The following is a 96,889-nucleotide window of genomic DNA, read 5'->3' as shown; positions in this document are numbered from 1 at the left end:
TCGCTCGTATTTTTTCTTTTGAAGAAAATTTAGCCATAAAAAAGTGCACCTCCAATTGTTAGACTGTGTCTAACAATCGGGGTGCACTTCAAAGAAGCCGACTTTTATAAAAAGAGTCGGTTATTTTTCTGTCTTGCAAATTATGAAAAAAAGGAGCAAAATAAAAAAGGTCCTGGTCTATACAGGTACAAATGAAAAATTTTATACAGGGGCATTTTAAGTTAGCGAACTTAAAGTGTGTAAAATATACTGATAAACATAAAATAAGATGATGAATGAGAAAACGGGTGATTAAGTTGAATAGAGCGATCGGTGTCATTGATTCAGGAGTAGGTGGATTAACAGTAGCGAAGGAATTAATTCGTCAGTTACCTAAAGAACGTATTATATATTTAGGGGATACAGCGCGTTGCCCTTATGGTCCGCGTTCTCGTGAAGAAGTGCGTAAATTCACGTGGGAAATGACAGAACATTTGTTAGAACTAAACATCAAAATGTTAGTTATTGCATGTAATACAGCAACTGCGGTTGTGTTAGAAGAAATGCAAAAACAATTACCAATTCCAGTAGTTGGAGTTATTCATCCTGGATCACGTACAGCTTTAAAAATGACAAATACGTATCATGTTGGGATTATTGGAACGATTGGCACTGTGAAAAGTGGTGCATATGAAGAGGCGCTAAAGTCTATTAATAACCGTGTTATGGTAGAAAGTTTAGCGTGCCCGCCTTTCGTAGAACTTGTAGAGAGCGGGAATTTCGAAAGTGAAATGGCATATGAAGTTGTAAGAGAAACATTGCAACCGTTGAAAAGTACTGATATTGATACCCTAATTTTAGGGTGTACACATTATCCTATTTTAGGTCCTGTTATTAAAAAGGTAATGGGAGATCAAGTACAATTAATTAGTTCGGGTGATGAAACAGCACGTGAAGTAAGTACGATCCTATACCATAGTAAGATGCTAAATGAGGGAGAAGAACAAAGTGACCACCTCTTCTTAACAACTGGTAAAATAGGTTTGTTTAAAGAAATCGCTTCAAAATGGTTCGGTCAGCCGATTGAAAATGTGAAGCATATTAATTTAGAAACAGAATAATAGTAGATTCATATAAGAGAACCCCTGAGAAATCAGGGGTTTTTTCTGTATAAGTAGCCATAGCTTGTTCTAAAACATGAAACAGCTCGTATACATAATAGTACAAACTTAGATTTTAGGGGGGAATGGCATGCCTAAATCCACTTTTAAATGGGTTGTTGGTGCTACTATGAGTGCAATTTTATTAACAGGGTGTGGCTTATTAAATCAGGAGAAAGCGAAAGAGCAAATTGATCCGCCGAAAAAAGTTACGTATACAGAAGGTGAAAAGAAAGAAACAGCTAAAAAAGATAAACAAGGGCAAACAGTAAATAGAGAGTTATACCTCGTTGATAAAAATGGGTATGTTGTACCGCAAACTATTGCAATGCCTACTCCGAAAGCGAATGAAGTTGTACAGCAAACGTTAGAATATCTTGTGAAAGATGGACCAGTCACAGATTTATTGCCGAATGGATTTCGAGCGGTTCTCCCAGCAAATACAACGATGACCCTAGATTTGAAGAAAGATGGGACAGCGGTAATTGATTTCTCTAAAGAAATGAAAAACTATGCAAAAGAAGAAGAGCGTCAAATTGTTGAATCAGTAGCGTGGACTTTGACGCAATTTAAAGAGATAAAACAAGTGCAGTTCCAAATAAATGGTGAGAAGTTAGCGAAGATGCCTGTAGCGGGTACGCCGCTTGGTGAAGGTGTGAGCCGTGCAAATGGAATTAACTTTGATGATGAACAAGTAGCAGATGTAACGAATACAAAACCGGTTACACTTTATTTTATGGCGCAAAGTAATAAGAAACAATACTATGTACCAGTAACACGCCGCGTTGCAGATGGGAAAGAGAATGATTATTCGACAATTGTGAATGAGCTTGTAAAAGGTCCGATTCAAGGTTCGCTATTAAATGATTTTAATCCAGGGGTTAAGCTTATTACGAATCCAAAAGTAGAGAACGGAAATATTACATTAAACTTTAATGAAAATATATTTGCGAATCAAGACAAAAATATGATTTCAAATTACGTACTGAAATCGTTAGTATTATCTTTAACGGAAAAACAAGGTGTAAAAAATGTTTCTATTGAAGTGAATGGTAAAGCGAATCTTATGGATGAGAAAGGTGAAAAATTAATAAAACCTGTTGATCGTCCACAAAACGTGAATACAGGTAGTTTTTAATCGTGAATAATTTGATATAATTATGTAAGAAAGGGGAATTGCTTTTTGAGTTCCCCTTCTTTTATTGTTATACATATCATACATTTAAATTTGGCTATACTAATGAGTAGTAGTTAAGAGGGGGTTATTTTTATGCGAGTAGATGGTAGAGGGCAAGCGGAACTACGCCATATACATATTCATACAAATTATTTAAAACATCCAGAAGGATCGGTACTAATTGAAGTTGGGGATACAAAGGTAATTTGTTCAGCGACAATTGAAGAGCGTGTACCGCCATTTATGCGTGGAGAAGGAAAAGGATGGGTAACAGCAGAATATGCAATGATTCCACGTGCGACAGAGCAACGTACAATTCGAGAGTCAAGTAAAGGGAAAGTAACGGGTCGTACAATGGAAATCCAGCGTTTAATTGGACGAGCATTACGTGCGGTTGTTGATTTAGAAGCGCTTGGTGAAAGAACAGTGTGGATTGACTGTGATGTAATTCAAGCGGATGGCGGAACGAGAACAGCTTCTATTACAGGTGCTTATGTAGCAATGGTATTAGCTTTTGAAAAATTATTGCAAGCAGAAAAAGTATCTAAAATCCCTGTGAAAGATTATTTAGCAGCAACGTCAGTAGGGATTGTTGAAGAGCAAGGTGTCGTTTTAGATTTAAACTATATAGAAGATTCTAAAGCAGACGTTGATATGAACGTAATTATGACTGGAAAAGGTCAGTTTGTTGAAGTACAAGGAACTGGAGAAGAAGCGACGTTTAGTAGAGCGGAATTAAATGAATTACTTGATGCTGCTGAACAAGGGATTTTCCAACTTGTTGAAAAGCAAAAAGAAGCGTTAGGTGACATCGTATCTCATATAGAGTAGAGGTGGGAAATATGAAGCAAGTTGTTGTAGCGACAAAAAACGTGGGGAAAGTGCGTGAGTTTGCTGAGTTATTTGAGAGATTTGACTTAGAAGTGAAATCTTTACACGATTTTCCTCATATTGAAGAAGTCGAAGAAACTGGTGAAACATTTGAAGAAAACGCAATTTTAAAAGCGGATAGTCTTAGTAAACAATTGAATTCCATCGTAATTGCGGATGACTCTGGTCTTATTGTAGATGCTTTAAACGGGAAACCAGGTGTATATTCAGCTCGTTTTGCTGGAGAACCGAAAGATGATCAAGCGAATATCGATAAAGTTTTGCAAGAGTTAACTGACATCGTTTTAGAAAAACGTACTGCTCGTTTTTACTGTGCGTTAGCAGTTGCCTTCCCTGAAACGGATAAAGAGCCGGTTATTGTAAACGGAACGTGCGAAGGGAAGATTTTAGAACAGCGCCGCGGGGAAAATGGTTTCGGATACGATCCGATTTTTTATGTAGAAGAATATAAAAAAGCGATGGCTGAGCTAAGTTCAGATGAGAAAAACGCAATTAGTCACCGTGGGCGTGCTCTTCGTAAATTAGAAGAAAAAATCCCAGAATGGTTTTTAGAAGAGTAAGGGAGAGAGATTGATGAAAGCTTTAATCGTAAGCGATAGTCATAGCTCTGTGAAGGAATTACAGCAGTTAAAAGAGAAATACGAAGGGAAAGTAGATGTCATGATTCATTGCGGTGATTCAGAGTTAACGCCTGCTCATGAAGAGCTGCAAGGTTTCGATGTTGTAAAAGGTAATTGTGATTATGCTAACTTTCAAGATGAAATTGTAACTGACGTAGAGGGCATTCGTTTCTTAGTTGTACATGGACATCGTCATAATGTGAAAATGACATTACAAACATTAGCGTACCATGCAGAAGAAGTGAGAGCACAAGTTGCATGCTTCGGACATTCTCACGTATTAGGTGCGGAATTCATTGATGGCGTTTTATTTATCAATCCAGGAAGTGTTTTATTACCACGTCAGCGTGTAGAAAAAACATTTGCCTTATTAGAAATGGATGAAAATCAAATGGAAGTTCGTTTTGAAACATTAGATGGACAACTAGTTGAACAAGCAGTTTTTAAAAGAGGATAAGAAAAATTATCCTCTTTTAAAAAAGGTGTTGACTTTATGTGTGGATATACATATAATAAATATTGTCGATAGGACATCGACGCTAAAAACAAACAATAAAATAACATATGCGGGTGTAGTTTAGTGGTAAAACAAGAGCCTTCCAAGCTCTGGTCGAGAGTTCGATTCTCTTCACCCGCTCCATGTCCCAGTAGCTCAGCAGGATAGAGCAACGGCCTTCTAAGCCGTCGGTCGGGAGTTCGAATCTCTCCTGGGACGCTAAGAAAACCTTGTTATCTTTTGATAACAAGGTTTTTTGTTTGTCTTTTTTGAAATCTTACAATTCTGTAAGGTAAGTGTAAGGAAGTTCGATGGTAACACATTACGAATCCTCTATAATGAAGATAACAACGATAAATGAGGAGGAAGAGATGATGAAAGGATTAATCGTAACAGGTTTAACAGTAGCGTTTGGATTTGTAGCATATGAGAAATTAACGTATGTAATTGACGTTGTAAAACATTTAGTAGCTTAGAAAAACTGCCATGAGAGGGAAAGGGAATGAGTGAATGAATGGAATGGTTATTCGGAATTATAGGTACTTGTAGTGTAGTTTTATTGTTCTTTGTCCCGAGTGGTATACTTAGTTCGACAACAAGTTTGTTCTTCTTAAGTTTGTTTGCTTGTACAATGCTTATTATTATGTTTTTAATGAAGCGAAGTAAACCAATCTTCTTTTTTAGCATGATTGTTATGGCAATTATTGTTCTCCAAATTATTACCCTTGTTATATATCCCACAATTATAAAAGCTTTCCATTAATGATGAATCCTCTGCGTCTGTTGCTGAGGGTTTTTGTTTATGAAAAAATGAATTTTATGTAACAGTTTGTTGATTTTTTGTTGTAAAAATTAAATATTCCTATATTTCAAATAAACAGTTTTGGAATGTTGTGTTCTCATTACGCATTTGATATATTTACTGTGAAGATAATTAAAATCTAGAAAAAGAGGCGGACGTATGGATAAAAAAGAAAATACGGTCGTATTGTTTCCGCAACTATCAGAACGCTATATTGACGAAGGTTTTTTAGCGCTGAAAGAGCGAAAATTCGAAGATGCATTGCGCTGCTTTGAAATATTACGTCAGTATAATGCAGAAACGGAACAAACAGAATTAGCTTCAGTTATTTGTTTGCTAGAATTAAAACGTATGGAAGAAGCGAAAGAAAAATGTGAGCAGTTGCTTGAAACAGGAGCTGTATTATTTGGTGATATTCTTGAAACGTATGTAACTATTTTAGTTCAAACAAATGATTATGAAGGTGTTATCGAAACTGTTGAGGAAGTTTTGCAAACGAAAGATATAATTCCAGAGCAAAAGGAAAAACTAGCGCAGCTTGCTTTGTTTGCGCAAGGGATGCTGGATGAGGGAGATATACCGCTAGTGGATTCGAATTTTGAATTGGGAGGATTTACCGATGAACTTTTTGGAGAAAACTTTGGTCAAAAATTAAGGGTAATTCAGAAGCTTTCGTTAAAAGATCTTGATCTCGCACTTCCTGCTTTAAAGAAATTTTTAATAGACGAAGATCAGCACCCGTATTTAAAAACTTCTATTTTGTATAAAATGGTAGAAAATCAAATAGAAGAAGAGATAGAAGTAGAGAAGTTTGGAAATACGATAAAGGTGATACCAGCATTTACAGGTCATAATGAGGAGCAATCCGATAAAATTATACATAAATTATCAAGCCGATTAGAGCAAAGTTATCCAGATATATTTGATACAATGGTTACATACTGGAAAGAATTACAAATTAGCATTTTCCCATTCCCTCTATTAATGGATAAAGTAGAAATTTGGGCTGCCGTCATAGAGAGAATTGGAAGAAAGCGTTTCGGATTGGCTATTGATGAAGAAGAACTTATGACAGCATACAATATCGAGTTTGAGGAATTTCATATTGCTTATCAATGGTTACTACGCGTTGAAAGAGAAGGGTATTTGCCCGTATAATTATGAAAAAGAATCGTTCAGTTATTGAAACGAGCATATTCTATGTTATAATGTAAGGGTTGCAAAAGGCAGAAAACTGCCTGTTTGTAAGAGAAGAGGAGTATAATTCTCTTACTTAATATGTTTCATATTAGTCTCGAACAAAATATACCGTAGTTGTCTTTTAGACAATTAGTAGATTGGAACTTTATATCTGAAAGCTTTTGCTAGAGGATTATTTGTACATTTGTTATTTCAAAAAAGAGATAATAAAAATCTTAATCTATAGAGGTATGTGCATACATTATTATAGTTGGAGGGAAAGAATAAATGTCTACAAAATGGGAAAAATTAGAAGGTAACGTTGGCGTTTTAACAATCGAAGTTGATGCTAAAGAAGTAAACAACTCTATCGACGCTGCATTCAAAAAAGTAGTAAAAACAATTAATGTACCAGGTTTCCGTAAAGGAAAAATGCCTCGTCCATTATTCGAACAACGCTTTGGTATTGAATCTTTATACCAAGATGCTTTAGATATCATCTTGCCAAAAGCATACGGTGAAGCAATCGATGAAGCTGGTATCTTCCCAGTTGCTCATCCTGAGATTGACATCGAGAAATTCGAAAAAGGCCAAAACTTAATTTTCACTGCAAAAGTTACAGTAAAACCTGAAGTTAAATTAGGTGATTACAAAGGTTTAGCAGTAGAAAAAGTTGAAACAACTGTAACTGACGAAGATGTAGAGAACGAAGTAAAAGCTTTACAAGAGCGTCAAGCTGAACTAGTTGTTAAAGAAGAGGGAACTGTTGAAAACGGTGATACAGCTGTAATCGACTTCGAAGGTTTCGTTGATGGCGAAGCATTTGAAGGCGGAAAAGGCGAAAACTATTCTCTTGCAATCGGTTCTGGTACTTTCATCCCAGGTTTCGAAGAGCAAGTAATTGGTCTTAAATCTGGTGATTCTAAAGAAGTTGAAGTATCATTCCCAGAAGAGTACCATGCTGCTGAATTAGCTGGTAAACCAGCAACATTCAAAGTAACAATTCACGAAATCAAAACAAAAGAACTTCCTGAGTTAAACGACGAGTTCGCTAAAGAAGCTGACGAAGCGGTTGCAACTCTTGATGAATTAAAAGCAAAACTTCGCACAAACTTAGAAGAAGGCAAAAAGCACGAAGCTGAGCACAAAGTACGTGACGAAGTAGTAGAATTAGCTGCTGCTAACGCTGAAATCGACATTCCAGAAGCTATGATCGACACAGAGTTAGATCGTATGGTTCGTGAATTCGAGCAACGTTTAAGCCAACAAGGTATGAACCTTGAGCTTTACTACCAATTCACAGGTACTGACGCTGACAAATTAAAAGAGCAAATGAAAGAGGATGCACAAAAACGTGTAAGAATCAACCTTGTTCTTGAAGCTATCATTGAAGCTGAAAACATCGAAGTTACTGAAGAAGAAGTAACTGCAGAAGTTGAAAAAATGGCTGAAATGTACGGTATGCCAGTAGACGCTATCAAGCAAGCTCTTGGAAGTGTAGACGCTTTATCTGAAGATCTTAAAGTGCGTAAAGCTGTAGACTTCTTAGTAGACAACAGCAAAGCTGCATAATAAAATAACAAGGCGCGATTTTAATCGTGCCTTGTTTTATAAATATAGAAATATATTTATAAAACTTTTCGATGAAGAAGGAAAAGTTCCTTTATAAGTCGAATATACATATTTCAAAAGTTTCAAAAAATTTTATCTGTACATAACTAGTCATATTATTTGTATTTCTCGCCGCGTAGTGACATAATATGTATTTACATACGATACATTTATCGTGTACATACGAAGGCAAGAGGTTAGCACTTTGTAAGGGGTGTGAAAATATGTTTAAATTTAATGATGAAAAAGGGCAATTAAAATGTTCTTTCTGTGGTAAAACACAGACGCAAGTTCGTAAGTTAGTTGCAGGTCCAGGTGTTTACATTTGTGACGAGTGTATCGAGCTTTGTACTGAAATTGTACAAGAGGAGCTTGCGAAGGATGAAGAAGTAGAATTCAAAGATGTACCGAAACCGGTAGAAATTCGTGAAATCTTAGATGAGTATGTCATCGGACAAGATAACGCGAAAAAAGCACTAGCGGTAGCGGTATATAACCATTACAAACGCATTAATTCTAACAGCAAAATTGATGATGTAGAATTAGCGAAGAGTAATATTTCACTTATTGGGCCAACTGGTAGTGGTAAAACATTATTGGCACAAACATTAGCGCGTATTTTAAATGTTCCATTTGCGATCGCGGACGCAACATCTTTAACAGAAGCTGGATATGTTGGGGAAGATGTAGAAAACATCTTACTAAAATTAATCCAAGCGGCTGATTATGATGTAGAGAAAGCGGAAAAAGGAATCATTTATATTGATGAGATTGATAAAGTGGCACGTAAGTCCGAAAATCCATCAATTACACGTGATGTATCTGGTGAAGGTGTACAGCAGGCACTTCTGAAAATTTTAGAAGGTACTGTAGCAAGCGTTCCGCCTCAAGGTGGCCGTAAGCACCCGCATCAAGAGTTTATTCAAATTGATACAACGAATATCTTATTCATTTGTGGTGGAGCGTTTGATGGCATCGAGCCAATTATTAAACGCCGCCTTGGTGAAAAAGTAATTGGATTTGGTTCTGAGAAGAAAAATGCTGATGTAAACGAGAAGCATGTTTTATCTCACGTTTTACCAGAGGACCTTTTAAGATTCGGTTTAATTCCGGAGTTTATCGGTCGTCTTCCAGTTATTGCGAACCTAGAGCCGCTTGATGAAGATGCTCTTGTAGATATTTTAACTAAACCCAAAAACGCACTTGTTAAGCAATTCCAAAAACTATTGGAGCTTGACGATGTTGAGTTAGAGTTTGAAGAAGGTGCACTGATTGAGATTGCGAAAAAAGCAATTGAACGTAAAACAGGTGCTCGTGGACTTCGTTCAATTATTGAAGGCTTAATGCTTGATGTAATGTTCGAACTTCCATCTCGCAAAGATATCGAGAAGTGTATTCTTACAAAAGAAACAGTAGCTGATAATGAGCCACCGAAATTGGTGTTACAAGATGGTACTGTACTTGATACAAAAACATCTGCATAATGTGAAGGAGAAACAGCAATTTTTATAATTGCTGTTTTTCTTTATGTTTAGCACTATTCCTCCCAGGAAATACTAAAAGATAAAACATAGCGGGAGGAAATGAATTATGAGCTGGACAAATATATTTTTACTTGTTCAACTTGTTTTTGGCGTAATTGTCGGATTGTATTTTTGGCATTTACTTCGAAATCAGCGAACACAAAAAGTTTCAATTGATCGAGAATCGAAAAAAGAATTAGAGCAACTTCGTAAAATGCGTGAGATTTCTTTAACAGAGCCACTTGCGGAAAAGGTACGTCCTACATCCTTTTTAGACATTGTAGGGCAAGAAGACGGAATTAAGTCGTTAAAAGCGGCTCTTTGTGGTCCTAATCCGCAACATGTGATCATATATGGTCCGCCAGGTGTCGGAAAGACAGCGGCAGCACGCCTTGTATTAGAAGAAGCAAAACGAAATCCGAAATCTCCATTTCGTACGAATGCAACATTTATCGAACTTGATGCGACGACAGCTAGGTTTGATGAACGTGGTATTGCAGATCCTTTAATTGGTTCAGTGCATGATCCGATCTATCAAGGAGCGGGTGCAATGGGGCAAGCGGGTATCCCACAACCGAAAAAAGGGGCTGTAACAGATGCGCATGGTGGTATTTTGTTCATTGATGAGATTGGTGAATTACATCCGATTCAAATGAACAAAATGCTAAAGGTGTTAGAAGATCGGAAAGTATTTTTGGAAAGTGCGTACTATAGTGAAGAAAATTCGATGATCCCAACGTATATACATGATATTTTTCAAAAAGGTTTACCAGCAGATTTTCGCCTAGTTGGTGCAACGACACGTTCACCAGAGGAGATTCCACCTGCAATTCGGTCGCGTTGTTTAGAAGTGTTCTTCCGTGAATTAGATACAGAAGAAATCCAAAAGGTAGCTAAAAATGCAGCTGATAAGGTGGAAATGCAAATAGGTGAAAACGGTATTGAAATGATTGGAATGTATGCAAGAAATGGACGGGAAGCAATTAATCTCGTGCAAATTTCTACTGGTATGGCGATAAATGAAGAACGTTCTTTCATTAAAGATGAAGATATTGAGTGGGTTGTTCACTCGAGTCAACTTACACCAAAGTACGAAAAACGTATTTATCCAATTCCAAGGATTGGTCTTGTAAACGGGCTTGCTGTATATGGACCGAATACAGGCGCGTTATTAGAAATTGAGGTAACAGCTATTCCTGCGAAAGATAAAGGGTCAGTAAATGTAACTGGAATTGTAGAAGAGGAAAGTATTGGTAGCCAAACGAAATCGATTCGTCGAAAAAGTATGGCGAAAGGTTCTGTTGATAATGTGTTAACAGTACTTCGTTCTCTAGATGTGTTGCCAGAAGGGTATGATATACATATTAATTTTCCAGGTGGTATCCCGATTGATGGTCCTTCGGCAGGAATTGCTATGGCAACAGGTGTCTATTCAGCGGTGCATCGTACGTATGTGAACAATGAAGTAGCGATGACAGGTGAGATAAGTATCCACGGAGAGGTGAAGCCTATTGGTGGTGTGTACGCAAAAATAAAAGCTGCGAAAAAAGCAGGAGCTAAGAAAGTCATCATTCCTGCGGAAAACATGCAACCATTTTTGTATACTATTAAGGGAATTGAAATCATTCCCGTTCGCAAACTAAAAGAAGTATTTGAGCTAACATTTATGCAGGAAAACAAGCATCGTGAGCTTGATGTACATAATACTTTGGACGAAACAGATGCACAATCAATGTGAGAATAAATAATAATAAAATTTGCCAGACTTCGTTTAAGTTTGTATGCTTAAGCGGAGTTCTTTTTCTTTTCATGAGGCAGAAAAAAACAGGGGATTTACAATTACGAAGAATCTCTGCAATTGCATCTAGATGTATTGTAATATAAAATAGTTGAACAGGAGTTTAATTTATTATGGAGGTGCTATGTCTAGTATGAATGCGAACGAAAGAATCGTGCCCCTCCTACCATTAAGAGGCGTTCTCGTATATCCAACGATGGTTCTGCATCTTGATGTAGGACGTGATAAATCGATACAAGCACTAGAGCAGGCGGCAATGGATGAAAATATCATCTTTTTAGCAATGCAAAAAGAAATGAATATCGACGATCCGAAAGATGATGACATATATAGTGTAGGTACAGTGGCGAAAGTGAAGCAAATGTTAAAATTGCCGAACGGTACGCTTCGTGTCCTTGTAGAAGGTTTACATAGAGCAGAAGTAATAGAGTTTATTGAAGAAGAAAATGTAGTAAAAGTTTCTATTAGAACGGTAACTGAAGAAGTAGAAGATGATTTAGAAGAGAAGGCTCTTATGCGTACGTTACTGGAGCATTTCGAACAATATATTAAAGTTTCGAAAAAAGTTTCAAATGAAACATTTGCAACGGTAGCTGATGTAGAAGAACCAGGAAGACTAGCTGATTTAATTGCTTCTCACTTGCCGATTAAAACGAAGCAGAAACAAGAGATTTTAGAGATTGTATCTGTGAAAGAACGATTACATACACTTATTTCAATTATTCAAGATGAACAAGAATTACTTAGCCTAGAAAAGAAAATTGGACAAAAAGTGAAACGTTCAATGGAGCGCACGCAAAAAGAATATTTCCTACGTGAGCAAATGAAGGCGATTCAAACTGAACTTGGTGATAAAGAAGGCAAGGGCGGGGAAGTTGAAGAACTTCGTGAGAAAATTGAACAGTCAGGAATGCCTGAAGAAACAACGAAGGCTGCACTGAAAGAATTAGATCGCTATGAAAAGTTGCCAGCAAGTTCTGCGGAGAGCGGTGTTATTCGCAATTATATTGATTGGTTATTAGCACTTCCGTGGACTGAAGCGACAGAAGATTTAATTGATCTTGCTCATTCTGAAGAGATTTTGAACAAAGATCATTACGGTCTTGAAAAAGTGAAAGAGCGCGTACTTGAATATTTAGCTGTACAGAAGTTAACGAATTCATTAAAAGGACCTATCCTTTGCTTAGTAGGACCTCCTGGGGTCGGGAAAACTTCGTTAGCGCGTTCGATTGCAACATCATTGAATCGTAATTTTGTTCGTGTATCTCTTGGTGGTGTACGTGATGAATCTGAAATTCGTGGTCACCGTCGTACATATGTAGGAGCGATGCCAGGACGTATTATTCAAGGTATGAAAAAGGCGAAAACAGTTAATCCAGTCTTCTTATTAGATGAGATTGATAAAATGTCTAACGATTTCAGGGGAGATCCATCAGCGGCATTACTTGAAGTGTTAGATCCAGAACAAAATCATAACTTCAGTGATCATTACATTGAAGAGCCATATGATTTATCAAAAGTTATGTTCGTTGCAACTGCGAATACACTTGCAAGTGTTCCAGGCCCTCTTCTGGATCGAATGGAAATCATTTCGATTGCTGGTTATACAGAACTTGAAAAGGTGCACATTGCTCGTGAGCATTTACTGCCGAAACAATTAAAAGAGCACGGCTTACGAAAAGGTAATTTACAAGTGCGTGATGAAGCGCTTCTTGAAATTATTCGTTATTATACGCGCGAGGCTGGTGTTCGTACGTTAGAGCGTCAAATTGCAAAAGTTTGTCGTAAAGCAGCAAAAATTATTGTTACAGCAGAACGCAAGCGCATTGTTGTAACGGAGAAAAATGTTGTTGATTTACTTGGTAAGCACATATTCCGTTATGGGCAAGCTGAAAAAACAGACCAAGTTGGTATGGCGACAGGTTTAGCATACACAGCAGCTGGTGGAGATACACTTGCAATTGAAGTGTCTGTAGCACCAGGAAAAGGGAAATTAATTTTAACAGGAAAACTTGGGGATGTTATGAAAGAATCCGCACAAGCAGCGTTTAGCTATATTCGTTCTCGTGCAGAAGAGCTTCATATCGATCCAGATTTCCATGAGAAAAACGATATTCATATTCATGTTCCAGAAGGAGCAGTTCCAAAAGATGGACCGTCAGCAGGTATTACGATGGCAACGGCACTTATTTCGGCACTAACAGGTATTCCTGTAAGTAAAGAAGTTGGTATGACAGGTGAAATTACACTTCGTGGTCGTGTATTACCAATTGGTGGTTTGAAAGAAAAAACATTAAGTGCTCACCGCGCAGGCTTAACAAAAATTATTTTGCCAGCAGAGAACGAGAAAGATTTAGATGATATTCCAGAGAGCGTAAAAGAAAACCTTACGTTTGTGCTTGCATCTCATTTAGACGAAGTATTGGAGCACGCATTAGTAGGAGTGAAACAATGAAAGTAACAAAAGCAGATATTGTAATTAGTGCCGTGAAACCGGAACAATATCCAGACAGTGATTTACCAGAAATTGCCTTGGCAGGTCGTTCTAATGTCGGGAAGTCTTCCTTTATTAATAAAATTTTAAATCGTAAAAAGTTAGTACGTATTTCTTCTAAACCAGGAAAAACGCAAACGCTGAACTTTTTCTTAATCAATGAAATGATGCATTTTGTTGACGTTCCAGGTTATGGATATGCGAAAGTATCTAAATCGGAGCGTGCGGCATGGGGTAAGATGATTGAAACGTACTTTACAACACGTGAGCAATTAGACGCTGCTGTATTAGTAGTTGATTTACGTCACCAACCAACAAAAGATGACGTGATGATGTATGATTTCTTAAAGCATTATGAAATCCCAACAATCATTATTGCAACGAAGGCCGATAAAATTCCGAAAGGGAAATGGCAAAAGCATTTAAAAGTTGTAAAAGAAACGCTTGCTGTTGAAATTGGCGATGAAATCGTTCTATTCTCTTCTGAAACAGGACTTGGAAAAGAAGAGGCATGGAAAGCAATTCATAAAATGACAAAAACAAAAAACGCGTGACGAATGTCGCGCGTTTTTTTATTTACGTAACTTTTTAGCGTACGTTTAATGTAACTTCAATATTTCCTCTTGTTGCTTTAGAGTAAGGACATACACCGTGAGCAGCTTCTACAAGTTCTTGTGCTTCGGCATGAGAAACGCCAGCGACATGTACATCAAGTACAGCAGATAGTCCGAAACCACCATCTGTATCTTTCCCGATAGAAACGTGTGCAGTAACTTCTGTACTTTCCACTTTCACACGTTTTGTACGAATGACAAGTTGTAATGCACTATCAAAGCAAGCTGCATAACCAGCTGCAAATAGTTGTTCTGGATTTGTTGCCTCTCCGCCTGCGCCACCTAGTGCCTTTGGCATTTTCACATCAAGATTTAATATGCCATCATCTGAAACTACTTTCCCATTTCGTCCACCTGTTGCTGTTACTGAAGCTGTATATAATTTATCCATGTTTATTCCCCTTTTCTATCATTAATTATTTTCATGGTTTCAATTAATTTATTTAATTGGATTAATAAAGAACGATATTCTTGTTCTGTAATTCCTAAATTTGTAGCCATCGTTGTCGGTAATGAACAAGCCTTTTCTTTTAAATCTTTACCTTGTTCCGTTAATTCGATACAAACTTTTCGCTCGTCTTCCTTTGAACGAACACGTTTTACAAGTTTTAATGATTCCATCCGTTTTAACATAGGTGTTAAAGTACCAGAATCTAAAAATAGACGTTCTCCAATTTCTTTTACTGTTAGTCCGTCTTGTTCCCATAGTACGAGTAAAGTAATGTACTGGGGGTACGTAATGCCCATTTCTTCTAAATATGGTCGGTAAAAACGGGTAACTTCTCTTGAACAAGCGTAAATAGAAAAACAAAGTTGTTTATCTAGATGCAAAGAATCTTTTTTCATGAGTAACTCCTTTCTTTTTAGGTTGTGCACAATTTAATTTTGTAAAATTAATATAACGAAAAAGAAATACAATGTCAAATACATTGTATTGAGAAAGTGAGTGCTATATTTTGGAACAATCATACATATTTTCCTTCGTTATGAAAGAAGATAGAAAAGATGATGGTATAATTAATATGGAATAGTTTCCATCACTTGATTATGAGGACTTTTTTTGGTAACGTACAAATAGAGTTATTATTTTATAATTATTATAAAGTAGAAAGTTATTTCATAAGATTTACTGAATCTCCTGTACTACATACGGAGAATATATAAAAACAATCGATTGTTCACACGATTGTCAGATTCATAAGAGGAAAGTTGTATTATGATAGTAGATAAAGTGATAAAACGGGTGAAGGGGGACATGCTGCGTGCATATTCTTGTTGTTAGTGTAAATTATCGAACAGCCCCTGTAGAATTTCGTGAGAAACTCACATTTCAGGCAGCAGAGCTAGAGCAAGCAATGACTACATTACAAAATCAAAAGAGCGTGCTAGAAAATGTCATTGTATCAACTTGTAATCGCACTGAGATTTACGCTGTTGTGGATCAATTACACACGGGACGATATTACATTAAGAAGTTTTTAGCTGATTGGTTTCAGCTTGAAATAGAAGAAGTCGCACCATACTTGTCTATTTTTGAACAAGATGGCGCAATAGATCATTTATTCCGCGTAACATGCGGTTTAGATTCCATGGTTGTTGGAGAGACACAGATTTTAGGTCAGATAAAAGATAGCTTTTTAGAAGCACAACAAGTAAAAGCGACAGGTACAATTTTTAATGAACTGTTTAAGCAAGTGGTTACATTAGCAAAACGTGCGCACTCAGAAACGACAATTGGTGGAAGTGCGATGTCTGTTAGTTATGCTGCTGTTGAGCTTGGAAAGAAAATATTTGGCGAGTTAACAGATTGTCATGTACTTATTCTTGGTGCTGGTAAGATGGGTGAACTTGCATTGCAAAACTTATACGGAAGTGGAGCTCGTAAAGTAACAGTTATGAATAGGACGCTTACGAAAGCGGAAGTGATGGCTGAGAAATATATGGGACATGCAAAGCCTTTAAGTGAATTGCAATGTGCATTATTAGAAGCAGATATTTTAATTAGTTCAACTGGTGCATCAGAATATGTCATTACGAAAGAGATGATGACGAAAGTAGAGAAAATGCGCTCTGGTCGTCCGTTATTTATGGTTGACATTGCAGTACCACGTGATATTGATCCTGCAATTGATGAACTAGAAGGTTCTTTCTTATATGATATCGATGATCTGCAAGGTGTAGTGGAAGCAAACCGTGCTGAACGTTTGAAAGAAGCAGAGAAAATCCAATTTATGATTGAAGAGGAAATTGTGTTATTTAAAACGTGGTTAAGTACGCTTGGTGTTGTGCCGTTAATATCGGCTCTTCGTGATAAAGCGCTAGCAATTCAAAGTGACACGATGGAAAGTCTTGAGCGAAAAATACCAACTCTTAGTGATCGTGAGAAAAAAGTAATTAGTAAACATACGAAAAGTATTATTAATCAATTGTTAAAAGACCCAATTTTAGTAGCTAAAGAACTAGCTGCTGAAGAGGGAGCTGACGAAAAATTAGCTCTATTTGCGAAGATTTTTGATTTAGAAGCGGAAGAAACCGCAGAAGATACGGAAGAAGTAGAACATAAAAGAGCGTGGACACCATCCGTTCCATCTTTATAATTTGGAAGGATGATCGGATGAGTTTTTTAAATAACAGTATTATTTATCATATTGCAATTATTTTATATGCTTGTAGCATTAGTTTATATTTTATAGATTATTTCCAAAGTAACCGAAAGGCGAATCGATTTGCTTTTTGGTTACTTTCGATTGTATGGGTTCTGCAGTCTATTTTTATGTTGCTTAGGGCTACTGATTCAGAAACGAATCCCATTTTGACTTTATTATCAGGGATTTATTTTTATGTTTGGTTATTGATTACGATGTCATTAATCATTAATCGATTTATGCGAATTGACTTTTTAGTCTTTTTTACAAACGTTGTCGCATTTGGCGTAAGCGCTTTTTCTATTTTTACACCGCTTGGAAAGATGTCGCCAGTACTTGCAGAACAATTAGTGTCAGAACTTGTATACGTGCATGTCGGTATGGCGATTATTTCCTATGCAACGTTTACTGTATCGTTTATTTTTTCTATTATGTATTTATTGCAATATCGGCTATTAAAAAAGAAAAAATGGAATGCGAGATTAAGAAGATTAGGAAATTTGCCGAAGCTTGAATCTATGTCTTATGGATTAAATTTATTTTCTGTTCCGTTTTTCTTATTAGCAATTATATTAGGGTGCATATGGGGATATACAAAGTTGGATAATTTCCATTGGTATGATACGAAAGTAATCGGGTCTTTTGTCGTCCTATTTACATATTGTGCAGGCTTATATTTACGAGCGGCAGATGTGTTGCAAGGTAAGAAAATTGTGCAGTGGAATATCGGGGCATTTCTCGTAATGCTAGTTAACATTTTTCTATTAAGCAGTTTATCTAATTTCCACTTTTGGTATTTATAATGAGGAGAGAGAATTATGCGCAAAATTATTGTAGGTTCACGAAAGAGTAAACTAGCATTAACACAAACAAATTGGTTTATCGATCAGTTAAAAGCGTTCGGCTTACCATATGAATTTGAAGTGAAAGAAATCGTTACAAAAGGTGATGTTATTTTAGACGTTACTCTTTCAAAAGTAGGCGGAAAAGGTTTATTTGTAAAGGAAATTGAACACGCGTTACTGACGAAAGAAATTGATATGGCTGTACATAGTATGAAAGATATGCCGGCTGTACTGCCAGAAGGATTAATGATTGGTTGTACACCAAAGCGTGTTGACCCTCGTGATGCTTTTATTTCTAAAAACGGAGAATCGTTTAAAGACTTAGCGGAAGGGGCGATATTAGGGACGAGTAGCTTGAGACGTAGTGCACAACTACTAGCTGCGAGACCAGATTTACAAGTGAAGTGGATTCGTGGAAACATCGATACACGCTTACGTAAGTTGAAAGATGAAGATTACGATGCAATTATTTTAGCGACAGCTGGATTACAGAGAATGGGCTGGGATGATGAAGTTATTACAGAACATTTAGATGAAACGTTATGTGTACCAGCCGTAGGACAAGGTGCATTAGCGATTGAGTGTCGTGAAGACGATAAGGATTTACTGGAGTTGTTATCACATATTAATGATGCAGTAACAGAAAAAACAGTGGCAGCAGAGCGAGTATTCCTTCATAAACTTGAAGGTGGATGCCAAGTTCCAATCGCTGGATATGCAACCCTTAAAGAAAATGATGCAATTGAATTAACTGCGCTTGTCGGTTCTATGGACGGTTCTGTTTTATTGAAAGAGACAGTATTAGGAACTGATCCAGAGCAAGTAGGATTAGAAGCTGCAGACCGTTTAATTAAACAAGGAGCAAAAGAGCTCATCCTTGCTGCAAATAAGGAGCAACAATAAATATGGATGCTCTCGCTGGCAAAACAGTATTGATTACACGTGCCCAGCATCAAGCGAAACAAATGAGTGTAGCGGTGAAAGAAAGGAGCGGAATTCCATTGGAAATTCCGCTTTTGCGTATGGAAGGCACATCTCAGCAACAAATTCAACGTGCAGCAAGGCAACTACATTCGTATGACTGGGTTATTTTTACGAGTAAAAATGGTGTGACTTTTTTTCTGGATGGTTTGAGAAAGAAAATACCTTTAGCTATTAAAATTGCTGCAGTAGGTGTGAAAACAAAATTAGAGTTGGAAAAAAGAGGATATGAAGTTCATTTTGTTCCATCGTCATTTGTCGCTGAGGCATTTGCAGAGGAGTTTGTAAAAGAGTTAAGTGGAAACGAACGCATTTTATTTCCGAAAGGGAACTTAGCAAGAGATGTAATCCCAGTAAAGTTAAGGGAGTTTGGTGTTTTTCTAGATGAGCTAATCGTATACGGTACGAAAGCGAATGTAGGGAAAAAGCAAGAGCTTATAACTGCATTGAAATTAGGGAAAGTAAATATTATTACATTTACGAGCCCTTCAACTGTTGATAGTTTTGTTCATTTACTCGAGGGTACAAACTGGAGAGAATGGACAAAAAAATGTACAATTGCTTGTATAGGACCGATAACAGCAAAAGAGGCAAGGAGCTATTTCTCAGATGTTATCGTACCGGAAGAATACACAATAGAATCGTTAATACACTGCATTTGTGAATCTACTTTACATGCATAATCAAAATAAAAGAATGGGGATAGAAATCTATGAATTCTTTACAATTTAATCGTCATCGTCGTTTAAGACAAAGCGGGGGCATGCGTGCGCTTGTGCGTGAAACTTTTTTACATACAGAAGATTTTATTTACCCTATTTTTGTATTAGAAGGAGAAAATACTCGTAATGAAGTTCCTTCTATGCCAGGCGTATATCAAATCTCTTTAGATTTATTGCAAGCTGAAATGCAAGAAGTTGTTGATTTAGGTATTCGTTCTGTTATTGTATTTGGTTTACCTGCTGAAAAGGATGAAGTTGGGTCATCAGCATATTGTGAGCATGGAATTGTACAACTTGCAATTAAACAAATTAAAGATGAGTTCCCTGAGCTAGTAGTAGTTGCAGATACATGTTTATGCCAATTCACAAGCCATGGTCATTGCGGTGTTATTGAAGATGGCGTTATTTTAAATGATGAGTCTCTTGCAGTTCTTGCAAAAACAGCTGTAAGCCAAGCGAAAGCAGGAGCAGACATTATTGCTCCATCTAATATGATGGATGGATTTGTAACGGCAATTCGTCACGCGTTAGATGAAAATGGTTTTTCACACGTACCAGTTATGTCGTACGCTGTGAAATATTCATCAGCATTTTACGGACCATTCCGTGATGCAGCACATGGTGCACCGCAGTTCGGTGATCGTAAAACATATCAAATGGACCCAGCAAATCGTATGGAAGCATTCCGTGAAGCAGAATCAGATGTAATGGAAGGGGCCGACTTCTTAATTGTAAAACCAGCTCTTTCTTACTTAGATATTGTTCGTGATGTGAAAAATAACTTTAACTTACCAGTCGTAGCTTACAATGTAAGTGGTGAATATTCTATGATTAAAGCAGCAGCACAAAATGGCTGGATTAACGAAAAAGAAGTTGTATTAGAGAAATTAATAAGCATGAAGCGCGCAGGAGCAGACTTAATTATTACGTATCATGCGAAAGACGCAGCAAGATGGTTACAAGAAGGGGGCGCTAAATAATGAAAAAGTTTGATAAATCGATTGCAGCATTTGAAGAGGCTCAAGATTTAATGCCTGGAGGCGTAAATAGCCCTGTTCGTGCTTTTAAGTCTGTTGGTATGAATCCGTTGTTTATGGAGCGTGGAAAAGGCTCTAAAGTATATGATATCGATGGTAATGAATACATCGATTACGTATTATCGTGGGGACCTTTAATTCATGGTCATGCGAACGATCGTGTTGTTGAGGCTTTAAAAGCTGTTGCTGAAAAAGGAACAAGCTTTGGTGCACCAACAGAAATTGAAAATAAACTAGCAAAACTTGTTATTGAGCGCGTGCCATCGATTGAGATTGTACGTATGGTTAACTCTGGAACAGAGGCGACAATGAGTGCGCTACGTTTAGCACGTGGTTATACAGGGCGTAACAAAATTTTGAAATTCATTGGTTGTTATCACGGTCACGGTGATTCTTTATTAATTAAAGCAGGTTCGGGTGTAGCGACGTTAGGTTTACCAGATAGCCCTGGTGTACCAGAAGGTGTAGCGAAAAATACGATTACAGTAGCGTATAACGATTTAGAAAGTGTAAAATATGCTTTCGAACAATTCGGTGATGACATCGCTTGTGTAATTGTAGAACCAGTGGCAGGGAATATGGGTGTTGTTCCTCCGCAACCAGGATTTTTAGAAGGACTTCGTGAAGTGACAGAGCAAAACGGTTCACTGCTTATTTTTGATGAAGTAATGACAGGATTCCGCGTTGCTTACAACTGTGGACAAGGTTACTACGGCGTAACACCTGATTTAACTTGTTTAGGTAAAGTAATCGGTGGGGGTTTACCGGTAGGAGCATACGGTGGTAAAGCAGAAATTATGCGTCAGGTTGCGCCAAGCGGACCGATTTACCAAGCGGGTACATTATCAGGTAATCCACTTGCAATGGCAGCAGGTTATGAAACGTTAGTACAGTTAACACCAGAATCGTACGTGGAATTTGAGCGTAAAGCAGAAATGTTAGAGGCTGGATTACGTAAAGCGGCTGAAAAACATGGCATTCCTCATCATGTTAACCGCGCAGGCTCTATGATTGGTATTTTCTTTACAGGTGAGCCTGTAATCAATTACGATGCAGCAAAATCTTCGAATTTAGAATTCTTTGCAGCTTACTATCGTGAAATGGTAGAACAAGGTGTATTTTTACCACCTTCTCAATTTGAAGGTTTATTCTTATCGACAGCACATAGTGATGCAGATATTGAAGCGACAATTGTAGCGGCTGAAATTGCAATGTCAAAATTAAAAGCATAATTTCTTAGAGAAAATCGCTCTCCATAAGGGGAGCGATTTTTTTTATTCATAAAGTGGCCTTCAGAAACATAAATCTGTAATGACATATAGTTTGGGAGGGGGAAAAGAAGTGGCAACAGATCATTCATTACGATTTTCGTTAAAAGAATCTGTTTGGTTCCAAAAAGGACAGGAAGTCGAAGAACTTTTGTCAATTTCGTTAGATCCAGACGTTGAGATAGAGGAGCTTGATCATGAAGTCATCGTGAGAGGGCAATTAGATTTAACGGGAGAGTACGTTGCAAGGCAAGATGATTCAGCTTATTCATTAAGGGAACTATCACCAGCAAAGGCAATTGATTATGTAGAAACAAGGGAAGATGGGGTTAATGAGCTTGTCCATTCCTTTCCACTCGAAATATCAATTCCAAGAAATCGAGTGAAAGTAATTGAAGAGTTATATGTATCAATCGAGGAATTTGATTATGAGTTAAAGGAACATGGTTGCTTACAACTATTAGCGGATATATCTATTACAGGTTTATGTGATGAGGAAAGAATTGAGGAAGAAGAGGAAGAAGAGGAAGAAGAGGGATATGCTGAGTTAGAAGAGGATACTCAAGCTGAAGAAGAGGAAAGTAGACCAGCGCAGCTTGAAGAGGTATCGGCTTATAAAGAATCAGATGGATGGGAAGATTACGCATTTGAACCGTTCCAGCTAGAAGAAAGAAAAGAGCAGGAAATAGAAGAAGAGGAAGTCGAAGTCGAAGAGTTTGAGAATGTGGCGCGTGAAGGGGAGCAAGAAAAAGCGCCACAGTTTGAATTGTTCGGAAGAAAAGATTTTAAGAAAGAGAAAGCGAAAAAGCAGGAAGCGCAAGAGGAAGAAGCTTACTCGCAGCGAGATGAAAACGCACTTTATTTAACGAAAATATTTACGAAAGAACCAGAAGAAGAATTTACGAAGTTAAGAATGTATTTCGTACAAGAAGGAGATACAATTGAATCAGTTGCAGAACGTTATGAAACGTCTGTACAAAACCTATACCGTGTAAATCAAACAGAAGATATATATTTAACTACAGGGCAAATTATATATATTCCTGTTTCAAAAGCAAAGGTGAAATAAGTGAGTGAGTTTTTTTCACTCACCTCTTTTCTTTTCCTAGAAGCTATGTTTTGAATAAGAAAGGGTTATTCGTATGGATATTGAATTACGAAATCGCTATGAACCCATTGTGAAGCAATATAGATTGGACACTCAGCATATGGAAGAGCACGGAAGTGTAATGAAAATTTATACGAATCAAGGTCCGTATGCGTTAAAGAGAATACAAGATAGGAAATTAGAGCGGAATAACTTTTTGCATCACATTCAATACTTGAAGGAGAAAGGTTTTTCGAATTATGTACCTATATATCATGCGACGGACGGGAACTATATTTTAAGTGATGGGACGTATAGTTATTATTTAATGCCTTGGTTAGAACGTGTAGAAGGCAACGGCGAGGATAATGATCAATATCATAAAATGTTCCAGACACTTGGAATGTTGCATCAAAAAACGGTGAAAGAGGAGACTTATACAGAAGAAGATTTAGAAAAGCATTATACGAATATATCGGAACGCTGGGAAAATGATGGTGAGATGTTAGAAGAGTTTCTTGTAGAATCTGAAGCGAAGTGGTATATGTCTCCATTTGAATTACAATATTGTACGTATTATCACCATGTTATGAGAGCACGTGAGTTCGCAACGAAACAATTAAATGAATGGCATGATGCAATGAAAGAAAAGGAAAAAACACGTATTACCTTCGTTCACGGAAATGTATCGCTTAACCATTTTTTATTTGATTATGAACGAAACGGTTATTTTATTAGTTTAGAAAAATCACAGTTTGCCACACCCGTACAAGATATCGTTAGCTTTTATTCAAGATCTTTGAACACATATCCAATTGCACGGAGTGACCGCTTTGAATGGTATCAAATGTATCAAAAAAATTTCCCGTTTACGAAAGAGGAGCAACTTCTTATGTTTGCGTATATGACGTACCCATCGCATTTTATTCGGCAAATTGAGTCTTATACGAAAAGAAGACAGAGTCGTAATGAAGAAAATGAGCTCCGCGGAGTGAAAAGCCTGCAACAATCGCATTGGCTCGTTAGCAATACAGAATATTTCCTTTCACAATTACAAGCTGCCCAGCAAGGGAACGGATAAAGAAGATAAGTAGGGCGTGCTCTGCTTGTCTTTTTTTGTGAGATAAAAGTCGTAGTCTCAAATTTATCTTGACGAATAAGGTTTCGTTTTTTACACTATTGTATATAATAATTAACAATCATATAAATGCATTGAAGGGGAAGAGTATAACATGAAACGTCTTCAGAGAGGGGAATCATTAGCTGGGAGATTCTCTAGATAGTTATGTTAGAAGGTAGCCCTGGAGCATCTTTTCTGAACGGAATGATTCTCATTAGGAAAAGACGGATTTGTCCGTTATCAAATTAAGAGTATAAGCAAATTCTGAATTTGTTTGTAAATAAAGGTGGTACCGCGATGTCCCTCGTCCTTTTTTGGATGAGGGACATTTTTTATTTTAAGGAGGGAAAATAATGTCAAACACGGAAAAGAATTTACCAACTAAATATGATCATATGTCCGTTGAAGAAGGCCTTTATCAATGGTGGCTTGAAGGCAAATATTTCGAAGCAACAGGAGATGAAAAGAAACAACCTTATACAATCGTAATCCCACCGCCAAACGTAACTGGTAAGTTGCACTTAGGTCATGCTTGGGATACGACGCTTCAAGATATTTTAACTCGTACAAAGCGTATGCAAGGTTACGATGTATTATGGCTTCCAGGAATGGACCATGCTGGTATCGCAACACAAGCGAAAGTAGAAGGAAAACTTCGTGAAGAAGGTATTTCACGTTACGATCTTGGCCGTGAGAAGTTCCTTGAAAAAGCTTGGGAATGGAAAGAAGAGTACGCTTCTCACATTCGTCAACAATGGGGGAAAGTTGGTTTAGGACTAGACTATTCTCGCGAACGTTTCACATTAGATGAAGGTTTATCTGATGCGGTTAATAAAGTATTCGTTCAATTATACGAAAAAGGCTTAATTTACCGCGGTGAATATATTATCAATTGGGACCCAGCAACACGCACGGCTCTTTCTGATATTGAAGTAATTCATAAAGAAGTTCAAGGTGCGTTCTACCATATGAACTATCCGTTAACAGATGGTTCTGGTCACATTCGTCTTGCAACAACTCGTCCAGAAACGATGCTTGGTGATACAGCAGTAGCAGTACACCCAGAAGATGATCGTTACAAACATTTAATCGGAAAAACAGTTACACTTCCAATCGTAGGCCGTGAGATTCCGATTATTGCTGATGAATACGTAGAAAAAGACTTCGGAACAGGCGTTGTAAAAATTACACCAGCTCATGACCCGAATGACTTTGAAGTAGGTAACCGTCATGACTTACCACGTATTTTAGTAATGAACGAAGATGGAACGATGAACGAAAAAGCTGGTAAGTACAACGGTATGGATCGTTTCGAATGCCGTAAAGCGTTAGTGAAAGACTTACAAGAAGCTGGCGTATTAGTAGAAATCGAGCCTCATATGCACTCAGTAGGTCATAGTGAGCGTAGCGGTGCAGTTGTTGAGCCTTACTTATCAACACAATGGTTCGTAAAAATGGCTCCACTTGCAGAAAAAGCGGTAGAACTTCAACAAAAAGAAGAAGAAAAAGTAACGTTCGTACCAGAGCGTTTTGAAAACACATACTTACGCTGGATGGAAAACATTCATGACTGGTGTATTTCTCGTCAATTATGGTGGGGACACCGCATTCCAGCTTGGTATCATAAAGAAACTGGTGAAGTATACGTAGGTACAGAAGCGCCAGCAGATATTGAAAACTGGAATCAAGATAATGACGTACTTGATACATGGTTCAGTTCAGCTTTATGGCCATTCTCAACACTTGGTTGGCCAAACGAAGATGCAGCAGACTTTAAACGTTACTATTCAACAGATGCACTAGTAACTGGTTATGACATTATCTTCTTCTGGGTATCTCGTATGATTTTCCAAGGTTTAGAGTTTACGGGAGAGCGTCCATTTAAAGATGTATTAATTCACGGTTTAGTTCGTGATGAGCAAGGACGTAAAATGAGTAAATCTCTTGGTAACGGCATCGACCCGATGGATGTTATCGAGAAGTACGGTGCAGATGCAATGCGTTACTTCTTATCAACAGGAAGTGCACCAGGCCAAGATTTACGTTTCAGCATGGAGAAAGTAGAATCTACTTGGAACTTCATTAATAAAATTTGGAACGCATCACGTTTCGTATTAATGAACATGGATGATATGAAGTATGAAGAAATTGATTTAACTGGTGAAAAATCAGTTGCAGATAAGTGGATTTTAACTCGCTTAAACGAAACAATCGAAAGTGTAACACGTAACATGGATAAATATGAGTTCGGTGAAGCTGGTCGTTCATTATACAACTTCATCTGGGATGATTTCTGTGACTGGTACATTGAGATGGCGAAACTTCCACTATATGGTGAAGATGAAGCAGCTAAGAAAACAACTCGTTCTATTTTAGCTTACGTATTAGACCAAACAATGCGTCTATTACACCCATTCATGCCATTTGTAACAGAGAAAATTTGGCAACACTTACCACATGAAGGTGAGTCTATTACAGTAGCTGCATGGCCAACAGTTCGCGAAGATTTACAAGATAAAGAGGCGGCAGCAGAAATGCACCTTCTAGTTGATATCATTCGCTCTGTTCGTAACATCCGTGCAGAAGTAAATACGCCAATGAGTAAAAAAGTTCAAATGCAAATTAAAGCAAAAGACGAGGCGGTACTAGCTCAACTTACGAAAAACAGCTCTTACATTGAGCGTTTCTGTAATCCAAGTGAATTAACAATTAAAACTGATTTACAAGCGCCAGAAAAAGCGATGACTGCAATCGTATCAGGTGCAGAGTTATTCTTACCGTTAGCTGATCTTATCAATCTTGATGAAGAGAAAGCTCGTCTTGAAAAAGAACTTGAGAAATTCGATAAAGAAGTAGAACGTGTACAGAAGAAACTTTCAAACCAAGGATTCGTAGCGAAAGCTCCTGCAGCAGTTATTGATGGAGAGCGTGCGAAAGAGCAAGATTATCTAGAAAAACGTGAAGCGGTTCGTCAACGTCTAGCTGACCTAGAGAAATAAAAATGTTTTTCAGAGACTCACTATATTGGTGAGTCTCTTTTCTTTGCGTATAATAGAATTATGAAGGTTGTCTTTTGAAAGGGGAATAACATACGTGATACATACATACGAAGAAGCGATAGGATGGATTCATAGCCGATTGAAGTTTGGTATTAAACCAGGATTAGAAAGAATGAGATGGATGTTAGAAGAGCTCGGAAATCCAGAGCGTCACATAAAATGTGTTCATCTTGCTGGCACAAATGGAAAAGGTTCAACTTTAACATATATGCGCTACATGTTAGAAGGTGCAAAATATAAGGTAGGAACGTTTACATCTCCTTATATAGAAACATTTAATGAACGTATAAGTGTAAACGGAACACCAATTGCAGATGAAGAGATTGCAGAACTTGTAAATATGGTAAAGCCAGTCGTTGAAAAATTAGATGAGACGGACTTAGGGGAAGCGACAGAGTTTGAAATTATTACAGTAATGGCAATTTGTTATTTCGGTAAAGTTAATTTCTGTGATGTTGTTTTATTTGAAACGGGACTTGGGGGAAGATTTGATTCTACAAATGTTATTCATCCTGTTCTCACGATTATTACGAATATCGGTCACGATCATATGCATATTTTAGGAAATACACTAGGAGAAATTGCATATGAAAAAGCAGGGATTATTAAGTCTGGTGTGCCGGTTATTACTGGTGTGCAAGATGAAGAAGCATTGCAAGTAATGCAAAGAGTTGCGAAGGAAAATCATGCAAACGTATATGAACTTGGCAAACAGTTTACATCACTACATAAACATTCTAATGAAGATGGGGAACATTTTGATTTTTCTTGTCCATTTGCCTCGTTTGAAGATGTTCGGATTTCAATGAAAGGGAGTCATCAAGTAGGAAATGCTTCACTAGCGCTTATGGCGATTATGTATTTGAAAACATATTTATCATTTTTAATTAATGAAGAGGAAATGAAGGTTGGATTACAAGAAGCGTACTGGATTGGTCGATTTGAAAAGTTACAAAGTAATCCAGATATTATAATAGACGGTGCTCATAATCCAGAAGGTATTGAAAGTCTTGTGAAAACGGTAGAGGCACATTACAAAGATAAAAATGTAATAATTTTATTTACTGCTCTTGGAGACAAACAGTTGCATAACATGGTAGGACAATTAGAAGAAATTGCTGATGAAATAATATTTACGACATTTGCTTTTGATCGTGCCATTTCTGCTGACAAACTTGCATCGTATTCACAAAAAGAATCAAAATTAATTTTTGAAGATTGGAAAGAGGCAATTGATACGAAGATTGAAATGATAGGAGAAAATGATGTCTTCATCATAACAGGTTCTCTATATTTCATTTCTGAAGTTCGAAAATATATTCGCAAGAAAAACTAGATAGTATTTGCTATCTAGTTTTTTGTTCTACAAATGAAGTCAAATGCATACATATAAGATAATTATATAGGGTAATTTGGCGAATTCCTCTGACAAATATCTCGTTTTTTTGTGAAATGAATATGATATGATGCGGACAACGATAAGAGGTGAGGTGTGAGTGTATGGACAAGCAATCACGAACAATCTCGGTGAAAGTAAATGGAACAGAAGCGAAGTATGAGGAAAAGAAGAAAGATGAGTTTGAATGGATGGTAGTAGAAAGTGAAAGACCGCAAAATGTCGTGCCGTTTCAAAAAGCGAAGTCAGCGCATATGGGAAAATACCGAAAGAAATGGAGTAATACACTAATCGTAATAGTTGCAACTGCAATTATTATTGGTACGGCATTTGGAATGGGGATGCTTCATTTGCTAACGGGACAAGGGGCAACAGGAGAAAGTACGGCAACAACTTCGAAGCAGATGGGGAATGAGGAAAAAAAGGTGGGCGGAACGACAGAACCAAAAGAGGAAAAACCAAAAGCGCAAGGGGCTTCATTAGAACCAATGAAATTATTTTTTGTTCAGGGAGGGCTTTATTCTTCTGAAGAAAAGGGACAGGCCGCTCTTGAAGAGTGGAAAAGTAATGGAGGTATTGCTGCTTTGAAACCAAGTGGTGATAAGTATGCGCTAGTTGTTGGAGTTGCGAGTGATGAACAGGTAGTTAATCAATTAATAGATCAGTATAAGCAAGATGGCGTTTCAGTTTTGAAAAAGAATTGGGATATTACAGATAAAGCATTACTCAAAAATGATAAAGAAGTAGGTGGGTTTTTAGCGAAAGTGCAGCCATTCTATACTCATTTAACAAAATATGTGTCCACCGTACAAACTAGTGGAAAGAGTGATTCAAAAGATGTAGAGGCGATTGAAAAAGAATGGCAAGCCATTGAAAAGGAAGGGAAGAGTATGAAGCGTGAAGATGCGAAGAAGCTTTATACGTATACATCTGTGGCTATGCAAACGATTAAGGAAAGAAAGAGCGATAAGGAATCTGTAGCTAAATTAAATCAAGTTATTATGGATGGATTACTTTCGTACGAAAAAATGGTTTCACAAAAAGGAAAATAATAAGATAATGAGATGAAGGAGAAAGAAGTATGTATACTTCTTTCTTTTCTTTTGAATTTAGAGCAAAGTGCTTTCTTTATGGCAGAATATAATCGCATTTAAAAAGAATCATTATTTTATTTAGAGAAAATGATATTTCTATAATTTGTGGGGAAACTATTCCTTTGATACGATTGATTTGAATTGTTCTGCTGCATATGAGAAAGGAAGGAGAAAATATGAGAAAAATTATTTTAGCTTCAGGATCACCCCGGAGGAAGGAATTACTTGAATTAGCTGATGTGCCATTTGAAATTGTTGTTAGTGAAGTAGAAGAGACGATTGGTGCATATTCATCACCTTCTGATATTGTTATGTCGCTTGCTTTGCAAAAAGCATCTGCTGTGGCGGAAAATCATAGTGATCACGTTGTAATAGGTGCAGATACAATTGTTACATATGATTCGCATATTCTTGGAAAGCCGTCTAATGAGGCTGAGGCGAAAGAAATGTTACGATTATTATCGGGGAAAACACATGAAGTATACACAGGTGTTGCCATTATATCAAAAGAGAAAACGGCAACTTTTTATGAGCGTACAGAAGTAACATTTTGGGAATTAACAGAAGAGGAAATTGACGTATACGTTGCATCGAAGGAACCACTTGATAAAGCAGGAAGTTATGGGATTCAAGGTAAAGGGTCTATTTTTGTTCAGCATATTCAAGGGGACTACTACAGTGTAGTTGGATTGCCAATTGCGCGTCTTGTCCGTGAATTAAAGCAGTTTGATAGCGATGTAACCCATGCGTAAAATTGCATGGGGTTTTCTTTGGGAGAAATCGTAAAAAAGGGGTGGAGAGATGAACGGTATTCGTGATGTTGTGAGAGAAGAACAGCCACGGGAGCGTTTATTGTTAGAAGGAGCTGGAAGTTTATCGAATCGAGAACTACTTGCAGTTTTACTCAGAACGGGTTCTAAAGAAGAGACGGTTTTAATGTTATCAGACAAAATTTTACATCATTTTGATGGCTTACGAATGTTGAAAGATGCAACGTTAGAAGAGATGATGAGCATTCATGGTGTTGGGATCGTAAAGGCGTCTCAGCTTGTGGCTGCTTTCGAATTAGGTAGAAGAATGGTACGTTTAGAATATCAAAATAGATATAGTATTCGAAGTCCAGAAGATTGTGCGAGCTATATGATGGAAGAAATGCGTTTTTTGCAGCAGGAGCATTTTGTTTGTTTATATTTGAATACGAAAAATCAAGTTATACATAGGCAAACGATTTTTATTGGAAGTTTAAATACGTCGATTGTGCACCCGAGGGAAGTTTTTAAAGAAGCGTTCCGTCGTGCAGCAGCCTCTATTATATGTCTTCATAACCATCCCTCAGGAGATCCGGCGCCGAGCCGTGAAGATATTGAAGTTACAAAACGATTAGTAGAATGTGGTCGAATTATCGGAATTGAAGTGCTTGATCATATCATAATAGGTGACCATAAATTCGTGAGTTTAAAGGAAAAAGGTCATATTTAAGACTATTCTTTTTACTTATTTTGTTTTATAATGTGATTTATGAGTTTTTTGTAGAAAATTATCTACAAAAAGGATACAAATATAAAAAACGTACTGTTTTTATAAATATAAAGTAAGAAAAATGAGTCCGTGAAAATAAGAAGGGAAGATAGATGATATGTTTGGATTTGGTGGATTTACTCGCGATCTTGGAATAGATTTAGGAACAGCGAACACGCTTGTATATGTGAAAGGAAAAGGTGTAGTTTTACGTGAACCTTCAGTAGTAGCATTACAAACTGATACGAAACAAATCGTTGCGGTAGGTAGCGATGCAAAACAAATGATTGGTCGTACACCAGGAAACGTAGTGGCACTTCGTCCTATGAAAGACGGTGTAATTGCTGATTACGAAACAACAGCAACAATGATGAAATATTATATTCAACAAGCTCAAAAATCAAATGGATTTTTCTCACGTAAACCATACGTAATGGTATGTGTACCATCTGGTATTACAGCTGTAGAAAGACGTGCAGTAATCGATGCGACTCGTCAAGCGGGCGCTCGTGATGCATACCCAATTGAAGAGCCATTTGCAGCAGCAATTGGTGCGAACTTACCTGTTTGGGAGCCGACTGGTAGTATGGTTGTTGATATCGGTGGTGGTACAACAGAAGTTGCAATTATTTCTTTAGGTGGTATTGTAACAAGTCAATCAGTTCGTGTTGCTGGTGATGATATGGATGATTCAATCATTCAGTACATTAAGAAAAGCTATAACTTAATGATCGGTGAAAGAACTGCAGAAGCATTAAAATTAGAAATCGGTTCTGCAGGCGAGCCAGAAGGTATTGAGCCGATGGAAATTCGCGGTCGTGATTTAGTAAGTGGTTTACCAAAAACAGTACTAATTCAACCAGAAGAAATTGCAGATGCATTAAAAGATACAGTAGATGCGATTGTAGAGTCAGTTAAAAATACGTTAGAGAAAACTCCACCTGAATTAGCGGCAGATATTATGGACCGTGGTATTGTATTAACAGGTGGTGGAGCATTGCTTCGTAACTTAGATAAAGTTATTAGTGAAGAAACAAATATGCCAGTTCTTGTTGCAGAGGACCCATTAGATTGCGTAGCAATTGGAACGGGTAAAGCATTAGACAATATCGATCTTTTCAAAACTGCTGCTCGATAATATTGCAAAATAAAAATCACTGAAATTAAGAGGGTGTGAACGTGCCACAGTTTTTCTTAAACAAAAGATTAATTGTTTTGTTAGTTAGTATTATTCTTCTCGTGGCATTGATTGGAATCTCATTGAAAGAACGGAACAGTTTAACATGGCCAGAGCAGTTTATTAAAGATACTGTCGGTGTTGTAGAACGTGTATTCCAAAAGCCAGCGAATTATGTTGCCGGATTCTTCGAAAACGTAGAAGATGTAAAGCGCACGTATGAAGAGAATAAAGAATTAAAAGCAAAATTAGATAATTATGCAGATCTATCAGGAAAAGTAAAGCAATTAGAAGATGATAAAAAGAAATTACAAGAGTTAACTGGTAAAAAAGAGTTGAATAGCGATTATACTGAAATTCCAGCTACTGTTGTTTCTCGTAATCCAGATAAATGGTACGATTTAATTGGAATTGATAAAGGGGCACAGCAAGGAATTAAAAAAGATATGGCTGTAATTACTTCACAAGGTTTAGTTGGACGAGTGAAAAGTGTATCGCAGTTTACATCGTCAGTAGAGTTGTTAAGTTCTATGAGCCGAACAAACCGTGTTTCTGCTATTGTACAAGGACAAGAAAAAATCTTTGGATTGATTGAAGGTTATGATAAAGAAAAACAATTACTTCTTTTCACAAAGATTGGCTCTGATGCACCAGTAGCAAAAGATCAACTAGTTGTAACATCTGGACTTGGTGATATTTTCCCGAAAGGTCTTGTAATTGGGAAGATCGTTGATGTTCAGCCAGATCCATACGGTTTAACAAAAACAGCTTATGTGAAACCTGCTGCTGATTTAAATGACGTAGAGCATATTACGGTTGCCAAACGCGCTACGCCTACAGCGCCGTTAGAATAGGAGGGGAAGAAGAGATGATGAAGATTTTAAAAAGAGCAGCTCTTCCTCTTTTGCTCCTTTTTGTTTTTTTATTTGAAAATATGTTCTCTACTGTTGTTCCAACGGAAGTTTTTTGGAAAGGCAGTATAGCAGCACCGCATTTCTTTATAATTGTGCTCTGTTTTATTACAGTGTACTATAGTCCGATTCAAGGGATTTACTACGGACTATTGTTTGGTTTTTTATTTGATACCGTATACACAGAGCTTGTCGGTATATATATATTTGCTTATCCAATTTTAGCTTACTTAGTTTATAGTGCGATGAAGGTATTACAATTGAATTTATTTATTGTTGTTTCTATCGTATTAGCTGGTATTGCAGCATTAGAGTACTATGTGTATGGATTTTTAACTTTGTTAGGACGTACTCATATGTCGGCGCATGTCTTTTTCACCGATCGTCTCCTTGCTACTTTATTGCTAAATGGAATTTTCTTATTAATAGTTTGTTTCCCACTGAGACGATATTTAGTGCGTCTTTCAAAAGCGATGGAAGAAAAAGAAAAAAGGATTTTCTAATTTTATGTCGAATTGAATCGGTGGGGTGAACTTTAGTGGAAGAAAAAAAGCAACAAAATGTAACGATAAAAGGGACGAAAGATGGAATAACGCTTCATTTAGATGATTGCTGTTCATTCTCAGAATTACTGAAAGAATTGGACGAGAAGCTTTCTACACATTACTATGACGGTGACGGACGCTCTTTAATTGAAGTGCATGTTAAAGTAGGAAATCGTTATTTAACAGAAGTTCAACAAGAAGAGATTCGTACGTTAATTCGCAATAAGAAGAACCTTGTTGTGGATTCTATTGAAAGTGATGTTATAACAAAGGCGGAAGCAATAGCTTGGATAGAAGAAACAGAAATTGTCCCTATTTCTAAAATTGTTCGCTCTGGACAAGTGTTACATGTAAAAGGAAATTTATTATTAATTGGGGATGTTAATCCAGGCGGAACGGTTATCGCTGGGGGGAATATTTTTGTTGTGGGATCATTAAGAGGGATTGCACATGCTGGGTATAATGGAGATTCAGAAGCTGTCATTGCTGCATCTATTATGAACCCTATGCAACTCCGAATTAGTGATGTGGCAATGCGGGCTCCGGAAGAGAAAGAAGACGGAGCTGAGGCGGCGGAATGTGCGTATATTAATGAGAACAATCACATTGTTGTCGATCGCCTGCAACTTCTCACTCATCTTAGACCTAATTTAACAAAGTTAGAAAGGGGAATTGTATAGCTGTGGGAGAGGCAATAGTAATTACATCTGGAAAAGGCGGAGTAGGTAAAACTACAACGTCTGCGAACATTGGTACAGCCTTAGCGTTATCTGGAAAGAAAGTATGCTTAATTGACACAGATATCGGTTTACGTAATTTAGACGTAGTAATGGGGCTGGAAAATCGTATTGTATTTGATCTTGTTGATGTCGTTGAAGGGCGTTGTCGTTTACCTCAGGCTCTTATTAAAGATAAGCGTTTTGATGATCTATATTTATTACCTGCAGCACAAACGAGTGATAAATCGGCGGTAACACCTGAACAAATGGATGAATTAATACAAGTATTACGTCAAGATTATGATTACATATTAATTGATTGTCCTGCCGGGATTGAGCAGGGATTTAAAAATGCAGTAGCGGGTGCGGATAAAGCAATCGTTGTAACAACACCAGAAGTATCCTCAATGCGTGATGCGGATCGTATTATCGGGCTTTTAGAGAAAGAGGATATTGAACCACCGAAACTTGTTATTAACCGTGTGCGTAGTCATATGCTTCATGAACAAGATATGTTAGATGTAGATGAAATCGTACGTACACTGTCAATCGAGCTTCTTGGAGTTGTTGAGGATGATGATGAAGTTATTCGTGCTACGAATACAGGTGAACCTGTAGCACTGCAACCTAGTGGGAAAGCAGCGCTAGCTTATCGTAATATTGCAAGACGTTTATTAGGTGAGAATGTACCATTACAAGCATTTGAACAAGAAAAAGTATCGGTATTTACAAAGATGAAAAACTTCTTTGGAATCCGTTAAAAGCACTTCGCATATATGCGGAGTGCTTTCTTTTTTCTTCGCATGAATATCTTTCTTCCGTAGCTCATACATATGTACAAACTGTATATAACTGTTTCTATTTGAATAAGGCTAACTAAAGAAAGGAGACAGTATGAAGAATAGACGTGTAGAAGAAATTAAAAAGCGGATTGCGAAAAGAAAAGCAGAGCAAGAAAGGATGGAGGAAGAGCAGTATTTTGCTGGAAGTGATTTTGACAGCGAAACGGTATTTATTGAAGAAGGGGAAAAGGAAATTCATCCCCTATTTCGAAAAGAAGTCTTTTTCTTCAAAGTTTTGCTATCAGCAATATTAGTTCTTTCAATCGCTATTTTATTTAAAAATGCTCCTCCTTCCTTTGATGGTACTAGAGCTGTTACAGAAAAAGTTATGCAAGAAGAGTTTCAATTTGCTACTATATCGAAATGGTATGAAAAGCAGTTTGGAAAACCTCTTGTGTTCTATTCTCCAAATGAGAAAAAAGAAGGGGCTATTCAGCAAAAAGATTATGCAATTCCTGCTTCTGGAAAGGTGATGCAAGGATTTCAAAAAAACGGCCAAGGTGTATTTGTTCAAACAGCTACAAATGCAACGGTGGAGTCAGTAAATGAAGGTGTAGTTATTTTTGCAGGTAAGAAAGAGGATCTTGGAAATACAGTTCAAATTCAACATGCCGACGGTACAGAATCGTGGTATGGAAATTTAAGTGATATGTCAGTGAAGTTATATGATTACGTTTCAAAAAAACAGAAAATCGGAACGGTGAATAGTGACGAAAATAATAAAAACGGTAAATTTTACTTTGCGATAAAAAAGAATGAAAAATTTATTGATCCCATTCAGGTGATTTCATTTGATTAAATATAGAGATGTTTTAACGAAAATTACAGTACATCCATTGTTTTGGGTTATTATCGTTATTGGCATTTTCACGGCACGTTTTAAAGAGTTAATATTATTATTTTGTATCGTTCTAGTTCATGAACTTGGGCATGCTTTTGCAGCGGCATATTATAATTGGCGTATTAAACAAATTCAGCTTTTGCCATTTGGTGGCGTAGCTGAGCTTGAAGAACATGGGAACAAATCATTAAAAGAAGAATTAATTGTCGTTATAGCTGGGCCAATTCAGCATGTATGGATGATTGCGGTTGCTTATATTTTGTATCAAGCGGGCTGGGTAACTAATGATTTGTATCATTTCTTTGTGTGGAATAATGTCGTCATTTTAGGTTTTAATTTATTGCCTATTTGGCCACTTGATGGTGGGAAAGTATTATTTAATGTATTATCATATCGTTTTCCTTATTTACAAGCACATGAAAAGATGATGAAATTGTCATGTGTTTTTTTTAGTGTAATATTAGGATGGCAGTTACTTTGGAATAGTAATAACATTATGATGTGGGTATTACTCGTTTTTCTAGCGATTTCTTTATATCAAGAATGGAAACAAAGAAGGTACGCATTTATGCGCTTTTTATTAGAACGTTATTATGGAAATAAAAGAGATATTGAAAAAATTGCACCCATTGAGGTGAAAACAGAAGATCGTTTATATACGATTTTCACAAAATTTCGCAGAGGATATAAACACTCTATTATCGTCCATGGAAAATATAAAGAGCACTACACATTGGATGAAAATGAGTTGTTGTATGCGTATTTTGCTGAAAAAAGAACAACCTCATCTGTTGAAGAATTAATTGGTTAGTGTTGACGACAACACTAACCTTTTATATTGTAAGGAAAAGAAGTGAAAAGTGAGGAAAGAATTTTGAAGACGTTATATATTAACTACACTGGTTCGGAAAAGCGTGTTGCGATAGAAGAGAAGCGAAAAATTGTCGAGCTATTATGGAAACGTAATGAAGAGCAGGAAATTGTCGGACATATTTATGTTGGACGTATCGTAAGAACAATTGCTGGAATGAATGCAGCCTTTGTAAATATCGGATTAGAAAAACATGCATATCTTTCATACGATGATGTACCACCTTCATATCGCATACATGAAGGGCAGGCGATACTTGTACAAGTTGTGAAAGAGGCAATTGATACGAAAGGGCCAAAATTAACGGCGAAGATAGAATTTACTGGGAAATATGTCGTGTATATGCCGTATGATGAAATGCGTGCTGTTTCTCGGAAAATAAAAAATAACAAGAGAAGACAAGAGTTACTTCATATTGAGGTGGAAGGGACAGGAGGATATATATTCCGTTCTGCTTCTGAAAAAGGGACAATCGATGAAATACAAGCTGAAATGCAGCGACTGCAACAACTATATGAAGAATTAACAAGAAAAGAAACCCAAGGGAAGGCACCGTTACTACTTCATCGACCAGCGACGTTTTTAGATCGTGTATTTCAGGAGAATCCAATTGAAACGATTGAAAAAGTAGTTGTAGATACGAGAAGTGTAGTAAAAGAATTAGAAGAAAAAGTCGGAAAAGAAAGAGTCTCCCTGTATAATGAAAAATCTTCGATGTTTAACCATTTTGGAATAGAACGTGAAATTGAGAAAGCACTTCAAAAAATTGTTTGGCTGCCAAATGGTGCCTATCTAATTATGGAACAAATGGAGACGATGACTGTAATTGATGTGAATACGGGTAAGTTTACTGGAAAACAAAATTTACAAGATACAGTACTTCGTACAAATGAAATGGCTGCTGAAGAGATCGCGCGTCAATTGAGACTCCGTGATATTGGCGGCATGATATTAATCGATTTTATTAATATGAAAAGACGGGAAGATAAAGAGAAGGTAAGAGAGAGTTTAATGTTAGCTTTACAAGATGATCGTACATATACGAGAGTGCTTGGGTTTACTGAGTTAGGAATTTTAGAAATGACGCGTAAGCGCAAGAAACATTCGTTACGTGACGTATTATTAGAAGAGTGTGCACCTTGTAAAGCGACAGGCTACGTTATGTCTAATGAAACAATCACGTACGAGCTAGAGAGAGAACTTATTACTTATGGTAATATAGAGGATGAAGCTGTATTGATTGGTGCCTCGAAAAAGGTGCAAAAAATATTTTTACAAAAAGAGTTACAAAAAAATATTCCGTTTGAAATTTATTTCAAAGACGAAGATGTAGAGAAGTATGCGGTAATTCGTTTCGGAAGTAAAAAAGAAATAATGGAACGGAAAAAATAGTTAGCAGAACATTTGTTGACAATAGTTAATGATTCATGATAACATCTTTATGTTATAGTTTATAGCACCTAAATGGCTATATGCTACAACCGCACAAGACAGGTTCCCTAAAGGCATTTATGTCTACCTCGTTTTTGGCGAGTCTTAGTAATTAAGAGGAGGTGCAAGTATGTACGCAATTATCGAAACAGGTGGAAAACAAATTAAAGTTGAAGCTGGTCAAGCAATCTACATTGAAAAATTAGATGTTGAAGCTGGTGAAACTGTTACTTTTGACAAAGTTCTTTTCGTTGGTGGCGAAAACGTTAAAGTTGGTAGCCCAGTTGTAGAAGGTGCAACAGTTACTGCGAAAGTTGAAAAACAAGGTCGCGCTAAGAAAATCATCGTTTTCAAATACAAAGCGAAAAAGAACAATCGTAAGAAACAAGGTCATCGTCAACCTTACACTAAGCTAGTTGTTGAAGCTATCAACGCTTAATTCTGGTTAACATGATTAAAATTACGATAAGTCGCACGAAATTAGGAAGTATCCAATCATTTAAAATGACTGGACATGCCAATTATGCGCCACATGGACAAGACCTTGTCTGTGCTGGAACTACAGCGGTTGTGTTTGGTTCTATAAATGCAGTGGAAGAACTTTGTAATGTGCAGGCAACTATTGAACTCGGAAGTGATGGCGGATTCTTAACGTATGAATTGCCTAATGATTTAGACGTTCATACAGCAGAAAAAGCACAGATACTTTTAGAAGGATTGGTTGTTTCGCTTAAGACGATCGAACTTGATTACGGAAAGTATATCCGTTTAATAGAAAAAGTGCAGGAGGTGTAACGTATGTTAAGATTAGATCTTCAGTTTTTCGCATCTAAGAAAGGTGTAGGTAGTACAAAGAACGGTCGTGACTCTCAGTCAAAACGTCTTGGTGCTAAACGCGCAGATGGTCAAACGGTTTCAGGTGGTTCAATTCTTTACCGTCAACGCGGTACAAAAATTTATCCAGGTGTTAACGTTGGTCGTGGTGGCGATGACACTTTATACGCGAAAGTTGACGGCGTAGTACGCTTCGAGCGTCTTGGCCGTGACCGCAAACAAGTGAGCGTATATCCTGTTGCTCAAGAAGCATAAGAACTCACGGAAAACTCTAACCTGAGTGCAGGTTAGAGTTTTTCTATATTAAGGGGTATCTAAATGAATGAAAAATGGACAATTATAGATGCATTACGTCATTCGAGACATGATTGGCTCAATCGTATGCAGATGGTTAAAGGAAACCTTTCCCTTGGAAAAGTGGAAGAGATTCATAGGCTCATCGATCGTTTTGTCCAAGAAGCGAGACAAGAATCCAATCTGATGGGGCTATCAATGCCTTTATTTTCAGAGTGGATTTTAACATATAATTGGAAACAGCAGCCGTGCTTATTGGAGTACGAAGTATTAGGAGAACTACATAACTTATCTCATCTAGATGAGACTGTATGTACATGGACGAATCAATTTTTCTCAATACTTCAGCATAGTTTAGACGTATATGTTGAAAATTATGTTTGTATCACAATTGAATGTGACGCGGAGAATGCTCGTTTCTTTTTTGATTTTCGTGGAAAGCTAACGGATGTAGAAGAACTACAGAACTGGCTAACGAACCAAAACAATAAATGGTATTCCATTTCTTATACAGTACGAGACGAAGAAGTCTCAGTTATATTACAACCAATCGAAAAAAGTGTGGTGAAATAATGTTTGTAGATCAGGTCAAGATATATGTAAAAGGCGGCGACGGTGGTAACGGAATGGTTGCGTATCGTCGTGAGAAGTATGTTCCTAAAGGTGGCCCAGCAGGTGGCGACGGTGGTAAAGGTGCAGATGTTGTTTTCGTTGTTGAGGAAGGCTTACGTACATTAATGGACTTCCGCTACCAACGTCATTTCAAAGCTGATCGTGGTCAGCACGGAATGAGTAAAGGTCAGCACGGTCGTAAATCAGAAGATTTAATCGTAAAGGTTCCACCAGGAACAATAGTAAAAGATGAAAAAACAGGTCAAATTCTTGCCGATTTAGTAACGCATGAACAAACAGCTGTAATCGCAAGAGGTGGCCGTGGTGGCCGTGGTAACTCACGTTTCGCAACAGCAACGAATCCAGCGCCTGAAATCGCTGAGAACGGGGAACCAGGTCAAGAACGTGATGTCATTCTAGAACTTAAAGTGCTAGCAGATGTTGGACTTGTTGGATTCCCAAGTGTAGGTAAATCTACATTATTATCTGTTGTATCATCAGCGCGTCCGAAAATTGCAGAGTATCACTTTACAACAATCGTTCCAAATCTTGGTGTTGTTGAAACTGGTGATAACCGCAGCTTCGTTATGGCTGACCTTCCTGGACTAATTGAAGGCGCGCACGCTGGCGTCGGACTTGGACACCAATTCTTACGTCATATCGAACGTACACGTGTAATTGTGCATGTTATCGATATGTCTGGTTTAGAAGGCCGTGAGCCATATGAAGATTATGTCACAATCAATAATGAATTAAAAGAATACAATATGCGTTTAACAGAGCGTCCACAAGTTGTTGTTGCAAACAAAATGGATATGCCAGATGCGGAAGAAAACTTACAAGCATTTAAAGAGAAAGTGGGAGACGAAGTAAAAATCTTCCCAATCTCAGCTGTAACGAAACAAGGTGTTCGTGATTTACTATTTGAAGTAGCGAACTTATTAGAAACAACACCAGAATTCCCAATGTACGATGTTGTCGAGGAGTCTGAAGCAAGTGTAATGTACAAATTTGATGCTGAAAGTCTTAAATTTGAAATTACACGTGAAAGTGACGGCACGTTTGTTATTTCTGGTTACGATATCGAGAAGACATTCAAAATGACGGACTTCTCACGTGATGAATCTATACGTCGTTTCGCTCGTCAAATGCGCGGAATGGGTATTGATGAAGCGCTTCGTGCACGCGGTGCAAAAGACGGAGATATTGTAAAAATTCTTGAATATGAATTTGAATTTATCGATTAAGACTGCCAAAATACGGCGGTCTTTTTTTATTCCACTATTTGAGGAAAGTAAAACTCCATTTCAAAACTAGGGGATGTAAAGAAGTTAGGTGGGAATCGGGCTACTAGTTAAAAATTAGTAGGGATAGGAAAAACTTCCCACTAAATAAAGTTTCAATTTATAATAGAAAAAGGAGTGATTTTAGAAGAATATTTTATGGGGAGAAAAGAAGCATGTATAAAATATTAATTGTAGAAGACGATGAGAAAATTGCAGAAATATTAGAGGAACATTTAGAAAGATATGGATATCAATCATTTAGAGCAAGCGATTTACGTCATATAAAAGATGAGTTTGTAAAAATAAATCCACATCTCGTATTACTCGATATTAATTTACCGTATTTTGATGGCTTTTATTGGTGTCGCCAAATTCGCACAGTATCGAATGCACCAATTATTTTTGTCTCTGCAAGAACAGGGGAGATGGATCAAGTCATGGCGATTGAGAATGGCGGAGATGATTATATTACAAAGCCGTTCCATTTAGATATTGTAATGGCAAAGGTGAAGAGTGCACTCCGCCGCGGATACGGTGAGTATGCTTTGGCCGCGGAAAGTGACTGTTTAGGTGTTAATGGATTGTTATTATTCCCATCACAGCACACAGTAGAGTGGAAAGGTCAACAAACGGAACTTACAAAAAATGAGTTTTATTTATTAGAATGTTTAATGAAACAAGCAAATCAATATGTAACACGTGAAGAGTTATTAGAGGCTTTATGGGATGAAGTAGCTTTTGTTGATGATAATACATTAACCGTAAATGTAAAGCGTGTAAGAAAGAAGTTAGAGGAGCTAGGTATTAAAAATGCTATTGTAACAAAACGCGGTTACGGCTATGCGCTTCTTACAGAGTGGGGCGAAGGGTATGAAGGTTAAAAGCTACCTCATAGACCGTTTTTCCTTAATCCTTTCTTACATTATAAGCCTTTGTTTATTTGGGCTTGTACTGCAGTTACAAAGCCTTTTAGAAAAGAGGTCATTGGACTGGAGTACGTGGCTATATGGACTTTTATTAGGGACAGTTGTGTTTGCTGTATACCTCATTTACGATTATCGAAAACGGAGTGTGTTTTTAAAGAGAATAGAAAAATATGTTGCTGGCGGAAATACATTACATGACTCTTTGCTTATTGATACTTCTTATACGGCAGAGCAAGAAATGGCCGTCGAAGCGTTTACGTTGCTAAGACAGCAATATATGAATGAAGTTCATAAACAGCAGGCGAAAGAGCAACAGCAAATGATATTTATGAACCAATGGATTCATCAAATGAAAACACCGGTATCAGTTATTGAGTTATTATTGCAGAAGTTTGGTAAAGAGCATCGAGAAGCAAGGGGGACGATTGAAAGTATTCGTGAAGAAAATAATCGTATTTTAAATGGCTTAGATTTAGCGTTACATATGGCAAGATTAGATCAGTTTGCGAAGGATTATAAAGTAGAAGTAGTAAATGTTATAGATGTCATTCGAGATATTATTAATGAAAATCGAAAGTCGTTCATTCAATCTTCTGTATTTCCGAAACTTATGCTTGAAGAAGAGACTTGTATGATTGCGTCTGATAGAAAGTGGCTTAGTATCGCCATGAGTCAAATTGTTGTAAATGCAATTAAGTATACAAAAATTTCAGAAGCAGAGAAAAAAGAAATTCAATTTCAAATTGAAGAGAAGGATCAAAAGGTGTTACTACATATTAGGGACAATGGAATCGGTATTCCAGAACAAGATGTGAAGCGTATATTTGATCCGTTCTTTACGGGAGTAAACGGCCGTAAAACGAGGGAAGCAACTGGAATGGGTTTATATATTACGAAGGAAATTTGCGATAATTTACATCATGGAATTTATGTACAATCAACAGAAGGTGAAGGGACAACGTTTACGTTCCAATTTGCAAAAGATGAGGAATATCATACATTAATGAGAAAAATGACAAAACTGTAAGATAACAAAACGTTTTGTAAGGGAAATCACTCGTTTCTTTTTCTTATTTTTCTTATAGTAAATGTAAGAAGAAAACACATAGGGGGATTAGAAATGAGTGTTCTTGAAGTAAAAGGGTTAACAAAGGTATACCAATCGAAAGGTTCAGTAGCGACGACTGCTTTAAATGATATAAATTTTAAAATTGAGGAAGGCGAATTTGTAGGAATTATGGGTCCTTCAGGGAGCGGAAAAACAACGCTTTTAAATTTATTAGCGACAATTGATAAGCAAACTTCAGGTCATGTGCTTGTAAATGGTGAAGAAATTAATCAAATGCGTGCTGCAAAATTAGCGGAATTTCGCCGTACACATTTAGGGTTCATCTTCCAAGATTTTAATTTACTTGATACGTTATCCATTAAAGAAAATATTATTTTACCACTTGTTATGGCGAAGAAATCTGTAAATGAAATTGATACGAAAGTACTTGAGATTGCGAAGTTTTTGAATATCGAAGGTATTTTAAATAAGAAAGTGTATGAAGTGTCTGGGGGACAACAACAGCGTGCAGCAGCAGCGAGAGCAATTATTCATGATCCAACATTAATTTTAGCAGATGAGCCAACAGGAAACTTAGACTCTAAGTCTGCGAAATCATTAATGGGTGCACTGCAAGATTTACATGAGCAAAAGAAAGTGACAATTGCAATGGTAACGCACGATCCAGTTGCGGCTAGCTATTGCGAACGCATCCTCTTCATTCGTGATGGAGAAATTTTCTCAGAAATACATAAAGGAAGAACGAAGCAAGCCTTTTTCCAAGAAATTTTAGACGTACTTGCGATGCTAGGGGGAGAATATCATGAACTTTCGCCAGCTCGCGCTTAATAACGTAAAAGGAAATTGGCGTAATTATAAAGCGTTCCTTATTAGTAGTTGTTTATCGATCGTAGTATTTTTCATGTATGCTTCCTTCATTTATCATCCAGATGTCGTGAGTGGTAATATTAGTATGAAAACGATGATTACAAAAGGATTAGAATCGATGAATTATATCGTAGTCATCTTCTCAGCACTCTTTATTTTATATGCAAATTCAACGTTTTTACGAGCAAGAAAAAAAGAGTTTGGCTTATTAACGTTAATAGGCGGAACGAAGTCGCAACTTGGCAGAATGATTATATTAGAGCAACTGATGTTAGGTAGTATTGCAATTGTAGTAGGTATTGGAACTGGAATGCTTTGTTCAAAACTGTTTTTCCAAGCACTGAGTGTATTACTAAAGATTGATAAAACACTTCCGCTTGTGTGGAATAGTAAAGCAGTTCTTATTACAGCTGGTGTGTACTTTATTCTCTTTTTAATACTATCATTGTTTAGTGTTTGGACAGTAGGACGCTTGCAAATCATTGATTTATTAAGAGAAGCAAGAAAACAAAAAGTGGAGCCTTTTGCATTTACATGGTTATGTGTAGCCGGTATAGGATGTATCATTGCTGCATACGTCCTTTGCTTCCAAGTAACAATTATGAATTTTATGATGTATTTCTTACCGATTGTAGGGCTGACAATTGGCGGAACGTATTTACTATTTACACAAGGAAGTACAGTTGTATTAAAAGCATTGCAAAAAAGAAAGCAATCTTTTTATACGTATCCAAATATGTTTGTCCTTAGCAATCTTATTTATAAAATGAAAGATAATGCTCGTTTTCTATTTGTCATTTCTATTATTACGGCGGTTGTTTCTTCAGCAGTTGGCACACTTTACGTATATTTTGAAAATATGAGTGCGAAAACGGTAGATATTACGCCGCATGCTATTTCATATGAGGAAAAGGGTATAAATACACATAACATTATTAATGAAGATAAAGTACAAGAGATTGTAAAAAAACATGGATTTGAAGATGCACGAAAATTAACTTTCGTAAAACTACCTGCAACGCAGAAAGTAACGTTTTTTAACAGTGAACATGAAGTACCAACTGCAGTTATTTCAGAGAAAGTATATAATGCGGAAGTGCGTAAACAAAAAAGGGAAGAAGTTAGAGAAGTTCATAATGCACCAGGTAGTGCGATGATGATCATGAGTGATATGACAAATGATATAGTAAAGATAGATCGTACGAAGCCATATGAAGTTACAATCAACGGACAAAAACAGTCTGTTCAGTTAAATGAACCAACTTCATATTCGGTGTTTAATGATGACGATTATCTCATTGTGAATGATCAAGATTTTGAGAAATATGCAAAGCTCGTACCAGATGAAGAAAAGACGAAATATTACGGTTATTATATTGAAGATTGGAAAAGTACAGAAGACCTTGTGCTAGATTTGAAAAAGGAAATTGCACCAGAAAAACAAGGAGAGTTGAAAAGCTCTGTGCTTGCTTATAAAAATATAAGAGAGGCAGGAGCAATTACAATGTTCATCGGTTTCTTCGTAGCAGTACTCTTCTTCTTCTTCGCTTGTAGTATGACATACTTTAAATGGTTTAACGATAAAGAACAAGATCGTATTCAATTTAAATCGTTAAAGAGAATCGGTATGACAGATAAGGAAATCCGTAAAATTGCAATTCGACAAATGGGCGTTATCTTCTTTATCCCGATTATAATCGGTGCGATTCATAGTGGATTTGCTCTTCATACGTTAGGAAAAATGCTTTATATCGATTTATGGAAATCAGGTGCGATTGTAATAGGGGCTTATATTTTAGCTTCTGCAATTTACTTTATGATCGCGCAAAGAGGATATTTAAAACACGTAAAAAGCTAGGGGAACCTCTAGCTTTTTACCTATGTAGTAAGTTACAGGAGGACGATAGATGAACATTCGGCAACTAGTGATGCAAAATATAAAGGGGAATTGGCGTAATTATAAAGTATTTTTCTTAAGTAGTTGTTTTGCAATATTTGCTTCTTATGCATACATGTCTGTCATTGTACATCCATACATGCAAGAAACGATGTGGTATCAAAATGTACGCTGGGGACTTATCATATGTAACGTTATCATTATTTCTTTTTTCGTCATATTTATTTTGTATTCTACCTCTATTTTCATAGAAGCACGTAAGAAAGAATTAGGATTATATATGTTAATGGGAGCGACGAAGTCTAACGTAATAGGAGTGATTATGGCCGAGCAAATATTAATCGGGATTTTCGCTAATATTTTCGGTATTGGACTTGGTATGATCTTTTTGAAACTCTTTTTCATGGTGTTTAGTATGTTACTTCGCCTTCCGAAAGAACTCCCTGTCATATTTGATATGAGAGCGATTGGTGTAACGTTTGTTACATATATGGTCGTTTTTATTGTCTTATCTTTTATAAGTGCTTTACGCATATGGAATATAAAAGTAATTCGGTTATTAAAAGAATTTCGTACAGATAAAAGAGAAGCGAAAACATCAAAGTGGCTTTGTTTATTCGGTTTCGTTTGCTTAGGGATAGGGTATGCCTTAGCGCTAAATGCAACGATGCCAACGATAGCGTTATACTTTTTTCCGGTTGTTATATTAATATCTTTTGGGACGTATTTCTCATTTACACACGGCGTTACACAAATATTAGAAATGATAAAGCGGAATAAGAAGATAATGTATACATATCCGTATTTGTTTATAGTGAATCAATTATCACATCGAATGAAGGAAAATGGTCGCTTTTTCTTTATATTGTCTATGGCAACGACAATTGTTGTTACGGCAACAGGTACGGTGTTCTTATATTTTTCTAGTATGCAAGATATGTGGCGGGGCGGAGGCGTCCACTCATTTTCATACATAGAAAAAGGTGCTTCTGCCCATGAAGTTTTTGAGGAAGGTGCGGTTGAAAAATTACTGCATCAATATGGGTATAATGATTTTCAATATATGAGTTTTGTTGGAGTATATGCATCTTTTCAGTCCAATAAGGGAGAAACAGAAGTGGCACCGCTTATAAAGGAAAGTGAATACAATCAAGAGGCGAGAAAACAAAAACAGAAAACGTATCATCCTAAAAAAGGCACAGTTACACTTGTTTATTATAATAAACGGAATCATCCGAATGTATATGATCAAAAAGAAATTCAATTACAAGTAATGAACCAAACGTATCAATTCGCATTTAACGGTCAGAAAGAAGGGGTACAATTTAACTACCACCCTTCGCACATTAATGGCCTGTTTTTCGTCATGAATGATGAAGATTTTGAAAGTATAGCAAATACAATTCCGGATTCTGAAAAAATGATATATAGAGGCTACATACTACCAAATATCGAAAATACGAAGGAATTAAATGTAGATTTACGGAAACATATGAAACAAGATACAAATGATGTATTTCGAAGTAATATGGAGTTATATGTGAATATGAAAGAGTTCGGTGAGATTACTCTATTTGTTGGCTCGTTCATTAGTATATTATTCTTCCTTACTTCATGTAGCATCGTATATTTTAAATGGTTTCATAATATCACATCGGATCGAAAGCAGTATGGTGCACTATCTAAACTTGGAATGACGAAGGAAGAAGTGTGGAAGATTTCTCGTTGGCAATTATGTATGCTATTTTTTGCGCCAATTATAGTAGGGAGTATGCATAGTGCAGTTGCGTTATATACGTTTCATAATACTCTCTTTATGGATGGTTCATTAAGAAAAGTAGGCTTGTTTATTTTGTTTTATATCGCCGCATGCATCATTTATTTCTTTTTCGCTCAAAGAGAATATAGGAAACATTTAGACTAGCGGATGCTAGTCTTTTTTAAATATTCGAAATTTACATAGAAGAATATAAAAAAGTATGGTATAACAGTAAGAAAACGAAAAAGAGGGGAAAAGACGATGATTCGAGTAGGATATTTAGGACCAGAGGCAACATTTACAAATATGGCGGTGAGTCGTTTTTTTCCGGAAGCAGAGCATGTACCGTATCGAACGATTCCAGATTGTATTGATGCAGCTGCAAATGAAAATGTAGATTATGCGGTTGTACCGTTAGAGAACGCCATAGAAGGTTCGGTTAATATAACGGTTGACTATCTTGTACATGAGCAGCCGCTTTCTATTGTAGGAGAAATTACAGTGCCAATTCAGCAACATTTACTTGTGCATCCGTACTATGAAGAAGCATGGAAAGAAGTATACGCTGTACATTCTCATCCACATGCTATTGCACAGTGTCATAAGTTTTTAAATGAGGAATTAAAAGGCATAACGGTTCGAGATATGACATCAACAAGCGCAGCTGCACAATATGTGAAAGAACATCCCGAAGAAAAAATTGCAGCTATTGCAAATGAGGCAGCGGCAGAAAAGTACGGATTAACAATTGTAAGGCGTGACATTCATACGCATAAAAACAATCATACACGTTTTCTTGTCTTGCATAAGAAAAAAAGAGCGGCACTCCCAAATAACGGAGAAAACCGCGGAGAGAAAACAACGCTTATGATAACGTTACCTGCGGATTATGCAGGAGCGCTATATCAAGTGTTATCAGCTTTCGCATGGAGAAAATTAAACTTATCAAAAATTGAATCACGTCCAATGAAAACAGGTCTTGGCAATTACTTTTTCCTAATCGATGTAGATAAAGCATATGATGATGTATTATTGCCAGGCGTAACGATGGAACTTGAAGCACTTGGGTTTTCTGTTACTGTGCTGGGGAGTTATTCTTCTTATTGGTTGTAGAGGTGAGGGGTGTTGGTATTTGTCGAATCGCCGATATAATTTCATTTAATAGTATGCTTTGTGCTAGATTAATAAAATCCCACCAGTAAATGGTGGGATTTTTTATCCCGCATTAACGGGCAGTAAGACTCCCACCTCAAAATTCGGCTGGAGCAAAGAAGTTAGGTGGGAGATCAACTGCCCGTAAACGCCCGATTGGTTCAACTAATAATCAGTGGGGGATGAACAAAACCCCCACTGATTAAAGTTTCACTTTATATTAACTTCGCAAGACGATCCTCTAACTGCTCACGCCAAACATCAGCTAGTTCTGGGACAGCAAGGATCTTCTCAATGCTATCTTTATCTTTTCTATTATGAAAATAGATTTCGTTAGAGAAAAGAACAGAAACATTGCTCGGTTGACGTTCTAGTAATGTAATTTTCGAATCTTTACGTACGGTACCTTCTTGAAGAACACGGCATAAGTAGCCGGTATATCCAGTTGCTACAATGCGTGGTAAAATGCCTGGAATGCCAAGACGTTTTGAAATTGTGCTACAGGGTACGCGAGCTTGTGTGACTTGAATGATTGCTTCGCCTAGTTGATATGTATCTCCGATACAAACATCACGCTCTAACATATTTGTTACGGTAATGTTTTCGCCAAATGTGGAAGCTGGGAGCGTTGTTTGAAATTCCTTTTCCCATAGTGCGTAATGTTCATGTGGATACACACAAACAGCGCGGTCAGGTCCACCGTGATGTTTTAAATCTGCTACATCATCACCACGGAAGCCGTCTTTTGAGAGAAAAGCTTCTTCTGTAAGTTCTTTACATATACCTGTAATCATTTCTTTATCTTCGCTATATTTCATTTGTTTCGGTTTGCCAATGCTAAAGCGAACGAGTTCAATTCCCATAGTTGATCTCCTTTATAATTGTTTACAATATTATATCATCTACAAAATAAAAGCACAGAGATTGATGAAAAACTCTGTGCTTTACATTAATAAACGAGAAACCCAGCTCGATCTAGTGCATCACAAGCTGCATCTAATTTTTCTTTAGAATCTGCTTCAATTGTATGTAAGTGAATACCATCTGTTAGCTGAGAAAGGTAAGAAGCGTTAGTGTTTTCGATTTTTTGTAAATATTGCTCTACATCAAAGCGATTACTTACCATAATCGATGCTGTTAAGTCACCGTATACAGGATGCTCAACTTTTACGTCTTTAATCGTAACGCCGTGGTCAACTAACATTGTAAGTTCTTGACGTACTTCTGCTGGTTTATGTTGGCATACGATTACACGTTCAAAAGCTTGTTGTTTCGCTTGTGGTTTTAAATATAAATACCCTTGTGCAGTCGCAATAATCGGTTCATTTCGTGCTTTTAGTAAGGAAATATCTTGAACGATAACTTGCCTACTTACATTCGTCTTTTTAGATAGTTCACTTCCTGATAACGGTTCATTTGCAGCAAGAAGCCATTGCAGGATGAGCTGTCGTCTTTCTTCACCTAAAATCTTTTTTTGATCATTTTGTTTCATTATGATTTAACACCTCTATAAAATTGATTTCCAATTGTGTGTAGTGCATGAATAGTTGTATCAATTTGTTCTTTCGTTGTGTGATGTCCGAAAGAAAAGCGGACATATTGTTTTGCCTCTTCATACGTTCTTCCAATTGCGAGCATTGTCTTTGAAGGTTCTTGTTTACCGACTTGGCAAGCACTTCCAGTCGAAATGGCAATACCATGACGGTTACATTCTAACATCGTATACTGACCTTCTATTCCTTTTATTGTAACCCCAATAATATGTGGTAAACAAGAAGTAGAATGTCCTTCCACTTCAATTTCTAGAGGAAGTGTTTGTAATTGCTCTAAAAAATAAGATCGTAATTGTTTAAAACGAAAGCTCTCTTCCTTTTGATTCTTTAATATATGCTCTGCGGCTGTTAAAAAAGCGGCAATTCCAGGTACATTCACTGTACCTGGGCGAAATCCTTTTTCATGAGAAGTTCCAGGAAATATTTGTTCCCAACGAACTTGCGGATTTATATAGCAAGCTCCGACTCCTTTTGGGCCGTAAATTTTATGTGCTGAAACAGAGAGACTATCAATCTCCATCGCTGTAACGTCTATTGGAAGTTTACCAAACGTTTGAACACAATCCGAATGAAATAAAACATTATATTTTTTTAAAAGTGCTCCAATCTCTGCAATGTTTTGAACGGTCCCGATTTCAGAGTTTCCATGCTGTATACTTGCTAGAACAGTATCTTCTGTAATAACTGCTTCTAAATCTACTAAATGAATTAGCCCGCTTTTATCAACAGGGATTTCAGTAATCGTATAGCCTTGCGATTGTAAGGAGTGAAAATAACTTCGAATCGATGCGTGTTCCATAGGTGTCGTAATAATATGATGCCCATTCCTAGCATTTAGAAGGGATTGAATCGCAAGGTAGTTAGATTCTGAACCGCCGCTTGTAAAGAATACACCTTGTTCTTTACCCCCAATCATTTCTGCAAATGTTTCTCTACAAACTTGTAATAAAGACGAGGCACTTCCACCGATATCGTGTAAACTTTGTTCATTTCCAAAATATTTCTTTGTTGCTTGTATATATGTTTCTAAAGCTTCTTCGCTCATAGGTGTTGTCGCTGCATAATCAAGATATATCATTATATAATTTCCTCTCTTCAGTAAGAGTGATATTAATTTTCGTTTTTAGAATGGTAGTGAAAATAAGAATTGTAAAAAAACTCTTGTCATTATTTTAAAACTATGTAAATATAGGTGTCAAGACAGTTGAAAAGTGTAAAGTAGGAGGCAACAATTATGCCAAGTGCAGATGTCTTAATTATTGGAAGTGGCGTTGCGGCACTTCGTGTTGCGAAAGAGCTTTGTCACGAAAAGAATGTGATAATTATCACAAAAAAAACAGGGCGCAATAACAATACACATTTAGCTCAAGGAGGAATTGCAGCAGCTGTTGCTGCACATGACAATCCGAGTGGGCATTTTGAAGATACATTAGTGGCAGGTTGTCATTATAACAATGAAGAAGCAGTTCGGTATTTAGTTGAAGAAGGGCCGAAAGAAATAAATAAACTTATTACAAATGGAATGAAATTTGATGGGGATGAAGCAGGGCTCCATCTTGGTAAAGAAGGGGCGCATCGAAAACGTCGTATTTTACATGCGGGAGGAGATGCAACTGGTAAAAATCTATTAGAACATTTAATTCAAGAAGTAGCTCCATACGTTACTATCGTTGAGCAAGAAATGGTACTTGATTTTATTATAGAAAATAATAAATGTATAGGGGCTTTAACACGAAATAGTGAAGGAAAGTTGAAGCGTTACTATGCTGATTATACAGTGTTAGCATCAGGAGGAATTGGTGGTTTGTACGCCTTTACGTCGAATGATGAGACAATTACAGGTGATGGACTTGCGATGATCTATCGAGCTGGGGGCGAACTTGTTGATTTAGAATTTGTGCAATTTCATCCGACAATGTTATACGTGGGCGGGCGATGTTGTGGTCTCGTTTCTGAAGCAGTCCGTGGTGAAGGAGCTGTCCTTATAAATGGAAAAGGACAGCGTTTTATGATGGAGATACATCCCGGGAAAGATCTCGCACCGCGTGATGTAGTGGCAAGGGCTATTCATGAACAACTTCTTGCAGGTGAAAAAGTGTACTTGAACATCGAAAGCATTCAAAACTTTGAAAAGCGTTTTCCAACAGTCTCATCATTATGTAAAAAGAATGGTGTGAATCTAAAAGAAAATCGTATTCCAGTCGTACCTGGTGCTCATTTTCATATGGGTGGCGTGAAGACGAATTGTGACGGCGAGACGTCTATTCCAAATTTATATGCAGTCGGCGAAGTGGCTTGTAATGGGATTCACGGTGCGAACAGATTAGCGAGTAATTCATTATTAGAAGGTCTAGTGTTTGGAAGAAGAATAGGAAAACATATTTTAGCTAGACCAGTACAAGAAAGAAAAAATGTATCAGAAGAGAGAGAAAAAAGCTTTATAGCTCTTAATGATTTACCGTTGAAAGAAGAAGTACAAGAATACATGATGAAGCACGTTGGGATTGTACGAACTGAGAAAAGCTTATCATATGCTAAGAGATGGTTTAGTAGGTACGGTGTGCGAAATATGATATTACAATATGATGCACTTACAAATGAAGAGATAACACTTATTAATATGTTAACAGTTTGTGAGCTTATAACAGTATCGGCTTTACAAAGAGAAGAAAGTATTGGTGGTCATTATCGCAGTGATTATCCAGAAAGAAATAAAGTAAGGAAAGAGATTATTCGAGTGAGAAGAAAACTACAACTTGTTTAATGAGGGGAAGAGGGGTTTTATGAACACGTTAAAGGTTAAGGAAGCATTAAATAGATTTTTTCTAGAAGATATAGGAGAAAGAGATGTAACATCTCAGCTTATCTTTCCCGATAATGCACTTGCGAAAGGGACGTTTCTTGTAAAGGATTCAGGGGTCTTTGCAGGGAGTTTAGTAATAGAAGAGGGCTTTAAACTAATCGATGAAAAAATTGAAGTTGCACTCCATAAAAAAGATGGGGACTTAGTAGAAAAAGGTGAAATTATAGCAACGGCACAAGGGCCTATTGCGTCTTTATTAACAGCGGAGCGCGTTATATTGAATATCATTCAGCGTATGAGCGGTGTAGCGACGATGACTCGTAAAGCAGTTCTTGCGTTAGATAGCAATTACACGCGTATTTGTGATACGAGAAAAACGATGCCAGGATTGCGCATGTTTGATAAGTATGCGGTAGTGTGCGGAGGCGGGTTTAACCACCGCTTCGGTTTGTATGATGGTGTCATGATTAAAGATAATCATATTGCGTTTGCGGGGTCTATTACAAAGGCTGTTACGACAGTGAAAGAAAGATTAGGGCATATGGTAAAAGTAGAAGTTGAAACAGAGACGGAGGCGCAAGTGAGAGAAGCGGTAGAGGCTGGCGCAGATGTTATTATGTTCGATAATCGCACGCCAGAAGAGATTCGTGAGTTTTCAAAACTTGTACCGAGTGCTATCGTTACGGAGGCTTCAGGTGGCATTACAATTGAAGATTTATCGAAATACGGAAAAACAGGGGTAGATTATATTTCACTTGGAGCGTTAACACATTCAGTGAAAGCACTTGATATTAGTTTTAATATTGAGTCTTAATGAGAGTGGTTTAGAGGGGGAGAATCGTAAATGGGTATTTTAGAGAAAGTTCAGCCAATTGAAGTAATGTTACCGGAGCGTTATCAAACGATGTCTACATTAGAAATGGAAGAGCGTGTTCGCGAAATTAAAGAAAAAATGGGGGGATTACTATTTATTCCAGGGCATCATTATCAAAAAGATGAAGTGGTGCAATTTTCAGACGCAGCAGGGGACTCGTTGCAACTTGCACAAGTTGCAGCGAGTAATAAAGAGGCAAAATATATTGTGTTTTGTGGTGTGCACTTTATGGCAGAAACGGCAGACATGTTAACAACAGATGATCAAGTTGTCATTTTACCAGATATGCGTGCCGGCTGCTCTATGGCGGATATGGCAGATATTGAACAAACAGAAAGAGCGTGGAAAGAGCTCACAAAATTATTTGGGGATACGATGATTCCGTTAACGTATGTAAATTCAACAGCTGCGATTAAAGCATTTTGTGGTCGTAATGGAGGGGCAACAGTAACCTCTTCTAATGCAAAACAAATGGTATCTTGGGCGTTTACGCAAAAAGAGCGTCTCGTCTTTTTACCAGACCAACATTTAGGGAGAAATACAGCGTACGATTTAGGTATTCCTTTAGAGAAAATGGCAGTGTGGAACCCGCATACAGATTCACTAGAGTACGATGGAGATATAGAAGAAATTCAAGTGATTTTATGGAAAGGCCATTGTTCTGTTCATCAAAACTTTACTGTGAAAAATATTGAAAGTGTGCGAAAAAACCATCCGGATATGAATATTATTGTTCACCCTGAATGTTGTTATGAAGTTGTTGATGCGTCTGATTATGCAGGATCGACGAAATATATTATTGATATGATTGAAGCAGCTCCAGCAGGAAGTCAATGGGCGATTGGTACAGAGATGAATTTAGTGAATCGAATTATTCAGCAACATCCAGATAAAGAAATTATTTCTCTAAATCCGTTTATGTGTCCTTGTTTAACGATGAACCGGATTGATTTACCCCACCTGTTATGGGCGCTTGAGAATATAGAAAGAGGAGAACAAATCAATGTTATTCGTGTAAATAAGCAAGTAACAAAAGAGGCGGTTCTTGCATTGAATCGTATGTTAGAGCGTGTGTAAAGCAACGGGACTTCCGTTGCTTTTTTTCGTGCATGTAATCATAAGAAGAGTGAAATAGGCATACATTGTGTTGAGGAAATCATTGTGATTTTTTTATGATTATTCCACTTCAAACCATATTGAAAATAGAAGAAGTGATAAAAGTAGATGAAGTTAAGTTTTTTAGAAAGTGTTACTTCGAAGTGTTTTTACTTATAGATAAGTTATACAGGAGGGGGAAAATTTGAAAATTCATATCGTGCAAAAAGGGGATACCCTTTGGAAAATTGCGAAAAAGTACGGAGTGGATTTTGAAACGCTAAAGAAAACAAATACACAACTTAGTAATCCAGACCTTATTATGCCAGGGATGAAAATTAAAGTACCATCGAGCAGCGTTCATGTGAAACAACAGGCTGGATCGGGTTCAGCGCCTCCGAAACAATATGTAAAAGAGGTGCAGCAAAAAGAGTTTGCATCAACACCAACTCCACTCGGAATAGAAGATGAAGAAGAAGTTACGTATCAATCAGCACCTATTACACAGCAACCAGCTATGCAACAAACGCAAAAAGAAATGCAGGTGAAACCACAAAAAGAAATGCAGGTGAAACCACAAAAAGAAATGCAGGTAAAACCACAAAAGGAAATGCAAGTGAAACCACAAAAAGAAGTACAGGTGAAGCCGCAAAAAGAAGTGCAAAAAGAAATACCAATTCAAAAACCGCCTGTCATTCAAAAACCACCTGTTGTAGAGAAAGTAGAAAAACCAAAACCGACTACGAAAGAGAACACTAAATTTTCTGTTAATGTATTACCGCAGCCGCCGCAACCGCCGATTAAACCGAAAAAAGAATATAAAATTTCAGACGTAATAAAAAAGGGAAGCGAGTTAATTGCTCCTCAAATTAATAAAATGAAACCTAACAACATCATTTCCCCTCAAACGAAAAAAGACAATATAGGAAATATATCACCACAAGTAAAGAAAGAGAACGTAGGAAACGTATCACCACAAGCGAAAAAAGAAAATGTAGGAAACATAGTATCACCGCAAGCGAAAAAAGAAAATGTAGGAAACATAGTATCACCGCAAGTGAAGAAGGAAAATGTAGGAAACATAGTATCACCGCAAGTGAAGAAGGAAAATGTAGGGAATATAGTATCACCGCAAGTGAAGAAAGAAAATGTAGGAAATATAGTATCACCGCAAGTGAAGAAAGAAAATGTAGGAAACATAGTATCACCAAACGTATCAAAGGAAAATGTTGTTATTCCGCAAGTAATACCGCCAAATATTCAAGTGCCAAATATAATGCCGATGCTGGATAACAATCAACCACCAAACATAATGCCGATAATGGATAACAACCAAATGCCAAACATAATGCCAATAGCGGATAACAATCAAATGCCAAACATAATGCCGATAATGGATAATAATCAAATGCCAAACATAATGCCGATAATGGATAACAATCAAATGCCAAACATAATGCCGATAATGGATAACAATCAAATGCCAAACATAATGCCGATAATGGATAGCAATCAAATGCCAAACATAATGCCGATAATGGATAGCAATCAAATGCCAAACATAATGCCGATAATGGATAATAACCAAATGCCAAACATAATGCCGATAATGGATAATAACCAAATGCCAAACATAATGCCGATAATGGATAATAATCAACCACCAAACATAATGCCGATAATGGATAACAATCAAATGCCAAACATGATGCCAATAATGGATAACAACCAAATGCCGAACATGATGCCAATAATGGATAACAATCAAATGCCGAATATGATGCCAATAATGGATAACAATCAAATGCCGAACATGATGCCAATAATGGATAACAATCAAATGCCGAATATGATGCCAAATCAAATGCCAATGATGCCGCCATATCCGCATTATCAACAACAAAATCCATACTATAATATGCCATATCAACAAGGAGCACAGGTGGTACCACAATATACTTCTATGCCAAATCCGAATATGATGCCAATGGATAATAATATGCCACCACTCGTGCAAGGTGAGGAAGATTGTGGATGCGGAGGAGAAAGTAGGTTATATAGTCCGCAACCAGGTGGACCACAATACGCCAATCCTTTATATTATCAACCGACTCAGCCAGCATATGCACCGCAGCCGGGAACGATGTATTATCAGCCAGATCCGCCAAATGTATTTGGAGAACCAGTTTCAGAAGAAGAGGATGAAGAGGAAGTTTAAAAAAAGGTGGGATTATTCCCGCCTTTTTTGTATTTGTGGTAGTTAAGAAAACGTGAGATTTACATCAAGTGCTAGAAAATTCCTAGTGAAATATTAACAGTGTAAAAAGCCGCTCTGTTACTCATTATAAGAAGGAGCTTTTCGAAAAGAGAAGTTCATTCTAACAGGGGGGGTTTTTGTATTGAATACGAAAGTTAAAATTATTGCTGCTTCTTTGTTAGTTACCAGTGCGTTAGCTGCATGTGGTACACCTAAAGAGAAAACTGCGATGGACGGGCGTAATTATAATTACGAGCGTACATCTTATAATGATACACATCCAAATCGTACTAATGTAACGCGTAACGATCGTTATACAGATTATGTAACATACCGAAATGGAAACAGAGCAACAGACAATGTGTATGATAATCGTAACGGTACCGGATATAATTATTACCGTGATGTAAATTACAATGGACAAATTGCTAATCCGCACCCAACACGTAATATTACAATGAACAATTCATACATTAACAATGATGGTAAAACTGCAGAAAAAATTACGAATCGTGTGAAACGTATGAATAACGTAGATCGAGTTTCTACAGTTGTATATGGAAACGATGTAGCGATTGCGGTAAAACCACGTAATACAGCGACAGATGAAACAGCGATGGCAAACGAAATTCGTCAAGCTGTTGCGAGTGAAGCTGGAAACAGAAACGTGTACGTCTCTGTAAGAAATGACATGTTTACTCGTGTTGATGCAATGAGTACGCGTCTACGTAATGGTACAGTTACAAACGATTTTAATCGTGACATAACAAATATGTTCCGAGACATTCGTTACGGTTTAACTGGTACAGTACGATAACAATAAAGAGGAAGGGGAATCCCTTCCTCTTTATTCATCTTCGTCTTGTAAACGACGTTTTTTAATAAGATAACTAACGGAATAAGAAGTTAAAAAGCATACGAAGAGGATACTACCTGTAAGGATAGCTTCAAACAGAGGTCTCTCTGGACTGAAAATGATATAAATAATAGCCATAATAATCCCTACAATAAGGGAGCGTAAGACAAGTTTGTAATAAGGAGTTAACTTTATTTCCTTTTCGCTTTCTTCTACATCGATTGAAATACTTAATTGTAAATAGCTAAGTAAAATACTTGTAAGAATAAATAATAACCATAATGGAGATTTCGTAATTTGATCCATTCCTTCAGTGAATCCGATATAGCCTAAAATTCCGATTATACCAATTGATTGAAAGAGAAAGGCAATACGTATGTTTTTTAATGTTTGAAGAATGAGACGTTCATCTTTAATTTTTTTCAAAGCATTCAGCCCCTGTTTATATTTATAGTATTAATTGTAACATATATATTGCATTAATCAATTTATAATTTACATAAACTTTATTTAGGTAAAAAAGGAAATGAAATATTTTTATAAACATGTTGCGTTCCTATCTTATTAATGTTATATTAGCAAAGCGATGAGCTAATTTACGTAAGACGAGAGATATGCTTAAGTGCTAAACACGCGAATGTGGTCGCCTGGTCTCTCGCCGTAAACGCATCAAGACGCCTGCTATGCAGGCGTCTTTCATATTTTATAAAGATAAAGTGAAGTTTAGAGAAATCTAAACTTCACTTTTTTGTTGGTTTTAATGACGAAATATTCGGAATGTATTTACGAATATTCTCAAAAGAATTAATATGTAGTGGTAATTTTGGGTACAACGTTTTTTTCTTTATGGGACTTCACTATACTTCTACTATGAATGGCTCACTTATCATTGCTACAATGCAATCCAATAAAGATAAAAAACTACTTTCGTATAATCACTGCGATTCTAAATAGGGGGAAATAGTGTAAAGGTGTACAAAAAATTGAATTCTATAATTCTTAATAGGGGTATTCTATGAATTAGGGATAAAACCCCCATTTCCGGAAAAACTACAAATGAAAGTATGATTTTGCCTAGAAGAGGTGAACGGAAATGAAATGGATACTGATTGCAGTGCAAGCTTTCGTTATGGTGTTTTGTTTAGTTTATGAAACGAGTGTGAGGGCGGAAGGGCCAGTACCAGAAGTAAAAGAAAAAGAACCTCAAGTTACAATTTTATTAGAGCGTATGTATGTTGATGGAGAAGTAAGTGAGGAAATATTTACGGAAAAAGTAGTGAATTTGGAGCAGTTTTTGCAGCAATATAAAGAGTGGCAACTTGTTGATCGTGATGATGTACAAATCGTATTACAAAAGAAAATTGATGATATTTCACCTTTATTGAAAACAAGTGGTTATTTTGGTGTTTCAGAGGAAGGAATATTACAAATTTTTAAAGGGGTACCGAAAAGTGATAACGCGATTCACTCATTTTTTCAAATTGATATGAAAAAGCTTGAAAGTTATGAGCGTGCGAAATTAAAACGTGGCATTCGTATAAAATCAAAAGAAGGTTTTGTGAAGACCATTGAAAAAATGAAGCAGTATGCAGTGAGAAAGTAAGAAAAGCAGCTCTGGTGCGAGCTGCTTTTCTTATTTATTTTTATCTAAAATTTGTTTAGCAACTTCATCAATTAGCATATCTTTTCCGATTGGATTAAATGCTTTCGTATTGAAGACTTCATTCGATACTTCGTATACGTGATTATTTTTCACTGCTTTATTATCTTTCCAAACTGCACTGTTTTTATAGTCTTCATACACTTTATCAGCTTCGCCGCCGAAGTTTACAATGAACATTTGATCAGGCTGGAATGCAACGAGACCTTCTAGTGATACTTGTGCCATCGTTTGTTTTAAGTCTGTACCTTTTGTTGCTGGAAGTTTTAAGTCGTTAAAGATGATGTCACCATATCCGAAGCTACCGTATACACGGAAGTTTTGTGGTGTTACTGCAACGAACATAAAGTTTTCGTCTTTTGTTTTTTCTTTAATTTTTTTAGATAAAGAGTCTGCTTTTTTATCGTAGTCTGTAATCCATTTATCAGCTTTCTTTTCTTCGTCAAATAGTTTACCTACTTCTTTAAACTTACCGCGCCAGTCTTCTAGATTTGTTTCTAGAACAACTGTTGGTGCCACCTTTTCTAGTTGATCATAAATTTTCAATTGACGATTGTTTAAAATAATTAAGTCTGGTTTTAAAGCAGTAACAGCTTCTAAATCAACTTTAGGTGCCCAATACCAGCCAACAGCTTTTACTCCGTCTAGCTTTTCTGTTAAATGATTTTGGATTTTATCTTTATATGTATTTGCTGTACCAACAGGTTTATGTCCAAGAAGTAACAATTCTTCTGTTGATCCAGATAAGTCAACAATTCTTTTTGGATTTACTGGAATTGTCGCTTCTCCTTTAGCATGTTTGACAACTTTTGTTTTCGGTTGTTCTTTCGCTTTTGACTCATCTTTTTGAGAAGAGCAGCCAACGATAGAAAGAACAACTAACATGATAGTAAATAAAATAAATAGCCTTTTTTTCATCCTGATGTAACCCCTTTAATTAATATTGATAATCATTATCGACTATTGTATAGTAATGTTCTTTCTGTATTTATGTCAATAGAAAAAAACGGAAATTTTAAACAGAGAACATTTGTTGGGGTAGCCTCGCTTTTCTATTGTTAAATATGTTAAAATGGAATACATGATTTGAGAGGGAGAGATCGTATTTTGTTTGAATATGTTACAGGTTACGTGGAGTATGTAGGACCGGAATATGTCGTAATTGATCATAATGGAATTGGTTATCAAATTTTTACACCAAATCCATATGTCTTTCAAAGAAGTAAGCAAGAAATTCGTGTCTATACATATCATTATGTGAGAGAAGATATTATGGCACTTTACGGATTTAAAACACGTGAAGAGCGTTTATTATTTACAAAATTGTTAGGTGTATCAGGCATTGGACCGAAAGGCGCTCTTGCAATTTTAGCTTCTGGTCAAACAGGACAGGTCGTTCAAGCAATTGAACATGAAGATGAGAAGTTTTTAGTGAAATTCCCAGGTGTCGGAAAGAAAACAGCGCGCCAAATGATTTTAGATTTAAAAGGGAAATTAGCAGATGTTGTACCAGATGCGTTTGTTGATTTGTTCTCAGATGTCGAAAGTTTTGATGAGAAGAAAGGTTCATCAGTTGAACTTGATGAAGCGCTGGAAGCACTGCGTGCACTCGGTTATGCAGAACGAGAAGTTTCTCGCGTTGTACCAGAACTATTAAAAGAATCACTAACGACGGATCAATATATTAAAAAGGCACTTAGTCTTTTACTAAATGGTAAGAGGTGAGTATAATGGACGAACGTCTCCTTTCAGGGGAATCTGCATATGAAGATGCAGATTTAGAGTATTCATTACGGCCACAGACGCTCCGTCAGTATATTGGCCAAGATAAAGCGAAACATAATTTAGAAGTTTTTATTGAAGCGGCGAAAATGCGTGAAGAAACGTTAGATCACGTACTTTTATATGGGCCACCTGGACTTGGTAAAACGACGCTTGCGAATATTATTGCCAATGAAATGGGTGTTAACATTCGAACAACGTCAGGTCCCGCAATTGAAAGACCAGGAGATTTAGCGGCTGTATTAACAGCACTTCAGCCTGGGGATGTATTATTTATTGATGAAATTCATCGTTTGCATAGATCTATTGAAGAAGTGTTATACCCAGCGATGGAAGACTTTTGCCTTGATATCGTTATTGGGAAAGGACCGTCAGCTCGATCTGTACGTCTAGACTTACCCCCATTTACACTAGTTGGGGCAACGACGCGTGCAGGTGCATTATCAGCACCACTTCGTGACCGTTTCGGTGTACTTTCACGATTAGAGTATTATACAGTAGATCAGCTTTCTGCGATTGTAGAACGTACAGCAGAAGTATTCGAAGTGGAGATTGATTCGTTGGCAGCACTAGAAATTGCAAGACGTGCCCGTGGTACACCTCGTATTGCGAATCGTCTATTACGACGTGTACGTGACTTCGCGCAAGTTCGCAGTGACGGAACGATTGCGATGGAAATTACACAAATGGCGTTAGAGCTATTACAAGTAGATAAATTAGGACTTGATCATATTGACCATAAATTACTGCTTGGTATTATTGAAAAGTTCCGCGGTGGTCCAGTTGGATTAGAAACAGTTTCGGCAACGATTGGAGAAGAATCTCATACGATTGAAGATGTGTATGAGCCGTATTTATTACAAATTGGCTTTTTACAACGAACGCCAAGAGGCCGAATCGTAACTCCACTCGCATATGAACATTTTGGGATGGAGATGCCAAAGGTATGACGGAGATGCCAAAGCTGCTTATTACAGCTGGTATTTTACTCATTGTTGTTGGTCTAGCTTGGAAGTTTATTGGAAGGCTTCCAGGCGATATTTTTGTGAAAAAAGGAAACGTTACCTTTTATTTTCCTATCATTACATGTATTGTGTTAAGTATTGTATTATCTTTTGTTATGTATATAATAAATCGATTTAAATAAGAAATAGGTGGATATAGTTATGGATATTAATCTGTTTGATTTTCATTTACCAGAAGAGCTTATTGCACAAATCCCGCTTGAAGAGCGTGAAACATCAAGATTGATGGTGTTAGACCGTGAAACAGGGGATATTGAGCATAAACATTTTACGGACATTCTTTCTTACTTACATGAGGGGGATTGCTTAGTTTTAAATGAAACGAAAGTTATGCCTGCTCGCTTGCACGGTGTGAAAGAAGATACAGGTGCACATATCGAAGTGCTTCTTTTAAAACAAGAGGAAGGCGATAAGTGGGAAACACTTGTCAAGCCAGCGAAGCGTGTAAAAGAAGGTACTGTAATCTCTTTTGGTGAAGGAAAGTTAAAAGCAACTTGTATTGGAACTGCAGATCAAGGTGGGCGTCAACTTGAGTTTTCATATGACGGCATCTTTTATGAAATTTTAGACGAACTTGGAGAAATGCCACTTCCTCCGTATATTAAAGAGACGTTGGAAGATCGCGATCGTTATCAAACGGTATATGCGAAGGAAATTGGTTCAGCAGCAGCACCGACAGCTGGACTTCACTTTACAGAAGAGTTACTCGAGAAATTGAAGCAAAAAGGCGTTCAATTAGCATTTATTACGCTCCATGTAGGACTTGGAACATTTAGACCAGTTTCTGCAGATACGATTGAAGAGCATCATATGCATGCAGAGTATTACCATATGTCTGAAGAGACAGCTGCGTTATTAAACCGTGTGAAAGAGAATGGTGGACGTATTATTACAGTAGGTACGACATCAACTCGTACATTAGAAACGATTGCGACAGATCATGATGGTAAGCTTTGTGCAGCTTCTGGATGGACAGATATATTTATGTACCCAGGATATGAATTTAAAGCAATTGATGGTTTAATTACAAACTTCCATTTGCCGAAATCAACATTAATTATGCTTGTAAGTGCATTCGCAAATAGAGATAATGTACTTCATGCATATAATGAAGCAGTAAAAGAAAAATATCGTTTCTTTAGCTTTGGTGATGCGATGTTCGTTGCATCTCACGCTAAAATGAGAAACAAATAAAAGGAGTAAATTATGACAGCAATTCGTTATGAATTTATTAAAACTTGTAAACAAACGGGTGCGCGTTTAGGACGTGTGCATACGCCACACGGTTCATTTGATACACCGACATTTATGCCAGTTGGTACACTTGCAACAGTTAAAACGATGTCACCAGAAGAATTAAAAGCGATGGATTCTGGTATTATTTTAAGTAATACGTATCATTTATGGCTACGCCCAGGTCACGAGATTGTTCGTGAAGCAGGCGGTTTGCATAAATTTATGAACTGGGACCGTGCAATCTTAACGGATTCAGGTGGTTTCCAAGTATTCAGTTTAAGTGACTTCCGCCGTATTGAAGAGGAAGGCGTTCATTTCCGTAATCACTTAAATGGAGATAAATTATTCTTATCACCAGAAAAAGCGATGGAAATTCAAAATGCATTAGGTTCAGATATCATGATGGCATTTGACGAGTGTCCACCGTTCCCAGCTACTTTTGAATATATGAAAAAGTCTGTAGAGCGTACAAGCCGTTGGGCAGAGCGTTGTCTAAAGGCACATGAGCGTCCACAAGACCAAGGTTTATTCGGTATTGTACAGGGCGGAGAGTTTGAAGAGCTTCGTCGTCAAAGTGCGAAAGATCTTGTTTCAATGGACTTCCCTGGTTACGCTGTAGGTGGTTTATCTGTTGGAGAGCCAAAAGATATTATGAACCGTGTACTTGAATTTACAACACCACTTCTTCCAGATAATAAGCCACGTTACTTAATGGGAGTAGGTTCTCCTGACTCATTAATTGATGGTGCGATTCGTGGTATTGATATGTTCGACTGCGTACTTCCAACTCGTATTGCCCGAAATGGTACATGTATGACAAGTGAAGGTCGCTTAGTTGTGAAAAACGCGAAATTTGCTAGAGATTTCGGTCCGCTTGATCCTAACTGTGATTGCTACACATGTAAAAATTACTCTCGTGCGTACATTCGTCACTTAATGAAATGTGATGAAACGTTCGGAATTCGTTTAACGTCTTATCACAACCTTCATTTTCTGTTAAACTTAATGGAGCAGGTGAGACAAGCTATTCGTGAAGACCGTCTTGGCGATTTCCGCGAAGAGTTCTTTGAACAGTATGGCTTTAATAAACCGAATGCTAAAAACTTCTAATACATAATTTAAAAGGAGGAACAAAAGATGAATCCAGGTATGATGAATATCGTTATGATCGTTGCGATGTTTGCGATTTTCTATTTCTTATTAATTCGCCCGCAACAAAAACGTCAAAAAGCAGTTGCTCAAATGCAAAGCGAGTTAGCAAAAGGTGATGCTATCGTAACAATCGGTGGTTTACACGGTACAATCGAATCAGTAGATGAAACGAAAATCGTTATTAAATCTGGTGGTTCACACTTAACTTTCGATCGCAATGCGATTCGTGAAGTTGTGAAAAACTAATGATGAAGGCCCTGCATGAAATGTGCAGGGCCTTTTTTAATTATTTTGTTTTGACATATTTACACCGAAAATACCTCCGAGTGTACTCGCACCCATTAATGCCAATTGGTAGAGTAACTGTGAGTTCGATAAAGTTTGAGAGAAGCCTAAATAGTTAACGAGAAAGACGAGAAGAGTGAATGTGAGTCCTGTTGTGAGGCCGACTAACCATCCTTTTCCTTTTGCCTTTTTACCAGCTGCAAATCCGGATATGAGAGTAGATAGAAGAGCTAGTATAAAAATGGTAACCGCTAATGTCTCTTCGCCAATATTAGTGAATTTTAATAAAAGAGCCATAATCATACTTGTAATAGATGCGAGAATTAATAGGGTGATAATACCAAAGCCAATTGCAGTTGATAATTTTTTCGTTCCATCCATTATGCATTCCCCCTTTTTAATACAAGCATATTTTCATTTTGTTTAAGTTAGACTAGTTTCTTTTTTGTGGGGGAGCCTATAAGTAAAAAAGGAGATGTAGAAATGGAATGGGTATCAATAATTGGACGAACAATGCTGTTGTATATAATCATTTTAATTATTTTTCGTCTTATGGGTAAACGTGAAATTGGAGAATTAAGTGTATTAGATTTAGTTGTATTCATTATGCTCGGTGAAATGGCTGTAGTGGCAATTGAAAATACAGATAAGTCACTTTGGCATCAATTAGTTCCAATGACTTTTCTTATGTGTATACAAATCATTTTGTCAGTCATTTCATTAAAGTTTCAACGTTTTCGGCATTTAATAGAAGGGGAGCCGGCTATTCTTGTAAATGCAGGTAAAATTGATGAAAAAAAGATGCGGAAGCAGCGATATAGCATAGATGATTTAATGATGCAACTACGGGAGCAAGGAGTCGGAGATGTACGTGATGTAGAATACGCTATTTTAGAACCAACTGGGAAGTTATCTGTCTTTCAAAAACAAAAAAGTAAAAAGAGTAAAAATGATACACCAATTTTTACACTCCCACTAATTATTGATGGAGAAATTCAATACCATCATTTGCAAATGATTGAGCATACAGATGAATGGCTCGTTGAAAAATTGAATAACTTAGGTTATAAAGATGTGAAACAGATTTTATATTGTAGTTTTCAAAATGGACAATTTTTTGTTGATTTGAAAGAAAATTAGAGGCTTACCATTTTGAATGGTAAGCCCGATTGGTGCGGGCTAATAATCAGTGGGGGATGCCCCCCACTGACTAAAGTTTCACTTTACTTTAAAAATGAAAGTTTACGAATGATAGGGAGTCGACTTAACTCTTCTTTTCGAATGATTTTGAAAACGAAGAGGAGAACAATATAAACGATGGTTGTTAAGGTGATCTCCCATAATGTTTGTACGCCAAGTGAATGAGAAAAAACGATATGCGTATGAAGATAAAAACCGAAAGCACCAGCAATCCCGATAGCAATCCCACCGAAAATATAGTCTTTTGCGTAAATCGTAAATGTAATCTTCTTTAAAACAGTAGCATAGTGAAGGAATGTTACCGTCACTATATTTGCAGCGATAGCAAGTGCAACCCCCATCATTTGAAACTCTGGCCGTGAAGCAAGTACAAAAATAACGATTAATTTTACGATGGCTCCAATAAATGTGTTCATCATAGCGGCTCGTGCTAAATTTAAAGCTTGCAACACAGATGTAAGAGGACTTTGGAAATAATGAAATAAAAAGCAAGGCGCAAGAAGTTGGATGAACGCTGTCGCGCTGTCTGATCCGTACATGAGAGTTAAAATAGGAGAAGCAAATACGTATAATATTACGACTGACCATCCACCAGTAATTAATGAGATTCGAAGGGCTTGTTGTAATCGGTGTTCCACTAATTTGTGTTGCCTCTTTGCCATTGCCTCGCTAATTGATGGGACAAGTGCTGTAGAAAGAGCATATGTAATAAAGGCTGGCAGTGATAGAAGTGGGAACGCATAACCGTTTAATATACCGTATTGCTGAGTTGCGACAGAAGCAGCGACTCCAGCAATCGCTAAGCTTTGCATAACGACGATAGGTTCAAAAAAATAAGAAACGGAACCAATTAAACGGCTTCCTGTAGTTGGGAGTGCAATGTCCATAAGGGAATAAAATGTATTTTTGCTCTCCTTTACAGTAGTGAAAAATCCAGAGCGTATAGATAAATGTTTTTCACGTTGGAATAAAGTAAGTAAAAATAATAAAGATGCAACTTCGCCAAGAACAGCTGATAGCATGGCACCGGCTGCAGCATATTCTACGCCATAAGGTAAAAATAAACGAATGCATACAGCGATAATGGTAATGCGGACGACTTGCTCTAAAACTTGGGCATAAGCGCTTGGTTTCATATTTTGTTTCCCTTGGAAGTAACCACGTAAAACAGAAGAAACTGCAATAACAGGGACGACAGGTAAAATGGCCATTAATGGATAGTATGTTCTTTCATCTGTTAATAATGTTTTTGCTAAAATAGGTGTGATTAGCATAATCGCAATTGTTAAAATGATACTAATAACGGATGTAACTGCCAGCGAGACAGTTAATATTTTTTTAACCCTTTGTTTATCGTTCACTGCTTCCGCTTCTGCTACAAATTTTGCAATCGCAACAGGAAGGCCGATTTGTGTTAATGTAATTGCTAAAATAAAGGTGGGAACAGCCATCATATAAAGGCCAACGCCTTCTTCTCCTAAAATACGTGCCATTACAATGCGGTTAATAAACCCAAGGATTTTTGTGATAAAACCGGCTATCATTAAAATAAATGCACCTTTTAAAAAGCTTTGTTTCGTCATGGTCCTCTCCTACCTTCTCAAAATCAGTGGAATGATTTACAATAATTTATATGCACGTATGAGACAAGAATGACAAGCATTTAAGAGAGTGGAGTATGATAATGCTCTTGAAAGTAGTTATTACTGTCCATTAGAGCGGGATTAAAAGCGACTTTTCGTGCTGAAACTATAAGGAGATGTTACGTATGTTAGAAAAAGAAGATTTGGTAGAATCATACCGCGGACAGTTACAAGTCGTTTTAGAAAGTAAAGTAGAAGAGTTTCGAATGTTCGGTTACGACCGGGTGACAGATAATGATATCTGGAAATTTCTTAAGGTGAAAAAGTGGAAAAAGATAGACAGCGATGTTAGATTATATGAATTAGTAAATGATGTATTAAGAGTAAGTACTAATGAATATATGAATTATTTAACTGTTGAAGCATATCAAGCGCCACTTTGGTCGTTTGATGAATATGAAAATAAATAACCGACTGCAATTGGTTTGTTCTTCCTTTTGCAGTATAATGATAGGTATTGATAAAGAGGAAATAATTATGTCTAAGATTATATATAAAGGAGGTAGTGAAGAGAAAAAATAATGAAAGTGTAGGTATTACGTAGGTCTTACCGACACAGCTAGTGATGACCTAGCAAGAAACACATGTATTTTACAGAAAGGAAGTCTACTAACTAGACAAGCATATAGGTATAGAGATTTGCTTATTGCAAGTGAATCAAGTGATGTATGGAATCTGTTAGTAGCAGAAAGAGGGTACATATGGCAAAGCGTGGTACAAGAATTGCCGCCTTTTTCCTCATCGTTTTATTAATTGGTGGAGTAATTGGTGCGGCAGGAAAAGACATAGCAAAAGGAATTAGTCTAGGACTAGACCTTCGCGGTGGTTTTGAAATTCTGTATGAAGTAAAACCAGCCAAAAAAGGTGATAAAATCGATCATAATGCACTTGTAAGTACAGTAGGTGCTCTTGAGAATCGTGTCAATGTTCTCGGTGTAAGTGAGCCGAACATTCAAATCGAAGGAGAAAATCGAATCCGTGTCCAGCTTGCTGGTGTACAAGATCAGCAAAAAGCACGTGAAATGTTATCAACACAAGCGAAATTAACATTCCGTGATGTGAATGACAATCTTCTTATGGATGGAACGGATTTAAAAGGCGGCGGAGCGAAGCAAACATTTGATGAGCAAGGCCGTGCGAGCGTAGGTCTTACATTAAAAAGCGCTGAAAAGTTCCGTGAAGTAACTGAAAAGATTTCAAAAATGCCACCACCAACGAATTTAATGGTAATTTGGCTTGATTTTGAAGAAGGAAAAGATTCATATAAAGCAGAATCTGCAAAACCGAACCCGAAGTTTTTATCAGCAGCAACAGTAAACCAAGTATTTAATCAAGCTGAAGTATCTATCGTAGGTGGAAACTTCACAGTTGAAAGTGCGAAACAACTTTCATCTTTATTAAATGCAGGAGCACTTCCTGTTGATTTAAAAGAAATGTATTCAACATCTGTTGGAGCGAAATTTGGACAACAAGCATTAGAGCAAACGATTTTCGCTAGTGCGATCGGTATTGCTATTATCTTCTTATTCATGCTTGTATTCTACCGTCTACCAGGACTTGTAGCGGTTATTATGTTAGGTTTATACATTTTCGTTACATTACTAGTCTTTAACTGGATGCATGCAGTTCTTACGTTGCCAGGTATTGCGGCATTAGTGCTCGGGGTTGGTATCGCAGTTGATGCGAATATCATTACGTACGAGAGATTAAAGGAAGAACTGAAAATTGGTAAGTCGATGATGTCGGCATTTCGTGCTGGTAACCATCGTTCATTATCAACAATTTTAGATGCGAACATTACAACAATTGCAGCAGCTGGTGTATTATTCGCTTACGGTAACAGCTCTGTAAAAGGTTTCGCAACAAGTTTAATCGTAAGTATTTTAGTTGGTTTTATTACAAACGTATTCGGTACTCGTTTCTTACTAGGTTTACTTGTAAAGAGCCGTTACTTCGATAAAAAGCCATCTTATTTTGGTGTTAAGGAAAAGGATATTATTCCATTAACAAAAGGTGTAGTACATCCACCGACGAAATTTGATCGTATTAACTTCGTAAATATCGGTCATAAATTCTTCTTATTCTCAATTGTAGTCGTTATTGCTGGAGCAATTATATTACCGATTTTCAAAATGAATCTTGGTATTGACTTTGAAAGTGGTACACGTATTGACTTGCAATCAAAACAAGCACTTACTGTGTCTGACGTTCATAAAGATTTCAACGAACTGAAGATTGATGTGAAAGAAGAAAATATTGTACCGACTGGTAATGATAATAAAGGTTTCGCAGTTCGTACATTAGGCGTTCTATCAAAAGATGAAATTGCGAAAACAAAAACATTCTTCCACGATAAATATGGTACAGATCCAAACGTAAGTACAGTTTCGCCGACAATAGGGAAAGAAATTGCGCGAAATGCATTTATCGCAGTATTAATTGCTTCTGCAGTAATCGTTTTATACGTAAGTATTCGTTTCCGCCTTACGTACGCAGTATCTGCAGTAATCGCATTATTACACGATGCATTCGTTATGATTGTTATATTTAGTCTTTTCCAAATAGAGGTAGACTTAACGTTTATCGCTGCTGTGTTAACAATTATCGGTTATTCTATCAATGACTCAATCGTTACGTTCGATAGAAACCGTGAGTTATACAAACAGAAAAAACGAGTTCGTGATATAAAAGATTTAGAAGAAATCGTAAACGCAAGTATTCGTCAAACAATTGGTCGTTCAATTAATACAGTGTTAACAGTGTTGTTCCCAGTAATTGCACTACTTATTTTCGGTAGTGAATCACTGCGTAATTTCTCACTTGCATTATTAATTGGATTAGTTGTAGGTACGTACTCTTCTATTTTCGTTGCTTCTCAAATTTGGTTAATGCTTGAAAACCGTCGTTTGAAAAAGGGTAAAGGAAATAAAAAAGTAGAAAAATCAGTAACTGAACCGCAAGTGTAAAAATGAAAATATATAAAAAAGATGATGTCCTTTTATGGGGCATCTCTTTTTTCGTTTCTGGATACAATAATGTAGCGTCTTTTAAAAAAGAATAAATGGAAGAAAGTGGTGGAGAGGTCTTTAGTTTTGTTATCATAAAGTGAAACTTTAATCAGTGGGGTGGGTCATCCCCCACTGATTATTAGCCTTCACCAATCGGGCTTTTACGGGCAGTTAATCTCCCACCTAACTTCCTCGTATTCGCCGGATTTTGAGGTGGGAGTCTTACTGCCCGTTAAAGCGGGATAAAACGATAGGTTAAGAAAAGAAGGGATTTTAATTATGGAAAAAGATGAACGTTTTAAACAGGCCGAGTTTGGTGCTATTGTCGGAATCGTTGGTAATATTATATTAGCGATTGTAAAAGCGGTAATTGGTTACATTGGAAACAGTAAGGCGCTTTTAGCGGATGCGGTGCATTCTGGATCGGATGTAATTGGCTCGTTAGCTGTACTTTTTGGATTGCGAGCGGCGAAGCAACCGCCTGATGAAGATCATCCGTACGGTCACGGTAAAGCGGAATCGATTTCAGCGATTATTGTTGCGGTATTATTATTTATTGTTGGACTGGAGATAGCGATCTCGTCTATAAAAGCTTTTTCGCAAGAATTAGAACCACCAAAAGGAATTACGATTTTTGCTGTCGTTCTTTCGATTGTAGTAAAAGAAGGAATGTTTCAGTATAAATTCCGATTAGGGAAACGTATAAATAGTGATGCAATTATCGCAAATGCATATGAGCATCGTTCTGATGTGTTTTCTTCAATTGCAGCTTTAATCGGCATTTGTGCAGCTATTATCGGCGGTAAGTTAGGTATAGATTGGCTTGTATATGCTGATCCTATTGCAGGATTATTTGTTTCACTTCTCGTTGCGAAGATGGCGTGGGATATTGGAGCGGAAGCTATTCATGCAACGCTCGATCATGTTCTTCATGAAGAAGATGTTGTTCCGCTTAGAGAGGCAGTTCTTCAAGTGGAAGGTGTGAAAAAAATCGGATCTTTATATGCGAGGGAACATGGTCATTATGTAATTGTTGATATTAAAGTATCTGTAGATCCTTATATCACTGTAGAGGAAGGACATCGCATTGGAAAACATGTAAAAGAAGTACTTATGAAACAAGATAACGTACAAAATGTTTTTGTACATATTAATCCGTATTCTCCAAATTGAGTATAGTAGATATTTGATTATGTAGATATCCACTCGTTGTTTGCATTATATTGTCACCCCTTAATCTGTCTTGTATAATGGATAGGTTAAGGGGTGATTTCGTGTTACAACCGAAGACGCGTTGGAAAGAAAAAGAATATAGTGAAGAGCGAGTGAGTGAATTAGCAAGTAAATTGCAATTATCACCTCTTGTTGTTTCGTTATTCCTCGGTAGAGGATTGGATACAGAAGATAAGATTGTAGATTTTTTAAATACAGAAAATCAAGAATTTCATGATCCACTTTTATTAGAAGGAATGGATAGAACAGTAGAACGTGTAAAACAAGCAATTCAAAATGGAGAACAAATATTAATATTTGGTGATTATGATGCGGACGGAGTAAGTAGTACGACTGTGTTATATCTTGCTCTTCAAGAATTAGGTGCAGATGTTGAGTTTTATATTCCAAATCGTTTTACCGAAGGCTATGGGCCAAATGAAGAAGCGTTTCGTTGGGCGCACAGTGCAGGGTTCTCGCTAATTATTACTGTCGATACTGGTATCGCAGCGGTACATGAAGCGAAGGTAGCGAAGGAACTTGGAATAGATCTTATTATTACAGATCACCATGAGCCACCACCAGAATTACCAGAAGCACTTGCGATTATTCATCCGAAATTAGAGGGCGGTGTTTATCCGTTTCATTATTTAGCGGGTGTTGGTGTTGCATTTAAAGTTGCACATGCACTTTTAGGTCGTGTGCCGGAGCATTTGTTGGAAATTGCAGTAATCGGTACGGTAGCCGATTTAGTATCACTTCACGGTGAAAATAGATTGCTAGTACAGCGTGGACTGAAGCATATGCGAATGACGCGAAATATCGGTTTAAAGGCGTTATTTAAAGTTGCTAACGTTTCGCAAAGTGAAATTACAGAAGAAAGTATTGGCTTCTCGCTTGCGCCGCGTATTAATGCCGTTGGACGTTTAGAAGATGCAGCACCTGCTGTTCACCTTTTATTATCGGACGATCCAGAGGAAGCGAAAGAGCTAGCTGAAGAGATTGATGAGCTGAACAAACTTCGAAAAGATATTGTAAAGCAAATTACAGAAGAAGCTATCGCTGAAGTCGAAAATAAATTCCCGCCAGAAGAAAATAAAGTATTAGTTCTTGCGAAAGAAGGTTGGAATCCAGGGGTAATTGGAATAGTCGCTTCTAAGTTAGTTGAACGTTTTTACCGTCCAACGATTGTATTAAGTATTGATCCTCATAAAGAAACAGCAAAGGGATCAGCTCGTAGTATTGCAGGGTTTGATTTGTTTGCAAACCTTTCAGATTGCCGTGAACTGTTACCGCATTTCGGAGGCCATCCGATGGCGGCGGGAATGACGCTTCATATGAATGATGTGGATGAATTAAGAAGGCGATTAAATGAGCAAGCAGATGTAATTTTAACAGAAGAAGATTTTATTCCGATTACAGCAGTGGATGCATTTTGTAAAGTAGAGGATGTAACGCTTGCCGCGATTGAGGATATGCAAAAGTTAGCGCCATTTGGCGTAGGAAATCCGAAACCACGTATTGCGGTGAAAAACGCTGACTTAGAAAGTATTCGTGCAATCGGATCTGATGGATCTCATTTGAAAATGGCTCTTCGTGATGGACAAGCAACACTGGACACAATTGGATTTGGATTCGGTGCTTATGCGAAAGAAATCTCTCCGGTTGCGAAGGTTTCTGTAGTAGGAGAAGCGTCTATTAATGAATGGAATAACTTTAAAAAGCCGCAATTAATGGTGCAAGATATTGCTGTAGAGGCATGGCAATTATTTGACTGGCGTAGTATGCGTAATGTAGAAGCGAATTTAGCAGAACTTCCGAAAGAAAAAATAATAATGGTGTATTTTTCTGAAGAGGTATTGAATAAATTTGCTTTAGAAGACTATAAAGAACAGCTCGTGCATGCATCAGAGGTAAGTCATTTAGATGATCAATACATTGTGTTACTTGATTTACCGAAAGGAACAGATGAATTACGTGATTTATTTAAGACAGGATTCCCTTCCCGGATTTATACACTATTTTATCAAGAGAATAATCATTTATTTAGTACAGTCCCAACGAGGGAACACTTTAAATGGTACTATTCTTTCTTGAACCAAAAAGCTCCATTTTCTTTAAGGCAATATGGGGAACAATTGTGTCGTCATAAAGGTTGGTCAAAAGATACAGTAAATTTCATGACACAGGTGTTTTTTGAGTTAGAATTTGTTACAATAAAAGACGGTGTCATTTTTATGGCAGACAAAAAACAAAAGCGTGATTTAATTGAATCGAACACATATCGTGAGAAAATGAACCACTTACAATTAGAGAAAGAATTGGTTTATAGCACATATCAGCAACTATATACATGGTTTGAAGCGATTCGTAATCATAAATAAGTAGAACAGTTATGGTAAAGGATTTGTATTTACAAACCTTTTATATCTGAGGAGGATTCAGAAATATGGATTTCAAGCAACATATCGCAATTGTACCAGATTATCCGAAAGAAGGTATTGTGTTCAAAGACATTACACCTTTAATGAACGACGGAAAAGCATACAAAGCAGCAACAGATGAAATCGTTGCTTATGCAAAAAAAAGAGACATTGATGTTGTAGTAGGACCAGAAGCACGTGGTTTTATTATCGGTTGCCCAGTTTCTTATGCATTAGAAGTAGGTTTCGCACCAGTTCGTAAATTAGGGAAATTACCACGTGAAGTAATTACAGTTGACTACGGTAAAGAATATGGAACAGATGTTTTAACAATCCATAAAGATGCAATTAAGCCAGGTCAACGTGTATTAATTACAGATGACCTATTAGCTACAGGTGGAACGATCGAAGCGACAATTAAACTAGTTGAAGAACTTGGCGGAGTTGTAGCAGGAATTGCATTCTTAGTAGAGCTTACTTACTTAGATGGTCGTAAAATGTTAGATGGTTACGATGTATTAGTATTAGAAAAATACTAATCATTATATAGGTGAAACTACGGTGATAAAAAGTACCCGTGAATCTCTTGGAGAGGAACGGGTACTTTTGTATAATTGCACAAAAAATATGGTGAAATGTCAGTAAAATCTTTTCCTTTTCACAATTCACAATCATTGGGTTATAATGATAGAATATAATTTATTCTATTCTATTCAATAAAGATAAAGTCAATTTTCAATAAAAGGTGATTCGATGGCAAATGAGCAAGTACTAACAGCTGAACAGGTACTCGAGAAAGCAAGTCAATATTTAGCGGATGAAGATATTGAGCTAGTGGCACGTGCCTATGAATATGCGCGTGATGCACATAGCGAACAATATAGAAAATCGGGTGAACCATATATTATTCACCCAATTCAAGTTGCAGGTATTTTAGTTGATTTACACATGGATCCATCTACAGTATCGGCAGGTTTCTTGCATGATGTAGTGGAAGATACAGAAATTACATTAGAAGATATTGAACGGGAATTTAATAAAGAAATCGCTATGCTTGTCGATGGTGTTACAAAGCTTGGAAAGATTAAATATAAATCCCATGAACAGCAACAAGCAGAAAACCATCGCAAAATGTTTATTGCAATGGCTCAAGATATTCGAGTTATTTTAATTAAACTAGCTGATCGTCTTCATAACATGCGTACATTGAAACATTTGCCTCAAGAGAAGCAGCGTCGCATTGCAAATGAAACGTTAGAAATCTTTGCACCTTTAGCACATAGACTCGGAATTAGTACTATTAAATGGGAGCTAGAGGATACGTCACTTCGCTATTTAAATCCGCAACAATATTATCGTATTGTAAATTTAATGAAGCGTAAACGTGCAGAGCGTGAAGAATATTTAGATGAAGTAATGACTGGTATTCGTGAGAAATTAAAAGAAGTTGCAATTCAACCTGAGATTTCTGGAAGACCAAAGCATATTTACAGTATTTATCGTAAAATGGCACTGCAAAACAAACAGTTCAATGAAATTTATGATTTACTAGCTGTACGCGTCGTTGTAAACAGTATTAAAGATTGTTATGCGGTGCTTGGAATTATTCATACGTGCTGGAAGCCGATGCCAGGTCGTTTCAAAGATTATATTGCAATGCCGAAAGCAAATCTATATCAATCTCTTCATACGACTGTAATTGGGCCGAAAGGTGATCCACTTGAAGTGCAAATTCGTACGAAAGAAATGCACGAAATTGCAGAATTCGGGATTGCGGCACATTGGGCGTATAAAGAAGGAAAAACAGCAGAAACAACGGGTACACTAGAGAAGAAACTAACATGGTTCCGTCAAATATTAGAATGGCAAAATGAAGCTTCTAATGCTGAAGAATTTATGGAGTCATTAAAAATTGATTTATTCTCTGACATGGTATTCGTCTTTACACCGAAAGGCGATGTAATGGAATTACCTCTTGGATCTGTTCCGATTGATTTTGCATATCGTGTCCATTCGGAAATTGGAAACAAAACAATTGGTGCAAAAGTAAATGGGAAAATGGTGACACTTGATTATAAATTAAAAACGGGTGACATCATTGAAATTTTAACATCGAAACATTCGTATGGCCCAAGTCAAGATTGGGTGAAACTTGCTCAAACATCTCATGCGAAAAATAAAATACGTCAATTCTTTAAGAAACAACGTAGAGACGAAAATATTGAAAAAGGCCGTGAACTTGTTGAAAAAGAAGTGCGTGGCTTAGAGTATGAGATGAAAGAAGTATTAGCTCCTGACAATTTAAAACGTGTTGCTGAGAAATTCAACTTTGCAAATGAAGAGGATATGTTTGCGGCAGTTGGATATAATGGCATCACTGCATCACAAATTGTTACGCGACTAACGGACAAGTTCCGCAAACAACGCGAAGAAGAAGAAATCGTCGAAGTTAAAGAAGTTCGTAAACCGATGAAAATTCGAAAATGGGATTCTGGCGTTAAAGTAAGTGGTGCGGATAATTTATTAATTCGTTTATCAAAATGCTGTAACCCAGTTCCGGGCGATGATATCGTTGGGTATATTACGAAAGGCCGAGGCGTATCGATTCACCGTCGTGATTGTGTAAATGTTCATACAGAAGAAGCTGTAGAACGTTTATTAGAAGTAGAGTGGGAAGGTAGTCCTGAAAAAGAAATTGAGTATAACGTTGATATTGAAATTTCAGGTTACGATCGCCGTGGTTTATTAAATGAAGTATTGCAAGCTGTTACAGAGACGAAAACGTACATTTCAGCTGTTTCTGGTAGAAGTGACCGTAATAAGATGGCGACAATTAATATGTCAATCTCGATTCGTAACTTACAACACTTGAAAAAAGTAGTGGAGCGCATTAAACGTGTTCCGGAAATTTATGCAGTACGACGCATGATGCATTAATAGGGAGTGTAGGAAGATGAGAGTTGTTTTACAACGATCAAAGGAAGCGTCTGTCACAGTAGATGGTGAGATTGTAGGGCAAATTCCATTCGGTCTAACATTGCTAGTTGGCATTACGCATGAAGATACAGAAAAAGATGCAACTTATATTGCAGAAAAAATTGCAAACCTACGTATTTTTGAAGATGAGAGCGGAAAGATGAACCATTCAGTACTTGATGTAGAAGGACAAGTTCTATCAATTTCGCAATTCACATTATACGGAGATTGCCGTAAAGGAAGACGTCCAAACTTTATGGATGCTGCGAAGCCTGACTATGCAGAGCGTTTATACGATTTCTTTAATGAAGAAGTTCGCAAACAAGGATTGCATGTAGAAACAGGGAAGTTCGGAGCAATGATGGACGTTTCTTTAATCAATGATGGTCCGGTGACCTTAATTGTAGAAAGTAAATAGTGTTGCCCGAGAAGAGAGGATTATATAATCCTCTCTTTTTCATACATTGTTGTATGTTTTGTTGATTTATCATAGGATGATTGTGAAGGGGAATAAAAGTAGAAGAAGGTGTATCATGATTCAAGAATTCAATATAGCTTTGCGCTTTATGTTAGAGTTATGCATTCTTGGGATTATTGGGTACTGGGGATTTCGTATAGGAGAAATACCGGTTGTAAAACTTATGCTTTCTGTAATTCTTCCGGTTGTTGTGGCTGTTATATGGGGGCTATTTGGGGCGCCCAATGCAGAGTGGGAACTTCATGGCACTCTACACGTTCTATTAGAGATTACCGTTTTTGGATTAGGCGTTGCAGCATTGTATCATTTGAAGCATCCTATACTGGCGAGTGGATTAGCTATTGTTATTATTGTTAATCGAATTCTAATGTTTGTTTGGAATCAATAGCTGTTTCAGTTATGTATAACTATCTCATCAATATGGAACAATAAAAAGTAAAACATCCATATTGAATGTGAGGGATATACGTATGCGTATGAATGAAAAAGGACATTCTGTTACAAATGGTGCAAATCAACTGTTTAACGTGAATTTTCATGATTTTATTTCAAAAGAGCAAAACAATACTTCAATGGAACTCGCTTCTGAGTTCGGAATTTCACTACAAGATGTAAAGCGTCTAAAGAAGCAAATTGAACGCTCTTAGAGCACTTGACAATCCTACGCAACAAACGTATAGTAATTTTATATTTACATATGAATATAGCCGTTGATAGAGAAGAGTAAATGAGACACACATGGAAAGAGAAGAAATGTCCTAGGCTGAAAACATTTCTACATGATGACTGATTGAATGACACTCTGTAGGTTTCAACTCGAAAGGTGTATATGCTTAGTAGAGATGAACGCAAATTTAAGCGTTATTAAAAAAGTGGAAGCATACGTGCTTCAATTAGGGTGGCACCACGGGTATAATACTCTCGTCCCTACTGTTCAAACAGTAGAGGCGGGAGTTTTTTTATTTTTATTAAGATTAAAACAATTTGAGGAGGAACTGAATATGTCTATTCAAATCCCACGCGGAACGCAAGATATTCTTCCAGGTAGTGTAGAGTTATGGCAGTATATCGAAGGGCAAGCGCGCGAAATTTGCCGTCGTTACAATTATAAAGAAATTCGTACACCAATTTTTGAACACACAGAGCTATTTTTACGCGGTGTAGGTGATACGACAGATATCGTACAAAAAGAAATGTATTCATTCCAAGACCGTGGAGAGCGTAGTTTAACATTACGTCCAGAAGGTACTGCACCTGTTGTACGTTCTTATGTTGAAAATAAAATGTTCGGTGATGCAACACAACCAACGAAATTATACTATATCGGTCAAATGTTCCGTTACGAAAGACCACAAGCAGGTCGCTATCGTCAATTCGTACAATTCGGTATTGAAGCAATCGGCAGTAACGATCCTGCAATTGATGCAGAAGTAATTGCACTTGCTGTAGAGTTTTACCGCGGCATGGGCTTAAAAAATATTAAAGTTGTATTAAACAGCTTAGGTGATGCAGCGAGCCGTCAAGCACACCGTGATGCATTAATTGCTCATTTTGAGCCTCGTATCGGTGAGTTCTGTTCTGATTGCCAATCTCGTTTAGAAAAGAATCCTCTTCGTATTTTAGACTGTAAGAAGGACCGTAATCATGAATTAATGGCTACGGCACCATCTATTACAGAATATTTAAACGAAGATTCAGCAGTATACTACGACAAAGTTCAAGAACTATTAACGATGATGGATGTACCATTTGAAAAAGATCCGAACTTAGTACGTGGTTTAGACTACTATCAACACACTGTTTTTGAAATTATGAGTGAGGCAGAAGGTTTCGGTGCTATCACAACATTAAGTGGCGGTGGCCGTTATAACGGACTTGTGCAAGAAATCGGTGGGCCGGAGATGCCAGGTATCGGTTTTGCGATGAGTATTGAGCGTTTAATTATGGCACTGAAAGCTGAAAATATTGAGTTGCCAATTGAACATAGTATTGATTGTTACGTTGTAGCGCTTGGTGAAAAAGCGAAAGACCATGCTGCGAAAATTGCGTTTGATCTTCGTAAAGCTGGATTATCAGTTGAAAAAGATTATTTAGATCGCAAAATGAAAGCACAATTTAAATCAGCAGATCGTTTAAATGCGAAATATGTAGCTGTATTAGGAGAAGATGAGCTAGATAAAGGTATCATTAACTTAAAAGATATGGCAACTGGCGGACAAGAAGAAGTAGCATTAGATGTATTTGCTTCATACGTAGCAGAGAAATTAATATAGGGGGAACTTACAGTGGCTGAAAGAACACATGCATGTGGAAAAGTAACAGTAGAAGCGGTTGGACAAACAGTTCAATTAAAAGGTTGGGTACAAAAACGCCGTGACTTAGGTGGATTAATCTTTATTGACTTACGTGACCGTACAGGTATCGTGCAAGTTGTATTTAACCCAGAAACATCAAAAGAAGCGCTAGAAGTAGCAGAAACAATTCGTAGCGAATACGTATTACACGTAGAAGGTACAGTTGTTGAGCGTGGTGAAGGCGCAATTAATGACAATATGGCAACTGGTCGTATTGAAGTACAAGCAACGAAAGTAAACGTATTAAACGCAGCGAAAACAACGCCAATCATTATTGCTGATGATACGGATGCATCAGAAGATGTGCGTTTAAAATATCGTTACTTAGACTTACGTCGTCCTGTAATGTTCAACACATTCAAAATGCGTCATGACGTAACAAAAACAATTCGTAACTTCTTAGATACCGAAGAGTTCTTAGAAGTTGAAACACCAATTTTAACGAAGAGCACACCAGAAGGAGCTCGTGACTATTTAGTACCAAGCCGTGTTCATGATGGTGAATTTTACGCATTACCTCAATCACCGCAGCTATTTAAACAGCTTCTTATGGTCGGTGGATTTGAGCGTTACTATCAAGTAGCACGTTGTTTCCGTGACGAAGATTTACGTGCGGACCGTCAACCGGAATTCACACAAATCGATATCGAAGCTTCATTCTTAACACAAGAGGAAATTTTAGATATGATGGAGCGCATGATGACGAAAGTTATGAAGGATGCGAAAGGTGTAGAAATTAACGCGCCGTTCCCTCGTATGACTTATGCTGATGCAATGGCTCGCTTTGGATCTGATAAGCCAGATACACGCTTTGAGATGGAACTAACCGACCTATCTGAATTTGCAGCAGGTTGTGGATTTAAAGTATTTACAAGTGCTGTAGAAAGCGGCGGACAAGTAAAAGCAATTAACGCAAAAGGTGCAGCGAGCAAATACTCTCGTAAAGACATCGATGCATTAACTGAATTTGCAAAAGTATACGGTGCAAAAGGTCTAGCTTGGCTTAAAGTTGAAGAAGACGGCTTAAAAGGACCGATTGCAAAATTCTTCGGTGAAGAAGATGCAAACGTGTTAATGAGTACATTAGAAGCTAATGCTGGCGACTTATTACTATTCGTAGCAGATAAGAAGAGCGTTGTTGCAGATAGCTTAGGTGCACTTCGTTTACGTCTAGGTAAAGAACTTGAGTTAATTGACGAAAGTAAATTTAACTTCCTATGGGTAACTGATTGGCCACTTCTTGAGTACGATGAAGATGCAGATCGTTACTTCGCAGCTCACCATCCATTCACAATGCCATTCCGTGAAGATGTTGAACTACTAGAAACAGCACCAGAAAAAGCGCGTGCACAAGCATATGACCTTGTATTAAACGGTTATGAGCTTGGTGGTGGATCACTTCGTATTTACGAGCGTGACGTACAAGAGAAAATGTTCAAAGCGCTTGGATTCTCACAAGAAGAAGCGCAAGAGCAATTCGGATTCTTATTAGAAGCATTCGAATACGGTACACCACCACACGGCGGAATCGCATTAGGTTTAGACCGTCTTGTTATGTTACTTGCGGGTCGTACAAACCTTCGTGATACAATTGCATTCCCGAAAACAGCAAGCGCAAGCTGTCTATTAACAGAAGCTCCAAGCCCAGTTGCAGAAGCTCAGCTTGAAGAGTTAAACTTAAAATTGAGCTTGAAAGAAGAGAAGTAAGAATGAAGTCTAGATGGTTATACTATAGCCGTCTAGACTTTTTTTGAGAGGTTGTTTAAAAAGTCCGGTTTAGATAACGGTCGCATCTCATCGTTGCTTCGCCAGTCCGGTGCTCGAGTAGAAAAGCTACACTGCGCTCCTCCTGGCTTCAGCGCCTCGATCTGCTCGGTTCTCTAAATCCTCCTTTTTAAACGTATATTGAAGAGGTTGTTTAAAAAGTCCGGTTTACAAGGTGCTTTCATTTTTGAAATATGTATTTTTAGGAATTCTATAACTTTTTCTATACAAATAGTCGGAAAAACGCTAGAATACATGGTAGACCATTTTTGTAATAGGAGTGTAGAGCTGAATGTTACATCAATTTTCACGTAATGAATTAGCCTTCGGAAAAGAGGGCCTTGAAATATTAAAAAATAGTACAGTCGGTATTTTAGGAATTGGCGGAGTAGGGTCATTTTCGGCAGAAGCGTTAGCGCGTTCTGGCGTAGGACGTCTTGTATTGGTTGATAAAGACGTTGTAGATATTACAAACGTCAACCGTCAAATTCACGCTTTAGTATCTACTGTAGGACGTTCAAAAGTAGAATTAATGAAAGAGCGTATTGCAGACATTAATCCGGAATGTGAAGTAATTGGACTAGAAATGTTTTATACAGATGAAACATATGAAGAGTTCTTTAAACACGGTTTAGATTTCGTAGTAGATGCATCTGATACGATTACGTTCAAAATTCATTTAATTAAACAATGTTTACGTCGTAAAATTAAAATTATCTCATGTATGGGTGCGGCAAATAAAATGGACCCAACTCGTTTCCGTATTGCGGACATTTCTAAAACACACACAGATCCAATTGCGAAAGTAATTCGTACGAAGCTTCGTAAAGACGGTATTAAAAAAGGTGTAAAAGTTGTCTTCTCTGACGAAAACCCAATCGTAATTCGTGAAGAGGTACGTAAAGAAATCGTACCAGACGAAAATGCAAAAATTCGTAAAGCGAAATTACCACCTTCTTCAAATGCGTTCGTACCATCTGTGGCTGGTTTAATTATGGCGAGTCATGTTGTACGTGAACGTATTAAAAACGTAGAAGTGAAGCGTGTAGGGCAAGAATAAAAAACAAAAGCGCATATTCCATGAGGAGTATGCGCTTTTTAATTTGTATAAAAAATTTTTAAAAAATATCCATATTGGTAATGTGATAGCTTCGAAAGCAGTTAAAAATAATAGATAATTATCGAATTTGTCTGACTTGTATGAGGAAGTCTGTTTTAAGTTTCTAATAGTGAAAAATCCTAAAAGTAAGACAAGAATCCCAAGTGTTATTTTGAAAATTGGTAATGAAATAGCTCATCTCTCCTTTCGATAATACACATCATTAGGGTTATAAAAATATAAAAGTTATATTTTACCTTATTGTAGTTTAAATGCACAAAAAATAATCCCCACCATGTAATATTAGGTGGGGATTATTTCAATTTTCTGCTGAATATATAATATCTAAATTTCCATTTTGATCAGTCTTGAAAATCGGAGCAATCTGCTCCTCCTGTTCTTCGACTGAAACAAGTTTTCGAGCACGATCCATAATTCTAACAAGCATTGCATAATCTTCTTCGATTGCTTGTTGTTTTTTTGTGAGAACAGCTAATTTTGCTTCAAGTTCATTATTCGTATTTTGCAGGGAAGTGAGCTGATCTCGTAATACGTCATTTTCAGTTTGTAACTTTGTGAGTGAAGGATTATTGTACTCCAAGTTTTGCAAAAATGAGATGACATTTTGCATTGTAAGATCTTGTTTATTTGGCGTAATATCTTCTGAAAACTCGGCATCGATTACGAGTTGTTTCGTTTGTGAGAACTGCTCTTTTTCTATTTTAGCTTCCGAACGCTTTAATTCTTTACGTTGTTTTTTTGCAAGTTGTACCGCATCTTCATAATTTGGTCTTACTTCAGCATTCCATCTAAATCCACAAGCTGCTGAAGTTCGGTTTAATGTATCGCCAACTTCATCGAATGCTTTTATTTGTGTACTTCCGCTGCGAATATGTCGTAAAACAGTTTCTGCTAAAAGGAGATCGTCTTCTTTTGTCCATGCATCTTGACGTGTTTTCATAAGCGAAGCCTCCGTAATGGTGACGTTTTCGCTTATATTACCCTTTATTCTTCGTTTTATGCGAACTTTGTAATCTTTCATAAACGGTAGACAACGCTTGTTCAAATTTCCCTGTCGTTTTCGGTTTATAATATTGCTTGTTTTTTATTTTATCGGGTAAGTATTGTTGTTGTACCCAGCCGTTTGGATGATCGTGTGGATATAAGTATCCAATGCCTCTTCCAAGTGATTCGGCACCTTTATAGTGACTATCTTTTAAATGACTTGGAATATCACCTGTTTGGCCATTACGTAAATCGTGAAGTGCGGCATCGAGTGCTTTATAGGCCGAATTTGATTTCGGTGATAGGCAAAGCTCGATAACAGCATTTGCAAGTGGTATGCGTGCCTCTGGGAATCCCACTCGTTCAGCCGACTCAATCGCTGCAAGTGTACGTGGGCCAGCTTGTGGACTTGCAAGCCCGATATCTTCATATGCCATAATAAGAAGACGTCTACCAATGCTTTGTAAGTCACCTGCTTCAATAAGACGTGCTAAATAATGAAGTGCGGCGTTCACATCACTTCCGCGTACTGATTTTTGAAAAGCAGATAAAACGTCATAGTGAGCATCGCCACCTTTGTCGTGAACAAAACTCTTTTTCTGTAAACATTCTTCAGCGATTTCGAGTGTGATTTCAGCCGCTTGGTCGTCTGTAGTAAAGCTAGATAAAACAGCAAGTTCAAGTGCATTGTAAGCTGAGCGCATATCACCGCCCGAGGCATTTGCGAAATGAAGGAGAGCTTCCTCTGTGACAATGACATCATATTCTCCAAGTCCTTTTTCTTTATCTTCAAGCGCTCGTTTTAAACCAATTAAAATATCATCTTCTGTTAATGCGTGTAATTCGAAAATTTGACAACGGCTTCGTATAGCAGAATTGATAGCATGGAACGGATTGCTTGTCGTCGCACCGATTAAAGTAAGGAGTCCGCTTTCTAAATGAGGTAATAGAAAGTCTTGCTTCGCTTTATCTAACCTGTGAACTTCATCCAAAATTAAAACGAGATGGCGATGCATTTTTGCTTCTTGTACGACAACTTCCATATCTTTTTTATTATGAGTAACAGCGTTTAAGAGGCGAAACGGCGTTCCGGTACTTCCTGCAATTGCGCTTGCAATCGATGTTTTTCCTGTGCCTGGAGGACCGTATAAAATCATTGATTGAAAATGGTTTGCTTGGACCATCCGCCATAAAATCTTTCCTTCACCAACTAAATGCTGTTGTCCAATAATGTCTTGAATCGTTGTTGGACGCATTCGATGTGCGAGTGGTTGTTTCATTTTGACCGTCTCCCTTAATATGTAATCTCATTGTATCGTATCATTTTTTATGTGGAAAATTGAAATATATTGCGGTGTTATTTGTATATTAATATTAAATATTCTTATTTTTCTTTCAATTGTAATAATTCCCGAGTTTTTCAATGTGATTTTATGTTATCATTTTGTTACACAAGTTGAAATTTCTTATAATACTATATTATGCTATAATTTCATAGGATTTTAAATTGTGTTCTTTTACGAATAAAGATATAACCAATAGAAGTGAAAATTTGAAAAGAGGTGCAAAATAGATGAAGATTTCAACAAAAGGCCGTTACGGCTTAACAATTATGATCGACCTTGCAAAAAAGTTTGGTGAAGGTCCAATTTCATTAAAATCAATTGCGCAGGCACATGACTTATCTGAGCATTATTTAGAGCAATTAATTTCGCCGCTTCGTAACGCTCGACTTGTAAAGAGTACGCGTGGTGCATACGGTGGATATGTATTATCTGATCAGCCGGCTAACATTACAGCTGGGGATGTAATCCGTGTACTAGAGGGGCCAATTAGTGTTGTAGAAATGATAGAGGAAGAAGAACCTGCACAACGCCAATTATGGATGCGTGTTCGTGATGCGGTGCAAGAAGTATTAGATAGTACAACTTTAGAAGATTTAGTACGTTATGAGGAAGAAAATCATGGGGGCTATATGTTTTACATTTAATTCCTTGTGAAACGATTTGGAAAGAAGGAGATTTAATGGAACGCATTTACTTAGATCATGCTGCGACATCTCCGACTCACCCAGAAGTGGTCGAAAAGATGATTCCATATATGACAGAAATATTTGGAAATCCGTCTAGTATTCATTTTTATGGGCGTCAAACGCGCCATGCGGTAGATGAGGCGAGACGTGTGTGTGCACGTAGCATTCATGCAAATCCAAATGAAATTATATTTACGAGCGGTGGTACAGAAGCTGATAATTTAGCACTTATAGGTGTAGCGCGCGCGAATCGTCATAAAGGTAACCACATTATTACAACGCAAATTGAACATCATGCGATTTTGCATACATGTGAAGTTTTAGAGCGTGAAGGGTTTGAAGTGACGTATTTACCTGTCGATGAAACTGGGCGTGTTCAAGTTTCTGATGTAGAAGCAGCGTTAACAAGTGAGACAATTCTTGTATCTATTATGTTTGGAAATAATGAGGTAGGAACAGTACAACCAATTGCGGAAATAGGAAAGCTGTTAAAAGAACATCAAGCATATTTCCACACAGATGCTGTACAAGCTTACGGTTTAGTAGCAATTGATGTGAAAGAATTTGGGATTGACCTATTATCAATGTCAGCGCATAAAATTAACGGTCCAAAAGGTGTAGGATTTTTGTATGCTAGTACAGATGTGAAATTTGAACCGTTATTAACAGGTGGGGAGCAAGAAAGAAAGCGTCGTGCTGGTACTGAAAATGTACCTAGTATTGCCGGACTTCAACATGCAGTTTTGCTAGCTGAAAAAACTCGTGAGCAAAAAAATGCCCAATATGAAGAGTTTAAAGATATAATGGTATCTGTCTTCAAAAATGAGGACATTCATTTCGAGGTAAACGGAAACTTGGAATATCGCTTACCGCATGTGTTGAATATAAACTTTACAGGAATGAACATTGAACCATTTCTTGTAAACTTAGACTTAGCTGGCATTGCAGTATCAAGTGGTTCTGCTTGTACAGCTGGTTCGATTGATCCATCACATGTATTAGTAGCGATGTTCGGAAAAGACTCCGATCAAATACGTTCATCCGTACGCTTTAGTTTCGGACTTGGAAATACGAAAGAGCAAATTGAAAAAGCTGCGTACGAAACAGTGAAAATCGTGAAGCGATTAACACAAAATTAGCATGGGAGGTGACATGATGAACAAACTACCTCAAGAAACACGCGTTGTCATCGGGATGTCCGGTGGCGTCGATTCATCTGTAGCAGCTCTTTTATTAAAAGAGCAAGGTTATGATGTAATCGGAATTTTTATGAAAAACTGGGATGATACAGATGAGAATGGTGTCTGCACAGCAACAGAAGATTACAATGATGTAATTGAAGTGTGTAACCAAATCGGTATTCCGTATTATGCAGTAAACTTTGAAAAACAATATTGGGATAAAGTATTTACGTACTTTTTAGATGAGTACCGAGCTGGGCGTACACCAAATCCAGATGTAATGTGTAACAAAGAAATTAAATTTAAAGCATTTTTAGAGCATGCAATTGCACTTGGTGCTGATTATGTAGCAACTGGTCATTATGCACGCGTTGCTTATATGGACGGCGAATATAAAATGCTTCGCGGCGTTGATGATAATAAAGACCAAACATATTTCTTGAATCAATTAAGCCAAGAGCAATTATCAAAAACAATGTTCCCATTAGGTGAATTAAAGAAACCGCAAATTCGCGAAATGGCGAAGGAAGCTGGTTTAGCGACAGCGGCGAAGAAAGATAGTACAGGTATTTGCTTCATCGGTGAGCGTAACTTTAAAGATTTCTTAAGCAACTATTTGCCAGCACAACCAGGTGTGATGCAAACATTATCTGGTGAAGTGAAAGGGAAACATGATGGTTTAATGTACTATACAATTGGACAACGTCATGGTCTTGGTATTGGTGGTAACGGTGATCCGTGGTTTGCTGTTGGAAAAAACTTGAAAGAAAACATTTTATATGTTGACCAAGGATTCCATAACGAGCTTCTATATGGTGATGAAGTTATTGCTACGAATGTAGGCTGGGTAAGTAATAAAGCGAAGGAAAAAGAATTTACATGTACAGCGAAATTCCGTTATCGTCAAGCAGACAATAAAGTAACGGTTCAAATCGTTGATGAAAATACAGTTCGTATTCTTTGTGATGAGCCAATTCGTGCGATTACGCCAGGCCAAGCAGTTGTTTTCTATGATGGAGATGAGTGCTTAGGCGGTGCTACAATTGATGAAGTATATCGTAGTGGTAAGAAATTAGATTATTTAGGATAGAACAAGAAGCCTCTGCCGATTAGCGGTTAGAGGTTTCTTTTACATAAAGCGAATTTTCGTTCGCTTGAAAAATACATTCTTTGTTATAATTTGATGTAGAGGTGAAGGACATGTCAAACAAACTTGAAACAGGTATTCAATATATGCAAGAAGGAAACTGGGAAGAAGCAGCTAAAAACTTTACGGAAGCAATTGAAGAAAATCCGAAAGATGCGCTTGGATACATTAACTTTGCGAATTTATTAGATGTATTAGGTGATAGTGAACGAGCAATTTTATTTTATAAACGTGCATTAGAATTAGATGATAAATCTGCGGCTGCTTATTATGGTTTAGGAAATGTATATTATGGCCAAGAGCAATTTGCAGAGGCAAAGGCTGTATTTGAACAAGCGATGCAAGCAGGACTACAATCAGCTGATGTAACATTTATGCTAGGTATCACACACGTGCAACTTGGAAATGATCGTCTTGCATTGCCATTTTTACAAAGAGCAACTGAATTAGATGGAAACGATGTAGAAGCTGTATTCCAATGTGGACTTTGCTTCGCGCGACTAGAACATATTCAAGAGGCGAAACCTTATTTTGAAAAGGTATTAGAAATGGATGAAGAGCATGCAGATGCGTATTATAATTTAGGTGTTGCGTACGTATTCGAAGAAAATAACGAGAAAGCTCTTACTTTATTTAAGAAAGCAACTGAAGTTCAGCCAGATCACTTTTTAGCTGGTAATGGTATTCGTTTATTAGAGCAAGAAGCTGAATAAAGTGAAATTATAGTTTAATGCGCAGTTACCCCTCATCTAAAGAGTGTGCAACAGGTGGGGGATGTACTGCTCATTAAAGTGAAAAGAAATCGGAAAGGAGAGGAAAGATGGGAAATCAACATGCAATGGATTTGTTTGAGGAAGAGAAAAAATTTATAAAAGCGCAAGTTCTTCATACCATTTTCCACAACGAAGAAAACCTCTATTCCGTTGTCAGTATGAAAGTCATTGAAACGAATGAAACATACGACGAAAAAAAAGTAATGATAAACGGTCATTTTCCCCGTATGCATGAGGATGAAGTGTTTACATTAACAGGTCATTTTAAAGACCACCCAAAGTATGGGAAACAATATTTAGTTGAAACGTTTAAGAAAGAATTGCCACAAACAAAAGCAGGTATGGTGCAGTATTTAGCGAGCGATTTATTTAAAGGGATTGGAAAGCGTACGGCTGAAAAAATTGTGGACCATCTTGGTGAGCATGCCATTTCTAAAATTATGGATGATCCTGATGCGTTAAATGGTGTTGTAAACAAGCAAAAAGCGCAGGAAATATATGAGACGATTATTGAGCATCAAGGGTTAGAAAAAGTGATGAGTTTTTTAAATGGTTACGGTTTTGGGACGAAGCTTTCAATTAAAATTTATCAGCAATATAAAGAGATGACATTAGAAGTGATTCGTAACAATCCATATAAGCTTATTGAAGAAGTGGATGGAATTGGTTTTGGGAGAGCAGATGATATAGGGCGTGCATTAGGTATATCGGGCAATCACGACGACCGTGTACGTGCGGGATGTTTTTATACATTAGAGAATGTGTCATTACAATTTGGTCACGTTTATATGGAAAAAGGTCAGCTTGTAAGAGAAACGATGTCACTTTTAAATAATCAAGAAGGCAGAGTGACTGAGGAAGACATTGTAGGCTGCGTTGAAATGATGCAAAGTGAAGGGAAAGTCATTATAGAAGAAGAGCGAGTGTATTTAGCTTCTTTATTCTATTCTGAGAAAGGCGTTGTAAAGTCAATTCGTCGTCTTATGAATCAAGAAGAAACTCCTTCATTCCCTGAAGCAGAAGTGTTAAAAACATTAGGAGAAATTGAAGAACAGTTGAAGGTGCAGTATGCACCGCTTCAGCAAGAAGCAGTTCAAACTGCACTTCATAAACCGATGATGTTATTAACAGGTGGACCAGGAACGGGGAAAACAACAGTTATTAAAGGAATTGTTGAAATGTATGCGTCATTGCACGGATTATCACTAAATCCAAATGAATATAGTGATGATAATCCATTTCCAATACTATTAACGGCCCCGACAGGAAGAGCGGCGAAGCGAATGAGTGAATCAACAGGACTTCCAGCTTGCACAATTCATCGTTTGCTTGGTTGGACACCAGAAGGTTCTTTCCAGCGTAATGAAACTGACCCGGTTCAAGGGAAGTTACTCATTATTGATGAGTTTTCAATGGTTGACATTTGGCTTGCAAATCAGCTATTCAAGTCGCTTCCGACAAATATTCAAGTTATCGTTGTAGGCGATGAAGATCAGTTGCCATCTGTAGGCCCTGGACAAGTGTTAAAAGACTTATTGAATGCAGGTGCAGTTCCGACAGTCAAACTTACAGAAATTTATCGTCAAGCGGAAGGATCATCTGTTATTCAGCTTGCCCATGCGATAAAAGATGGAATGCTACCACCAGATTTAGCGGAAAACAAAAAAGACCGTTCGTTTATTGCTTGTACAGGAAATCAAATTGTTGAGGTTGTCAAAAAGGTTTGTGAAAACGCAAAGACAAAAGGATTTAGTGCAAGAGATGTACAAGTATTAGCGCCGATGTACCGGGGACCTGCTGGTATTAATGTGCTGAATGAAGCGTTGCAAGAAGTATTTAATCCGAAAAAAGAAAAGAGTAAAGAAATTGCTTACGGTGATGTTGTATACCGAAGAGGTGATAAAGTACTACAATTGGTGAATCAGCCAGAGAGCCAAGTGTTTAATGGTGATATCGGAGAAATCGTTTCGGTGTTTTATGCGAAAGAAAACGTTGAGCAACAAGATATGATTATCGTTTCATTTGATGGGATTGAAGTAACGTATACAAAGCCAGATTTAAATCAAATTACACATGCATATTGTTGTTCGATTCATAAATCACAAGGTAGTGAATTCCCGATTGTTATTATGCCAATCGTAAAAAGTTACAATCGTATGTTACGTCGTAATTTAATTTACACGGGCATTACGAGAAGTAAAAAATTCCTTATTATTTGCGGAGAGGAAGCAGCTTTTCAATCCGGTGTAAATCGCCTTGATGATGCAATGCGTCAAACGACTTTAGCTGGTCGATTGCAAGAATCACAAGGAGAGGTACAGATGGTAACGGTTAATGGTGAAGAAATGGACGTGGAAAACATTTCACCGTATGATTTCATGTAACAAGGTGAAATTATATAGTGAAACTTTCAAACGTACAACGTTGAAAGGCTCTAGCATGTATAAATGAATGCGGTTTGGACATAATGGCGAATAGAATCTGGGAGACTGTGAGGAGATGAAAGCCATATGTTCAGTTGTCCAAATTGCAAAGGGAAAGACATTGGAAAAATAGGTGTCAACCAATTTTATTGCTGGAATTGTTATATTGAATTATCGGTTTCAAAGGGGAAAATCCATACGCATCAAGTAGAGGAAGATGGTTCATTAAGCTCTCTTGATGATTTATTTGATGAGAATGAGAGAACGATCGGATAACGAAAAGGGGGATCTACTTTGAATCTACGCAATTCATTAATCGCATTAGGTGTTGGGGCTGCAGCATATCGATATGCTCGCAAGCAAGATGTATTTTCAAAACGCAATATGAAAAAAGCGCGTAAGATGATTAAGTCTTATTTATAATCATTTCGATAAAGTGAAAAACTCCCTTATTGACGAGGGAGTTTTTTTACGTATTCATATGCAAATATAAAAGTCCGATTTCCGAGAAAACATAAGATAGACCGTAACATCCAACTCCAAGTATTCCATAATGCCATAATTGCTTCGCTCTTTCTTTTCGCGAGGAGCGAATAAAGAAACCTTTCCAAATACCAAACCCGATACAAATCCATTCAAGAATCATAAAAAGTGCGGATAATACGAGCATAAATAAAACCATAATTAGCCCTCCTGATTATATTTTGATTTTTTGTATTCTCAGGGGTGGTTGTCCTTATTATGTTAAATATATGTACGTCTTTAAAAAACAGTATGGTCTGTATGAAAAGATTTTAAAAGTTTTGCACATAACCTACCCCATTTATTTTCAAAATAAAGGTGGAGGAGGTTTTTCGTGTGAAGAATCTTAAAATCATTTGGATATATCGTTTAGGATTATTGTTACTCGTTTTTCTTTGTTTGCTTGTCTTTTTAAAAATTAAGCCGCTATGGGCACCGATTATTTTTGTGTTTAAAATGGCAATTACACCATTTCTTATTGCGTGTTTCATTGCATATTTATTACACCCGTTAATTGAAAAAATCCATAAGGAAGGGATGCCACGCACACTTGCTATTTTGCTCATTTATGTCCTTTTCTTCGGCGGGATTGGCTATGGAATTTATAAAGGAACACCAATTGTTATAAAGCAGTTGCAAGAGATTAATGAACAATTTCCGCAGTTTACAAAAATGTACGATTCTTGGATGGATGGGGTAACAGAACAAACAGCGAATTTCCCATCATTTATTCATGAAAAGGTGAAACAAATTTTTGTTGGTGTAGAAATGAAGATTCAAGCGCTTTTGAATAAAGTAATGAGCACAGCTCGTGGTGTACTGGATTCATTGCTCATTATTTTCTTAATTCCGTTCATTGTATTTTACATATTAAAAGACTACGGTGAGTTTTATCATACCTTTTGGAAACTAGTTCCAAGTAAATGGCGTAGTACAGGACAAATGCTCGCGAAAGAAATTGACAAGTCACTTGGAAGCTATATTCGAGGACAGTTATTTGTTTGCTTAGTATTAGGGGGAGTATCCGCTCTTTCTTTTTGGTTTATCGGTATGAAATATCCATTGCTGCTCGGTATTATTATTGGGGTAACGGATATAATCCCGTATTTTGGCCCTATTTTAGGAGCCATTCCGACATTGATGATCGCGGCAACGGTATCAACGAGTTTACTCATTAAGGCGGGAATTACAATTGCGATTTTGCAATTTGTTGAAAGTAATATTTTATCTCCTTACATCGTTGGTAAGTCGCTCCGTATGCACCCTGTTATTATTATGCTCGCATTACTAGTTGGGGGAGAAGTTGCGGGAATTGTAGGATTATTAATATCGGTCCCGATTTTAGCGGTCATTCGCACGGTGATCGTTCATGTAAGGCCTCTTTGGAAAAGAGAAGATATTTAATGTGAAAGCCCTCTATTTATAGAAATAGAGGGCTCACAATCTGCCTATTTAGGTAGTTGTTTTTTTATTTGCTGAACAACCCCGCTCACATCATTTGTTTGAATATGTTTTATTCTTTTCCATTCATCATCATACATAAATACAATTTGATTGCTGAAAAGTCGTTTCTGTTCTTTTAGATTAGAAATTTTTGCGAAAGAGTACTCTTCAAATATTGGGTTCCTACTTAAATCTGGTCCGTAAAAGAAGAGCCTTTTGTTCGTCAAGATTAACAGTCCTGGCCTTGCGACGGAACGATAGATAAATATATCTAATGAACATGCTGCATAAAAAAGGATTTTTTCGTCAGTAGTTAACATTTCTTTAGCTTGATTCAATAAAGTTGTCATTATAATCGCTCCTTTAATGTTAATAATTTAATTATAACAAAAATGTAATATTAAGAAATATTAACAAGTAGTAATTTTTTTGTATGAAAATATCCCTACTTGTTAATAAATACATAATATATAAAGGCTGTTTATAATGACAAGTAGATACTTATGTAGCTATCAGAAATGTATGTGGTACAATATAATTATTATTATCTACATTGACAAACTTAAGAGAATTCTATTATATTTAGTCATATAATACATTAAATCAATGACGGAACAAGTATGTTACAGTCCATTTATAGAGAGAAGCTTCCACTGGCTGAAAGAAGCTTTAAATGAAGGGTACCAGAAAGCTAATCCTGAGAGCAGCTAATCACTGCCGTCTTGCCACGTTACGGCACCATGAGGTGATGAATTGATTGTTATAATAATCAATTCATAATTAGGGTGGTATCGCGAGTTAACTCTCGTCCCTTTTATAGGGGCGGGAGTTTTTTATATTTAAGGAGGAAAATACAATGAAACAACTAACAGGCGCTCAAATTCGTCAAATGTTTTTAGACTTTTTCCAGGAAAAAGGACATGCAGTAGAACCAAGTGCATCACTAGTTCCACATGAGGATCCATCTCTTCTATGGATTAATAGTGGTGTAGCGACATTAAAGAAATATTTTGATGGTCGTGTAATCCCGCAAAACCCACGTATTACAAATGCACAAAAATCAATTCGTACAAACGATATTGAAAACGTTGGGAAAACAGCTCGTCACCATACATTCTTTGAAATGTTAGGGAACTTCTCAATCGGTGATTACTTCAAAGAAGAAGCAATTACTTGGGCTTGGGAATTTTTAACGAGCGACAAATGGATCGGATTCGATAAAGAATTACTATCAGTTACAATCCACCCAGAAGATGAAGAAGCATTCACAATTTGGAATGAGAAAATGGGTGTTCCAAAAGAGCGCATCATCCGTTTAGAAGAAAACTTCTGGGATATCGGTGAAGGACCAAGTGGACCGAATACAGAGATCTTCTATGACCGCGGAGAATCTTACGGTAATGACTTTAGTGACCCAGAATTATATCCAGGTGGAGAAAATGAGCGTTACTTAGAAGTATGGAACCTTGTATTCTCTCAATTTAACCATAATCCAGACGGTTCATATACGCCACTTCCTAAGAAAAACATCGATACAGGAATGGGTCTAGAGCGTATGACATCTATCGTTCAAGATGTGCCTACGAACTTTGATACAGACCTATTCATGCCGATGATTGGTGCGACAGAATCAATTTCTGGTGAGAAGTATCGTAATGGCGACTTAGAAAAAGATATGGCGTTTAAAGTAATTGCTGACCATATTCGTACAGTAACATTCGCTGTTGGTGACGGTGCTCTTCCATCTAACGAAGGCCGTGGTTATGTATTACGTCGTTTATTACGCCGCGCTGTTCGTTATTCGAAGAAATTAAACATCAACCGTCCATTCATGTTTGAATTAGTACCGGTTGTTGGAGAAGTAATGAAAGACTTCTATCCAGAAGTACTTGAAAAGAAAGATTTCATCGCAAAAGTTGTGAAAAATGAAGAAGAGCGTTTCCATGAAACACTTCATGATGGTGAAGCAATTTTAGCTGAAGTAATCGCAAAAGCGAAAGAAGAAAAAACAACTGTTATTTCTGGTGTAGATGCGTTCCGTCTATACGACACGTACGGTTTCCCAATTGAATTAACAGAAGAATATGCAGAAGAAGCTGGTATGACAGTTGACCATAAAGGTTTTGAAGCTGAAATGGAAAAACAACGTGAACGTGCACGTGCTGCTCGTCAAGACGTTGATTCTATGCAAGTGCAAGGCGGTGTACTTGGTGAAGTTAAAGTAGCGAGCGAATTCGTCGGTTACGGTACAGTTGCAACAGAAAGTAACGTTGTTGCACTTGTGAAAAATGGTGAGTACACAGATAGCTTACAAGCAGGTGAAGAAGGACAATTAATGCTTGATGTAACGCCATTCTACGCTGAGAGCGGTGGGCAAATTGCAGACCGTGGTTATCTTCTTGCTGACGGCGTGAAAGTTCTTGTAAAAGACGTACAAAAAGCACCAAATGGTCAAAACTTACACAAAGTTGTTGTTGAA

Annotated in this window: 89 protein-coding genes, 2 tRNA genes, 3 pseudogenes and 4 other annotated features (1 of these 98 only partly in view); of the genes and pseudogenes, 81 read left to right on the top strand and 13 right to left on the bottom strand. The window is 37.2% G+C overall.

Going from position 1 to position 96,889, the window contains the following annotated elements; genetic code table 11:
- Positions 1–287: 287 nt before the first annotated feature.
- From racE to ysxC, 14 genes are all read left to right on the top strand, one after another.
- Positions 288–1,100 (top strand): glutamate racemase, encoded by an 813-nt coding sequence (gene racE, locus MR109_RS05015; RefSeq protein ID WP_002173646.1) that lies wholly within the window; start codon positions 288–290, stop codon positions 1,098–1,100.
- 130 nt (positions 1,101–1,230) lie between these two features.
- Positions 1,231–2,277 (top strand): GerMN domain-containing protein, encoded by a 1,047-nt coding sequence (locus MR109_RS05010; protein ID WP_071718524.1) that lies wholly within the window; start codon positions 1,231–1,233, stop codon positions 2,275–2,277.
- Positions 2,278–2,409: 132 nt separating this feature from the next.
- Positions 2,410–3,147: a ribonuclease PH gene (gene rph, locus MR109_RS05005; protein ID WP_025147511.1), complete on the top strand. Its 738-nt coding sequence runs from the start codon at positions 2,410–2,412 to the stop codon at positions 3,145–3,147.
- An 11-nt stretch (positions 3,148–3,158) separates the two neighbouring features.
- Positions 3,159–3,767, top strand: coding sequence for an XTP/dITP diphosphatase (locus tag MR109_RS05000; protein WP_025147510.1), 609 nt, complete (start codon positions 3,159–3,161; stop codon positions 3,765–3,767).
- Positions 3,768–3,780: 13 nt separating this feature from the next.
- A complete protein-coding gene (locus MR109_RS04995; protein ID WP_048372970.1) occupies positions 3,781–4,284 on the top strand; it encodes a metallophosphoesterase in 504 nt (167 codons plus the stop codon).
- 109 nt (positions 4,285–4,393) lie between these two features.
- Positions 4,394–4,467: transfer RNA gene (locus tag MR109_RS04990), tRNA-Gly, on the top strand.
- Position 4,468: 1 nt separating this feature from the next.
- Positions 4,469–4,542 (top strand) — tRNA-Arg (locus MR109_RS04985).
- A 295-nt stretch (positions 4,543–4,837) separates the two neighbouring features.
- Positions 4,838–5,086, top strand: coding sequence for a hypothetical protein (locus MR109_RS04980; protein WP_002173640.1), 249 nt, complete (start codon positions 4,838–4,840; stop codon positions 5,084–5,086).
- Positions 5,087–5,284: 198 nt separating this feature from the next.
- Positions 5,285–6,283: a hypothetical protein gene (locus tag MR109_RS04975; RefSeq protein ID WP_242271212.1), complete on the top strand. Its 999-nt coding sequence runs from the start codon at positions 5,285–5,287 to the stop codon at positions 6,281–6,283.
- Positions 6,284–6,592: 309 nt separating this feature from the next.
- Positions 6,593–7,876 carry a trigger factor gene (gene tig, locus MR109_RS04970; protein ID WP_002173638.1) on the top strand — a complete coding sequence of 428 codons (1,284 nt, stop codon included), beginning with the start codon at positions 6,593–6,595 and terminating at the stop codon, positions 7,874–7,876.
- Between the two features lie 263 nt (positions 7,877–8,139).
- Positions 8,140–9,399 (top strand): ATP-dependent protease ATP-binding subunit ClpX, encoded by a 1,260-nt coding sequence (gene clpX / locus MR109_RS04965; protein WP_000472286.1) that lies wholly within the window; start codon positions 8,140–8,142, stop codon positions 9,397–9,399.
- Positions 9,400–9,505: 106 nt separating this feature from the next.
- The gene (gene lonB / locus MR109_RS04960) at positions 9,506–11,176 is read left to right on the top strand and encodes an ATP-dependent protease LonB (protein ID WP_025147506.1); all 1,671 of its coding nucleotides are present in this window, start codon (positions 9,506–9,508) and stop codon (positions 11,174–11,176) included.
- Between the two features lie 184 nt (positions 11,177–11,360).
- Positions 11,361–13,691: an endopeptidase La gene (lon, locus tag MR109_RS04955; RefSeq protein WP_098473570.1), complete on the top strand. Its 2,331-nt coding sequence runs from the start codon at positions 11,361–11,363 to the stop codon at positions 13,689–13,691.
- The gene (gene ysxC / locus MR109_RS04950; RefSeq protein ID WP_048372976.1) at positions 13,688–14,284 is read left to right on the top strand and encodes a ribosome biogenesis GTP-binding protein YsxC; all 597 of its coding nucleotides are present in this window, start codon (positions 13,688–13,690) and stop codon (positions 14,282–14,284) included. Before lon ends, ysxC begins: the two co-directional genes overlap by 4 nt.
- A 34-nt stretch (positions 14,285–14,318) precedes the next feature.
- Here ysxC and MR109_RS04945 read toward each other — a convergent pair whose 3' ends face one another.
- On the bottom strand, positions 14,319–14,735 hold the full coding sequence (locus MR109_RS04945) for an organic hydroperoxide resistance protein (RefSeq protein WP_000359777.1): 417 nt from the start codon (positions 14,733–14,735) through the stop codon (positions 14,319–14,321).
- A 2-nt stretch (positions 14,736–14,737) separates the two neighbouring features.
- Positions 14,738–15,190, bottom strand: a complete 453-nt coding sequence (locus MR109_RS04940; protein WP_025147503.1) for a MarR family winged helix-turn-helix transcriptional regulator — start codon at positions 15,188–15,190, stop codon at positions 14,738–14,740.
- 416 nt (positions 15,191–15,606) lie between these two features.
- On the opposite strand from MR109_RS04940, the gene hemA reads away from it, so the two are divergent.
- The 32 genes from hemA to pheA all read left to right on the top strand — a co-directional run bounded on the left by hemA (position 15,607) and on the right by pheA (position 49,110).
- Positions 15,607–16,941 carry a glutamyl-tRNA reductase gene (gene hemA, locus MR109_RS04935; protein WP_048372977.1) on the top strand — a complete coding sequence of 445 codons (1,335 nt, stop codon included), beginning with the start codon at positions 15,607–15,609 and terminating at the stop codon, positions 16,939–16,941.
- A 17-nt stretch (positions 16,942–16,958) separates the two neighbouring features.
- The gene (locus MR109_RS04930; protein WP_002173632.1) at positions 16,959–17,792 is read left to right on the top strand and encodes a cytochrome c biogenesis protein; all 834 of its coding nucleotides are present in this window, start codon (positions 16,959–16,961) and stop codon (positions 17,790–17,792) included.
- Positions 17,793–17,807: 15 nt separating this feature from the next.
- Entirely contained in the window at positions 17,808–18,737 is a 930-nt protein-coding gene (gene hemC / locus MR109_RS04925) for a hydroxymethylbilane synthase (RefSeq protein ID WP_242271211.1), read from the top strand.
- A 2-nt stretch (positions 18,738–18,739) separates the two neighbouring features.
- A complete protein-coding gene (gene hemD, locus MR109_RS04920; protein WP_242271210.1) occupies positions 18,740–19,498 on the top strand; it encodes a uroporphyrinogen-III synthase in 759 nt (252 codons plus the stop codon).
- Between the two features lie 29 nt (positions 19,499–19,527).
- The gene (hemB, locus tag MR109_RS04915; RefSeq protein WP_002173629.1) at positions 19,528–20,517 is read left to right on the top strand and encodes a porphobilinogen synthase; all 990 of its coding nucleotides are present in this window, start codon (positions 19,528–19,530) and stop codon (positions 20,515–20,517) included.
- A complete protein-coding gene (hemL, locus tag MR109_RS04910; protein ID WP_242271209.1) occupies positions 20,517–21,806 on the top strand; it encodes a glutamate-1-semialdehyde 2,1-aminomutase in 1,290 nt (429 codons plus the stop codon). The genes hemB and hemL overlap by 1 nt, the downstream gene beginning before the upstream one ends.
- A 79-nt stretch (positions 21,807–21,885) precedes the next feature.
- Entirely contained in the window at positions 21,886–22,911 is a 1,026-nt protein-coding gene (gene spoVID / locus MR109_RS04905; protein WP_242271208.1) for a stage VI sporulation protein D, read from the top strand.
- 73 nt (positions 22,912–22,984) lie between these two features.
- Entirely contained in the window at positions 22,985–24,010 is a 1,026-nt protein-coding gene (gene ysxE / locus MR109_RS04900; RefSeq protein ID WP_071718529.1) for a spore coat protein YsxE, read from the top strand.
- A 122-nt stretch (positions 24,011–24,132) separates the two neighbouring features.
- Positions 24,133–24,364: a binding site (T-box leader), on the top strand.
- Positions 24,365–24,402: 38 nt separating this feature from the next.
- Positions 24,403–27,048 (top strand): valine--tRNA ligase, encoded by a 2,646-nt coding sequence (locus MR109_RS04895; protein WP_071718530.1) that lies wholly within the window; start codon positions 24,403–24,405, stop codon positions 27,046–27,048.
- Positions 27,049–27,142: 94 nt separating this feature from the next.
- The gene (locus tag MR109_RS04890; protein ID WP_242271207.1) at positions 27,143–28,444 is read left to right on the top strand and encodes a bifunctional folylpolyglutamate synthase/dihydrofolate synthase; all 1,302 of its coding nucleotides are present in this window, start codon (positions 27,143–27,145) and stop codon (positions 28,442–28,444) included.
- Between the two features lie 164 nt (positions 28,445–28,608).
- Positions 28,609–29,556, top strand: coding sequence for a stage II sporulation protein B (locus MR109_RS04885; RefSeq protein WP_242271206.1), 948 nt, complete (start codon positions 28,609–28,611; stop codon positions 29,554–29,556).
- A 218-nt stretch (positions 29,557–29,774) separates the two neighbouring features.
- On the top strand, positions 29,775–30,350 hold the full coding sequence (locus tag MR109_RS04880; RefSeq protein ID WP_071718532.1) for a Maf family protein: 576 nt from the start codon (positions 29,775–29,777) through the stop codon (positions 30,348–30,350).
- A 49-nt stretch (positions 30,351–30,399) separates the two neighbouring features.
- On the top strand, positions 30,400–31,077 hold the full coding sequence (gene radC / locus MR109_RS04875; RefSeq protein ID WP_002173621.1) for a DNA repair protein RadC: 678 nt from the start codon (positions 30,400–30,402) through the stop codon (positions 31,075–31,077).
- Between the two features lie 157 nt (positions 31,078–31,234).
- Positions 31,235–32,254, top strand: coding sequence for a cell shape-determining protein MreB (gene mreB, locus MR109_RS04870; RefSeq protein ID WP_000466737.1), 1,020 nt, complete (start codon positions 31,235–31,237; stop codon positions 32,252–32,254).
- A gap of 41 nt (positions 32,255–32,295) precedes the next feature.
- Positions 32,296–33,147: a rod shape-determining protein MreC gene (gene mreC / locus MR109_RS04865; RefSeq protein ID WP_002173620.1), complete on the top strand. Its 852-nt coding sequence runs from the start codon at positions 32,296–32,298 to the stop codon at positions 33,145–33,147.
- 14 nt (positions 33,148–33,161) lie between these two features.
- Entirely contained in the window at positions 33,162–33,707 is a 546-nt protein-coding gene (mreD, locus tag MR109_RS04860) for a rod shape-determining protein MreD (protein WP_002173619.1), read from the top strand.
- 35 nt (positions 33,708–33,742) lie between these two features.
- A complete protein-coding gene (minC, locus tag MR109_RS04855) occupies positions 33,743–34,429 on the top strand; it encodes a septum site-determining protein MinC (RefSeq protein ID WP_002173618.1) in 687 nt (228 codons plus the stop codon).
- Positions 34,430–34,431: 2 nt separating this feature from the next.
- Positions 34,432–35,229, top strand: coding sequence for a septum site-determining protein MinD (gene minD / locus MR109_RS04850; RefSeq protein WP_000503310.1), 798 nt, complete (start codon positions 34,432–34,434; stop codon positions 35,227–35,229).
- A gap of 133 nt (positions 35,230–35,362) precedes the next feature.
- The gene (locus tag MR109_RS04845) at positions 35,363–36,109 is read left to right on the top strand and encodes a M23 family metallopeptidase (protein ID WP_242271205.1); all 747 of its coding nucleotides are present in this window, start codon (positions 35,363–35,365) and stop codon (positions 36,107–36,109) included.
- Positions 36,102–36,962, top strand: coding sequence for a M50 family metallopeptidase (locus MR109_RS04840; RefSeq protein WP_002173616.1), 861 nt, complete (start codon positions 36,102–36,104; stop codon positions 36,960–36,962). Before MR109_RS04845 ends, MR109_RS04840 begins: the two co-directional genes overlap by 8 nt.
- 63 nt (positions 36,963–37,025) lie before the next feature.
- On the top strand, positions 37,026–38,414 hold the full coding sequence (locus MR109_RS04835; protein ID WP_242271204.1) for an Rne/Rng family ribonuclease: 1,389 nt from the start codon (positions 37,026–37,028) through the stop codon (positions 38,412–38,414).
- Positions 38,415–38,491: 77 nt separating this feature from the next.
- Positions 38,492–38,569, top strand: a sequence feature (ribosomal protein L21 leader region).
- A gap of 14 nt (positions 38,570–38,583) precedes the next feature.
- A complete protein-coding gene (rplU, locus tag MR109_RS04830; RefSeq protein WP_000270907.1) occupies positions 38,584–38,892 on the top strand; it encodes a 50S ribosomal protein L21 in 309 nt (102 codons plus the stop codon).
- Between the two features lie 11 nt (positions 38,893–38,903).
- The gene (locus MR109_RS04825) at positions 38,904–39,248 is read left to right on the top strand and encodes a ribosomal-processing cysteine protease Prp (protein WP_002008596.1); all 345 of its coding nucleotides are present in this window, start codon (positions 38,904–38,906) and stop codon (positions 39,246–39,248) included.
- Between the two features lie 3 nt (positions 39,249–39,251).
- A complete protein-coding gene (gene rpmA, locus MR109_RS04820; RefSeq protein ID WP_000944957.1) occupies positions 39,252–39,542 on the top strand; it encodes a 50S ribosomal protein L27 in 291 nt (96 codons plus the stop codon).
- Between the two features lie 63 nt (positions 39,543–39,605).
- Positions 39,606–40,154, top strand: a complete 549-nt coding sequence (locus tag MR109_RS04815) for a sporulation initiation phosphotransferase B (RefSeq protein WP_098307942.1) — start codon at positions 39,606–39,608, stop codon at positions 40,152–40,154.
- Positions 40,154–41,440 (top strand): GTPase ObgE, encoded by a 1,287-nt coding sequence (gene obgE / locus MR109_RS04810; protein ID WP_000497121.1) that lies wholly within the window; start codon positions 40,154–40,156, stop codon positions 41,438–41,440. Before MR109_RS04815 ends, obgE begins: the two co-directional genes overlap by 1 nt.
- A gap of 212 nt (positions 41,441–41,652) precedes the next feature.
- Positions 41,653–42,360: a response regulator transcription factor gene (locus tag MR109_RS04805; protein WP_242271203.1), complete on the top strand. Its 708-nt coding sequence runs from the start codon at positions 41,653–41,655 to the stop codon at positions 42,358–42,360.
- On the top strand, positions 42,350–43,432 hold the full coding sequence (locus tag MR109_RS04800) for a HAMP domain-containing histidine kinase (RefSeq protein WP_242271202.1): 1,083 nt from the start codon (positions 42,350–42,352) through the stop codon (positions 43,430–43,432). Before MR109_RS04805 ends, MR109_RS04800 begins: the two co-directional genes overlap by 11 nt.
- A 93-nt stretch (positions 43,433–43,525) precedes the next feature.
- Positions 43,526–44,302: an ABC transporter ATP-binding protein gene (locus tag MR109_RS04795; protein ID WP_048373010.1), complete on the top strand. Its 777-nt coding sequence runs from the start codon at positions 43,526–43,528 to the stop codon at positions 44,300–44,302.
- Complete coding sequence (locus MR109_RS04790) at positions 44,277–46,199, top strand: ABC transporter permease (RefSeq protein ID WP_242271201.1); 1,923 nt, start codon at positions 44,277–44,279, stop codon at positions 46,197–46,199. Before MR109_RS04795 ends, MR109_RS04790 begins: the two co-directional genes overlap by 26 nt.
- 49 nt (positions 46,200–46,248) lie before the next feature.
- Positions 46,249–48,162 carry an ABC transporter permease gene (locus MR109_RS04785; RefSeq protein ID WP_242271200.1) on the top strand — a complete coding sequence of 638 codons (1,914 nt, stop codon included), beginning with the start codon at positions 46,249–46,251 and terminating at the stop codon, positions 48,160–48,162.
- A 96-nt stretch (positions 48,163–48,258) separates the two neighbouring features.
- Positions 48,259–49,110, top strand: a complete 852-nt coding sequence (gene pheA, locus MR109_RS04780) for a prephenate dehydratase (protein ID WP_025147482.1) — start codon at positions 48,259–48,261, stop codon at positions 49,108–49,110.
- A gap of 254 nt (positions 49,111–49,364) precedes the next feature.
- On the opposite strand, the gene MR109_RS04775 is transcribed toward pheA, so the two are convergent.
- The 3 genes from MR109_RS04775 to MR109_RS04765 all read right to left on the bottom strand — a co-directional run bounded on the left by MR109_RS04775 (position 49,365) and on the right by MR109_RS04765 (position 51,783).
- Entirely contained in the window at positions 49,365–50,012 is a 648-nt protein-coding gene (locus MR109_RS04775) for an MOSC domain-containing protein (protein ID WP_242271199.1), read from the bottom strand.
- 86 nt (positions 50,013–50,098) lie between these two features.
- Complete coding sequence (locus tag MR109_RS04770; RefSeq protein WP_002173606.1) at positions 50,099–50,641, bottom strand: transcription repressor NadR; 543 nt, start codon at positions 50,639–50,641, stop codon at positions 50,099–50,101.
- Positions 50,641–51,783 (bottom strand): IscS subfamily cysteine desulfurase, encoded by a 1,143-nt coding sequence (locus MR109_RS04765; protein ID WP_242271218.1) that lies wholly within the window; start codon positions 51,781–51,783, stop codon positions 50,641–50,643. Before MR109_RS04765 ends, MR109_RS04770 begins: the two co-directional genes overlap by 1 nt.
- A 153-nt stretch (positions 51,784–51,936) precedes the next feature.
- Here MR109_RS04765 and nadB point away from each other — a divergent pair, with 153 nt between their 5' ends.
- From nadB to MR109_RS04740, 5 genes and pseudogenes are all read left to right on the top strand, one after another.
- Positions 51,937–53,466, top strand: a complete 1,530-nt coding sequence (gene nadB / locus MR109_RS04760; RefSeq protein ID WP_242271198.1) for an L-aspartate oxidase — start codon at positions 51,937–51,939, stop codon at positions 53,464–53,466.
- Positions 53,467–53,485: 19 nt separating this feature from the next.
- The gene (gene nadC / locus MR109_RS04755) at positions 53,486–54,319 is read left to right on the top strand and encodes a carboxylating nicotinate-nucleotide diphosphorylase (protein ID WP_242271197.1); all 834 of its coding nucleotides are present in this window, start codon (positions 53,486–53,488) and stop codon (positions 54,317–54,319) included.
- Between the two features lie 30 nt (positions 54,320–54,349).
- On the top strand, positions 54,350–55,456 hold the full coding sequence (gene nadA, locus MR109_RS04750) for a quinolinate synthase NadA (protein ID WP_098790247.1): 1,107 nt from the start codon (positions 54,350–54,352) through the stop codon (positions 55,454–55,456).
- A gap of 223 nt (positions 55,457–55,679) precedes the next feature.
- Positions 55,680–55,836 (top strand): annotated as a pseudogene (gene safA, locus MR109_RS30360) (SafA/ExsA family spore coat assembly protein); the annotation flags it as partial.
- Between the two features lie 2,037 nt (positions 55,837–57,873).
- On the top strand, positions 57,874–58,548 hold the full coding sequence (locus tag MR109_RS04740; protein ID WP_242271195.1) for a YhcN/YlaJ family sporulation lipoprotein: 675 nt from the start codon (positions 57,874–57,876) through the stop codon (positions 58,546–58,548).
- A gap of 30 nt (positions 58,549–58,578) precedes the next feature.
- On the opposite strand, the gene MR109_RS04735 is transcribed toward MR109_RS04740, so the two are convergent.
- Positions 58,579–59,013, bottom strand: a complete 435-nt coding sequence (locus MR109_RS04735; protein WP_025151205.1) for a hypothetical protein — start codon at positions 59,011–59,013, stop codon at positions 58,579–58,581.
- A gap of 387 nt (positions 59,014–59,400) precedes the next feature.
- On the opposite strand from MR109_RS04735, the pseudogene MR109_RS04730 reads away from it, so the two are divergent.
- Together MR109_RS04730 and MR109_RS04725 are read left to right on the top strand one after the other, a co-directional pair.
- A pseudogene (locus tag MR109_RS04730) lies at positions 59,401–59,487 on the top strand (DMT family transporter); the annotation flags it as partial.
- Positions 59,488–59,680: 193 nt separating this feature from the next.
- Positions 59,681–60,206, top strand: a pseudogene (locus MR109_RS04725) (BofC C-terminal domain-containing protein); the annotation flags it as partial.
- 14 nt (positions 60,207–60,220) lie between these two features.
- On the opposite strand, the gene MR109_RS04720 reads toward MR109_RS04725, so the two are convergent.
- Positions 60,221–61,165, bottom strand: a complete 945-nt coding sequence (locus tag MR109_RS04720; protein ID WP_242271194.1) for an iron-hydroxamate ABC transporter substrate-binding protein — start codon at positions 61,163–61,165, stop codon at positions 60,221–60,223.
- Between the two features lie 189 nt (positions 61,166–61,354).
- Here MR109_RS04720 and ruvA point away from each other — a divergent pair, with 189 nt between their 5' ends.
- From ruvA to yajC, 6 genes are read left to right on the top strand one after another with little or no spacing between them, the layout of a single operon-like run.
- Complete coding sequence (gene ruvA / locus MR109_RS04715; RefSeq protein WP_000464514.1) at positions 61,355–61,972, top strand: Holliday junction DNA helicase RuvA; 618 nt, start codon at positions 61,355–61,357, stop codon at positions 61,970–61,972.
- 5 nt (positions 61,973–61,977) lie between these two features.
- Positions 61,978–62,979 (top strand): Holliday junction branch migration DNA helicase RuvB, encoded by a 1,002-nt coding sequence (ruvB, locus tag MR109_RS04710; protein WP_002173593.1) that lies wholly within the window; start codon positions 61,978–61,980, stop codon positions 62,977–62,979.
- Positions 62,976–63,176, top strand: coding sequence for a DUF2905 domain-containing protein (locus tag MR109_RS04705; RefSeq protein ID WP_002173592.1), 201 nt, complete (start codon positions 62,976–62,978; stop codon positions 63,174–63,176). The genes ruvB and MR109_RS04705 overlap by 4 nt, the downstream gene beginning before the upstream one ends.
- Positions 63,177–63,195: 19 nt before the next feature.
- Positions 63,196–64,248 carry a tRNA preQ1(34) S-adenosylmethionine ribosyltransferase-isomerase QueA gene (gene queA, locus MR109_RS04700; protein WP_242271193.1) on the top strand — a complete coding sequence of 351 codons (1,053 nt, stop codon included), beginning with the start codon at positions 63,196–63,198 and terminating at the stop codon, positions 64,246–64,248.
- A gap of 12 nt (positions 64,249–64,260) precedes the next feature.
- The gene (gene tgt, locus MR109_RS04695; protein ID WP_000125372.1) at positions 64,261–65,400 is read left to right on the top strand and encodes a tRNA guanosine(34) transglycosylase Tgt; all 1,140 of its coding nucleotides are present in this window, start codon (positions 64,261–64,263) and stop codon (positions 65,398–65,400) included.
- A gap of 27 nt (positions 65,401–65,427) precedes the next feature.
- Positions 65,428–65,688: a preprotein translocase subunit YajC gene (gene yajC / locus MR109_RS04690; protein ID WP_001068065.1), complete on the top strand. Its 261-nt coding sequence runs from the start codon at positions 65,428–65,430 to the stop codon at positions 65,686–65,688.
- Between the two features lie 36 nt (positions 65,689–65,724).
- On the opposite strand, the gene MR109_RS04685 is transcribed toward yajC, so the two are convergent.
- Complete coding sequence (locus MR109_RS04685; protein WP_242271192.1) at positions 65,725–66,108, bottom strand: TIGR04086 family membrane protein; 384 nt, start codon at positions 66,106–66,108, stop codon at positions 65,725–65,727.
- Positions 66,109–66,210: 102 nt separating this feature from the next.
- On the opposite strand from MR109_RS04685, the gene MR109_RS04680 reads away from it, so the two are divergent.
- Positions 66,211–66,867 carry a DUF421 domain-containing protein gene (locus tag MR109_RS04680; RefSeq protein ID WP_048372352.1) on the top strand — a complete coding sequence of 219 codons (657 nt, stop codon included), beginning with the start codon at positions 66,211–66,213 and terminating at the stop codon, positions 66,865–66,867.
- Between the two features lie 83 nt (positions 66,868–66,950).
- Here the strand turns inward: MR109_RS04680 and spoVB are convergent, their stop codons facing one another.
- On the bottom strand, positions 66,951–68,510 hold the full coding sequence (gene spoVB / locus MR109_RS04675) for a stage V sporulation protein B (protein WP_098303751.1): 1,560 nt from the start codon (positions 68,508–68,510) through the stop codon (positions 66,951–66,953).
- Between the two features lie 185 nt (positions 68,511–68,695).
- Between spoVB and MR109_RS04670 the strand changes: the two genes are divergently transcribed.
- From MR109_RS04670 to MR109_RS04615, 12 genes are all read left to right on the top strand, one after another.
- Positions 68,696–68,980, top strand: coding sequence for a post-transcriptional regulator (locus MR109_RS04670; RefSeq protein ID WP_025151214.1), 285 nt, complete (start codon positions 68,696–68,698; stop codon positions 68,978–68,980).
- Positions 68,981–69,271: 291 nt separating this feature from the next.
- The gene (gene secDF, locus MR109_RS04665; RefSeq protein WP_242271191.1) at positions 69,272–71,536 is read left to right on the top strand and encodes a protein translocase subunit SecDF; all 2,265 of its coding nucleotides are present in this window, start codon (positions 69,272–69,274) and stop codon (positions 71,534–71,536) included.
- Between the two features lie 321 nt (positions 71,537–71,857).
- Positions 71,858–72,751 (top strand): cation diffusion facilitator family transporter, encoded by an 894-nt coding sequence (locus MR109_RS04660; RefSeq protein ID WP_048372342.1) that lies wholly within the window; start codon positions 71,858–71,860, stop codon positions 72,749–72,751.
- Positions 72,752–72,852: 101 nt separating this feature from the next.
- Complete coding sequence (gene recJ, locus MR109_RS04655) at positions 72,853–75,174, top strand: single-stranded-DNA-specific exonuclease RecJ (RefSeq protein WP_242271190.1); 2,322 nt, start codon at positions 72,853–72,855, stop codon at positions 75,172–75,174.
- A 65-nt stretch (positions 75,175–75,239) separates the two neighbouring features.
- Entirely contained in the window at positions 75,240–75,752 is a 513-nt protein-coding gene (locus tag MR109_RS04650; RefSeq protein WP_002173582.1) for an adenine phosphoribosyltransferase, read from the top strand.
- 214 nt (positions 75,753–75,966) lie between these two features.
- Positions 75,967–78,150, top strand: coding sequence for a GTP diphosphokinase (gene relA, locus MR109_RS04645; RefSeq protein WP_071718556.1), 2,184 nt, complete (start codon positions 75,967–75,969; stop codon positions 78,148–78,150).
- Positions 78,151–78,166: 16 nt separating this feature from the next.
- Positions 78,167–78,607: a D-tyrosyl-tRNA(Tyr) deacylase gene (locus MR109_RS04640; RefSeq protein WP_001266956.1), complete on the top strand. Its 441-nt coding sequence runs from the start codon at positions 78,167–78,169 to the stop codon at positions 78,605–78,607.
- A gap of 115 nt (positions 78,608–78,722) precedes the next feature.
- Positions 78,723–79,055, top strand: coding sequence for a YrdB family protein (locus tag MR109_RS04635; protein ID WP_242271189.1), 333 nt, complete (start codon positions 78,723–78,725; stop codon positions 79,053–79,055).
- Between the two features lie 82 nt (positions 79,056–79,137).
- Complete coding sequence (locus MR109_RS04630) at positions 79,138–79,314, top strand: hypothetical protein (RefSeq protein WP_001242605.1); 177 nt, start codon at positions 79,138–79,140, stop codon at positions 79,312–79,314.
- Positions 79,315–79,368: 54 nt separating this feature from the next.
- Positions 79,369–79,599, top strand: a binding site (T-box leader).
- A gap of 69 nt (positions 79,600–79,668) precedes the next feature.
- Positions 79,669–80,940 (top strand): histidine--tRNA ligase, encoded by a 1,272-nt coding sequence (gene hisS / locus MR109_RS04625; protein WP_033719450.1) that lies wholly within the window; start codon positions 79,669–79,671, stop codon positions 80,938–80,940.
- A 12-nt stretch (positions 80,941–80,952) separates the two neighbouring features.
- On the top strand, positions 80,953–82,728 hold the full coding sequence (aspS, locus tag MR109_RS04620; RefSeq protein ID WP_242271188.1) for an aspartate--tRNA ligase: 1,776 nt from the start codon (positions 80,953–80,955) through the stop codon (positions 82,726–82,728).
- Positions 82,729–83,077: 349 nt separating this feature from the next.
- Positions 83,078–83,845: a tRNA threonylcarbamoyladenosine dehydratase gene (locus MR109_RS04615; RefSeq protein ID WP_000903181.1), complete on the top strand. Its 768-nt coding sequence runs from the start codon at positions 83,078–83,080 to the stop codon at positions 83,843–83,845.
- Between the two features lie 358 nt (positions 83,846–84,203).
- Here MR109_RS04615 and MR109_RS04610 read toward each other — a convergent pair whose 3' ends face one another.
- Positions 84,204–84,845, bottom strand: coding sequence for an RsfA family transcriptional regulator (locus MR109_RS04610; protein WP_071718560.1), 642 nt, complete (start codon positions 84,843–84,845; stop codon positions 84,204–84,206).
- Positions 84,846–84,882: 37 nt separating this feature from the next.
- Positions 84,883–86,169 (bottom strand): replication-associated recombination protein A, encoded by a 1,287-nt coding sequence (locus tag MR109_RS04605; RefSeq protein WP_025147352.1) that lies wholly within the window; start codon positions 86,167–86,169, stop codon positions 84,883–84,885.
- A gap of 293 nt (positions 86,170–86,462) precedes the next feature.
- On the opposite strand from MR109_RS04605, the gene cymR reads away from it, so the two are divergent.
- The 7 genes from cymR (at position 86,463) to MR109_RS04570 (ending at position 92,868) form a co-directional block, all read left to right on the top strand.
- Complete coding sequence (gene cymR, locus MR109_RS04600) at positions 86,463–86,879, top strand: cysteine metabolism transcriptional regulator CymR (protein WP_000704116.1); 417 nt, start codon at positions 86,463–86,465, stop codon at positions 86,877–86,879.
- 35 nt (positions 86,880–86,914) lie between these two features.
- Positions 86,915–88,060: a cysteine desulfurase family protein gene (locus MR109_RS04595; protein ID WP_242271187.1), complete on the top strand. Its 1,146-nt coding sequence runs from the start codon at positions 86,915–86,917 to the stop codon at positions 88,058–88,060.
- A gap of 16 nt (positions 88,061–88,076) precedes the next feature.
- Positions 88,077–89,192, top strand: coding sequence for a tRNA 2-thiouridine(34) synthase MnmA (gene mnmA, locus MR109_RS04590; RefSeq protein WP_002173573.1), 1,116 nt, complete (start codon positions 88,077–88,079; stop codon positions 89,190–89,192).
- Between the two features lie 110 nt (positions 89,193–89,302).
- On the top strand, positions 89,303–89,962 hold the full coding sequence (locus MR109_RS04585; protein WP_048372324.1) for a tetratricopeptide repeat protein: 660 nt from the start codon (positions 89,303–89,305) through the stop codon (positions 89,960–89,962).
- Positions 89,963–90,069: 107 nt separating this feature from the next.
- Entirely contained in the window at positions 90,070–92,406 is a 2,337-nt protein-coding gene (recD2, locus tag MR109_RS04580; RefSeq protein ID WP_071718562.1) for an SF1B family DNA helicase RecD2, read from the top strand.
- 126 nt (positions 92,407–92,532) lie between these two features.
- Entirely contained in the window at positions 92,533–92,721 is a 189-nt protein-coding gene (locus MR109_RS04575; protein ID WP_000490499.1) for a hypothetical protein, read from the top strand.
- Positions 92,722–92,739: 18 nt separating this feature from the next.
- Positions 92,740–92,868: a YrzQ family protein gene (locus MR109_RS04570; RefSeq protein WP_002173570.1), complete on the top strand. Its 129-nt coding sequence runs from the start codon at positions 92,740–92,742 to the stop codon at positions 92,866–92,868.
- A 46-nt stretch (positions 92,869–92,914) separates the two neighbouring features.
- On the opposite strand, the gene MR109_RS04565 is transcribed toward MR109_RS04570, so the two are convergent.
- Positions 92,915–93,127 carry a hypothetical protein gene (locus tag MR109_RS04565; protein WP_002173569.1) on the bottom strand — a complete coding sequence of 71 codons (213 nt, stop codon included), beginning with the start codon at positions 93,125–93,127 and terminating at the stop codon, positions 92,915–92,917.
- A 176-nt stretch (positions 93,128–93,303) separates the two neighbouring features.
- Between MR109_RS04565 and MR109_RS04560 the strand changes: the two genes are divergently transcribed.
- Positions 93,304–94,371 (top strand): AI-2E family transporter, encoded by a 1,068-nt coding sequence (locus MR109_RS04560; protein ID WP_048372318.1) that lies wholly within the window; start codon positions 93,304–93,306, stop codon positions 94,369–94,371.
- Between the two features lie 44 nt (positions 94,372–94,415).
- Here MR109_RS04560 and MR109_RS04555 read toward each other — a convergent pair whose 3' ends face one another.
- Positions 94,416–94,760, bottom strand: a complete 345-nt coding sequence (locus tag MR109_RS04555; protein WP_048372316.1) for a PH domain-containing protein — start codon at positions 94,758–94,760, stop codon at positions 94,416–94,418.
- 247 nt (positions 94,761–95,007) lie between these two features.
- Positions 95,008–95,226 (top strand) — a binding site (T-box leader).
- Positions 95,227–95,266: 40 nt separating this feature from the next.
- Here MR109_RS04555 and alaS point away from each other — a divergent pair.
- Positions 95,267–96,889 carry the 5' portion of an alanine--tRNA ligase gene (alaS, locus tag MR109_RS04550; protein WP_242271186.1) on the top strand. It continues 1,020 nt past the right edge of the window, so only the first 1,623 of its 2,643 coding nucleotides appear in the window; it begins with the start codon at positions 95,267–95,269; the stop codon falls past the right edge of the window.

The sequence above is a fragment of the Bacillus cereus group sp. BfR-BA-01310 genome (genome assembly GCF_022664325.1).
GTDB classification, from domain to species: domain Bacteria; phylum Bacillota; class Bacilli; order Bacillales; family Bacillaceae_G; genus Bacillus_A; species Bacillus_A paramycoides.
This window is presented reverse-complemented; position numbering and strand designations above follow the sequence as displayed.

What these genes read in the sequence shown, in the direction of transcription:
- MR109_RS05010 (WP_071718524.1), top strand. Translation starts at nt 1,231, where the DNA reads ATGCCTAAATCCACTTTTAAATGGGTTGTTGGTGCTACTATGAGTGCA.
- rph (WP_025147511.1), top strand. Translation starts at nt 2,410, where the DNA reads ATGCGAGTAGATGGTAGAGGGCAAGCGGAACTACGCCATATACATATT.
- MR109_RS05000 (WP_025147510.1), top strand. Translation starts at nt 3,159, where the DNA reads ATGAAGCAAGTTGTTGTAGCGACAAAAAACGTGGGGAAAGTGCGTGAG.
- MR109_RS04995 (WP_048372970.1), top strand. Translation starts at nt 3,781, where the DNA reads ATGAAAGCTTTAATCGTAAGCGATAGTCATAGCTCTGTGAAGGAATTA.
- MR109_RS04980 (WP_002173640.1), top strand. Translation starts at nt 4,838, where the DNA reads ATGGAATGGTTATTCGGAATTATAGGTACTTGTAGTGTAGTTTTATTG.
- MR109_RS04975 (WP_242271212.1), top strand. Translation starts at nt 5,285, where the DNA reads ATGGATAAAAAAGAAAATACGGTCGTATTGTTTCCGCAACTATCAGAA.
- tig (WP_002173638.1), top strand. Translation starts at nt 6,593, where the DNA reads ATGTCTACAAAATGGGAAAAATTAGAAGGTAACGTTGGCGTTTTAACA.
- clpX (WP_000472286.1), top strand. Translation starts at nt 8,140, where the DNA reads ATGTTTAAATTTAATGATGAAAAAGGGCAATTAAAATGTTCTTTCTGT.
- lonB (WP_025147506.1), top strand. Translation starts at nt 9,506, where the DNA reads ATGAGCTGGACAAATATATTTTTACTTGTTCAACTTGTTTTTGGCGTA.
- lon (WP_098473570.1), top strand. Translation starts at nt 11,361, where the DNA reads ATGTCTAGTATGAATGCGAACGAAAGAATCGTGCCCCTCCTACCATTA.
- ysxC (WP_048372976.1), top strand. Translation starts at nt 13,688, where the DNA reads ATGAAAGTAACAAAAGCAGATATTGTAATTAGTGCCGTGAAACCGGAA.
- MR109_RS04945 (WP_000359777.1), bottom strand. Translation starts at nt 14,735, where the DNA reads ATGGATAAATTATATACAGCTTCAGTAACAGCAACAGGTGGACGAAAT.
- MR109_RS04940 (WP_025147503.1), bottom strand. Translation starts at nt 15,190, where the DNA reads ATGAAAAAAGATTCTTTGCATCTAGATAAACAACTTTGTTTTTCTATT.
- MR109_RS04930 (WP_002173632.1), top strand. Translation starts at nt 16,959, where the DNA reads ATGAGTTTTTTAAATAACAGTATTATTTATCATATTGCAATTATTTTA.
- hemC (WP_242271211.1), top strand. Translation starts at nt 17,808, where the DNA reads ATGCGCAAAATTATTGTAGGTTCACGAAAGAGTAAACTAGCATTAACA.
- hemD (WP_242271210.1), top strand. Translation starts at nt 18,740, where the DNA reads ATGGATGCTCTCGCTGGCAAAACAGTATTGATTACACGTGCCCAGCAT.
- hemB (WP_002173629.1), top strand. Translation starts at nt 19,528, where the DNA reads ATGAATTCTTTACAATTTAATCGTCATCGTCGTTTAAGACAAAGCGGG.
- hemL (WP_242271209.1), top strand. Translation starts at nt 20,517, where the DNA reads ATGAAAAAGTTTGATAAATCGATTGCAGCATTTGAAGAGGCTCAAGAT.
- spoVID (WP_242271208.1), top strand. Translation starts at nt 21,886, where the DNA reads ATGACATATAGTTTGGGAGGGGGAAAAGAAGTGGCAACAGATCATTCA.
- ysxE (WP_071718529.1), top strand. Translation starts at nt 22,985, where the DNA reads ATGGATATTGAATTACGAAATCGCTATGAACCCATTGTGAAGCAATAT.
- MR109_RS04895 (WP_071718530.1), top strand. Translation starts at nt 24,403, where the DNA reads ATGTCAAACACGGAAAAGAATTTACCAACTAAATATGATCATATGTCC.
- MR109_RS04885 (WP_242271206.1), top strand. Translation starts at nt 28,609, where the DNA reads ATGGACAAGCAATCACGAACAATCTCGGTGAAAGTAAATGGAACAGAA.
- MR109_RS04880 (WP_071718532.1), top strand. Translation starts at nt 29,775, where the DNA reads ATGAGAAAAATTATTTTAGCTTCAGGATCACCCCGGAGGAAGGAATTA.
- radC (WP_002173621.1), top strand. Translation starts at nt 30,400, where the DNA reads ATGAACGGTATTCGTGATGTTGTGAGAGAAGAACAGCCACGGGAGCGT.
- mreB (WP_000466737.1), top strand. Translation starts at nt 31,235, where the DNA reads ATGTTTGGATTTGGTGGATTTACTCGCGATCTTGGAATAGATTTAGGA.
- mreD (WP_002173619.1), top strand. Translation starts at nt 33,162, where the DNA reads ATGATGAAGATTTTAAAAAGAGCAGCTCTTCCTCTTTTGCTCCTTTTT.
- MR109_RS04845 (WP_242271205.1), top strand. Translation starts at nt 35,363, where the DNA reads ATGAAGAATAGACGTGTAGAAGAAATTAAAAAGCGGATTGCGAAAAGA.
- rplU (WP_000270907.1), top strand. Translation starts at nt 38,584, where the DNA reads ATGTACGCAATTATCGAAACAGGTGGAAAACAAATTAAAGTTGAAGCT.
- MR109_RS04825 (WP_002008596.1), top strand. Translation starts at nt 38,904, where the DNA reads ATGATTAAAATTACGATAAGTCGCACGAAATTAGGAAGTATCCAATCA.
- rpmA (WP_000944957.1), top strand. Translation starts at nt 39,252, where the DNA reads ATGTTAAGATTAGATCTTCAGTTTTTCGCATCTAAGAAAGGTGTAGGT.
- MR109_RS04815 (WP_098307942.1), top strand. Translation starts at nt 39,606, where the DNA reads ATGAATGAAAAATGGACAATTATAGATGCATTACGTCATTCGAGACAT.
- obgE (WP_000497121.1), top strand. Translation starts at nt 40,154, where the DNA reads ATGTTTGTAGATCAGGTCAAGATATATGTAAAAGGCGGCGACGGTGGT.
- MR109_RS04805 (WP_242271203.1), top strand. Translation starts at nt 41,653, where the DNA reads ATGTATAAAATATTAATTGTAGAAGACGATGAGAAAATTGCAGAAATA.
- MR109_RS04800 (WP_242271202.1), top strand. Translation starts at nt 42,350, where the DNA reads ATGAAGGTTAAAAGCTACCTCATAGACCGTTTTTCCTTAATCCTTTCT.
- MR109_RS04795 (WP_048373010.1), top strand. Translation starts at nt 43,526, where the DNA reads ATGAGTGTTCTTGAAGTAAAAGGGTTAACAAAGGTATACCAATCGAAA.
- MR109_RS04790 (WP_242271201.1), top strand. Translation starts at nt 44,277, where the DNA reads ATGAACTTTCGCCAGCTCGCGCTTAATAACGTAAAAGGAAATTGGCGT.
- MR109_RS04785 (WP_242271200.1), top strand. Translation starts at nt 46,249, where the DNA reads ATGAACATTCGGCAACTAGTGATGCAAAATATAAAGGGGAATTGGCGT.
- pheA (WP_025147482.1), top strand. Translation starts at nt 48,259, where the DNA reads ATGATTCGAGTAGGATATTTAGGACCAGAGGCAACATTTACAAATATG.
- MR109_RS04775 (WP_242271199.1), bottom strand. Translation starts at nt 50,012, where the DNA reads ATGGGAATTGAACTCGTTCGCTTTAGCATTGGCAAACCGAAACAAATG.
- MR109_RS04770 (WP_002173606.1), bottom strand. Translation starts at nt 50,641, where the DNA reads ATGAAACAAAATGATCAAAAAAAGATTTTAGGTGAAGAAAGACGACAG.
- nadB (WP_242271198.1), top strand. Translation starts at nt 51,937, where the DNA reads ATGCCAAGTGCAGATGTCTTAATTATTGGAAGTGGCGTTGCGGCACTT.
- nadC (WP_242271197.1), top strand. Translation starts at nt 53,486, where the DNA reads ATGAACACGTTAAAGGTTAAGGAAGCATTAAATAGATTTTTTCTAGAA.
- nadA (WP_098790247.1), top strand. Translation starts at nt 54,350, where the DNA reads ATGGGTATTTTAGAGAAAGTTCAGCCAATTGAAGTAATGTTACCGGAG.
- MR109_RS04720 (WP_242271194.1), bottom strand. Translation starts at nt 61,165, where the DNA reads ATGAAAAAAAGGCTATTTATTTTATTTACTATCATGTTAGTTGTTCTT.
- ruvB (WP_002173593.1), top strand. Translation starts at nt 61,978, where the DNA reads ATGGACGAACGTCTCCTTTCAGGGGAATCTGCATATGAAGATGCAGAT.
- MR109_RS04705 (WP_002173592.1), top strand. Translation starts at nt 62,976, where the DNA reads ATGACGGAGATGCCAAAGCTGCTTATTACAGCTGGTATTTTACTCATT.
- queA (WP_242271193.1), top strand. Translation starts at nt 63,196, where the DNA reads ATGGATATTAATCTGTTTGATTTTCATTTACCAGAAGAGCTTATTGCA.
- tgt (WP_000125372.1), top strand. Translation starts at nt 64,261, where the DNA reads ATGACAGCAATTCGTTATGAATTTATTAAAACTTGTAAACAAACGGGT.
- yajC (WP_001068065.1), top strand. Translation starts at nt 65,428, where the DNA reads ATGAATCCAGGTATGATGAATATCGTTATGATCGTTGCGATGTTTGCG.
- MR109_RS04685 (WP_242271192.1), bottom strand. Translation starts at nt 66,108, where the DNA reads ATGGATGGAACGAAAAAATTATCAACTGCAATTGGCTTTGGTATTATC.
- MR109_RS04680 (WP_048372352.1), top strand. Translation starts at nt 66,211, where the DNA reads ATGGAATGGGTATCAATAATTGGACGAACAATGCTGTTGTATATAATC.
- spoVB (WP_098303751.1), bottom strand. Translation starts at nt 68,510, where the DNA reads ATGACGAAACAAAGCTTTTTAAAAGGTGCATTTATTTTAATGATAGCC.
- MR109_RS04670 (WP_025151214.1), top strand. Translation starts at nt 68,696, where the DNA reads ATGTTAGAAAAAGAAGATTTGGTAGAATCATACCGCGGACAGTTACAA.
- secDF (WP_242271191.1), top strand. Translation starts at nt 69,272, where the DNA reads ATGGCAAAGCGTGGTACAAGAATTGCCGCCTTTTTCCTCATCGTTTTA.
- MR109_RS04660 (WP_048372342.1), top strand. Translation starts at nt 71,858, where the DNA reads ATGGAAAAAGATGAACGTTTTAAACAGGCCGAGTTTGGTGCTATTGTC.
- MR109_RS04650 (WP_002173582.1), top strand. Translation starts at nt 75,240, where the DNA reads ATGGATTTCAAGCAACATATCGCAATTGTACCAGATTATCCGAAAGAA.
- relA (WP_071718556.1), top strand. Translation starts at nt 75,967, where the DNA reads ATGGCAAATGAGCAAGTACTAACAGCTGAACAGGTACTCGAGAAAGCA.
- MR109_RS04640 (WP_001266956.1), top strand. Translation starts at nt 78,167, where the DNA reads ATGAGAGTTGTTTTACAACGATCAAAGGAAGCGTCTGTCACAGTAGAT.
- MR109_RS04635 (WP_242271189.1), top strand. Translation starts at nt 78,723, where the DNA reads ATGATTCAAGAATTCAATATAGCTTTGCGCTTTATGTTAGAGTTATGC.
- MR109_RS04630 (WP_001242605.1), top strand. Translation starts at nt 79,138, where the DNA reads ATGCGTATGAATGAAAAAGGACATTCTGTTACAAATGGTGCAAATCAA.
- hisS (WP_033719450.1), top strand. Translation starts at nt 79,669, where the DNA reads ATGTCTATTCAAATCCCACGCGGAACGCAAGATATTCTTCCAGGTAGT.
- MR109_RS04615 (WP_000903181.1), top strand. Translation starts at nt 83,078, where the DNA reads ATGTTACATCAATTTTCACGTAATGAATTAGCCTTCGGAAAAGAGGGC.
- MR109_RS04610 (WP_071718560.1), bottom strand. Translation starts at nt 84,845, where the DNA reads ATGAAAACACGTCAAGATGCATGGACAAAAGAAGACGATCTCCTTTTA.
- MR109_RS04605 (WP_025147352.1), bottom strand. Translation starts at nt 86,169, where the DNA reads ATGAAACAACCACTCGCACATCGAATGCGTCCAACAACGATTCAAGAC.
- cymR (WP_000704116.1), top strand. Translation starts at nt 86,463, where the DNA reads ATGAAGATTTCAACAAAAGGCCGTTACGGCTTAACAATTATGATCGAC.
- MR109_RS04595 (WP_242271187.1), top strand. Translation starts at nt 86,915, where the DNA reads ATGGAACGCATTTACTTAGATCATGCTGCGACATCTCCGACTCACCCA.
- mnmA (WP_002173573.1), top strand. Translation starts at nt 88,077, where the DNA reads ATGAACAAACTACCTCAAGAAACACGCGTTGTCATCGGGATGTCCGGT.
- MR109_RS04585 (WP_048372324.1), top strand. Translation starts at nt 89,303, where the DNA reads ATGTCAAACAAACTTGAAACAGGTATTCAATATATGCAAGAAGGAAAC.
- recD2 (WP_071718562.1), top strand. Translation starts at nt 90,070, where the DNA reads ATGGGAAATCAACATGCAATGGATTTGTTTGAGGAAGAGAAAAAATTT.
- MR109_RS04575 (WP_000490499.1), top strand. Translation starts at nt 92,533, where the DNA reads ATGTTCAGTTGTCCAAATTGCAAAGGGAAAGACATTGGAAAAATAGGT.
- MR109_RS04565 (WP_002173569.1), bottom strand. Translation starts at nt 93,127, where the DNA reads ATGGTTTTATTTATGCTCGTATTATCCGCACTTTTTATGATTCTTGAA.
- MR109_RS04555 (WP_048372316.1), bottom strand. Translation starts at nt 94,760, where the DNA reads ATGACAACTTTATTGAATCAAGCTAAAGAAATGTTAACTACTGACGAA.